Annotated in this window: 85 protein-coding genes and 1 tRNA gene (2 of these 86 cut by a window edge); 37 read left to right on the top strand and 49 right to left on the bottom strand. The window is 56.6% G+C overall.

What is annotated here, in order from left to right; all coding sequences use genetic code 11:
- Together H8527_RS03570 and H8527_RS03565 are read left to right on the top strand one after the other, a co-directional pair.
- Positions 1 to 488 carry the 3' end of an ABC transporter permease gene (locus H8527_RS03570; protein WP_187545659.1) on the top strand. It extends 604 nt beyond the left edge of the window, so 488 of the gene's 1,092 nt are visible here — the last part of the coding sequence; its start codon lies off the left edge, out of view; its stop codon occupies positions 486 to 488.
- Positions 489 to 523: 35 nt separating this feature from the next.
- Positions 524 to 1,669, top strand: coding sequence for an ABC transporter permease (locus H8527_RS03565; RefSeq protein WP_187545658.1), 1,146 nt, complete (start codon positions 524 to 526; stop codon positions 1,667 to 1,669).
- A 130-nt stretch (positions 1,670 to 1,799) separates the two neighbouring features.
- On the opposite strand, the gene H8527_RS03560 is transcribed toward H8527_RS03565, so the two are convergent.
- The 6 genes from H8527_RS03560 to H8527_RS03535 form a co-directional block, all read right to left on the bottom strand.
- A complete protein-coding gene (locus H8527_RS03560; protein ID WP_187545656.1) occupies positions 1,800 to 3,554 on the bottom strand; it encodes a M6 family metalloprotease domain-containing protein in 1,755 nt (584 codons plus the stop codon).
- A gap of 295 nt (positions 3,555 to 3,849) precedes the next feature.
- Positions 3,850 to 6,453: a carboxypeptidase-like regulatory domain-containing protein gene (locus tag H8527_RS03555; protein WP_187545654.1), complete on the bottom strand. Its 2,604-nt coding sequence runs from the start codon at positions 6,451 to 6,453 to the stop codon at positions 3,850 to 3,852.
- A 38-nt stretch (positions 6,454 to 6,491) separates the two neighbouring features.
- Entirely contained in the window at positions 6,492 to 7,331 is an 840-nt protein-coding gene (locus tag H8527_RS03550; protein ID WP_187545653.1) for a GLPGLI family protein, read from the bottom strand.
- A gap of 117 nt (positions 7,332 to 7,448) precedes the next feature.
- A complete protein-coding gene (locus H8527_RS03545) occupies positions 7,449 to 7,703 on the bottom strand; it encodes a hypothetical protein (RefSeq protein WP_187545651.1) in 255 nt (84 codons plus the stop codon).
- Positions 7,704 to 8,162: 459 nt separating this feature from the next.
- Positions 8,163 to 9,800 (bottom strand): NAD(P)/FAD-dependent oxidoreductase, encoded by a 1,638-nt coding sequence (locus tag H8527_RS03540; RefSeq protein WP_187545649.1) that lies wholly within the window; start codon positions 9,798 to 9,800, stop codon positions 8,163 to 8,165.
- A 99-nt stretch (positions 9,801 to 9,899) separates the two neighbouring features.
- Positions 9,900 to 10,187, bottom strand: coding sequence for a virulence factor (locus H8527_RS03535; protein ID WP_187545648.1), 288 nt, complete (start codon positions 10,185 to 10,187; stop codon positions 9,900 to 9,902).
- Between the two features lie 158 nt (positions 10,188 to 10,345).
- On the opposite strand from H8527_RS03535, the gene H8527_RS03530 reads away from it, so the two are divergent.
- Positions 10,346 to 11,614, top strand: a complete 1,269-nt coding sequence (locus H8527_RS03530) for an adenylosuccinate synthase (protein ID WP_187545646.1) — start codon at positions 10,346 to 10,348, stop codon at positions 11,612 to 11,614.
- A gap of 123 nt (positions 11,615 to 11,737) precedes the next feature.
- On the opposite strand, the gene H8527_RS03525 is transcribed toward H8527_RS03530, so the two are convergent.
- The 10 genes from H8527_RS03525 to rsmA all read right to left on the bottom strand — a co-directional run bounded on the left by H8527_RS03525 (position 11,738) and on the right by rsmA (position 23,011).
- Positions 11,738 to 12,451 (bottom strand): hypothetical protein, encoded by a 714-nt coding sequence (locus H8527_RS03525; protein WP_187545644.1) that lies wholly within the window; start codon positions 12,449 to 12,451, stop codon positions 11,738 to 11,740.
- Complete coding sequence (gene prmA, locus H8527_RS03520; RefSeq protein ID WP_187545643.1) at positions 12,448 to 13,383, bottom strand: 50S ribosomal protein L11 methyltransferase; 936 nt, start codon at positions 13,381 to 13,383, stop codon at positions 12,448 to 12,450. The genes H8527_RS03525 and prmA overlap by 4 nt, the downstream gene beginning before the upstream one ends.
- Positions 13,384 to 13,634: 251 nt before the next feature.
- The gene (locus H8527_RS03515; protein WP_187545641.1) at positions 13,635 to 14,999 is read right to left on the bottom strand and encodes an rRNA cytosine-C5-methyltransferase; all 1,365 of its coding nucleotides are present in this window, start codon (positions 14,997 to 14,999) and stop codon (positions 13,635 to 13,637) included.
- A gap of 14 nt (positions 15,000 to 15,013) precedes the next feature.
- Positions 15,014 to 17,170 (bottom strand): S46 family peptidase, encoded by a 2,157-nt coding sequence (locus tag H8527_RS03510; RefSeq protein ID WP_187545640.1) that lies wholly within the window; start codon positions 17,168 to 17,170, stop codon positions 15,014 to 15,016.
- Between the two features lie 20 nt (positions 17,171 to 17,190).
- Positions 17,191 to 17,895 (bottom strand): DUF4276 family protein, encoded by a 705-nt coding sequence (locus H8527_RS03505; RefSeq protein ID WP_187545638.1) that lies wholly within the window; start codon positions 17,893 to 17,895, stop codon positions 17,191 to 17,193.
- Positions 17,892 to 19,004 carry an AAA family ATPase gene (locus H8527_RS03500; RefSeq protein WP_187545636.1) on the bottom strand — a complete coding sequence of 371 codons (1,113 nt, stop codon included), beginning with the start codon at positions 19,002 to 19,004 and terminating at the stop codon, positions 17,892 to 17,894. The genes H8527_RS03505 and H8527_RS03500 overlap by 4 nt, the downstream gene beginning before the upstream one ends.
- A 7-nt stretch (positions 19,005 to 19,011) precedes the next feature.
- Entirely contained in the window at positions 19,012 to 20,160 is a 1,149-nt protein-coding gene (locus H8527_RS03495; RefSeq protein ID WP_187545635.1) for a DUF2027 domain-containing protein, read from the bottom strand.
- A 176-nt stretch (positions 20,161 to 20,336) separates the two neighbouring features.
- A complete protein-coding gene (gene radA / locus H8527_RS03490) occupies positions 20,337 to 21,740 on the bottom strand; it encodes a DNA repair protein RadA (protein ID WP_187545633.1) in 1,404 nt (467 codons plus the stop codon).
- A gap of 2 nt (positions 21,741 to 21,742) precedes the next feature.
- A complete protein-coding gene (locus H8527_RS03485; protein WP_187545631.1) occupies positions 21,743 to 22,087 on the bottom strand; it encodes a MerR family transcriptional regulator in 345 nt (114 codons plus the stop codon).
- A gap of 108 nt (positions 22,088 to 22,195) precedes the next feature.
- Complete coding sequence (rsmA, locus tag H8527_RS03480) at positions 22,196 to 23,011, bottom strand: 16S rRNA (adenine(1518)-N(6)/adenine(1519)-N(6))-dimethyltransferase RsmA (protein ID WP_187545629.1); 816 nt, start codon at positions 23,009 to 23,011, stop codon at positions 22,196 to 22,198.
- Positions 23,012 to 23,130: 119 nt separating this feature from the next.
- Here rsmA and H8527_RS03475 point away from each other — a divergent pair, with 119 nt between their 5' ends.
- The 3 genes from H8527_RS03475 to H8527_RS03465 all read left to right on the top strand — a co-directional run bounded on the left by H8527_RS03475 (position 23,131) and on the right by H8527_RS03465 (position 28,234).
- Positions 23,131 to 24,126, top strand: coding sequence for a lysylphosphatidylglycerol synthase transmembrane domain-containing protein (locus tag H8527_RS03475; RefSeq protein WP_187545627.1), 996 nt, complete (start codon positions 23,131 to 23,133; stop codon positions 24,124 to 24,126).
- Positions 24,123 to 25,583 (top strand): aminoacyl-histidine dipeptidase, encoded by a 1,461-nt coding sequence (locus tag H8527_RS03470; RefSeq protein ID WP_187545625.1) that lies wholly within the window; start codon positions 24,123 to 24,125, stop codon positions 25,581 to 25,583. Before H8527_RS03475 ends, H8527_RS03470 begins: the two co-directional genes overlap by 4 nt.
- Before the next feature lie 194 nt (positions 25,584 to 25,777).
- Positions 25,778 to 28,234 carry an FAD-dependent oxidoreductase gene (locus H8527_RS03465; protein WP_187545623.1) on the top strand — a complete coding sequence of 819 codons (2,457 nt, stop codon included), beginning with the start codon at positions 25,778 to 25,780 and terminating at the stop codon, positions 28,232 to 28,234.
- Between the two features lie 304 nt (positions 28,235 to 28,538).
- Here the strand turns inward: H8527_RS03465 and H8527_RS03460 are convergent, their stop codons facing one another.
- The 20 genes from H8527_RS03460 to H8527_RS03370 all read right to left on the bottom strand — a co-directional run bounded on the left by H8527_RS03460 (position 28,539) and on the right by H8527_RS03370 (position 55,983).
- Entirely contained in the window at positions 28,539 to 30,317 is a 1,779-nt protein-coding gene (locus tag H8527_RS03460) for a SulP family inorganic anion transporter (protein ID WP_187545622.1), read from the bottom strand.
- A 111-nt stretch (positions 30,318 to 30,428) separates the two neighbouring features.
- A tRNA-Met gene (locus tag H8527_RS03455) sits at positions 30,429 to 30,502 on the bottom strand.
- Between the two features lie 399 nt (positions 30,503 to 30,901).
- Positions 30,902 to 34,828, bottom strand: coding sequence for a glycoside hydrolase family 2 TIM barrel-domain containing protein (locus H8527_RS03450; RefSeq protein ID WP_187545620.1), 3,927 nt, complete (start codon positions 34,826 to 34,828; stop codon positions 30,902 to 30,904).
- A gap of 278 nt (positions 34,829 to 35,106) precedes the next feature.
- Positions 35,107 to 35,790, bottom strand: a complete 684-nt coding sequence (gene mtgA, locus H8527_RS03445; RefSeq protein WP_187545618.1) for a monofunctional biosynthetic peptidoglycan transglycosylase — start codon at positions 35,788 to 35,790, stop codon at positions 35,107 to 35,109.
- Between the two features lie 88 nt (positions 35,791 to 35,878).
- Entirely contained in the window at positions 35,879 to 36,049 is a 171-nt protein-coding gene (locus H8527_RS03440; RefSeq protein ID WP_187545616.1) for a hypothetical protein, read from the bottom strand.
- A 201-nt stretch (positions 36,050 to 36,250) separates the two neighbouring features.
- On the bottom strand, positions 36,251 to 37,198 hold the full coding sequence (locus tag H8527_RS03435) for a diacylglycerol kinase family protein (RefSeq protein WP_187545614.1): 948 nt from the start codon (positions 37,196 to 37,198) through the stop codon (positions 36,251 to 36,253).
- A complete protein-coding gene (miaA, locus tag H8527_RS03430) occupies positions 37,195 to 38,136 on the bottom strand; it encodes a tRNA (adenosine(37)-N6)-dimethylallyltransferase MiaA (protein WP_187545612.1) in 942 nt (313 codons plus the stop codon). The genes H8527_RS03435 and miaA overlap by 4 nt, the downstream gene beginning before the upstream one ends.
- Positions 38,137 to 38,192: 56 nt before the next feature.
- On the bottom strand, positions 38,193 to 39,482 hold the full coding sequence (locus H8527_RS03425; RefSeq protein WP_187545610.1) for an O-acetylhomoserine aminocarboxypropyltransferase/cysteine synthase family protein: 1,290 nt from the start codon (positions 39,480 to 39,482) through the stop codon (positions 38,193 to 38,195).
- Positions 39,483 to 39,607: 125 nt separating this feature from the next.
- Positions 39,608 to 39,742 (bottom strand): hypothetical protein, encoded by a 135-nt coding sequence (locus H8527_RS09855; RefSeq protein WP_255498503.1) that lies wholly within the window; start codon positions 39,740 to 39,742, stop codon positions 39,608 to 39,610.
- A 160-nt stretch (positions 39,743 to 39,902) separates the two neighbouring features.
- On the bottom strand, positions 39,903 to 40,322 hold the full coding sequence (locus H8527_RS03420; RefSeq protein WP_187545608.1) for a DUF3127 domain-containing protein: 420 nt from the start codon (positions 40,320 to 40,322) through the stop codon (positions 39,903 to 39,905).
- A 215-nt stretch (positions 40,323 to 40,537) separates the two neighbouring features.
- Positions 40,538 to 41,173, bottom strand: coding sequence for a hypothetical protein (locus H8527_RS03415; protein WP_187545607.1), 636 nt, complete (start codon positions 41,171 to 41,173; stop codon positions 40,538 to 40,540).
- Positions 41,174 to 41,275: 102 nt separating this feature from the next.
- Positions 41,276 to 44,452 carry a T9SS type A sorting domain-containing protein gene (locus tag H8527_RS03410; protein WP_222935101.1) on the bottom strand — a complete coding sequence of 1,059 codons (3,177 nt, stop codon included), beginning with the start codon at positions 44,450 to 44,452 and terminating at the stop codon, positions 41,276 to 41,278.
- A 28-nt stretch (positions 44,453 to 44,480) separates the two neighbouring features.
- Positions 44,481 to 45,509, bottom strand: coding sequence for a hypothetical protein (locus H8527_RS03405; RefSeq protein ID WP_187545603.1), 1,029 nt, complete (start codon positions 45,507 to 45,509; stop codon positions 44,481 to 44,483).
- 152 nt (positions 45,510 to 45,661) lie between these two features.
- Complete coding sequence (locus H8527_RS03400; protein ID WP_187545601.1) at positions 45,662 to 46,798, bottom strand: hypothetical protein; 1,137 nt, start codon at positions 46,796 to 46,798, stop codon at positions 45,662 to 45,664.
- Positions 46,799 to 46,804: 6 nt separating this feature from the next.
- On the bottom strand, positions 46,805 to 48,436 hold the full coding sequence (locus H8527_RS03395) for a hypothetical protein (RefSeq protein WP_187545599.1): 1,632 nt from the start codon (positions 48,434 to 48,436) through the stop codon (positions 46,805 to 46,807).
- A gap of 47 nt (positions 48,437 to 48,483) precedes the next feature.
- Entirely contained in the window at positions 48,484 to 49,497 is a 1,014-nt protein-coding gene (locus H8527_RS03390) for a FimB/Mfa2 family fimbrial subunit (RefSeq protein ID WP_187545597.1), read from the bottom strand.
- A gap of 98 nt (positions 49,498 to 49,595) precedes the next feature.
- Complete coding sequence (locus H8527_RS03385) at positions 49,596 to 51,545, bottom strand: Mfa1 family fimbria major subunit (protein WP_187545595.1); 1,950 nt, start codon at positions 51,543 to 51,545, stop codon at positions 49,596 to 49,598.
- Positions 51,546 to 52,696: 1,151 nt separating this feature from the next.
- Positions 52,697 to 53,152: an IS200/IS605 family transposase gene (gene tnpA, locus H8527_RS03380; RefSeq protein WP_187545593.1), complete on the bottom strand. Its 456-nt coding sequence runs from the start codon at positions 53,150 to 53,152 to the stop codon at positions 52,697 to 52,699.
- A gap of 730 nt (positions 53,153 to 53,882) precedes the next feature.
- On the bottom strand, positions 53,883 to 55,322 hold the full coding sequence (locus H8527_RS03375) for a DUF3868 domain-containing protein (protein WP_187545591.1): 1,440 nt from the start codon (positions 55,320 to 55,322) through the stop codon (positions 53,883 to 53,885).
- Between the two features lie 91 nt (positions 55,323 to 55,413).
- Entirely contained in the window at positions 55,414 to 55,983 is a 570-nt protein-coding gene (locus H8527_RS03370; RefSeq protein WP_187545677.1) for a DUF3575 domain-containing protein, read from the bottom strand.
- Between the two features lie 962 nt (positions 55,984 to 56,945).
- Between H8527_RS03370 and H8527_RS10015 the strand changes: the two genes are divergently transcribed.
- From H8527_RS10015 to H8527_RS03340, 6 genes are all read left to right on the top strand, one after another.
- Positions 56,946 to 58,673, top strand: coding sequence for an N-acetylmuramoyl-L-alanine amidase (locus H8527_RS10015; protein WP_370539223.1), 1,728 nt, complete (start codon positions 56,946 to 56,948; stop codon positions 58,671 to 58,673).
- 546 nt (positions 58,674 to 59,219) lie between these two features.
- The gene (locus tag H8527_RS03360) at positions 59,220 to 60,143 is read left to right on the top strand and encodes an MlaD family protein (RefSeq protein WP_187545590.1); all 924 of its coding nucleotides are present in this window, start codon (positions 59,220 to 59,222) and stop codon (positions 60,141 to 60,143) included.
- Between the two features lie 275 nt (positions 60,144 to 60,418).
- Positions 60,419 to 61,369 (top strand): methylenetetrahydrofolate reductase [NAD(P)H], encoded by a 951-nt coding sequence (metF, locus tag H8527_RS03355; protein ID WP_187545588.1) that lies wholly within the window; start codon positions 60,419 to 60,421, stop codon positions 61,367 to 61,369.
- A 101-nt stretch (positions 61,370 to 61,470) separates the two neighbouring features.
- Positions 61,471 to 62,604 (top strand): DNA polymerase III subunit delta, encoded by a 1,134-nt coding sequence (locus tag H8527_RS03350; protein ID WP_187545586.1) that lies wholly within the window; start codon positions 61,471 to 61,473, stop codon positions 62,602 to 62,604.
- A gap of 27 nt (positions 62,605 to 62,631) precedes the next feature.
- Positions 62,632 to 63,183, top strand: a complete 552-nt coding sequence (locus H8527_RS03345; RefSeq protein ID WP_187545585.1) for a CvpA family protein — start codon at positions 62,632 to 62,634, stop codon at positions 63,181 to 63,183.
- A 36-nt stretch (positions 63,184 to 63,219) separates the two neighbouring features.
- Positions 63,220 to 64,770: a bifunctional response regulator/alkaline phosphatase family protein gene (locus tag H8527_RS03340; protein ID WP_187545583.1), complete on the top strand. Its 1,551-nt coding sequence runs from the start codon at positions 63,220 to 63,222 to the stop codon at positions 64,768 to 64,770.
- 352 nt (positions 64,771 to 65,122) lie between these two features.
- Here the strand turns inward: H8527_RS03340 and H8527_RS03335 are convergent, their stop codons facing one another.
- The 5 genes from H8527_RS03335 to H8527_RS03315 form a co-directional block, all read right to left on the bottom strand.
- Entirely contained in the window at positions 65,123 to 66,049 is a 927-nt protein-coding gene (locus tag H8527_RS03335) for a LysR substrate-binding domain-containing protein (protein ID WP_187545581.1), read from the bottom strand.
- 396 nt (positions 66,050 to 66,445) lie between these two features.
- Positions 66,446 to 68,665, bottom strand: a complete 2,220-nt coding sequence (locus H8527_RS03330) for a S8 family peptidase (RefSeq protein WP_187545579.1) — start codon at positions 68,663 to 68,665, stop codon at positions 66,446 to 66,448.
- An 86-nt stretch (positions 68,666 to 68,751) separates the two neighbouring features.
- Positions 68,752 to 69,483 carry a BACON domain-containing protein gene (locus H8527_RS03325; protein WP_187545578.1) on the bottom strand — a complete coding sequence of 244 codons (732 nt, stop codon included), beginning with the start codon at positions 69,481 to 69,483 and terminating at the stop codon, positions 68,752 to 68,754.
- A gap of 238 nt (positions 69,484 to 69,721) precedes the next feature.
- Positions 69,722 to 72,508, bottom strand: a complete 2,787-nt coding sequence (locus tag H8527_RS03320; RefSeq protein WP_222935102.1) for a putative LPS assembly protein LptD — start codon at positions 72,506 to 72,508, stop codon at positions 69,722 to 69,724.
- Between the two features lie 293 nt (positions 72,509 to 72,801).
- Complete coding sequence (locus tag H8527_RS03315; RefSeq protein ID WP_187545574.1) at positions 72,802 to 73,338, bottom strand: HD domain-containing protein; 537 nt, start codon at positions 73,336 to 73,338, stop codon at positions 72,802 to 72,804.
- A 1,404-nt stretch (positions 73,339 to 74,742) separates the two neighbouring features.
- Here H8527_RS03315 and H8527_RS03310 point away from each other — a divergent pair.
- The 7 genes from H8527_RS03310 (at position 74,743) to rpmA (ending at position 81,228) form a co-directional block, all read left to right on the top strand.
- Entirely contained in the window at positions 74,743 to 75,318 is a 576-nt protein-coding gene (locus tag H8527_RS03310) for an OmpH family outer membrane protein (RefSeq protein ID WP_255498502.1), read from the top strand.
- 12 nt (positions 75,319 to 75,330) lie between these two features.
- Positions 75,331 to 76,143 (top strand): glutamate racemase, encoded by an 813-nt coding sequence (murI, locus tag H8527_RS03305; RefSeq protein ID WP_187545572.1) that lies wholly within the window; start codon positions 75,331 to 75,333, stop codon positions 76,141 to 76,143.
- A 12-nt stretch (positions 76,144 to 76,155) separates the two neighbouring features.
- The gene (gene rnr / locus H8527_RS03300) at positions 76,156 to 78,531 is read left to right on the top strand and encodes a ribonuclease R (RefSeq protein WP_187545571.1); all 2,376 of its coding nucleotides are present in this window, start codon (positions 76,156 to 76,158) and stop codon (positions 78,529 to 78,531) included.
- Positions 78,532 to 78,605: 74 nt separating this feature from the next.
- A complete protein-coding gene (msrB, locus tag H8527_RS03295) occupies positions 78,606 to 79,712 on the top strand; it encodes a peptide-methionine (R)-S-oxide reductase MsrB (RefSeq protein ID WP_370539222.1) in 1,107 nt (368 codons plus the stop codon).
- 102 nt (positions 79,713 to 79,814) lie between these two features.
- Positions 79,815 to 80,447 (top strand): hypothetical protein, encoded by a 633-nt coding sequence (locus H8527_RS03290; protein WP_187545569.1) that lies wholly within the window; start codon positions 79,815 to 79,817, stop codon positions 80,445 to 80,447.
- 186 nt (positions 80,448 to 80,633) lie between these two features.
- Positions 80,634 to 80,951 (top strand): 50S ribosomal protein L21, encoded by a 318-nt coding sequence (gene rplU, locus H8527_RS03285; RefSeq protein WP_187545567.1) that lies wholly within the window; start codon positions 80,634 to 80,636, stop codon positions 80,949 to 80,951.
- 19 nt (positions 80,952 to 80,970) lie between these two features.
- A complete protein-coding gene (gene rpmA, locus H8527_RS03280) occupies positions 80,971 to 81,228 on the top strand; it encodes a 50S ribosomal protein L27 (protein ID WP_187545565.1) in 258 nt (85 codons plus the stop codon).
- A gap of 115 nt (positions 81,229 to 81,343) precedes the next feature.
- Here the strand turns inward: rpmA and rmuC are convergent, their stop codons facing one another.
- Positions 81,344 to 82,708 (bottom strand): DNA recombination protein RmuC, encoded by a 1,365-nt coding sequence (gene rmuC / locus H8527_RS03275; RefSeq protein WP_187545564.1) that lies wholly within the window; start codon positions 82,706 to 82,708, stop codon positions 81,344 to 81,346.
- 598 nt (positions 82,709 to 83,306) lie between these two features.
- Between rmuC and H8527_RS03270 the strand changes: the two genes are divergently transcribed.
- From H8527_RS03270 to H8527_RS03255, 4 genes are all read left to right on the top strand, one after another.
- Positions 83,307 to 84,404, top strand: a complete 1,098-nt coding sequence (locus H8527_RS03270) for a DUF6291 domain-containing protein (RefSeq protein ID WP_187545562.1) — start codon at positions 83,307 to 83,309, stop codon at positions 84,402 to 84,404.
- Between the two features lie 471 nt (positions 84,405 to 84,875).
- Entirely contained in the window at positions 84,876 to 85,460 is a 585-nt protein-coding gene (locus H8527_RS03265) for an RNA polymerase sigma factor (protein ID WP_187545560.1), read from the top strand.
- A 190-nt stretch (positions 85,461 to 85,650) separates the two neighbouring features.
- Positions 85,651 to 86,103, top strand: coding sequence for an HU family DNA-binding protein (locus tag H8527_RS03260; protein WP_187545558.1), 453 nt, complete (start codon positions 85,651 to 85,653; stop codon positions 86,101 to 86,103).
- 113 nt (positions 86,104 to 86,216) lie between these two features.
- Positions 86,217 to 86,420, top strand: a complete 204-nt coding sequence (locus H8527_RS03255; protein ID WP_187545679.1) for a hypothetical protein — start codon at positions 86,217 to 86,219, stop codon at positions 86,418 to 86,420.
- Positions 86,421 to 86,547: 127 nt separating this feature from the next.
- Here the strand turns inward: H8527_RS03255 and H8527_RS03250 are convergent, their stop codons facing one another.
- The 3 genes from H8527_RS03250 to rsfS form a co-directional block, all read right to left on the bottom strand.
- Positions 86,548 to 87,387 (bottom strand): phosphatidate cytidylyltransferase, encoded by an 840-nt coding sequence (locus tag H8527_RS03250; protein ID WP_187545556.1) that lies wholly within the window; start codon positions 87,385 to 87,387, stop codon positions 86,548 to 86,550.
- Positions 87,388 to 87,529: 142 nt separating this feature from the next.
- Positions 87,530 to 89,533 carry an ATP-dependent zinc metalloprotease FtsH gene (gene ftsH / locus H8527_RS03245; RefSeq protein WP_187545555.1) on the bottom strand — a complete coding sequence of 668 codons (2,004 nt, stop codon included), beginning with the start codon at positions 89,531 to 89,533 and terminating at the stop codon, positions 87,530 to 87,532.
- Positions 89,534 to 89,586: 53 nt separating this feature from the next.
- The gene (gene rsfS / locus H8527_RS03240; RefSeq protein ID WP_222935100.1) at positions 89,587 to 89,940 is read right to left on the bottom strand and encodes a ribosome silencing factor; all 354 of its coding nucleotides are present in this window, start codon (positions 89,938 to 89,940) and stop codon (positions 89,587 to 89,589) included.
- A gap of 283 nt (positions 89,941 to 90,223) precedes the next feature.
- Between rsfS and H8527_RS03235 the strand changes: the two genes are divergently transcribed.
- The 11 genes from H8527_RS03235 to H8527_RS03185 all read left to right on the top strand — a co-directional run bounded on the left by H8527_RS03235 (position 90,224) and on the right by H8527_RS03185 (position 107,535).
- On the top strand, positions 90,224 to 90,871 hold the full coding sequence (locus tag H8527_RS03235) for a DUF4294 domain-containing protein (RefSeq protein WP_187545553.1): 648 nt from the start codon (positions 90,224 to 90,226) through the stop codon (positions 90,869 to 90,871).
- A gap of 238 nt (positions 90,872 to 91,109) precedes the next feature.
- A complete protein-coding gene (gene rpsO / locus H8527_RS03230; protein WP_187545551.1) occupies positions 91,110 to 91,379 on the top strand; it encodes a 30S ribosomal protein S15 in 270 nt (89 codons plus the stop codon).
- A gap of 219 nt (positions 91,380 to 91,598) precedes the next feature.
- Positions 91,599 to 93,743 carry an HD family phosphohydrolase gene (locus tag H8527_RS03225; protein ID WP_187545550.1) on the top strand — a complete coding sequence of 715 codons (2,145 nt, stop codon included), beginning with the start codon at positions 91,599 to 91,601 and terminating at the stop codon, positions 93,741 to 93,743.
- A 621-nt stretch (positions 93,744 to 94,364) separates the two neighbouring features.
- Positions 94,365 to 96,521, top strand: a complete 2,157-nt coding sequence (locus H8527_RS03220; RefSeq protein WP_370539221.1) for a GDSL-type esterase/lipase family protein — start codon at positions 94,365 to 94,367, stop codon at positions 96,519 to 96,521.
- A gap of 171 nt (positions 96,522 to 96,692) precedes the next feature.
- On the top strand, positions 96,693 to 97,367 hold the full coding sequence (locus tag H8527_RS03215) for a peptidase E (protein ID WP_255498501.1): 675 nt from the start codon (positions 96,693 to 96,695) through the stop codon (positions 97,365 to 97,367).
- 178 nt (positions 97,368 to 97,545) lie between these two features.
- Positions 97,546 to 99,588: a methionine--tRNA ligase gene (gene metG / locus H8527_RS03210; protein ID WP_187545546.1), complete on the top strand. Its 2,043-nt coding sequence runs from the start codon at positions 97,546 to 97,548 to the stop codon at positions 99,586 to 99,588.
- Between the two features lie 122 nt (positions 99,589 to 99,710).
- Positions 99,711 to 101,765 carry a family 20 glycosylhydrolase gene (locus H8527_RS03205; protein ID WP_187545544.1) on the top strand — a complete coding sequence of 685 codons (2,055 nt, stop codon included), beginning with the start codon at positions 99,711 to 99,713 and terminating at the stop codon, positions 101,763 to 101,765.
- A 46-nt stretch (positions 101,766 to 101,811) separates the two neighbouring features.
- Positions 101,812 to 102,471, top strand: coding sequence for a hypothetical protein (locus H8527_RS03200; RefSeq protein ID WP_187545542.1), 660 nt, complete (start codon positions 101,812 to 101,814; stop codon positions 102,469 to 102,471).
- Between the two features lie 74 nt (positions 102,472 to 102,545).
- On the top strand, positions 102,546 to 103,106 hold the full coding sequence (gene pth / locus H8527_RS03195; RefSeq protein WP_187545541.1) for an aminoacyl-tRNA hydrolase: 561 nt from the start codon (positions 102,546 to 102,548) through the stop codon (positions 103,104 to 103,106).
- A 262-nt stretch (positions 103,107 to 103,368) separates the two neighbouring features.
- Complete coding sequence (locus H8527_RS03190; protein WP_187545539.1) at positions 103,369 to 106,092, top strand: TonB-dependent receptor; 2,724 nt, start codon at positions 103,369 to 103,371, stop codon at positions 106,090 to 106,092.
- Between the two features lie 12 nt (positions 106,093 to 106,104).
- Positions 106,105 to 107,535 (top strand): choice-of-anchor J domain-containing protein, encoded by a 1,431-nt coding sequence (locus H8527_RS03185; protein WP_187545537.1) that lies wholly within the window; start codon positions 106,105 to 106,107, stop codon positions 107,533 to 107,535.
- Positions 107,536 to 107,642: 107 nt separating this feature from the next.
- On the opposite strand, the gene H8527_RS03180 is transcribed toward H8527_RS03185, so the two are convergent.
- The 4 genes from H8527_RS03180 to H8527_RS03165 all read right to left on the bottom strand — a co-directional run bounded on the left by H8527_RS03180 (position 107,643) and on the right by H8527_RS03165 (position 113,201).
- On the bottom strand, positions 107,643 to 108,368 hold the full coding sequence (locus tag H8527_RS03180; RefSeq protein ID WP_187545536.1) for a nitroreductase family protein: 726 nt from the start codon (positions 108,366 to 108,368) through the stop codon (positions 107,643 to 107,645).
- A 78-nt stretch (positions 108,369 to 108,446) separates the two neighbouring features.
- Positions 108,447 to 111,089, bottom strand: a complete 2,643-nt coding sequence (gene mutS / locus H8527_RS03175) for a DNA mismatch repair protein MutS (RefSeq protein ID WP_187545534.1) — start codon at positions 111,087 to 111,089, stop codon at positions 108,447 to 108,449.
- A 219-nt stretch (positions 111,090 to 111,308) separates the two neighbouring features.
- Positions 111,309 to 112,667 carry a GTPase HflX gene (gene hflX / locus H8527_RS03170; RefSeq protein WP_187545533.1) on the bottom strand — a complete coding sequence of 453 codons (1,359 nt, stop codon included), beginning with the start codon at positions 112,665 to 112,667 and terminating at the stop codon, positions 111,309 to 111,311.
- A gap of 162 nt (positions 112,668 to 112,829) precedes the next feature.
- Complete coding sequence (locus tag H8527_RS03165; RefSeq protein ID WP_187545531.1) at positions 112,830 to 113,201, bottom strand: DUF3276 family protein; 372 nt, start codon at positions 113,199 to 113,201, stop codon at positions 112,830 to 112,832.
- 249 nt (positions 113,202 to 113,450) lie between these two features.
- Here H8527_RS03165 and H8527_RS03160 point away from each other — a divergent pair, with 249 nt between their 5' ends.
- The 3 genes from H8527_RS03160 to H8527_RS03150 all read left to right on the top strand — a co-directional run.
- Positions 113,451 to 114,368: a transcription antitermination protein NusB gene (locus tag H8527_RS03160; RefSeq protein ID WP_187545529.1), complete on the top strand. Its 918-nt coding sequence runs from the start codon at positions 113,451 to 113,453 to the stop codon at positions 114,366 to 114,368.
- A gap of 53 nt (positions 114,369 to 114,421) precedes the next feature.
- On the top strand, positions 114,422 to 114,727 hold the full coding sequence (gene yajC / locus H8527_RS03155) for a preprotein translocase subunit YajC (RefSeq protein ID WP_187545527.1): 306 nt from the start codon (positions 114,422 to 114,424) through the stop codon (positions 114,725 to 114,727).
- A 197-nt stretch (positions 114,728 to 114,924) separates the two neighbouring features.
- Positions 114,925 to 115,343, top strand: partial view of a CdaR family protein gene (locus H8527_RS03150; RefSeq protein ID WP_187545526.1) — the start only. 514 nt of this gene lie beyond the right edge of the window; the window shows 419 of its 933 coding nt (coding positions 1-419); the start codon lies at positions 114,925 to 114,927; the stop codon falls past the right edge of the window.

Genomic DNA, 115,343 nt, shown 5'->3' with positions numbered 1-115,343 from the left:
TGCTGCTCGTCTCGCCCCTCTCGCCGTGGGTGGTGATGGTGGCCAAACTCGTGCCGTTCTTCGTGCTCTCGTGCTTCGATTTGGCCACACTGCTCCTGCTCTCCACCCTGCTCATCGGGGTGCCCATCGCGGGGAGCGTGGGGGTGTTTCTGAGCGTGAGTCTGCTCTACATCCTCACCTCCCTGGCCCTCGGTCTGCTCATCTCCACCCTGGCGCGCACGCAACTCGTGGCCATGATGGTGAGTCTGCTGCTCATTCTGCCCACGCTCTACCTTTCGGGGATGGTATTTCCCATCGACAGTATGCCCGACGTTCTGCAAGGGATGTCGCTCTTCGTGCCGGCGCGGTGGTACATAGAAGCGGCGCGCAAACTCATGATTCAGGGTGTCACGCCCGACCACGTGGTGCACGAGGCAGGGATACTCCTCGTGATGCTCGGGGGCATCCTCGCCATTGCCCTGCGCAACTATAAGCTCCGCTTGGAATAAGGTTTATTCTCCGCTTTCTCAACACCGACCTTTTTATGCTTCGCTATCTTTTGGCAAAGGAGTTCAAGCAACTCTTTCGCAACACGTTTCTCCCCAAGCTGTTCCTCTTCATGCCCCTCATGATGGTGCTCGTATTTCCCCATGCGGCCAATCAGGAGGTGCGCCACCTTTCGGTTGTGGTGGTCGACCATGCCGGCGGTGTGCTCTCCCGCCGACTGGTGGAGAAGGTGCGCGCCACGCCTCAGTTTGACCTGCGTGCCGCCGTGCCGTCCTTTGCCCATGCCCTGCGACTGGTGGAAGAGGGCGATGCCGACCTCATCCTCGAAATCCCGCGTGGCTTTGAGCGTGAGGTGCGGGAAGGCCGCGCGGTGGTGGCGGTGGCGGCCAATGCGGTGAACGGCACGAAGGCCGGGCTTGGTGTGGGCTACTGCTCTCAGGTGGTGGCCGACTTCGGGCAAAGGCTCGTCGCCGAGGGGAAAGTCCGAGCGGCAGACACACCGAGCGGTGCTTCGACCGATGCGGTGACAGCCGTACGGCAACGGCCACTGACGCTCGCCCCGCGCTATCTATTCAACCCCACGCTCGACTACAAGCACTACATGATTCCGGCCATCATCGCTATGCTCCTTGTGCTCGTGGTGGGATTTCTCCCCACCTTCAACATTGTGGGCGAAAAGGAGCGCGGCACGATGGAGCAAATCAACGTGAGTCCCATTCGTCCTTCCACTTTCGTGCTCTCCAAGCTCATCCCCTATTGGTGCGTGGGCCTCTTCCTCCTCGTCTATGCCCTGCTGCTGGCCGGTGTGTGCTATGGGCTTTGGCCGCAGGGAAGCGTGGCGGCGCTTTTCCTCTTCGCGATGCTCTTCATCCTCATCGTGTCGAGCCTGGCGCTGGTGGTGTCGTGCCACAGCGACACGATGCAGTCGGCCGCGATGCTCATGTACTTCTTTCTCATCCTCTTCATCCTGATGAGTGGTCTGCTCACACCGGTGGCTTCGATGCCCGACTGGGCACAGTGGGTGGCTGCCGTCAATCCCTTCCGCTACTTCATGGAAGCCATGCGCAGCCTCTATCTCAAAGGGGCCTCTCCGGCCGACCTCCGTCTGCCGCTCGCTGCCCTCGCCACGATGGCCGCTGCTTCCGGAACATGGGCGGCGCTGTCCTATCGCAAGCAGGGATGAGCCGGTTTTCCGGCAGCTGTGCTGCTTCGGTGTTTCTTCGAAGGCACAGAAAAAACGTGGTGCAACGCCCGGTCGAAACCGAGGGTTGCACCACGTTGGTGTGTAAGGGTGGGCGTTCGGACGCAGCGTCTTACTTCAAGACCTTGCGGCCGTCCACGATGTAGAAGCCCTTGTCGGCACGCTGCACACGGCGACCCGAGAGGTCGTAGACTACGGCAGGATGGGGCGAAGGCGTCGTGAGGGAATGGATGGCAGTCTGAGAGCCGCCCATGAAATCGAAGGAGATGAGGCCGTCTTCCTGGGTGATGTTGGTGAGGGATTTGCCCATCCTCTTTTTGCCATCGGTATTGGGCGTGTTGAGGGTTGCGGCCGGTTTGGAAGTGTCGGTGAGAGCGCTGTTGCCGGAAGCGTTGGGGTAGAGATCGCCCGCAAGACTGTTGTGCGTACGGAGATTATCGGCCGGCACCACGGTGCAGCGCAGACGTTTGGCATCATTGTTCACCACGTTGTCTGCCCAAGCCTGCTCAGAATAGTCCACATGGGTGATGAGCAGTCCCGAAGCCGCGGCATCGCTGTCCCATTCCTTCTCTTGGTGGTTGTCCAAGATGTAGCATTCGCTGCGGTTGGCACCGTTATAGATGACATAGGCTTCGGGCGCATCGCTGATGCACTTCATGCCCTTGACAGCGTGCGGCGACTTGAGTTCGGTGAGGGTCATCCATCCCGCAAAAGCGCGCTCGTAAGCGGTGTAGGCACAGGGCGTGCGGCCACCATTGTTGTAGCAACCGTAGTCCATCAAACTCCACCCGCTCATACCCACATTGGATTGGTCACCAGAGGTATCGTAGAAGTCGGGCAGACCCAGACAGTGGGAGAACTCGTGACACATCGTACCGATGCCATCGGGCACGTTGCCGCTCTTTCCGTCCAATTCCGAAGAGCAGGCGTAGGAGTCGATAATCATTCCGTCGAGCGTCATGCGCAGCGAGGGCTGTGCACCACTGAGGTACCATTGGTGCGGCCAAATGGTGTTTGCGTCGGCATCGGCGGCTTCGGCATAACCGGCGTAGATGACATAGACATGATCGACGGCGCCGTCATTGTTCCAGTCATAATTTCTATAGTCTACGTCCTTATCGGCGAGTTTACAGGCTTCGGCAATGAGTTCTTGAGGATGCAGGTCGTTGCCGTCTGCGTCGTTGCCGCCATAATAGGCCATGTTCTTAGACACGGTGTAAGCTCCCACCACATCGAACGACACGTCAAACTTGCCATAACTCTGCGCGTAGAAATAGTCGTGCACGCTGCCGTAGTTGCCATATCCTTTGTAATCCACTTGATTGGCCATATCGTTGAAGACGCTCTGCGAGGTAAGCATCTCTTTGTCGGGAAAATCCACCAGGATAATCAATCCGCGCTTCTTCCCTTCGACCGTCACTTCACTGCCGCCGATGGTCGATTTTCCGGCAGCCCGCTGTTGCACCGAACGCTGTGCACGCACTCGATTGCGCTGCGCCGTGCGCGAAGCGGCCAGTGTGCCGATGTGCTTTTTGAGCGTGGGAGCGTCGAGGCTTTGCAGAAATTCCTTTTCGGCTACGCTGCGCTGCCCCTCATCGTGCGCCAACATACGGCCGGCGTGGAAGGGCGCTGCACTCACCATAGTGTTGTTCACGGCGGTAGCATAGACGTAAGCCCCTTGATCGTTTTTCACCACGGGAATGCCATCGGCCGTAGTATAAAAGTGAAACCACTCGTCGCCACGAAGGAACACGGTGAGTTCCGTTCCATCAGGTTGCTGCACCTTGATGGGTGTCCGTTTGGCAGGAATGGCCAGCGCTGAGGCTATGCAGAACACGCCCAGAAGGGTGGTAAAGATTTTCTTCATAAAATGATAGAGTAGAATAAATTTAGAGAGTTTTGAGTTGAAGACACACAAACACCCTTCGTATTCAAAGGTAGATTCGTGCTTCGGGCGACAAAAGTACAACTTTATTTTTATTCTGCGCACAGCTTCTTCCCACAATCTGTACTCTCGGTGTGTACGCCCGTCGCTTCGGAATAGATTTACAGAGAATAAAAAGGCCACGGTTTCCTATCCGCAAAAAACTCAGAACGCCCCACCCTGCACATCGGCAAGGTGGGGCGTAGCGTGTTTATCAAGTCTCAAAGAGAGGAAAGACTCACAAATTCCACCGCAGCGAAAGGAGAGCTTCGGCGGGACGGAGGCGGTAGGTATAGGTGTAGACATCTGCCTGCACGTAGGAGCGGAGGGTGTAGGAGCGTGCCCCGGCGAGGTTGCGCACCCGCAGTTCGACTTCCCAACGCTTTTGCTTGTAGCGCGCCCGTCCATCGAGGAAGAAGATGTTGAGATGACGTCCCGGCTGCACCTCCGTGCGGCGCAGGTCGCCGCCGAGGGTGGCCTCCCAGTGGTTGTCGGGGTCGAAGGAGAGGTCGAGCGTGGCCCCGCTCTGATCGAGGGTGGTGCGGGTGCCATCCATTCTGCGGAGGGCACGCTGGGCGTGGAGATTGAGGTCGATTTGGAAAAGGCTGTGCCAAAGGCGGGTGTTGGTGAGCAGTTCCACGCGGAAGTTGTGCTGTAGAAGAGTGTAGAAAGCCGACTGCCTCAGGAGAGGCGCGGCACTTCCGGTGTAGCGCAGTCCGAGGGCAAAGTTGGTGTGGATGGGAAAACTATGGATGGTGGTGCGCGCCGTGGCCAACCAGTTGTGATAGGGGCGGTGGGTGGCCACTTGTGCCGACTGCTCGCGGCCTTGGGCATCAATGTCGGAACTCTGCATGCTCCCCTCTTCGGAACGGGCATATTGTGCTGTGGCGGTGAAGGTGCGAGCGGCGTAGACATCGCGCCACATCATTTCGAAGCGGGAGAAGGTATCATGAGAAATCGTGGTGCTCCCCAAGCCCGGTGCCGACCGATAGCGGTAGGTCTGGAAGATGGGTGCCGTGGCCCAGTCTCGCACCTTCCCCATCGTGGTGGAGCGCCCCGAAGTCCAGGTGAGGAGCGACGCCCCGATGCGGCAGTAGAGGGTGAGCGTGGGAGCGGCATAGGGGCGGTTGAGCAGGTGGTGGGTGTGGGCGCTGCGGTCGCGGTAGTTGCGGAGATAGTGGGTGAGAGGGAGGTCGAGCCGCCAGTGCAGACCGAGCCACTCCACCTCGTAGCGAGGCGCGAGGGTGAGGTCGAGGGCGGCGAGGTCCACATCGTTGTCGCGCGAGGAGGGGACGACGCTTTCGTCCGAGGTAAAGCGGTCGTAGCGCCCTGTGGCAACGGCGCCCACACTGATGCTGCCGTAGCGGGCGGCCTCACCGAGCTGCAACAAGAAGCGGGTCGATACGCTCGTGGAGGCCGACAGTCCGGTGAGCCTTTGGTGGAGCATGAGGGTGTCGGGAGCGGTACGTCGGGCGGTGAGCTGCGCTTCGGGTGTGGTGCTGAGGGCAGAGCGCACGTCGAGAAAAGCGAGCCGCCGCCCACTGCGGTGCGTCCACCCGAAGGTGTTGGTCAGGTTGAGGTCGGTCTGCCGCAGGCGCTGGTCGATGCCGCCCGGCGAGAGGGTGTGGGTGTTGCGACGCAGGAAGGTCTGCACGGCCAGACGCTCGGTGAGAAATTGGGTGGGCTCGTTGCGCTCGTAGTCGACGGCGAGGTCGATGCGGTGGCTGTGGAGGGTGTTGGCGATGTCCTCTTGGATGGTGAGGGGAGTGGCCAGCCCGAAATAGTCCGACCGCCGGCTTTGCGCAAAGTCGCTCCCGTTGTAGACGTAGCGGCCGCTCAGGGTAAGGGTGCGCTCGGGCGTGAAGGCACGGAGCGTGCGGAAGTTGCCCATGAGCGAGAGGTTGTCGCGGTGGCGCAGCGGCTCCACACTGCTACTGCCGAAGGGCGTGTCGGAGAGAAGCTGTGCAGCAGGCGATGCGGCAGCATTCTGCAAGAAGTCGCGGTTTTCGGCGGCGTAGTCGTCGGCAAAGTTGTTGCCTTTGAGGGTGTAGATGCTTTGGTGCTTTTGGGCAAAGCGCATCACATAGGCTTCGCCCAGTCCGCGCAGCGTGCCCCCGTCGGCCGCTCCTGCTCCGCCCACCACGTAGCCCACCGGTCGGCGCAGCGCACTCTGTTTGAGAGTGAGATTGAGGGCAGCGTGCTTGGAGAGCTCGATGTCGCGGAGCACCTTGCGCGGCTGGTGGTTTTCGAGCACGCTCACGGAGAGCACATCGTCGGGGCGGATGTTGCGCGTGGCCAGTCCGTAGTTGCCTTTGAGGAGGTTGAGCCCTTCGATGTAGAAGCGGTTGATGCTCTCGCCTTGATATTTGATTTGCCCTGACTTGTCCACCTCAATGCCGGGGATGCGGCGGATGACGTCCTCGATGTTGCGGTCGGCCTTGCCTTTGAGCGCCGCCACGGAATAGGTGATGGTGTCGCCACGCTGCCGAATGTGTGGCGCGCGGGCAGTGGCGGCTTTGAGGGAAACGACGCGCTCGGTGAGCTGCACGTCGTGGTGGGCAGCGGCGTTGGGCAGCTGGGCCTCCACGGTCTTGTAGCTGAGGTGAGCATAACGCACAGTAAGCGAGGCGGCCTCGGTGGGTTTCACTTCAAGCCGATAGTGCCCCGTCTTGTTGGTCTGTCCGAAAGCCAGCACCTGCGATCCGCCTTGCGCATAGACGCGCACCATCACGCCCGGCAGGGGCTGCCCGGCTTCGTTGCTCACCACGCCGCTAATCACCGACTGCCCGCGGACGGCAAGGGCGAAAACAAGCAAGAAGAAAAGAAAGGTCAGTCTGTACATATATCAATGGTGTGCTGGTGTACTTCTCTCGGAAGGAATTATTCTTCCTCTTCGTAGGGAGAATAGAAGTGGCGTTTCGGTCCTGCCGATTTCACTTCAAACATCCCCAGCGCTTTCGCCCGTTCGGCATAATTGAGCGCTACGGCCTTCTCTTCTTTCCTCAGAAAAGCGGGCGTCACCTTGCGAAATCCTTGTTTGCGGCAGTTGATGAGCGGCAGGAGCGGTTGGCGCATAGCAGTAGCCTCAATGAGGTGCAGCCCCTTGGCGTCCTGCGCTTTGAGGATAAGTCCCGGCAAACCATGAAATTTCCAAGGACCGGCATCGATGGGCACTTCCTCCGTCCACCATACCGTCCAATCGTGACCGCGGAAGTGGGTCGTGGCTTTGTGGCACAGCAACCCGCAGACGCGCAGCGTGTCGGGGTGCATCTGCCAGTTCATCACCACCGTGCTGTCGTCCGCGCGATAGCGGTTCATCATCAGGGTGTGATTTTCGCGAAACGTGGGCGTTCCGTACTCGTGCACGAAACCATAGGAGGGTCTCCTAAAGTATTTCGTCATCACCTCTTGAAACTCTCCCAGTGTTGGATGCCCTTTGGTGGCATAGATGAGCGAATCGATACGATACTCCCCATAAGAACAATATTGACTGTATTTCTCCCCAAGTTGCAGCATAAGGTTGTAGGTCACAGTGCTTTTCAGTATGGTGTCCACATCCACTTGGTCAAAGAAGACTTCCAGTTGCACCGCTTGATCAATCGTGTCGCGATGCCCTATATTTGCGGGTTGCTGAAGGTCTACCCCGGACATGATGATACGCTGAGCAAAAGAGGTGAGCGAAATTCCACAAAGGAATAAAATAAGGAATAACTGTTTCATTGTGAAGTTAAATAAAAGGAACGTGCACAAACTCAGCCCCAATAATAGGAAATATAGGAATGGAGTTGAATTTGACACGTTCCTATAATTAAATAAAATTAGTGCAAGAAGATTGACTTATTTAGGTCGGTCTCCTGTCCCTTCTGCAGGACCTGCATCCCTAACAGATTTCCAGCAACCATTGGGACAATAGAATTCCCCTTGCGTTGCCGCGTACTCTACAAGAGCATATATATCATGTGTATTGATATAGAACGTGGCTAGGCCAATACCAACGATACAAGTTTGTGTCCCATCACAGCAGGTGATTTCGATTTCTCCTGCTGATGCTCCTAATGAGCCAAAGGCTACAAAGGAGAGAATGGCCAACATTTTTTATAACAAAATACATTTTCGATTAAACATTTTGTTTAGCTTTGTTCTAGAACACCACAAAACTAAAAGAAAGGACGGAAATAGCAAAGCGTTTTTCAATTTTTCTTTTCAAAAATTGAAAATTAGATAGATTTCTCCTACATCATCTATCATTGCCCATAAGGGGGATGCACAGCAATACGTTTTCTCCACAGAGGGAAAAGGAGTGGCAGCAACTATTTCCGTCCCCGAAGGGGGCGCCTCTCAATAGCCGCAGCATGAGACGGTGCGCGGCGACGGCGAACCTACGGTACGCGTCGTGCACAGCGGAACGCCTCCGAAGGGGACGCCCATCGGTGGAAAAAACATGAAAAAGGTCGAAAACAAAAAAGCTCAGAGATAGAAAATTCTACCTCTGAGCTAAATTTTTCTACGTCTGAGGTAGAAAAAACTACCTCTGAGTTTTTTCTGCCCCCCTCAAAGCGAGAGGCCGGAAGCCGCCACCAAGGCTTCGGCACAACGCTCACCATCGACGGCAGCGGAGACGATGCCGCCGGCATAACCCGCCCCTTCACCACAAGGGAAAAGACCGGACAAACGGACGTGTTGCAGGGTGTCGCTCTGCCGCACGATGCGCACAGGAGCCGAGGTGCGCGTTTCGGTGGCTATCATCACCGCCTCATCGGTGAGAAAACCGCGACTGCGGCGACCAAAGGCTTTGAAGCCTTCCTGCAAGCGCGTGGTGAGGAAGCGGGGCATCCAAAAGTGGAGGGGCGAAGCGAGCAATCCGGGCGAATAGGTGGAACGCGGCAGGGAGGAAGAAAGGCGGTTATTGACAAAGTCGGCCATCCGCTGCGCAGGGGCGGTTTGTCGCCGTCCGCCTTGTATCCACGTGGCGCGTTCGAGCGCTTCTTGGGCATACATCATACGAAGCGGATTGTCAGGCGCGTCAAAGTCAGGATGGGCTGCGGCAAAAACCTCATCGGCCATCGCTTCACGGAGGAAAGGCAGGAGTTCTCCGTCTAAATCTTCCGGACGCGTCTCGACCACCATTCCCGAATTCGACCATCGGCCGCCGCGCGTTGAAGGGCTCATACCGTTCACCACCACTTGTTCCTGTTCGGTGGCTGCCGGCACGACATAACCGCCGGGACACATACAGAAAGAATAGACACCGCGGCCGCCGGCTTGGTGTACAAAACTATATTCTGCGGCTGGTAGATATTTGCCGCGTCCTTCGCGGTTGTGGTATTGGATTTGGTCGATGAGCAACGCCGGATGTTCGAGGCGGACGCCCATCGCCACGCCCTTTTGCTCCAGTTCCACACCGGCAGCATGCAGGTAGCGGTAGGTGTCGCGTGCGGAATGTCCGGTGGCGAGAATGACAGAGCCGTGAAACTCCGCTCCCGTGTGGCAGCGCACGCCTTCCACGCGCTGTCCATCGCTCGAAAACAGCAGCGCATCGACCCGCGTTTGGAAATGCACCTCACCGCCCGAAGCAACAATTTGCTCACGCATGGCTTCAATGATGCCGGGCAGGCGGTCGGTGCCGATGTGGGGGTGGGCATCGGCCAGAATGTCGAGCGATGCCCCATGCTGACAAAAGATGCGGAGAATGCGGTCAACATTGCCGCGCTTTTTAGAGCGGGTGTAGAGTTTGCCGTCGGAATAAGCCCCCGCCCCACCTTCGCCAAAGGAGTAGTTGCTCTCGCTGTCCACGACATGATGGGTGGAGATGCGCGCACAATCGGCCTTTCGGGCGCGCACATTCTTACCGCGCTCAATCAGCACCGGCCGCACCCCGAGTTCGATGAGGCGCAGGGCGGCAAAAAGCCCCGCCGGTCCGGCACCCACCACGATGGCCGAACGCGCCCCGCTCACATCGGGATAGGAGATGCGCTCGTAGGCCAACGCCGGCGGCGTTTCGTTGACCCACACTTCGACGGTGAGATTGACGTAGATGGTGCGTTGGCGCGCATCGATGCTGCGGCGGACAATGCGTGTGGAACGGATTTCGTGCGGTTGCACTCCGAGTTGAGCGGCGATATGCGTGCGCAGTTGTGCAGCGACATAAGCGATATTGGGAGTCAGGCGGAGTTGGAGAGTGGTGGACATAAGGAGAGAGGGCTTTATCCTATCTCGCCCTCCCTCCGCTGATTAGAAAAGCAGAGAGAGGGCGAGCAAAAAGGGGCGTTTCAGAAAGAAAAATGCAGATTAGTCCTTGATGGCGGGCAACAAATCATTGTTGTCTTCAATGCGCAACATACGAACGTCTTTGACGCAGGTTTTGAACCAAGGGCATTGTCTCGCAAACTTTTGGATCGTCAGCACGCAATGGACGGCATCTACCTTTTCATCGCCGAAATAGACACTTCCCTGCGTCCACTTGAAACCATTTTCAAGCATAAAATTACGCACTTCTTGATAAGCGCCATGATAGGTCTTGCCTTCGTAGCATTCATTGAGGCAATTGGTGTCGAGGTCGAATAATATGGCGTACATAATCACGAGTTATTTTTACTCGGCAAAGATAAGCATAAACTTTGGCAAAAGTTGGTTTCTTGTGCTTTTTTTGTAAAAACGAGGGCTTTTTTTTGCCCATATCCTCTTTAAGACTTATCTTTGTGGCAAAATATCATATAACGCTCAATCGTTCAATCATGACAAAAGGAAAAGTAGATGCCCTCCTCGGCATCGTCTTCGGCGACGAGGGCAAGGGAAAGGTGGTCGATTTCTTCACGCCCAAGTACGACCTCGTGGCGCGTTTTGCCGGCGGCCCCAATGCCGGACACACCATCATCTTCGACGGAAAGAAGTTTGTGTTGCGCTCCATCCCCTCCGGCATCTTTGACGAAAATAAAGTCAACATCATCGGCAACGGCTGCGTCATTGCGCCCGACCTCTTCATGGCCGAAGCGCAAGAACTGGAGGCGGCCGGCTACACCATCACCGACCGCCTGCACATCAGTCGCCGCGCCCACCTCATCCTGCCCACCCACCGTGTGCTCGACCGCGCCTACGAAGCCGCCAAAGGCAAAGACAAAGTGGGCACGACGGGCAAAGGAATCGGCCCGACTTATAGCGACAAAGCCGCTCGCGTAGGGCTGCGCGTGGGCGATATCGAGCATGATTTTCAAACCAAATACGAAGCCCTAAAAGCCCGACATCTGCAAATCCTGAGCGACCTCCATTTCACCGACTTCGACATCAGCGAAGAAGAGCAACAATGGATGGCCGGCATCGAATATATGCGCCGTTTCCCCATTGCCGACACCGAACTGATCATCAACCAAGCGCTCGAAGCCGGCAAAAGCGTGTTGGCCGAAGGTGCACAAGGTTCGTTGCTCGACATCGACCACGGTACCTACCCCTTCGTTTCGTCGTCGTCCACGACCATCGGCGGAGTATGCACCGGATTGGGCGTGGCACCGAGCAGCATCGGCCGTGTGTGGGGCATCTTCAAAGCTTACAGCACTCGCGTGGGAGCAGGCCCCTTCCCCGTAGAATTGTTTGACGAGACGGGCGACGAGATCCGCCGCATCGGCAAAGAGTTTGGCGCGGTGACGGGACGCAACCGCCGCTGCGGCTGGGTCGATCTCGTGGCGTTGAAATATGCCATCATGATTAACGGAGTGACCGATTTGGTCATGATGAAGGCCGATGTCCTCGACGAGTTCGACACCATCAAAGCTTGCGTGGCTTACGAGAAAGACGGACAGCGCACCACGACCATGCCTTACGATACGGAGGGTTGGACTGCCGTCTACGAAGAACTCCCCGGTTGGAACACACCGCTTACCGAAGTGCGCAGCGAAAGCGACTTCCCCAAAGCCTATGCCGACTACATTGCCTACTTGGAACGCGAACTCGGCACGCCCATTTCCATTTTGAGCGTAGGGCCGGAGCGCGATGCCACCATCATCCGATAAACTGCGGCTGCCACTCTTGCCGCACTGCGGTTCACTTCAAAAAACCACCCGCTTTCCGATGCGTTCGGAAAGCGGGTGGATTTTCGTTTGTCGCTGCAGCTGCGGCAGAAGTCGCGCCTTTCATCAGAGGCTTTCAGCGGTGTCGTTGAAGAAAATCTCTTCGTTGTCGCGCCATTCGCGATCGAGGACGAGATAACCGCGCTCAAACTTGGGGTCGAGGATGCGGCGGCCGTTGAGATAGTAGTCGGGTGTACCACCGGGCGGCAGGCGCAGGCGCAGCACAAGACGCGTTCCGCTGCGGGGCAGATTGCGGATGCGGTACTTCATGGTCAGTCGCTCGGAAATGACATCGACTTTGCAGCGGACGTGGTCGGTCGAGACGCTCACCAAGCAGTCGTCGAAAGTGTTGATGTAGAGCCCACGCTCATCGGTGGCGGCCATCCAACTCAAAGTGTTGAGGAGCAGTTGTGCGGTGGCGGCAGTTCCTTCTTCTCGTGCCATCGTGTTGTGCACCGCCCCTTTAAGAACCTCGAGGCGGTGGATAAGGCGGGCATCGCCGCTCACAAGATAGAGGCGGGCGAGGGTATCGACATTTTCCGTGGTGTACCCCTGGCGGTAGAGCTTTTGAAAGCGCTTGGCCTCGCTCCGGCTGAGCGTCACCGTTTCGGGATGCAGGAAAGGGTTGAGTCGGGCGCAATAGTCGTAGGCGTTGCTCGGCGACATGAGCAGAACCTGTTCGCCCGACACGAAAGCGAGGGGTTGCTTCAACGGCTTTTGCGCCACTGCGGCACAGCCGGCAACGAGAGCGAGAATGAGGAGGAAAAAGGCACGCTTCATGGTTTCACGAATTTAATGCACGCCCAGTTGTCACGGCTGCGCTCATCGACAAACTGCAGTCCCAAGGCTTCGGCAGCGGTGCGCAGGCGGGCAACGTCCTCGGTGTAAAAGCCGCTCATATAGATGTGGCCGCCGCGACGGAGCGTGGGAACGTAGCGCGGCAGGTCGGCCAAGAGGATGTTGCGGTTGATGTTGGCGATAATCAAGTCGAAGCGGTCGGCAAAGGGCGCCAACACACCGGCATCGCCATGAAGTACTTCGATGTTGTCGAGCTTGTTGAGGGCAATGTTGTCGAGCGAATTGCGCACGCACCATTCGTCGAAATCGACCGCTACACAATGCTTTGCCCCCCGCTGGGCAGCGAGGATGGCGAGAATGCTCGTGCCGCAGCCCATGTCGAGCACTTCAAAACCCTCCACCTCGTCGTCGAGCAAGCGCTCAAGCATCTGTGCCGTGGTCTGATGATGCCCTGTGCCGAACGACATTTGCGGATTGATGGCAATGTGATAGTCGGCCGTGGGAACGTCTTTATGGAAAGTCGAAGCCACTACGCAGCGGGCGTGATCGGGCGTACCGATGACGAGAGGTTGAAAGTAATTTTTCTCCCACTCTTCATTCCAATTCTTGTCCTCGGCCGCCACTTGTTCGTAGTGGATTTCGACATCGGGCAGGGGAAAAGCGGCCAACGCTGCGTGGAGGGCGGCCTCATCGTAAAGCCCCGTTTGAATGTAGGCTTTGTACTGGTCGCTCTCGGCTTTGTCGGCAAAGATGGGGGCTTCGGGAAATCCATCTTCGAGGGCGATGCGGGGGCGGTCAAGCTCATCGGTGTGGACGAAACTCTCAAAACCGACTTCGGCCAAGACGGCACTCAGCACATCGCTGATGGCTTCGCCGGAAGGGGTGGTGGTAAAGGTAAATTCAAGGTATTGCATAGTTGAAAAGAGGTTAGATTTTGGAAAATCCGATGAGGAAGGACGTATCCATACGCCCAACGGTCTGCTGCCTTCGTGGGAATTTCAGAAAATTTCAAGCCGTGGGAATGTTCTTCCCAAACCCTGGGAAGAACATTCCCAAGCCATGAAAATAAAAGGGAAAAGGCGCGAGACTCTCGTCCGTCCTGAAAAAGGAGGAGCAGCAAAGGAAAAGCGCGGCCGGAGAGGAGGGAAAAAACCGTATGTCTGCTTCACACGTTGCGAATTCTCCACTCCGCCGGATAGAGGTTATTGGCGCGCGTTCCGAGATTGTTGACCCAACCCAGCGGCAGGCCTTCAAAGCCCACCAAGACATGACCGCGAGGCAGTTCGGGAGGGAGGACAACGGCTTCGCGCCGCAGATAGCGCAGCGCGGTGTCGCGATCCAATTCTGCACGGGGGAAAGCCGTATCTGCCAAGACCGTGGAAAGGGCAAGGGCGTGGGCAGGCACGAATTTTCGGCCTTTGGTTTCGCCCATCAACACCCCTGCCGTGAGAGTGCGCACGCAAGCCGCCACACGCTGCACGTCGTCGAAAAGCGAGGTGCGCACGGCGGCTATCGTCTCAGGGGTAGGACGAAAAAGACGGAAGTCGGTGGGCGTTTTCAGCCAAGCCAAGAGTTTTGCGGCATCGGGCACAGGCGTTTCCTTGCTGCGGGTGCGCTTCTTCTCGCGAGCAGCAGGCGCCGAACCGGTCTTGCGAAGGAGCGCGAGGAAAAGCCCTTCGCCCTGCGTGCGATGGGGGAAGAAATGATAGACCGCTTGTCCGCCGGCCGTGGTGTCGGGAGCGATGCCCCAAGCCTCATCGATGGGAACGGCCACGACCTCTGCCCCTAATTCTTGGCAGACGAAGCGCACATTGTCCTCGTTCTCCGCGCGATTGAAGGTGCAGGTGGAGTAAACCAAATAGCCGCCCTCGCGCAAGCAGTCCCAAATATCGGTGAGGATGGCGCGTTGGCGTGCTGCACAGGTTTCGACCGCCGCAGGCGACCATTCAGCCCGCGCTCCTTCATCTTTGCGAAACATCCCCTCGCCCGAACAAGGCACATCGGCGGCGATGACATCAAAAAATCCGCACAAAGGGGCAAACTCCACAGGGTAGGCGCTGGTCGTCACCACATCGGGATGCCCCCACTTGGTGAGGTTCTCGGCCAAAATCTGTGCCCGTTGGCGAATGGGTTCGTTGGCCACCAGCAATGCGCCATCAGGCAGAAGACTGCGCCAAAGGGTGCTTTTTCCTCCCGGCGCCGCACAGAGATCGAGCAAGCGGGTGGGAGTGAAGTCGCGCTCAATCTGCCGATAAGCCTGCTCGATGAACATCGAAGCGGCTTCCTGCACATAATAAGCTCCCGCATGGAAGCGTGGATCGAGAGTGAAGGAAGGGCGTTCGGCGAGGTAACAGCCGTCGCTGCACCACGGAACGGGCGTACTTTGGGCAAACGACACGTCTCCTTTGGTGGGATTGCGACGAACGCTCACCGCAGGCGGAGTGTCGGTCAAAGCGGAGCAGAGCGCGCCCGCCTCGGCTTCACCGAGGAGGGCGCACATCTGTTGGACAAATTCTTGAGGGAGTTGCATGAGGCTGTGGGTGGCTATTCACGGATTTCCATTTCGTCGACGGCATATTTTGCTCCGCCGTAGGTGTCGATGATGAAAAGCACGTAGCGGATGTCGGCGTTGATGCAGCGTTGGAGGGCAGGGTTGAAACGGAGGTCGGAGGAAAGGCTCTCGATGTTGCCGTCGAAGGCCAAGCCCACGAGTTCGCCCTGCGCATTGTAGACGCCGCTTCCCGAATTGCCGCCCGTGATGTCGTTGTTCGAGAGGAAGCACGTAGGCAGTTCGCCCTCGGCATCAGCATAGCGACCGTAGTTTTTGGTCAAGAAGTGCTCGCGCAGTTTGGCATCGACCACATAGTCGGGATCGTTCGGATTTTCCTTTTCCATCATCCCTTTGAGCGTGGTCTTCCAGTCGTAATACACAGCATCGCGAGGAGAATAGGGTTTCACCGATCCGTAGGTCATGCGCAGGGTGAAGTTGGCATCGGGACTTTTTGCCCAGTCGTACATCTCGCAGAGGCCGCGCACATAGATACGGTTGAGTTCGGCTGCTTTTTTGCGGTAGCGTTCCAGAGCAGGTTCGTATTGTTTCAGCGCGGCTTCGTAGGCCGCAAGATGGCGGTCGAGGACATCTTCCTGTCCGAAGCGTTCCCAGTCGTCGGAATTGAGTTCCATAATGTCGGCAAAAGCTGCTTTGGAACGGTAGGCCGAAGTGGTGTAAAGGCTGTCGAAATAGGCGGTCATGTCTTCGCGCACAAAGGCGGGCTGGATGGCCAAACGGTGGTGCTTCGCCCAGTAAGGCGCGAGGAGCTTCATTTTGCGCAGGTCATAGTCGCTATCGAGATTACCCAACATTTGTTCTACGGCAGCCACATAAGCGGCACGCTGTTGCTGATAGTCTTCGCCCTTCTTGGCCGTCTTTTGCAACTTACGGCCGAGGGCGCTGCTGAAGTCTTGCAGCGTTTTCGTGTTGTACTTAAAGTTCTGAGCGCCATAGGTGTATCGGAGCAGGTAGTAGTCGTGGAGAGTATCGGCCACGGCAGTGACGAGCGAGTCGATGCGATCGATGATGTTCCGGTACTCAGCCTTTCCACTGCGCTCGGCAAAAGCACGGAACGCCTTCTCTTCCTCGGCTTTGATGTCGAGCAGGTGGGTTTTCTTCACGCTTTCGTTCATTCCACCGTAGTTCTTCACCATGTTGCCCAAGTGCATGTAGTCGTCGGCATATTTGAGTGCCATCGCCCGATCGCTGTCCATCAGGCTCTTCATAAAGTTGAGTTCGGCTTCACCGGCGAGATTGATAGGCGCGTTTTGGCTCTGCGTGCGCAGACGCACCTGCGAGGCGGTGAGGTATCGGCTCGTGCTGCCCGGAAATCCCATCACCATGGTGTAGTCGCCCTGCTGCACGCCTTTCAGACTGACAGGCACCCACTTTTTGCAACGCAAAGGTTGGTTGTCGGCGCTGTAAGGCGCGGGCTGTCCGTCCTTGTCGGCATAGACACGGAACATCGCGAAATCGGCATTGTGGCGCGGCCACATCCAGTTGTCTTGGTTGAAACCGAATTGTCCGATTTGTTGCGGTGGATTGGCCACCAGACGCACATCGGTGTAGCGCTGTTCGTAGAAGGCAAAGAAGCGATTACCGCCAAAGTAGGGGACGATGCGCATCGTAATGCCGCGTTGCTTGGCCAAATCACTCTTTTTGAGCATCTGTTTGGCCAGTGGTTGGAGAAAACTGCCACTCATCATCGTGTAGGCATCGGCCTTGGCTTTGGCGGCCGCGCGTTCCACTTCGGCCGTCACCTCGACAATGCGCACCACAAAGGTGAAGGTGAGGTCGGGCACTTGCAATTCTTCATTGCGGTTCTTGGCAAAATAGCCGTCTTGCAGGTAGTTGTGGTTCATATCGCTCATCGCGTGAACGTAGGAAAAACCGCAGTGATTGTTGGTCAGCACCAAACCATCGCGACTCACGATTTCACCCGTACAACCGTTGCCGAATATCCCCACAACATCTCGAAACGAAGGGGTCTTTTCGTTGTAAAGTTCTTCGGGCGAAAGTCGCAGCCCGGCCTTGCGCAAGGAATCTTCAAGGTGCTGCTCTTTCATGAGTTTGAGCAGCCACATGCCTTCATCGGCTTGGACACCCGCCGCTACGAAGAGGGCGAGGAGAGAGAGGAGGAGTTTTTTCATAAAGGAGAATCGTTTTAACATTATTCTTGAGGTTGTGCACAGGTCAGGAGACATTCCACCCATTGATTAAAGTGTGGGCAACACTCTCGCAGACGTTCGATACCCACACGTGAGGTGACATATTCTGCCATTAGGGGTTTATCGTATTTCTGCTTGTATTCGTTTTCTATGATTTGAATTAGGCGTTTACTGGGCGAGGTGCGGCGGCCACCATTAATCAATTCCGGATTTTCAGCCGTGTGAAGTTCCTCCAACAGTCTTTCTTCCAACCCCCTACAATCTCCATAGAAAAAAGAAAGATGTTGGCAGCCGCAAAATATCAAAGTTTCAAACTCGTGCAGCTGAATGTAAGGAATGAAACGCGAAGAGGAGATCGCCTGAGCGAAAGCTTTTTCTAAGTGTTCCACCTGCCGGTAGGGAGAAGGAAGTTGTTGCGATTCGGGAAAAGCAGGAAATTCATTGGGAAGCCCGTAAAAGTCGATGAATGTTGTAATAATGTGCCGCTCATATCCTTTGTCCGGATAAAGTTTCAGCGCTCTATGAATGTCCCTTTCTATATGGGCAAAATTGACCACACCTCCCTTGCCATGTTTGCTATTGCTTGTTGTCACGAGCAGAGCTTTGGCCACAATCTGAAAGGCGGACAAATAAGGAGCCAATACTTTCTTGACAAAACGTTCTTCAGTTTGTCCTTCGCAGATGATGTGCAGAATCAGTTGCTTCATGGCCGTCCTCCCAGGATATTTTTGTCCCACAATTCACTCAACGTATACTCCTGCAACCATAAGTCTAACTCTTCTCGATCTAATTGTTGTACAGTGGTGGAATGCGTGGTCTCATCCATTTCAACGACAACGATATTTTCAGGTTCGAAACAGTCTATCAAATCCTTAGATTGCGTGGACACCAAGACCTGCGCTTTGAGAGCGGCTTCACTGATCAAGTGGGCCAAAGTGCTAATCGCCATAGGATGCAACCCCAATTCGGGTTCATCTAAGATAATCACACGCGCAATGGTTTCTTTCGGCTGAAGCAGCAAAGTGGCCAGTGCGATGAAACGTATCGAACCATCGGAAAACTGATCGGCGGTGAGTGCATAATCATTTCCGGAGGTGTCATACCATCTCAATGAGATGTACTTGTTGTTGTTCGGCTCTAGATAAAATTCGCGAAAATTGGGGACGACAAATCGCACATATTCTTCTATTTTTCGAAACTCCACCGCATGATTTTCTTTCAGATACAACAAGAAGGGAGCAAGGTTGTTGGCATAGGCTTGCAAATAGTTTGTTGTTTCTATTGGGGAGGCTTGGCGCAAAGGGCCACTCGTCGAGGAGTCGTGAAATTGATAGAATTTCGTTCGCAGCAAGTTCTTCTTCACCACTTGCGCCTTGCTGTCTTCGCTCTCAATCAGGGCACTCTCCCGATAGTTGGGGCGGAGGTTCACCTCGTAGGGCGTGGCGTAATTGGTAGTGTCGTGACAAAGCACTTGCTCTTCCGACACAATGAGACGGCCACCGGTAGAATGTGCCAGAGAGAAGCGATAAGTGTCCTTAAAATTGGGATTTTCGTATTCCAGTTCGCCGGCAAGCCGAGGCGTTTTTTTTACTCCATAGTGCAAGAGGGTATTGCTCGTTCCCTCTTGTTCTACATAGAGTTGTAAAGAACCAGTCATCATAAAGCCCAACATCTTGAAAAAACTCAAGATGTTGCTTTTGCCCGAACCATTTGCCCCCAACAGGAGGGTGACGTCCTGCAAGCGGAGTTCCACAGGGTGGTCATAAGCTATGGACTTATAGCCCCGAATCGTGATTTTGGAAAGTTTATCTCTCATAGTGCTGTCATCTTATCGTTACCATCGTTGCCCCGAAGCCATATTCGCGGAAGGAGGCGTCTTGGTGAGTGCATTGGCGGTAATAGCGTTTGAGTTCTTTGAGGATTTCCTGACGGAGCACGCCTTCGCCCTTGCCGTGGATGAAAACAATGTGGCGGCCGCGTTCATGGGCGTGTGCCTTCATCGTTTCGTGGAAAGCGCGGAGCTGCACGGTGAGAATGTCCTTCGGTTCGAGGCCGGCCGTGCTGTCGAGGAGTGCCGACGCATGGAGGTCAACTTCCACGAGAGCATTGCGGTCGGTGCCCTTGGTGGTAGGCACGCCTTTCGTTTCGGGACGCGCCGGTGCCGGACTGCGGTGGGCGGCAGCGGGAGTAGTCATCGCCTCTTGCAATGCTTCGGCATTGACCACCACGGTGTCGGCCGGGCGGTCATCGCGCACGAGTGGAAGCACCAACGCCGATTGGGTGAAAAACTCGCTCTCGCCGAAAGTATGCAGTTTGTAGAACTTGGTGGCATCCATCCGAAGGGTGATGTTGAGCGGTGCTTTGAGCGCAAAAGCCTTGTCGGTTTTGAAGGCGAGGAGTTGCACGGTGAGGCGTTCGAGTTCGGGAAGGGCATCGTGGCTGAACTCTTCGAGGAAAATCTTTTGATTCGGCTCAACCACCCCTTCATGACGCAGGCGATAGGCGGTGCCTTCCTGCGTGAGGAGAAGGAAACGGACGTAAAGATTGCTGTCGTTGACCAGATAGGCTTCAAACTTCGTGGTGGTGAGCTGCTTGGCATTGACGGGCAGAAAGCCGAGGAAGAGATTGAGCTGATCGCCGCCGCGACGTTCGAGCGGACGGGCGCGGAAAGTGATGTCCATATCGACCAAATCGCGCTCTTCCTCCTCTTCCTCATCGGCCGCGTGACGACTGAGGACGGCTTTGATGCTCGTGGCGCTCTCTGCCGTATGGGCATCGGAGGCCGGTTTGTTTTGAGCCGCAGGGCGCACAAAATTGTAGTTGTCCGTTTCGACCACGACCACTTCGGTGCGCAGCGTGGGCACTTCAAAACCATCGTCGTCGCACACCAGCACGATGTCTTTGCCTTGAAATCCTGTTATTTTTCCGCCTCCTGTGGTGTTGAGGAAGCGCACTTTATCGCCGATGTTCATAAGAATTGTTCTATGGGGAAAGAAAGGGTGAAATCCCGCTCGAAAGAGGGAGAGAAAAAAAGATAGGAAGTAGAAAAATCTATCTCTGAGATAATTTTTTCCGGCTCTGAGATAAAAAAAACTACCTCTGAGGTAAATTTTCGCCTTTTTGAGAGGGGAAAAATTTCGTGGGCAAATCAGCCGAAAAGTTCGCGCAGTGCCTGCTCCACTCGTGCCACGGGGATGAGCCGAATGCCCGAGAATCTTTCGGGGTCGAGACCTTTCAGATTTTGCTCGGGGAGGACGAAGCGCTGAAAACCAAGTTTTTGGGCTTCGGCAATGCGCTGGGTGATGCGGGTGACGGGGCGGATTTCGCCGCTCAAACCGCATTCGCCGGCCATGGCCACATCGCTCTCAATGGGCGTGTCGACGTTGGAAGAGAGCACGGCGGCAATGACGCTCAGGTCGATGGCCGGATCGGTAACACGGATGCCGCCGGCGATGTTGAGAAACACGTCCTTCGCACCGAGTTTGAAGCCTACGCGCTTTTCCAAAACCGCCAACAACATATTGAGGCGGCGCAGGTCGAAACCGGTGGCCGAGCGTTGGGGCGTGCCGTAGGCGGCGGTGGAAACCAGCGCCTGGGTTTCGATGAGAAAGGGACGCACCCCTTCGAGAGCGGCGCAGATGGCCACGCCCGAGAGCGCAGTGTCGCGCTGAGAGAGGAGGAGTTCCGAAGGGTTGTCGACGGGGCGCAGTCCGTTGGCATTCATTTCGTAGATGCCGAGTTCGGAGGTCGAACCGAAGCGGTTTTTGATGCTACGTAGGATGCGGTAGAAATAGTGGCGGTCGCCCTCAAACTGGAGCACGCAGTCCACGATGTGCTCCAACACCTTCGGGCCGGCAATACTGCCCTCCTTGGTGATATGTCCGATGAGGAGCACCGGCACGTTGTTGTCCTTGGCATATTTGAGGAGGGCGGTGGCACACTCGCGAATCTGCGTCACACTGCCCGGCGACGAGTCGATCATTTCAGTTTGCAGGGTCTGAATGGAGTCGACAATGAGAAGTTCGGGATTGACCTCGCGGATGTGGTCGAGGATATTTTCGAATTTCGTTTCACAGAGCAGATAAGGCTCGTGGGCAGCCGAAGGGGCGGGGGTGAGAGCCGGAGCAAGGCGGTCGGCACGGAGTTTGATTTGCCGTTCGCTCTCTTCTCCGCTCACGTAAAGGATGCGGCGGTCGGTCATCTGCAAGACCGTCTGCAAGAGGAGCGTACTTTTGCCGATACCCGGTTCACCGCCCAACAGCACCAGCGAACCCGGCACCAGTCCGCCGCCCAACACGCGGTTGAGTTCGGCATCGTGGGTGTCGTAGCGCGCTTCTTCCGAAGCATCAATTTCGGAAAGCCGCATAGGCCGCGCACCGGCACGATGAAGTCCGGCCACTGCTACGGCGGCAGCGCCTTTCGAGGGAAGGTCGTTGCCGAGTTTCATCTCTTTGAAGGTGTTCCACTCTCCACAGGAGGGGCAGCGTCCCACCCATTTAGGGGTGTCATAGCCACACTCGGAGCAGACGTAAGCTGTGCGTTGTTTGGCCATAATCACATTGCGCCCATTTCGGCTTTAAGTTCCACAAGTTCGGCTCTGAGGGCACGCAGGCGATCCACCACTTCGGTGGTTTTCACCGTACCTTCGTGATTTTTGCGCAACACTTCGCGGGCGGCATCAATGCGCAGGCCGCGCACCTTGACCAGATTGTAAATCACGCGGATGATTTCGATATCGTCCTTGGTGTATCGACGCACGCCACGCCCACCCTTCTTGGGATTGATTTGCGGAAATTCGCGTTCCCAAAAACGGAGGAGGGTGTCCTTCACATCGAACATCTCTGCAACTTCTCCAATGGTATAGAAGAGTTTGAGGTCTTTTTTTTCTGCGTAAGCCATAAGTTAAGTGTTCAAAATTAAACGCCACATTCGGCAGGTCTTTGCCCTTCGAATTTGTCCTGCCGCCGCTTTTTTATGCAGCAGATGCGCGGCGAAGCGGGTCGTGCATCAGCGTGCCATTTCGGCCGCCACGGCATTGGTGAGCGCCACAAATTCGCTCACGCTGAGCTGTTCGGGACGTCGGGTGAGGAGAGGTTGCGCCAAGAACTCACTGTGGTCGCGCCCCACCCCAAGTTCGTTGTTCAGTTGTGCAAAGAGAGGTTTAAGACTGCCGCGCATCATTTTGCGGCGCTGGTTGAAGGCGGTTTTCACCACGCGGCGCAGCAATCGCTCGTCGCAGCCGCAATCCTCCACCTTGTTGCGCGTCATGCGGATGACGGCACTTTTCACTTTGGGCGGCGGATTGAACACGCCCGGCTCCACGGTGAAAAGATATTCCACATCGTACCACAGCTGCACAAGCACCGAGAGAATGCCGTAGGTCTTGCTACCGGGTCCCGCGGCCAAGCGTTCGGCCACCTCCTTCTGAATCATGCCCGTACAGCAGGGAATGAGGTGGCGGTAGTCGAGCATTTTGAAAAAAATCTGGCTCGAAATATTGTAGGGATAGTTGCCTGTGAGTACGAAGGCGCCGCCGTCGAAAAGATGTTCGAGGTGCATTTTCAAGAAATCGTCCTCCACGATACCCGCTTCGAGTTGCGGAAAATGTTCGCGCAGATAAGCCACACTTTCAAAGTCGATTTCGGCCACTTTGAGCGGTCGCTCCTTAGTCAAGAGGTATTGTGTGAGCACGCCCATACCCGGCCCGACTTCGAGAATGGGCAGGTCGGGACAAGCGTCTACGGTGTCGGCAATGGCGCGTGCCACACTCAAATCTTTCAAAAAGTGCTGTCCAAGGAATTTTTTAGGGCGTACTGACTTCATTCTACGAGATTAAATTTGTAATTTTGCCACGCAGGGACTGCATTTGCGCACTCCCACGTGCAGAAAAGCACCGTTTGGGCACTTCTCTTGCCGCAAATTTACAAAAAAACTTTGTTTGTGTGAAGTCAATAGTCAGCATAATTAAAATTTTCATACCCTTTGCGCTCGGCATCGGCATCCTTTGGTGGATGTATCGGGGCAGCGACTGGGGACAAATCGGGCGCAGCCTCCTGCATCTGCACTGGGGTTGGATGCTCCTTTCGCTGGCTTTCGGCATCGTGCCGCTCACTTTCCGCGCCCTCCGCTGGCAACTGGCGCTTCGGCCGCTGGGTGAGCATCCCACCCGCCGCATTTGTTCGGATGCGATTTTCATTTCCTATGCCGCGAGTCTGGCCATTCCCCGAGTGGGCGAAGTGACCCGCTGCGGCACGTTGAAAAAGTATGCCGGTATCTCGTTTTCCAAATCGCTGGGCACCGTCGTGGCCGAACGCGTGGTCGATTCTGTACTGATGATGATCATTGCCGTGGCGGCCTTTGCCACGCAGCTCCCTCAGTTTCTCCGTTTTCTTCACACCACAGGCACCTCGCCCCACGCCATCCTGTCGCGCTTCACCTCCACGGGCTATCTCGTCACCGCCCTCTGCCTTCTGCTGGCCGTGGGCTTCTCGGGACTTCTCCTTTGGCGGGTCAAAGCCTTTCAGAAAGGGCGTGAAAAGGTGCAGGGCTTTTTCGACGGCATCGCCTCCTTGCGGCGGTTGGAGCATCCTTTGCTCTATCTGCTCTACAGCATCGGCATTTGGGCAGGCTATTATCTGCACTTCTATCTGGCCTTCTTCTGCTACGACTTCACCGCCGGCATCGACCCCGCAGCGGCATTGCTCATTTTCAGCGCCAGCACCTTTGCCGTGCTCGTTCCCACCCCCAACGGGGCAGGGCCTTGGCATTTTGCCGTCAAAACGATGCTCGTGCTCTACGGCGTGGCTGAAGCGCCGGCCATTCTCTTCGCCCTCGTGGTACATACCCTTCAGACCGCCCTCGTCATTGTGATGGGACTGGTGGGCTGGCTGGATCTCAATTTTGCTAAACATCAACCCTCAAACAATCATCTACTATGAGCCAAATCCTCTCTTTGCAACCAGAAGCCATCTGGCGCAATTTCCACTTGCTCAACCAAGTGCCCCGTCCTTCCGGTCATTTGGAGAAAATTCAGAAGTTTCTCCTCGATTGGGCTGCAGAGCACAATATCGAAGCCCGACAAGACAACGCGGGCAATATCCTCATGTACAAGCCGGCCACTCCCGGCATGGAAGACCGCAAAGTCGTGACGCTGCAAGGCCACACCGACATGGTGCCTCAAAAGACGCCCGACTCTCCCCACAACTTTGAAACCGACCCCATTGAAACCATCGTTGATGGCGAATGGGTGCACGCCAACAACACAACCCTCGGCGCCGACGATGGTATGGCCATCGCCACCATCATGGCCATCTTTGAAGACGACACCATTCCCCACGGCCCTCTTGAAGCCTTTATGACCAGCGACGAGGAGACCACGATGTACGGTGTCGAACACATGGAAGACGGTCTCCTCAAAGGCGACATTCTCCTCAATCTCGATAACGAGACCCACGGCGAACTGATGATTGGTTCGGCAGGGGGTATCAACTTCACCGCTGAACTCGAATATAAGGAAGTGGCTCCCGAAGCCGGCGACCAAGCCGTGCGCATCGTACTGGGCGGTCTGCGTGGCGGACACTCCGGCCTCGAAATCAACGAAGGCCGCGCCAATGCCAACAAACTGATGGCGCGCGTGGTGGTCGATGCCATTGCCAACTTTGAGGCACGCCTGGCCTCTTGGAAAGGCGGCAACATGCGCAACGCCATTCCCCGCGATGCCGAAGTTGCCCTCACGCTTCCTGCCGAAAATGTCGCTGCTCTGAAAGAAACCGTGGCCGAAGAGTGGCTCAAAGACTTCCGCGACGAGTATGGCTACATTGAGCCCAACCTCACGCTCGAAGTGGTCGATACCGACATGCCCGAAGCCCTTGTGCCCGAAGAGGTGCAGGACAATCTGGCCAACGCTATCCTCGGCTGCCACAACGGTGTGCTCCGCTTTATTCCCCATCTCCCCACGATTGTCGAAACGTCCAGCAACCTCTCCATCATCGAAATCGTCGACGGCAAGGCGTTTATCAAGATCCTTGTCCGTTCCAGCTCCGACTCTATGCGCCAATACTGCGTAGACACCCTCGAAGCCTGCTTCTCCATGGCGGGTATGAAAATCGAAACCGGCGGTGCCTATCCGGCTTGGCAACCTTCGCCCAAGAGCGAGATTGTGGAAATCATGCGCGAAGCCTACCGCGACCTCTTTAAGGAAGATCCCATCGTCCAAGTCATCCACGCCGGCCTTGAATGTTCGGTCATTTTGAGCCACTGCCCCAACATGGATGTTGTCTCCTTCGGTCCGACACTCCAATCGCCTCACACGCCCAATGAGCGTTGCCACATTCCTTCAGTCGAAGGCTACTGGCGTTTGGTGCTCGAAACGCTCCGCCGCATCCCTAAGAAATAACAACGTACTTTATCATTTATGCTGTGCGCCCCTCCTCTGCAAGCGTGTAGAGTGGGGGCGCTTTTTGCTTCGTCGTCAGCGCAAAATCTTTTTCCAATTCGGCCTTTTTCGTATTCTTCCCCACTAAAATTATTTCGCTTAGAAAATAATTCTTATCTTTGCTCGCTGAAAATAGAACTCAACGTAAGAAATTTATGAAACATGTGATTATTGGCGGGGTGGCCGGTGGAGCCACCGCTGCTGCACGCATCCGCCGTGCCGACGAAAACGCAGAAATCATTTTACTCGAAAAAGGCAAATACATCTCTTATGCCAACTGCGGACTTCCTTACTACATCGGGGGCAGCATTGCCGACCGCGAAAAACTCTTCGTACAAACCGCTCGGCAATTCGGCAAACGCTTTGCCATCGACGTACGCACAGAGAATGAAGCCGTAGACATCGACACTGAGAACAAGCGCATCACCATTCAGCGTGCAGATGGAAGTCAATACACAGAAACCTACGACAAACTCCTCCTCTCCCCTGGTGCAAGCCCCGTACGTCCCCCTCTGCCCGGCATAGACTTGGAGGGCATTTTCACCCTTCGGAATGTGGAAGACACCGACCGCATCAAGACTTACTTAGACAACCATACCGCACAAACGGCGGTGGTGGTGGGCGGCGGTTTCATCGGTCTTGAAATGGCCGAAAACCTCCACGAACGCGGTTTGCAAGTCAATCTCATCGAAATGGGCAACCAAGTGTTGGCGCCCATTGATTTCTCCATGGCTTCATTGGTGCACCAACACCTCAGCGACCGAGGGGTGCAGCTCTATTTGGAAAAGGCGGTCGAACGCTTTGAAGCAGCCGAACGCGGCGTGATGGTTTGCTTGAACGATGGGACGCGCATTGCAGCCGACATCGTGCTGCTCTCTATCGGTGTCCGTCCGGCTACGGAACTCGCACAGAAGGTCGGCATTGCCCTTGGCGAACGCGGCATCAAGGTGGACGATTACCTTATGACTTCGGCAGAAGATGTTTATGCCGTGGGCGATGCCATCGAATTTACCCACCCCATCACCGGCAAACCGTGGCTCAACTTCTTGGCAGGACCGGCCAACCGACAAGGGCGCATCGTGGCCGACAATATGGTGGGCGGCAACCACACCCCCTACGAGGGAGCAATCGGAACGGCTGTCGCCAAGGTGTTTCAGCTCACCGTGGCCTCGACCGGACTGCCGGCCAAACGCCTCAAGCAAGAGGGCATGGCCTACCTCAGCAGCACCACCCAGTCGAACTCCCACGCCGGCTACTATCCGGGAGCGACTCCCATCGTCATCAAACTCACCTTTTCTCCCACCACAGGGCAGATTTACGGGGCGCAAGCCGTAGGCAGCGAAGGGGTGGACAAGCGCATCGACCAAGTGGCTCAAATCATTAAGCACAAAGGCACGATAGCCGACCTGCTCACGCTCGAACACTGCTACGCTCCTCCCTACTCTTCCGCCAAAGACCCGATTGCCATTGCGGGCTATGCTGCGAGCAACGTGCTCAACGGGAAAATGCCGGTGGTCTACTGGCGCGAAGTGAAATCCCTCTCGGCACAGCCCGACGACACCTTCCTGCTCGATGTCCGCACTCCCGAAGAGTTTGCCCTCGGCAGCATTCCCCACGCGGTGAACATTCCCCTCGATGACCTCCGCGAGCGCATCGCCGAAGTGCCGCGTGAGCGCCCCATCGTGATTTTCTGCGCTGTGGGTCTGCGCGGTTATTTGGCGCAGCAAATCCTCGTGGCACGTGGTTTCGAGAATGTTCGCAACCTCTCGGGTGGTTTCAAACTCTACGAAGCCGCCACTACCCCTGTGACCGTCTGCACGGCTTCCCCCTCCCTCACCACGCCCTGCGCTCCCTGCGGAAAGACGTTGGAGGCTCCCGCAGCCCAACACGTGGTTTCGGTAGATGCCTGCGGATTGCAGTGCCCCGGCCCCATCCTCCGCCTGAAGCAAGCCATGGACTCCGCCGAAGTGGGACACCTGCTGTCGGTGCGAGCCACCGACCCCGGATTTGTACGCGATGCCAAGGCTTGGTGTAAAAGTACCGGACATCGCTATGTCGGACAACGCACCGAAGGAAATTGTTTTGTCGTCGACATTGAAAAGCAAGCCCCTACGGCCTGCCCCATCAACACGTCGGAATCGGGAAAGGGCAAAACCTTCATCATGTTTTCCGATGATTTAGACAAAGCCTTGGCCACCTTCGTTCTGGCCAACGGTGCTGCCGCCACGGGACAACACGTGTCGATTTTCTTCACTTTCTGGGGACTGAATGTCATTAAGAAGGAACAGAAACCGGCAGTGCAAAAAGACCTCTTCGGCAAGATGTTCTCTTGGATGCTCCCTGCCGACTCGCGCGCGCTCAAACTCTCAAAGATGAGTATGTTCGGCATAGGCGACCGCATGATGCGCCACATTATGCGTAAAAAAGGCATCAGCCAACTGGAAGAACTGCGGCAACAGGCGCTCAACAACGGGGTGGAGTTTATTGCCTGCCAAATGTCGATGGACATGATGGGCGTGGCTCACGAAGAACTGCTGGACGGCACTACCATCGGCGGCGTAGCCACTTATATGGCGCGCGCTGAACAAGCCGATCTCAACCTCTTCATCTAATCGGAGTACCATTTCCCTAAATGTTTAAGACGAACTCGTCCCCCTCAAAAGGTTGCTTTCTGCCTTTTGAGGGGGACGAGTTCGTTGATTTTGATTGCTGTCCGGTAAAAATGGAGATACTTAGCCACTTTTCCGGACAAAAGCCTGAGGAGAAAGGAGCGTACGCATTGGAGGTACTCTCCGCTTAAAGTATTTTCCCAAAAAAATTCCAAACCCTTGGAAAATCTTTTCCATACCGTTGGAAATAAAATGATTGACGTATTGAAGTTTACCAAACAGCAATAACTTTATGGTCTAAGTCTTACTACTCTGCACCGTGTGCCCTGGTCTGCGGCAACAGGGCGGTGAGTGCTTCGGCACGCGCGAGAGCCACGTGAATGTCGGGACAAATGTTTTCGCTGCCGATAAGGCGGTCGAAACCGGACTTTTCGAGCACCCGGCGCACCTTCTCCTGCACGCCCGAGAGAATGATTTGCGTACCGTCTTGATGACTCATCAGGCAGAGATTTTCGAGGTTGTGCACGCCTGTCGAGTCGATGAAGGGCACTTTACGCATACGAATGATGCGAATGGCGGGGTGGTCCTGCATCTCGGCTGTCATCTCTTCAAAGCAGTTGGCCACTCCGAAGAAGAAGGGGCCGTTGATTTCGTAGACCTCGACACCGGCAGGGATGACAAGCGCTTCTTCATGGAAATGGATGTCACTCTCGGCGTCGGCATTGGGGTCGATTTCCTTGGTCAGAATGGAGAGGTGGGTGGTTTCGGTCATGCGACGCATGAAGAGCAGACAGGCCAAGAGCAGTCCTACCTCAATGGCCACGGTGAGATCAAACAGCACGGTGAGCGCGAAGGTGAAGAGCAACACCGCCACATCGCTTTTGGGACGATGGATGAGTTGCGAGAAGGTGCGCCAACCGCTCATGTTGTAACTCACCACCACGAGCACACCTGCCAGACACGCCATAGGAATGTAGGACGCCAAGGGCATGGCCACGAGGAAAATGACGAGCAACACCAAGGCGTGGACGATGCCGGCCATGCAGGTGGCGGCGTTGTTGTTGATGTTGGTCATGGTGCGGGCAATGGCTCCTGTGGCGGGGATACCGCCGAAGAAGGGGGCCACGATGTTGGCAATGCCCTGCCCCACCAGTTCTTGGTTGGAGTCGTGGTGGTCGCCCGTGACGCCATCGGCCACGGTGGCAGAAAGCAGGCTCTCAATCGCTCCGAGCACGGCGATGACAAGGGCGGTGGGGATGAGGGTGTTGATGGTGTTCATGGTGAAGCGCCCCTGCGCATCAGTGAAAAGGCTCGCCCAGTCGATGTCGAGAGCGGTGATGGGCGGCAGGGAGGCGGTGATTTGCCCGAAGCGGTCGCCGATGGTGGCGATGTGGGTGAGGCCGGTGCGGTTGGTCAGATAGACCAGCGCGGTGGTCACGACAATGGCCACGAGCGAACCGGGAAGTTTACGCCACACTTTGGGCGAAAGCACAATCAACATGATTGAAAGCAATCCAACGAGGGTCGAAGCCGGATCGAAGGTCTGAAAATGGCGGAAATAGCACAGCCATTTGTCGATAAATTCCGCCGGAACACCGCCCTCAATCTGCAACCCGAAGAGGTCCTTGACCTGCGTGGTGAAGATGGTGAGCGCGATGCCCGAGGTGAAGCCCACCACGATGGGATAAGGGATGAACTTGATGATGGCGCCCAAACGAAACACGCCCAGCAGGACGAGGAAGAGGCCGGCCATGATGGTGGCGATGAGGAGGCCCGAAAGGCCAAACTGCGCCACGACGCCATAAATAATGACGATGAACGCACCCGTAGGCCCACCAATCTGGACACGGCTGCCCCCCAGCGCCGAGATGATCACGCCCGCCACGATGGCGGTGAGGATGCCGGCCACCGGCCCGATGGTGTGCTGCACATCACCTCCCGGCGAGGCGGCAATGGCAAAGGCGATGGCCAGCGGCAGCGCCACGATGCCGACCACGATGCCGGCGATGAGGTCGGCGGTAAACTTCCGGCGGTTGTAGCCCCGAAGGTCGCGCAGGATGCGCGGTGCAAATTGGAAAGGTTTCATTCGATGACGAAATTACGATGAAATAATGCGGAATGGATTTACGAGAAATGCCTTTATGAGGGATGGATTTCAACGAAAAACACCCAAGACACATGTCTTGAGTGTTCGGAGTAGCGAGGCCGAGGATTGAACTCGGGACCTCAGGATTATGAATCCTGCGCTCTAACCAGCTGAGCTACCTCGCCATCAACATATTGCTGATTTGCGAGTGCAAAAGTAACAACATTTTTTGAACCTACCAAACATTTGGTCGGAAAAGTCAGAAAAAAAGAGAGTTCTCGGCATTTTTCAGGGCGCGCGCTCTCAATATAGACATCAAAAACCGGCACATTTATGCCGGCCTTTTGGACATCTCTGAGATAACAAAAACTACCTCTGAGGTAATTTCATCTACCTCTGAGAAAAATAAAACTACCTCTGAGAAAAAAATATCCCCCTCAGCCCCCCCTCGCACACACGCACCATAGACGGCTCAAGATTTTTGCATTTGTCCTTGCCGACCACATCACCCACACAAAAAAGCAGCCCCCAAGGCGGAGGGCTGCTCTTTTTTTTGTGTGAGGTACAGCGGAAGACCGCGAGGCTCAAAGGCTGAACTTGAGGGTCGTGCTCGTGCCATCGGGGCGTTGCAGGCGGAGGAGGTAGGCTCCTTCTGCCCAATCGGCCACGGAGAATTGGGGCGAACGTCCCCCATCGAGAGGCAGGGTCTGCACCAAGACGCCTTTCAGGTTGAAGAGTTGCGCTTGATGATAGGCGCGCCAATCTCCTTTGAGGGCCATCGTGTGGCGGTCGATCCGTTCGAGATGCAGGGACGACCGGTCAGGAGCGTCCACCAGTGAGGCAACACCGGTGAGGAGTTTGCCGATCGGGGTGAAGCGGAGGGTGAACTGCAAGGGCATCTTTTGCTGAGCGGCCATATACTGAGGCAACGTCTCCGCGGGACCGCAACTGCCGCTGCCCAATCCCTGCTGGAAAGCATCGAAATGGGCGGTGTTGTAGACAGGTGCTTTGAGTTCCCACCAGTGTTCGACATCCACGAGGTCATGGTCGTCATAGGGGAGCAGCGAGAAATCGACTTGTCCTTTCGTTTCGACCCGAATGCCGTTGCCCTCGGCATCAGTGAGGTCGAGACGGCGAAGTCCCATGCGGTTGCCGCAACTTTGTGTGCGGGCATAATTCACCACATTGCTGTCCACCACAGTCTGATAGCGACCGAAGAACGAGCCTTCCTGGCGATCCACATAGTTTTCCCAAGGACCTTTGGCAGTGTAGTCCAGATGTTGGTAGCGGCGGTCGAAACCCATGGAGAGTCCGATGCGGCGCAGTTTTCCACTATTGTAGGTAAAGGAAGCGTCGAGCAACACGGTACCATCGGCATGGATGGTGTAGGTGAGGGTGTTGGTGACGTTGCCTTCCCGCGTGGCGGAAACCGTAACCACTCGGCCGCCATTGGTCGACTTGACCTCAGGAATTGCATCGAGGTTGTAGAAATCGGGCACTTGGTGCCGTGCAACCAGCTGGTTGTAAGGAATACTGGTGTAGGGAGCTTCGTTCTCAATCCAACGGAAATTGTCGTACTGCGGTCCTTTGCCGGAATAAATGAGCGGTTGGTCTTTGTAGCTCCACGCCACGAGTTGCGAGGACTTGTTGTCGAAGGTCATCGACAGGCGGTCGTTGCTCACCGTCACTTGGTCGTCGTGGCGCTCCACCTTGAGGGGCGTTCCGACTTCGGCAGCTGCCGGGCGTGCGGGGAGTGCCGCACGTTGGGCGAGCACAAATTGCTCTGCGGCTTGCACATAGCCCGCCTTTGCCCAGTCTTCATCGGCAGCAAGACGCAGCTCCACATTCAGATGGTAGTCTGCCTTGTTGTCGACGGCCGTTTTCAAGGCAAGAGGCAGATGCGCCACTTGTTGCGGTGCGAGGGCAGGGAGGTCGATTTTTCCACTTTCCACCGACACCCCGTCGTGCAAAACGCTGTAATGAAGCGTATAGCCTTCGAGCGTACGGAAGGCATAGCGGTTGGTCACACTGAGTTGCTGCTTCTTCTGATTGTAGCTGAAGTTGACATACTGGTAGACCTTCTTGAGTTCGGTGAGTTTAGGCGTCCATTCACGCTCGGAAGTGATGATTCCGTTGTTCACAAAGTTACCTTGGTGAGGTCCGGGATAGTCGTAGCCGGTGGTGAGCTGTCGCTTGCCCTGCTTGAGAAGTTGAGGGTTGTAGATGCCTTGATCCACCCAGTCCCAAACGCAACCACCGATACCGACCGATGAACTTTCAATCACCTTCCAGTATTCGCGGAGATAGCCCAGACTGTTGCCCATGGCGTGGTCGTATTCGCACATGAAGAAGGGTTGTCCGGCTTGATTGGGCCCTTTCTTGTTGGCAGCGTTGCGCACAAAGTCGACTGTCGGATACATTTTGGAATGTATGTCGGTGATCCCATCGGTGTGTCGGCCGGCGTTGGTCGCTCCTTCGTAGTGGATGGGGCGCGCATCAAGGGCGCGGACAGCTTTTTGAGTGTCGAGGAAGTTATCGCCGGCTCCGCTCTCGTTGCCCAACGACCAGAAGATGATGCTGGGGTGGTTACGGTCGCGCAAGACCATGCGTTCTGTGCGATCCAACATAGCGGGCTTCCAACTGGGTTGGCCGGAGATGATCTGCGTGTTGTAGCCGCCATTTGAGCCGTGGTCGTTCCAGTTCTTATGGCATTCCAAATCTGCTTCGTCCATGACATAAAGTCCGTAATAGTCGAACATGGCATACATCTTCGGCTGACGGGGGTAGTGGGAAGTGCGCACGGTGTTCACATTGGCCTGCTTCATGAGGAAGATGTCGCGCAGCATCGTGGGCACATCTATGCTGCGTCCCTTCTCGGGATGTGTGTCCTGCGTGTTGACACCCTTAAAGAAGACACGCTTTCCGTTGATGCGCACCAAACCATTTTTGATATCAATGTGTCGGAAACCGTATTTTGTGTTGAACGCCATCTCTTCTTTGCCTTCCGCGTCTTGTTGCGAAACGATGACGTTGTAGAGGTAAGGAGTTTCGGCTGTCCAAGGCTTGAGTTGCGTCAGTCCGTCAAGGGAAAGCTTCACCGCCGTTTGTGCATGAGCCGCATCGAAGGGGACTGTCTTTTCAGCCGTCTTGACCAGCATTCCAGCGGCATCGAGAAGGCTCACTTTAATTTTCTTCGTGCCGTTCAGTAGATGGCGGTTGTCGAGTTCCAGATTCACCTGCATCGACCCTGCGGTGTAGCTTTGCGCGGGGTCGAGTTGTGCCGTGACGACATGGTCGCGCACAAAGGTTTTGGGAGTGGCCACGAGATAAACATCACGATGGAGGCCGCTCATATGGAACACGTCCTGCCCCTCGAGATAGGAGCCGTCGGTCCAACGAATCACCTGCACGGCCACTTGGTTTTCGCCGGCAGTCACCGCCTTTGTGATGTCAAACTCGGCATCATTGTTCGCGCCCTGGGTGTAGCCAATGTAGCGGCCGTTGACCCAGACATAGGCGCCGCTGTAGATGCCATCGAAGTGGAGGAACACATTTTGGTTGTCCCATCCGGCGGGAAGGGTAAAGGTGCGGCGATAGCTGCCCACAGGATTGGGATCTACCAGTCCTTCATACTCCTTTTTGAGTTTGATGTAAGGCGGTTTGTCTTGGAAAATGTAGTCTACATTGACATACACCGGCTTGTCATAGCCTTTCATCTCCCAGCAGGAGGGCACCTCGATGTCGTCCCATTTCGAGACATCGAAGGACGACTTGACAAATGCCGTGTCGCGCAGAGCGGCATCGGGAGCGTATTGAAACTTCCACATGCCGTTGAGCGGAAGATACTGTGCTTGTTCCGGAGTGAGCCAGGCTTTTTGGTAGCGGGCATCGCTTTGCAGTTTGGCCGTTGTGGCATAAGGAATGAACGTGGCACGTCCTCGCTCTTTATTGATGGCAAAAATGGTCTCGTCCTGCCATTCGGGCTTTGCTCTCTTAGGGAGGTTCTTAAGGTCTACTTCCGTGATTTGGAAAAGCGTGTTGCGGCTTTTCTGGGTGTCGAGCATCACCGTTCCGCTCGTCGTGATGGCCAGATAGCGCGGAGTTTGGTAATCTTCGGCAGCACGCAGACGAATGTGTCCGCTTTCTTCCTCGATGAGGAGGCGCTGATTGGGATTGTTCACGTTGAGCGTCCACAATAGCGGCCCCTTATTGGATTGCAGCGCGAGGTCTACGGCCAGTTGCGCCTCTGCATTGTAGAGCGCATAGGCATCGGCATAGGATCTCTTGAACTGCCAAATCTGATCGGGGTTGTCTTTATTGAGCTTTTCTCCAGAGAGTGGGCTGTTGTTTTCTGAAAGCCCTCCCGTGGAGAGCGTTTTTCCATGATAGACATTGGTCAGGATGTAGTAGTGCCCATCTTCCACCTTAGCAGAAGCCGTGAGCACACCACAACACCACAACACGCCTAATCCCAGCAAAAGCAGAAAGGATGACAAAAAATGGTTTCTCATGTAAGTGTTTTTGTTGAAGATTGATTGAGAGTTGATTAAGATTTCATGTTATTAGAACCAAAGAACAAAGAGAAAGAAGGCAGTAAGGTCGAAAAGTAAGGTATAATCATCTAAGGCTGTCCGCCTCACCGAGGCCGGCGAAATCTGAAAGGGGAAAGTTTCTCCATGTCCAACGCCGCAAAGATAACGTTTTTTCAGCAATCTGCCAAGAATTCACGTTAGGCATTGGACATTAGTCGCCTAAAAATCGATAAAGATATCAAAATGTTTGGCAAACCTCACTTCTTTGGGAGAAACAGTGGGACGTGACGCATCTGTCGCTCTATCCAGGCTTGACGCTTGCGCATGAACGGACCGGGGCGCTCGCTGCTGTAGTGCAAGGGATTGGGCAGGGTGGCAGCAATGAGCGCACACTCTCTGCGCTTCAAGTCGCGAGCCGAGCAACCAAAGTGGAGTTGTGCCACACTCTCTGCGCCATACACTCCATCGCCCATCTCGATGACGTTGAGATAGACCTCCATGATGCGTTCTTTCGACCAAAGGGCTTCGATCAGGAAGGTGAAGTAGACTTCAAACCCCTTGCGCACCCACGACGAGGTGGGCCAGAGAAACACATTTTTGGCGGTCTGCTGGGAGATGGTGCTGCCACCCCTCATGCGTCCACCGCTCATCCGCTCGCGCATGGCCGCCCCGATGGCTTGGGTGTCGAAACCGTGATGCACGAGAAAGTTCTGATCTTCGCTGGCAATGACAGCCACCGGCAGATAGCACGACATCTCGGAGAGCGGCACCCACTTGTAGTGCAGCCGCACCTGTTCGCCCCGCCCGGCTTGCTGCATGCAACGAATGACCATGAGCGGCGTGAGGGGGACGTTCACCCAGCGATAGAGCAACGTCACGAGCACTGAGGAGAGGAAAAACAGGACTACTGCCCAGCGAACAATGCGATATATCCGTTTCATTGGCAAAAAAAGGAAAAAAGGGGCCGTCACCCGATGGGTGTATGTTTTTTACCGGTCTACAAATTTACTGGTCTACCGATTAACCAATCTACTGGTCTACCGGCTGTGCGATGGGCGTCCCCTTCGGGGGCGTTCCTTGCAACGTTGGGTGTTCCGTAGGTTCGTCGTCGCTGCGCGCCGCCTCGCCTACGGCTATTGAGAGAAGCCCCCTTCGGGGACTTCCTGCGGCGTTGGGCGTGCATCGGTGTGGGTTTTTCATTGTGTGCTGCTACGACCGTCCCCGAAGGGGGCTTCTCTCAATAGCCGTAGGCGAAGAGGGCGAAGTCCTATGAACCTACGGAAAGCCGTCGTGCACAGCGGTGCGTCCCCGAAGGGGGCGAATATCGGTGTTCCACATCACACCGGATAGAGGGTGTGATGGGAGCATGCGCAAGGCAAAACCTCATCCCCACCGCGAGGGCTAAGGAATCATGAAACGGATGGCTTCGCGGCGAATGGTGGCGGTGAGGCGGGTGATACGGTGGTGGATGGCGTGGCCGTCGACACTCACCGTGGCACGCCCGATTTGGGACATTTCGATGGTGGGGGTGCGCCACACGCTGATGCCCTTTTGTGAAAGGAAACGCCGCTTGAACAAGAGCGAAAGGGCCGTGAGGGCGTGAAGGAGCGTGGGGCGCTTCACGGCCGAAATGTCGAGCTGCCCGTTGTAGGGCACTGCCGAGGGTGTCTGCCCAAAACCGTGGCACGAACCGATGCAGAGGGTGGTGATGCGGCGGTCGTAGTGCTCGGCACCGATGGTGAAGTGCATCCGCGTCGATGGGCGATAGAGGAGGAGCATGAAGGCGCTGCTGAGTTCGCGCAGCAAGCGCAAGCCGTGCCAGAAGGTGTGGTTGCGGCGGCGCAGTTTGATCATCGAGGCCGCAAGCCCCACATTGACACAATTCAAAAAACGGCGATGAAGGACCTCGCCGCCGATGGTGGTGAGCCGCACCTCGCCCACATCGACCCGACGGGTGCGACCGCAGAGGAGGGCATCGATGGTGGCTTCGGGGTGTGCCGGATGGAAGTCCCAATAGCGGGCAAAGTCGTTGATGACACCGTTGGGGATGATGCCCAACGTGGGATAGTCGCTGCCTGCCGGCGTGGCGCCGACGATGCCGTTGAGGGCATCGCCCAGGGCCGCATCGCCACCTACGACAAGGAGGGTGCGATAGCCGTTTTGCGTGAGCATGGCGGCAAGGCGTTCCACACTCCCCTGCCCCTCACTCTGCACAAAGTCGTAGGGCACGCACCGCAGATCGAGGTGCACCAAGATGCGCCGCCAGCGCCGCTGTGTGCGCCAGCTGCCTTCGGTGGGGCAATAGATGATGCCCCAGCGGTCGGCGTTGTGGGGAGGGTTGCTGTTCATAAGGTCGAGGATTGTGTGGATCGGAACAGTTCGAGGGCGGCCGCCACTTTTTCTTCCATCGGGTGGAGGGCATCGATCCAGTGGATGGTGCAGCCGCGGCGTTCCATCCCTCTGAACCACGTCATTTGGCGTTTGGCAAACTGGTGGATGGCGGTTTCGAGTTGGGCCACCATCTCTTCGTAGGTCAAGCGACCGATGAGGTGGAGGGTGAGAAACTTGTATTCCAAACCGTAATAGATGAGGTCGTCGGGTGCGATGCCTTCGGCCAGCAGAGCACGCACCTCGTCGAGCATTCCGGCTTCGAGGCGACTGCGGAGGCGGGCCGAGATGCGGGCACGGCGCTCTTCGCGCGGCAGGGTCAGGCCGATGTTGAGCACGGGGAGGGCGGGAAATTCCCTTTCGCCCACGGGGCGTCGGAGGTTGTAGTCCTCAATTTCGATGGCGCGGATGGCTCGCTTGCACGAGTCGACATCGGTGTGGTTGTGGAGGGCGGTGCCGGCTTGTGCTTTCAGGGCTGCCAGTCGGGCGGTGAGTGCGTCGAGCGAAAGTCCTTCGAGGCTTTGGCGCAGGGTCGGATTTTGCGGCACGTGGCTGAGGTTGTAGCCGCGCACGATGCTCTCCAAGTAGAGTCCCGTGCCGCCGCACACCACCACCTGACGGCCGCGGGCGCGGATGTCGTCGTAGGCCGCGAGGAAGTCCTGCTGATAGCGATAGAGGTTGTACTTCGTGCCTGGTTCGGCAATGTCGATGAGGTGAAACGGCACCTGCGTCCCATCGGGCAGCACATAGTCGGCCAGGTCTTTGCCCGTGCCCAAATCCATGCGGCGGTACACCTGCCGCGAGTCGGCGCTGATGATTTCAGCCCCGAGACGCTGCGCCAGGGCGACGGCAAAACTCGTTTTTCCACAAGCCGTAGGGCCGAGAACGGAGATGAGCATAGGAGAGGGAATGAAAGAAGGTGACAGAAGACGAGAGACGAAGACATTCCGAACGCTTATCCAAACACCTGATCGAGGGCTTGGCGGAGATCGGCGAGGATGTCGTCGACGTCCTCGATGCCCACACTCAGGCGGATGAGGTCGGGGGCGATGCCGGCAGCGCGGAGTTGCTCCTCGGTGAGCTGGCGGTGGGTGTGACTCGCGGGGTGGAGGATGCAGCTCTTGGCATCGGCCACGTGGGTCATGATACTGATGAAGCGAAGCGCATCGATGAATCGGATGGCTTCCTCACGCGACCCTTTCAGACCGAGGGCAATGACGCCGCAGCCACCTTGAGGTAGATACTTCTGCGCCAGCGCGTAGTATTCGTTGCCGGGCAGTCCGGCATAGTTCACCCACGCCACGCGCTCGTCGGCTTCGAGCCATTCGGCCACGCGCTGGGCGTTGTCCACGTGTCGGCGCATGCGCAAATGAAGGGATTCGAGACCGGTGTTGAGCAAGAAGGCGTTTTGCGGACTTTGGCAGCAACCGAGGTCGCGCATGAGTTGTGCGGTGGCTTTGACGATGTAGGCCGCTTCGCCGAAGTCGGTGGCATAGGTCAGGCCGTGGTAACTCTCATCGGGGGTGCAGAGACCGGGATACTTGTCGGCATGGGCCATCCAGTCGAAGCGTCCGCTGTCGACGATGCAGCCACCGATGGTGGCGGCGTGGCCTTCCATATATTTAGTGGTGGAGTGCGTCACGATGTCGGCGCCCCACTCGAAGGGTCGGCAGTGGATGGGGGTGGCAAAGGTGTTGTCGATGATGAGAGGCACACCGTGCTCGTGGGCCAACCGCGCCCAGCGCTCGATGTCGCACACGTTGCCGCCGGGATTGGAGATAGTTTCGCCAAACACGAGTTTCGTGTTGGGGCGGAAGCAGGCGCGGATGTCGTCGTCACTCCAATCCGGATCGACGAAGGTGCATTCGATGCCCATCTTGCGGAGGGTCACCCCGAGGAGGTTGAACGTGCCGCCGTAGATGCCGTTGGTGGCGATGATGTGCGACCCCGCCTCGGCGATGTTGAACACTGCCATAAAGTTGGCCGCCTGTCCGCTGGAGGTGAGCATAGCTGCCACACCGCCTTCGAGGGCCGCGATTTTGGCCGCCGCCGCGTCGCAGGTGGGGTTTTGCAGACGAGAGTAGAAGTAGCCCGATTCGGCGAGGTCGAAGAGACGGGCCATCTGTTCGCTGCTGTCGTATTTGAAGGTCGTGGTTTGGTAGATGGGGAGTTGTCGTGGCTCACCATTTTTGGGTGTCCAGCCCGCTTGTACGCAGAGGGTGCCGGAGTTGTGTTGTTGTGGCATAAATGACAATGACGAGGCGTGTTGGGGAAGTTTGAAATGAGTCGATTTGTCGCTACCGGTGGGCGGGACTCCCTGCGGCGTTTGGCATGCCGCGGTATGGGTTTGCGATGTCCCCGGCAGGTTGTTTATTGCACCGCGATGTCCGTCCACGATGGGTTTGCGATGGGTATCGCTACGGCCGTCCCCGAAGGGGGCTTCTCTGAATAGTCGTAGGCGAAGAGGGCGAAGCCCGATGAACCTACGGTAAGCCGTTGTGTCAAGCGGTGCGTCCCCGAAGGGGGCGAATATCGGTATCCATACCCCCCAACGGCGTAGCAGACAAAAAGGCAAAACTGCTCCACAAGGCAGTGGAGCGGCGCACGAAAGCGCACCGGCCTACCGGCTTGTGGAGCAGAGAAGAGGCATAGATGGGGATGCCGATTAGAAAGGTAAATCGTCGGCCGATTCGCCGGCAGGAGCAGCGGGCATACCCGGAGCAGCAGGAGCGGCTGCGGGAGCAGGTGCGGTGTAGCCGGGTTGTGCAGGAGCAGATGCGGCTGCGGCCGGCTGTCCTTGCGGAGCACCGGGGGCTACGCGTTCCACCTTCCAAGCACGCACAGAGTTGAACCAACGGCCTTGATATTCGCGCGCATCGAGGTCGAAACTCACGGTGAGCTCTTCCCCCACCTGAATGTTGAATTCCTTCAAGCGGTCTTCGCCAAACACGTCGAAGACACAGCGGCGAGGATATTGGTCATGAGTCTCGATGACAAACGATTGCGACATCCAAGGATTGCCCGTCGTGCGTGCCGTACCGCTGCGCACTTCCAGAGCATGAGTGATTTTTCCAGTAATTTCCATTGAAAGTGGGTTTGAGGTGGCGAGTAAGTAGGTCTTCAAAATGAAACGTAGTTATCCTCATCGTAGATTGTTCTCTACTTTCGTATCCATTCATTCTGAACACCTACTTATCGCTCCACCGTTTTCTTGAGGGTAAAATTGTAATTTGTGCTTGCGAAGTTACAATTTTCTTTTGAGTTGAACGAACAACGCACACTTTTTTCAGGAAAAAGCCCCTACTCCTTCACCTGAAAGACGATGTTCATATACGTTCGCGGCGAAACCACAAATCCGGGTTTGAGCGTGTAGGTGAGCAGTCCGGTGGCACTGATACCTACATGGTCGAAGACGGCATCGTCATAGTACGTCACGAAATAGTCTAAATCGGCCGCGGCAGGCGTGGGCAGTGTGGCCGTAGCCGAACTCGCCACGCGGTTGGGGAAGGCGGCTCCACCGGAAAATTGCCCGGCGAAGAGGTTGTAGAGTTGTACGCTGTACGTTCCCGAGACTTCGGTCGTGTAGGGAGGATTGACCTTGCTCGGGTCAAGGGGAAGGGGCACCGAAGGCATGTAAAACCAGCGCGGTGCGGCCGACGAAGCGGCCCCGAGTACGCCGTTGGCATCGGCCACCACCAAGCGGTTGGGCATAAATGGTTGGTTGGCCGTGGCAGAAGCTGTGCCGGCCGTGGTGGTGAAAATAGTGCTGTTCCCTTTTTGAGGCAGTTGGCGCACACGCATCGTGCCGTTCACATCAAGCACCTCCGTTGGGGTGCGGGTGTCAACGCCCACCTTGTCCACCACCGTTTGTGCGGTAGTGTGGTGCGCCCCACAGAGCGCTGTCACAATAAGGAGGCTGCGAGTGGTTATTCTCATATCTATGTTTTTGTATATGACTTCTTCTGAAAAAAACAGAATGAGGGGGAGAGGCGTTTGACGACCTCTCCCCGACATTCCAAAGCTTATTTGTGTGAGAGATTACTTGATGATAAATTTCTGCGTAGTCTTGGCTTGTCCGTTGTAAGCACGTACCACAAACACACCTTCCAAGGAGAGCTTGATGCGGTCGGTGTCGTGGGGTTCTACCGTAAACTTATCGACAACCTTACCTGAAACATCGAAGATTTCCACTTCGGCCGTTTCGTCGGTGTAGTTGCGTGCTTCAATGGTGCGGCCGGACTTCGCACGGAGTTCGATGCCCTTACCTTCGAAGACGTCATCGGTAATCGACTTGGTCGAACGAGAGATGGCGAAGCGGTTCGCAGGATCATTAGCCCCGGCATTGAACGAGTAGATCATACCGTTGGTAATGGGCTTTTGTTCGTGGGTCAGGTGGTCGACGAGGTAGTAGCGGTCGTCGCTCATTTCATCGAGGTTGAACTTGAGCGTGTAGTGCTTGGCACCGTCGCCGGCCACAAAGCCGAGTTCGGTGTTGTCAAGATCTTCGGCCGTGGTCACCTGGTAGTTGCGATCTTGGATGGCATAGAGCTGTGCGGAGGCAGCGGTGAAAATCTTTTCACCATCGAAACCGTCATCATAGCCCTTCGTCTTGCCTTGAGCTTCGACGAGCCACATGCGGTCGGCGCTCTTGTCGCTCTTCACATCAATCATCAGAGATGAGAAGCGACGACGCGGTGCGCGGTTCTGAGCGGTATTCTTCAGAAGATCTTGATAGCGGTATTTCAGCGTACCTGTTCCCGTACTCTTAATCATAAAGGCAGAGAGCGAAGGTATTTCCTCTTCCATACCTGCAACATAACCGGCAAGATTCTTTGGAACGGCCTTGACATATTGTCCGGCATTGGTGCCATTGGTAGTTCCACCATTCTGCGCCAGCCATTCTTCACGTGAACCTGTATTGTAGAGGTAAACAGTCTGTTCTGCCAAAGTCGCAGCAGCCCAATCTATCTTGGCAATCTGCATAGCAGCCGTGTAGGGGTTGGCGAGGATATTCATATCCTTGTAGTTCACACCAGGGCCACCTGTTACACCATCTACAGCGAAGGTATGATCGGCCAAATCCAATTCACCGGTGAAGCGGTAAGTCATCGGACGAGGTTGCGTAATTTCGTAACCTTCACCTGGTGCAAAGGTAGGACTTGTCAATTCTTCCCACTTTTCATCGGTATCAGCAATGTCGAGAGCGCGGTTATACTTGCGCACCCAAGAAGTAGCGGGAACTACTGCAGCTACACTTGCATTCTTAACCGGCGAACCGAAATACTGCCAGCGGGCTGCTTGCTTATTGCGGTTACCATCATTGGCTTTCGAATAGAATTCTACAGTAGCCACATAGTTCGGATTAACCGCCGGCTTTTCAATGAGGAACGTACCATTAGGTTTGCTATCTACCGACTTGACGATAGTACGATAGCTCAAATCAGCAGCCGTATTGAAAGGAGCTGTTGTTGTTCCATCCAAATAAGCCTTCTCTTTCAAGGTCAAAGTGTGTCCTGCATCGGCCACAATGGCGCGGCCGTTTTCACTCTTATTGTAGAGATTGCGGACTACGCGATCTTGGTCGGTATAAAGGTCGCGGATGGCACTCGTAGGATATTTAAGGGTTTCAGAACCTATTGTATAGCCTGCAATCGAAGCAAAGAGTACATCGGAGTTCTCATCGTTCGTATAGTCGCCTACCAATGTCTTCGGCACTACGCGACCGGTCCAGTTTTCTACGTCATTCCAGTCATTGCTCTTAAAGCCATACCAGAAGTTGTTTTTACTACCTTTGACGGTCAGCGTATTTGTACGGAAGAACTGAGTAGTTTTATTTTTGGGCTGAAGACCATCACCAATTTGGTTGAGAGCGGCCGTTTTTACACTCGCGAAATAAGTATCCTTAAGCGCTGCAGCGGTCGTACCGGCAGGCTGGTTGAGCACTTCTTCAAAACCGTGCAACGTAATCGTTCCTGTGCCACGTTCGAAACTTTCCAAAGGATAAGTACCCGTAGTGCCATCAAAAGCATCGGTCGTCATCGCAGCGAAAATCTTCGTGTCATCGCCATAAGCGCGATAAAACTTGGTCTTACCCCCAGTTTCTTCATAGTCAGAACCGCGCACCATTTCGGTATATTGGTCAGTACCAGGAGTGATTTCTCGGAACCAACGGTAAGTGGTAGTTTGAGGAGTCGATTTTACGCCTGTTGCAGTAAGTTGCGAAGAGAGATCGATTTCCTCCAGCATCTTATACTCATTCTTGGGCAACGAATAGCGCTCTTGCAACGTGTAGTAGTACTTCGACACATTCAAGTTCGTAGGAAGTGTCGGAAGCTTGGCAATGTTCAATTTGTTCACCGTCAAGTTGAGCATTCCGTCGTTCGCCGTAGTGCGATTGGTGTGAATCTGGGTACTGGCAGTATTCGTAATGGGACTGGGAGTAGCTGCAAGCGCTGCATCATAGTCTGTTTGACTTCCGCCCTTGAAGACCGTCCAAGTAGGAACGAATGCAGTGGGGAGGGTAATCGAAGTCAAGAGGTTCTTCGACAAATCCAGATAAGAGAGTTTATTGTTTCCCGTCAAAGTAACAGTACTCAAGAGATTCTCGCTGGCAGAGTATTCTTTCAATTCAGGCAACACACCATTCAAGACCGCTGGAGTACCAAACTTAATGTCTTTCAAACCATTCTCACTAAGATTGAGTGTTTCAATCTTGTTGTTGTCATCATGAATGGTATAGTCCTTGTTGGTATTATTTGTACCAAGGACATTCTTCGAGAGATCAAGATAGCGGAGAGCCGTGGCCTTCTCAAGTTTAGTAGCTTTGATGTTCTGACTCTTGCAGATAAGTTTCCACGTGCCGTTCTCGCCATATACGGTAGCCACTCCTGCTCCTGCCGCAGTAACATTCACTGTGAACGTACGATCTGCTTTCAAGTTAAACATCTGCGTCACCTTATTTCCATCATTCTCCCAATCAATAAAGATGATGGGCCAATGAGCACGCGAAAACTGGTTAGGGTCTTCAGGAGCGATAGTAAATTCCACCGTACCAGTGTTCGTTGCCTTAATCAGCTCAAAATGCAAGTCGAGGTTGCTGGTGGTCGTCTGTGCGTGCATTCCTTGTGAGAAGAGGAAAACTGCCAAGAGACATAAGACCCCCATCCCTTCACACGCCACCTTGCGGAAGCGAGTCAAGGAAATGTACTTGCTCATTCTGTTCTGGAGAGTATTCATAGGAGGTTTAGTTTGCGAAGTAAATTACAGGATCTGTAGGAGTAAGCGGATTTGCTGTTCTCTTAGCGGCAGAACCTTGTACTGTCAAGTCATAGATGTTATTTCTAACAACCTTTCCATAATTGGGATTTCCCAATCTAGGGTCTGCAATACGATAGGCAGTAACATAAGTTTCTGTTCCTGTACCTATCTTGTGGTAAACGGCAACGTACATCATACCGCGGTCCAATTGTTCATGGAAAGTAGGCGCAGACACCGTAAGTTCGGGAACGTAGAAAGTAACCGATTGCAATCCGTGAGCATTCGTAGAGAGAGGACCACCCGGAGTATTATAGAGGACAATATCGGTCGTATTATACCCATAGGTAGTTTTGTCATAACTCTGGATGGGGGCAGCAAGTGCAAAATGGTTTGGCACATTGCGAAGTACTATTTTCTCCACAGGGAAGTTGCCGGAAGGATTTATCATCTCAAGACGTACCTTGGCAAAAGCACGCGTAAAATTCACTTGGTCGGCATTTACGAGTGTGCCGGAGGCATTGCGAGTTTTGAAAGTCCCCAAAGCGTCCACTTCGATATCACGCAAGGTGGCAGTCATCGGAATAGATGTCGTGGCCGGTTTGTTGCCGATGGGCGTACGGAGGTAGTCCATCGTATTCAAAACTACATTATTGAAATCCGATTCCGTATGTCCCACACCTACTAAATTCTTGTCGGTAGGATTTAGATTCGCAGCAAAGAAAAAATTCTTTTTTCCAGTGAAGCGCGGCACACCAAAAGTAGCAGTGGTACCGCCCGAATAGGCATTAGCAGCAGAACCGGCCAACACGATATTGTCCACCTTATCTTCGTTGTCGGTCGCATCAGTATTGATGCTAGGTGTTGAACCATGGGCGAGGATATGCACTCCCCAATTCAGCACACTTTTGGCGCTGTTGTGTTGCCCATCATCAATGGGCAGACCCTCGTTGTCGGTACATGCTGTGAGCAGTACACCGAAAGCAAGCAGACTGAGTGATTTGAAAGAGAGTTTCATGCGTTATCAATATAGACAATGAGTAATAATGGCTTACGATGGACGCCTTCTTCGAGGATGTTCCTTGCGGCATCGATTTTCCGTAACATAGCGATACACCGCCGAAAGGGGGGAATATCGGTCGATGGACAAAACTCTGGCGCGTAGAGACATCAAGCTCCCGGCACCGTGATAGTCGGCGACCAAGGCAACACCTGCAAACTAAACTGGATAACAGGTGCACCGTTCTCTGTGGGAGCACCAGGGCCTACGATGCGGGCATGTATCTTGTAGTAGCAGTTGCGGTCGATTTGCTCCGGCAACACCACCTTATAGTAGTTGAAGACCGGCGTCTTCGAGAAGTCGCCACCGGCAGGAGGGGGGAAGAGGCGCGTCAGGTCGTTGTTTTCGCCCAGGATGGCAGGCACTTTCAGCAGGATGTAAGGCGCAGGATTGGCCGCCAAAGGATAAGTCGTGCGGTTGCTGAAATTATATTCGTTGATGTACACCGCCTGCAAGGTCGCCATCTTCGGCGTGGCCGTCGCGGGCACCGGCACTTCCGTTTCGCTGCCGTCCACACGCGCGGAGATGGCATTGTCCACACCGATGAAAGTTTTGCTGTCAAAACTCTTGTACGTGTAAAACGACTTCTCGTTGGCCGCTGCCGTCGTCTTCGGGATGACGAGTTTGTCCCATTCGTAGTAGACGTTCACCTCCATCTTCGCCACCAAGCGCTTCACCTCCACATTGATGGTGTTGTCCGCTGTGGCGCTGAGCGTGGTCGGCACATCTGCCTCGCCGGCCATGATGAGCGGAGTGGTGATACTCGTCGGGGTCACCGCGGTGATGGTGTGCGCCACCTTGGTCTGAAGCTGGCTCAGCGTACTGATGGTACCGTTTTCGAGGTCGGTCTTGATGGCCGAGGGCAGGTTGATGAGCGCCACCGCCTTCAAGCCCTGCACGTCCGTACGCTGGAGGTCGAGGTAGACCGTCTGGCTCGACACCGAACCATTTACCCAGTCCGAAGCCTTGGGATTGGCCACATCGTAACTAAACACTTTCTTACCAGAGCCCGAACCGAGGGTCTGCAAAGCACCGCCGGAGTTGAAGAAGACCACGTCCAGACGCAACACTTCTTCCTCTTGGGTTGTGGCCAAACCGCGCACTTCACGCTGCACGAGATCGCCGAGCGCCAAACGCACCTTAACGCGATTGCGTTCGATGTCAGTACCGGCATCTTGCCCGCACGCTGCAAAGAAAATTGCAACGAAGGCTAAGAGAAGCGCCGAGAAGGATTGTCGAGTTTTCATTGGGTTTTATTCGCTAAGAACGGTGTAGAGCACCTTTCCGTTGTAAATGATGTCAAAGGCGGGAGTGCCGACCGCAGGAGCAGCGCCGAAAGAAGCGCGGAAACCGCCTTCTTCTTGGAAACTCTGTGCTCCCACTTCATAATTGCCTCCGGTGAGCGTGCCGAAGCCGGTTTGGGCTGAGAACGTAACGCCACTCTTCGGGGCTATCTTGATGTTGTGATCCGCAGGAAGCGCCGATTCGGTGGAAATCACCCGCACGGTGGATTGGCCACCCGTAAACTTGGGATCCTCCACCACCACTTGGAAACCGGGACCGCTGTAGATGCGCGCCTTGTAGGTATCGCACCAGTCAGTGAGTTTGTACTTGAGCATCAACTGTTGACCTTCGGAGGCCTCAAGCTGGTAGAGGTTGTTGCGAACGAGGGAGAACTTCGAGTAGTTCGCCGCATTGGGCAGCACGAAGTAGTCATTCGCCCCGGTGCCCACGGCCTTCTTGTTTTCATCGAAAGCCGTCTGCCAAATACTGAAGCGGTAGTAGTGGTCGCCCGAGTTGTTGTAGTCAAACACCACCGAAGTGCTGCCGGCCACATAGGCACCGCCGCCATTGGGCTCGGGCGTGACCGGAAGCTGGCGCAGATGTTCGGGAAGGTAGAGTGTAGTCTTGTAGTCGTAGAGAACTTCACTCGAACCGCTGCCCGAAACAGCGGTGTATGTTTCTGTACTGTTGGTCAAGGCCGTAGAAGGCGTGGATTCGAGTTCGTAGGTCTGTTCCAAATCCCCCGCAGCGGTGTACCATTGTGCCGAGTAGTTGCCGGAGGGTGCTGTGGGATAGTGGTGGCTGAACCCACGGAAATAGGGGTTACCGAAGAGAGAGAAATACTTGGGGATACCCGTCACCTTCACCTTTTCGATGTGTGCCATGCGCTTAAACTTCATCTCGGTGGGCACAAAGTTGCTCCCCACCTGGTCGACGTGCACACAGTTCTTGAGCGTCAGTTCCACTTTGGCCAGCGTGCGGATGAGTTCCACTTCCTCGTCGCCCTCAGCTTGGAAGTGCCAAGGGTCGGACTGCGAGCCTTTCGTGGCGGTGGCAATCACCGGCACGTCCTTGTAGCAACGCGTGTAGAGCACAGGCTTCGTCGCATCGGGCTTGTAGCCGGGGGAGTAGAGGATGTGCGTGAAGCGCGGGTCGGTGAAGAGTTGCGACACGTTGGTAATCGAGGTCAAGGCCGCCGTCAGTCCCCAAGGGGCTTCGTTGCCGATGAAGTAGAAGTCGTAGGTGCCGAGTTCCAACTCGATGGGGTCGCGCCAGATGGTGGTCGGGCCGGTGGGTTGCGTGGTCACGAGACTCACGTTGCGCAAGCCGTTGTGCACGACCGTGCCGTCGGGCTTCGCCACGATGACACGGAGAGAGAGCAGGCGGTCGTCGTCGCTGAGATTCACGGTTCCGGCACGCGAAGCGCGAGGAGGAGCAAGCTTTGGAAAGTTGACCGCTGTGGCCACAAAGACAGTCTTCCCCTCACCCCCACCCGGGTTAGGTTCAAAGGTTTCGTAGCAAGAGGTCAAAAGCGGCAGGAGCAAAAGGCTGCAGCAGAGCGCTACGATTGAAGAGGAGTAAAATCGGAAATTGTGAGACATAGGTCTTATCGTTTATCTAATACCACGCTTTCAGTGTAGAAAGCAGATTAGTTATGGAGTTTGAATTTATAGGCGTGTACCTGCCAATCGTTCACGAAGATGGAGGAAGCCATATAGTTACCTTTCTTGGTAGGCTCTTCGGCAATGATGAAGAGGATGTTCAGGTCGTGGTCGCAATCGAGGTTCACGTTAGGATTGCGCAAGTAGCCCGAAGGTCCGCCCATGAGAGCCGTAGCCACAAGGTCGCTGTTCCAAATGCTGTCTTGTGTAGCCGGCTTTTTGGTATCGAAGAGAGAGATCGTATTGTTTTTGCCCGTTTTGAGATCGAGCGTCGTGAAGTCGTAAGTAATGGAAGTCGGTGTTTGAGCAGCGACCGTCTTGGGATATTCAGCAACAGGGAGATTGTTGGGGGTCTCGCCGTTGATATTCAGGGTTCCGTTTCCGGAAGTAATGCGGAGGAGGAAATCTTCCACCTTCTTCTTGCCTTGTACCGTAGCATCGAGGCGGATGGTCACTTTGAGACGATAAGTTTTCTCAAGCAGATTGACCGATACATTTTTGAATACCGAGCCGTGGGTGGCGGGGTCTTCCATAAGGATGGGCTTTTCAGAAAGCCCTTGAAAAACTTGATGATTGGCCAAGTCGACATATTGGCCGTTATTTTGTTTTTTGAGTGCCAGCATCACGTCCTCTTTGGTCGTTACACCAGGAGTGAGGGGGGCATTGTCAAAGAAGCTGGGGGTTGCTCCCGTCCAGCCGATAAAGGAATAGGTGCCGTTGCCCACGGGCATCAACACTTTGTAGTCGCGCGTGATGAAGATATCCTTTTCTTCCTTCACCGCCACGAGTTTGTGGTTGTAGTCGAAAGCGAGAACGTGGAGGTTAGAGACCTTTCCGAGGTCGCGTTCTTTTGTTTCACAAGAAGTTTTGGTGTAGAAATTCACATATACTCCTTGTGGGCAGTTGGCCAAATCGTCGTGAAACATGGCATCACAGCCTGTGAGCGTCGCAAAGGTTGCCGCTAAGGACAGCACACCAAAAAACTTATTGAGAAATTTCATTGAAGTCGTCGATATTAAAAAAGAAACCGAGGGAGTGAGGGAATCTCGCTCCCTCGGTTTTTATAAATTAGACTAGTTCAGTCACACTGAACAACCGATTATTGGTTGTGGAGATTGAACTTGTAGCCGTGTACCTGCCAGGGGAGAACCGTGGTCTTCACAGCCATAAAGGTCTTGTTGGGCGTGAGGGGGTTCTGGGGTTGTACAGGTGTGGGCGTGGGAGTAGGAGTAACAGGAGTTACAGGAGTAGTAGGAGTCACAGGACCAGGAGTCGTAGGAACTTGAACTGTGGGAGGAACCGTCAGTTGGTCAGGGTTATTGGGAGTAGAGGTACTGGGATCCGTGGGAGAAGCAGGAACGAGAGGATTCCAAGAGGTACCGGTACCGGTTACACCATCCAACTGGATGTGATAGATGTTGTTACGGTAAACAGGAGAGTTATACCACTTTTGAGTCAGTACATTGTCGGGGTTCACCCAAGCAAAGTAAAGCATCTTGTAACCTACGATTTGGTTGGTAGCATCCTTCACAGCGGTGAAGATTTCAACAGACTGACCAGTTACACCATTGTAGATGGGATCTTGCGAAGCAAACACAGATGAATAGAACATACCGTTAGCACCACGAACTAAGATTTCAGGACGGTTAGCAGCGGTAATCGTACTCCAAGTTGTAGGCGTTACAGTAGCAGAGGGACGGCCGGGACGAGGAGTACCAGCAGGAGCATTGTCAGGTACTGTAGGATCGAGATCTACATTAATCTTTTCAGGAGTAAAGATAGAACGGATGAGGACATAAGCCGTATTACCTTTGTAGTAGCCATTATCCGTTCCATTCGGAGCAGCATTGTGGTAGAGGTGAGTGGTGGGGAGAAGGAAATCACCTTCCATCAATTCACCGATAGCCTTGGCATTAGCGTCACTAGCAGTAGCGATAGAAGTAGATACCGAAGCATTCGTAGGAACGGGGTGACCAAGAAGACCATTTGCAGGAGCACCCGTAGCCTTTTGCCAAAGAGAAGCATAGTCATAGTTAGTACGTGCAGCAGCAGCAATGGGGTCAGCAGCAGTTGCATAACCAGCTCCAGAAACAAAACTATAAGCAGGGCTGTTCCACTTATAAGATTGCGCACCATTGTTAGAAGTCAAGTCGGTAGCATTCTCTTGTTGCTTAAAGTTGAGTTTACGTTCACCTTGAGCAGCTACATAAGTAAAGCCGGTTACCTTACCCAAGGTTGCAGTCGTTTCTACGGTAGAAGTATAGGGATCATCACCCTGCAGAGTGAAGTCAGCGGCACTAGAAGTTACAGCAACACGAGCAACCACACGTTTCACCTTGAGGGCTACAAGATTGGAACCACCAGAAATCGCTGCAGATTCTGCTACATTATCAGCAATAACAGCACCAGAGGCACCGGCATTGTCTCCCGTCATCACAATTTCGTTCTTCCATTGCGAAGCAGCAGAACCACCAGACTTGTCAAGTTTGGCAAATTCACCGGCAGCACTATTGTCCGTAGTAACAGCAGCAGTAGCCACACCTGTATTCGTTACAGCAGAAGCAACTCCATTGTAAGCAGTCTCAAACTGAGAAAGTGTAGTAGTACCGACAACACTTACACCAGACAAGTGAGCTGTAGTAGCAGCATTAGAGTTTACAACTACATAAACCTGCTTCGTACCAGGAGTAATGGCAATACCCTTATTGGGACGGAACACAACTTCATTACCTACGACACCTGCAGAGTAGTCACCGGCATTAAAAGTTTGGTGAGCTTCCAATTTGTCAGTACCTGCAGTACCTTCAAAGACGTAAACTTCAACTTGGTTTACCTTTTCTTGACCGAGCCATTCACCGATGTAGTTGTAAGGTTCGTCAGTAGCGGCACGCTGACCAGAAGCCGCAGGCATCTTGAGGGCAATCGACATCATGGTCGTTGTCTTCTTCTGTTCGGTCTGATGACCATTGATGTCGTCAGACGAGCAAGCTGCGAAAGATCCTACGCCGAGGCTGAGGATAAGGGCAGCAGCAAAGAAATTCTTTTTCATAATTGAAATGGAATTAGTGAATAAATAAATTGATTAATGAGTTTCAGAATTGTAAATTCCGAGAGAATTGTTTACTAGTTGATGGGGGACTGTCCCCGAAAGGGGGCGAATATCGGTGTACATATCGTACCGGTGGGAGTTCTGCCGTGGCCGCTTTTTTCCGATGGGCGTCCCCTTCGGGGGCGTTTCTTGCGGTGTTGGGCTGTCCGTAGGTTCGTCGTCGCTGCGCGCCGCCTCGCCTACGGTTATTGAGAGCTGCCCCCTTTGGGGACTCCCTGCGGCGATGGAGTTGCCGCGCGGTAAGGTCTTCGATGTATATCGCGCTACTGCCGTCTCCCGGAGGGGCTTCTTGGCAGCGTACCGTGGCAGATACTATGTGCTACTGCCGTCCCCGAAGAGACTTCTTGGCAGTGTAACGTGTGCAGATACTATGTGCTATTGCCGTCTCCGAAGAAACTTCTTGGCAACATACCATGTGCAGATACTATGTGCTACAACTGTCCCCGAAGGGGGCTTCTTTGAATAGCCGTAGGTGAAGAGGGCGAAGCCCGATGAACCTACGGTAAGCAGTCGTATACTGTGTGCGTCCCCGAAGGGGGCGAATATCGGTGTACATATCGTACCGGTGGGAGTTCTGCAGTGGCCGCTTTTTCCGATGGGCGTCCCCTTCGGGGGCGTTCCCTGCGGTGTTGGGCTGTCCGTAGGTTCGTCGTCGCTGCGCGCCGCCTCGCCTACGGTTATTGAGAGCTGCCCCCTTCGGGGACTCCCTGCGGCGATGGGGTTGCCGCGGTAAGGTCTTCGATGTATATCGCGCTACTGCCGTCCCCGAAGGGGGCTTCTTTGAATAGCCGTAGGTGAAGAGGGCGAAGCCCGATGAGCCTACGGTAAGCGGTCGTATACTGTGTGCGTCCCCGAAGGGGGCGAATATCGGTGTACATATCGTACCGATGGGAGTTCTGCCGTAGCCGCTTTTTTTCCGATGGGCGTCCCCTTCGGGGGCGTTCCTTGCGGTGTTGGGCATCCGTAGGTGAAGAGGGCGAAACCCGATGAACCTACGGTAAGCGGTCGTATACTATGTGCGTCCCCGAAGGGGGCGAATATCGGGCGATGTAGAACCCTATCCGATGAGCGCCGAACGTGCTCCAAGATTTTTAGGGTGTAGAGTTCGGCAGGTAAGCATCTAGTTCGATACCGTTTTCAGCAAGGAATTGCTTAAACTCATCGGCAAAGGAAACCTTAGTATGGTGTTCCTTCTGGCGGATGATATACTGTCGTACGGTTTCGATGTCGTCATATCGACAAGTCACTGCTCCATAAGTTTCTCCCCAGAGGGTGAACTTTGGAAATTTGTCGGGATGACTTCGGAGGAAATTTCCGCAGGCGATTTTCAGATCACGCACCAAGTCGGCGAGGGCGACCGTGGGATGTAAGCTGATGAGCAGATGGATGTGGTCCGGCATACCATTGATACGATAGACATGGGACTTCCGTGCTTGGAGCACTCCCACCATATAGGCGAAGAGTTCGCGTTCATATTCTGGTGGGAACACCGGTTTAGAGTCCTTCGGGCGTATCACGATGTGGTAGACAATCTGCGTATAGGCCATACCGGATTTTTGTTTTGTTGTTTACCAATCTATGAGTTTAGCGATTTACGAGTGTCCGATGGGCGTCCCCTGCGGGGGCGTTCCTTGCGGTGTTGGGCGTCCGTAGGTTCGTCGTCGCTGCGCGCCGCCTCGCCTACGGTTATTGAGAGCTGCCCCCTTCGGGGACTCCCTGCGGCGATGGAGTTTGTGGGTAACGGTTTACCAGTCTACCGATTTGCGAGTGTCCGATGGGCGTCCTCTTCGGGGGCGTTCCCTGCGGTGTTCGGCATCCGTAGGTTCATCGTCGCTGCGCGCCGCCTCGCCTACGGTTATTGAGAGTAGCCCCCTTCGGGGACTTCCTGCGGCGATGGAGTTTGTGGGTAACTGTTTACCAGCCTACCGATTTACGAGTGTCCGATGGGCGTCCCCTTCGGGGGCGTTCCTTGCGGTGTTGGGCATCCGTAGGTTCGTCGTCGCTGCGCGGCGCCTCGCCTACGGTTATTGAGAGCAGCCCCCTTCGGGGACTCCCTGCGGCGATGGAGTTTATGGGTAACGGTTTACCAGTCTACCGATTTACGAGTATCCGATGGGCGTCCCCTTCGGGGGCGTTCCTTCGGTGTTGGGCTGTCCGTAGGTAAAGAGGGCGAAGCCTGATGAGCCTACGGTAAGCGGTCGTGTACTGTGTGCGTCCCCGAAGGGGGCGAATATCGGTGTACATATCGCAGCTGTGGGCGTCCCGATGATTTATCCGCTATGGCTCCATGGCCTTGCGTGTTTCTTCGGCATTGGTCTTGGCGACAGGGTTGTCGCCGGCCTTTTCGAAGAACTCGAGGGCACGAGCATAGTCTTTTTGTTGGCCGAAGAAGACACCGATGTTGTTGTTCCACTCCGGCGTTTCGAAGAGTTCGCCAAACTGAGCAGCAGTCACAGTCTCGGGACGGTTGATCTGCTGGTTGGCCAAGGCGTTGAACTTCACGACATCTTCATCGGGGAAGAACTTCTTGGCGAGGAGGAGCGTGGCCTGCCGCTCTTCACTGCCTTCGGGATAGGACATAGCCACACCGAGCATCTCGCTCTTGCTGAGGAGGTCGGGACGGCGATGGATGATTTCCTTCGCTTCTTCCAAGGAGTAGGAACGCACTTCGTAGACGAACTTATATTCGGTGCGGCGGAGGGGAGGATAGACGTTGTCGACGAGGAACTTGTAGGTGGCACCCAGCTTTTTGAGTTGGGCCTTGCGCTCGTTTTCCGTCACATAATTGACAAAGATGTCCATCACTTTCTCTTGGTCTTCGAAGACCGTCTTGGCAACGGCTTCTTCGAGTCCTTCCCAGTCTTCTCCGTGTCCGGTCACATTGAAGAGGTTGTTGCGAAGCTTGTAGTTGCGCACGAGATAGTTGACGAGCGACTGTCCGCGATTGCGCGAGAGGTTGACGTTGGCCTCATAGTTTCCTTCGGGCGAAGCATAACCATCGATGGCCACGTTGCGCACGGTGAAGTCAGGGTTTTCGAGCACAGCACGCGCCACGCTGTCCACACGAGCGAGTTCGCGTCGGTTGTTGCCGAGCTTCGGGATGAGGTCGTACTTATTGACACGGAAGTTGAAGCGGGCGATAAATTTATCGGAGCGCACCTTGACTTCCTTCGAGGGCGGCTGGGCATAAAGCACCTGATACTTAGGCACATACTCATTATTAAGGAGTCGCTCGCTGAGTTTATACTTATTGTTCCCCAAATCGCAATTGGCGCAGCCGGTGCTCTGCTCTTCAACAAAGAGTTGAGCCTTGCGCATCCACGGCTGATAAGGAATGGCGTAGTCCATCACAAGGATGCTGTCGCGGCGGTTGCGGTGACGCGTGATGGGCGTATCTTTATCCACGCCAAGAGCGGAGAACTGTCCGCGCTGCGCCATGATAATGCGGTTGCGACCACCCAGCACAGTGGGAGCAAGAGGAAGACGCTGTGAGCCATCGGGAGAAACGATGACGGGGGTCAAGGCAAGTGCCGAGCGCGAATGGAGCTTCATTTGCTCCAAGCGAGCTTTGAGGCTGACAAAGAGTGTGTCGTGCGCCTTAGAGATATTGAGAACATCGAAAGTAAGGCGGCCATCATAGGCTTTACCTTTCTGCGCTGCCAAGGGAAGCGCTGTAGCGAAAAGCAAGAGGGCGAGGAGCTTATGGGTGAGTTTCATGACAGCAGTGGTGTATTGCGGAGCTGAAAATGCTTTTAGAAATGCGCGTTTCGAAAAAAACTGAGCGAAAGACGCTTTATTTAAGGACGTATTATTTAAGGACGTAGATAAAAGAAATGGCTGCTTTGGTCACACCCCAATAGTTGCGATGGGTATCGGAAAGCCGTGTGCCACATTCTCCACATTGAAATTTGTCATAATCAAAGTAGACATAACCGGCTCCCAATTCGGCTTCCATACTCCAGCGGCGGGAGAGCGGCCATTGATAACCGACGCCTAGTCCTCCACCGACATACCAACCTTCGTAGCGATGATCTTGCAAACCCTTGATGAGTCCGAAGGGGAGCTTGACATTAGCGGCATTGAAGCGTCCGCCCAAGGCGTGAGCGGCGAAGAACCAGCCGTTAAAGCGTTCACACGTCCAATAGCGAAACTCGGGCTGCACGAGGATGTGCTTGAGTTTGGCATCGTTGCCAAACTTGAAAGGATTGAGGCCTATCTGAAAGTCGAAAGTCGTCTTTCGTCCCGTGCCGACTTCCAAACTAAGGTTGGGAGTCGTAGTCGCGTCGTAGAGGAGGTTGTTTTTCAGAACCACCTGTTGCGCTTGTGCGTTGATGACGCATCCGGCAAGGAAAACGAGGAGCAGCCCCCATTTTTTCATTATTCTTGTGAGTGCCATATTTGTGGACAGTATGTTTAAGACGTGTGTGTCGTACTTTTCGTTAGTGCTGCAAAGATAGAGTGTTTTTCGGAATAACGGACTAATTTTATTAAGAAAAAGCCGTACTAATCCAAGATTTAACACAAAACAACTCAAATTGCAATTTAGGAATGGCAGAATCTTGCAAAAGTGATGCATTTTCCGCTCGCCGGCGACCATTCAGCGAACTTCACGCCCCTTGGAGAAGGCCGGCGACGTTCGACACAAAGAGGATATATAATAATGTTCGTATGCGCGCGCGAGAATAACCGTTTCCTTTGAGGGAGAGAAAAAAAGCGGGAGAAAGGGCCGAAAAAACGGCCATACGGAGGGGGCAAATCTACCTCAGAGATAGTTTTTCGCGGCTCTGAGGTAGTTTTTTCCAGCTCTGAGGTAGTTTTTTTTGATTGGGCATGCAGTTTGGAGAGCGGGGAAACGGAAAAGGGGTATAAAGGGGAGGCAGGGGTCTGCGCCTCACGACGGGAAGTCTTTTATGGCAGGACATTGCCCCACGATAGTCGTGCTTCTGCAGGACGATCTCCCCATGGTTCGTTTGGCTTCGTCTCTCCTCACTATGAGCGGACATCTCTCGGGACGTTGCTCCTCGAAAAAAAAGCGAAAAGCAAGCACAGGAACAAAAAAGAGCGGACGCAAATCCCACCAACTCAGAAAAAAAACGTAAATTTGCGCACAAGTTCTATATTTAAGTAAGTCTTCAAAATTAAACGTGGCTATCTTAATTGTAGAATGTTCTCTACTTTGACACCATCTTTATTTTCCTTTTTCGCCATCTCGCCTTTGCTCATCCGCCGTGTAGTTCGCTACACTCCTTCTTCACAAAGACGACTTGACGAAAAATGGAAACAAATTATAGTATCCATTCATTTCGAACACCTACTTACCGAAAAAAATCATACACTGACATGCCCCTACGCCACACGACAATGGGGAGAAGCCTTGTGCTCCTCCTCGGCCTTCTCCTCTCGATGCTCCTCACTCCACTCACGACCGCTGCGGCCGCGCGGCAGTTTGTACTGGTCATCGATGCCGGACACGGCGGAAAGGATGCCGGTGCCGTGGGTGCGCTCACTCAGGAGAAAACCATCAACCTCAACGTGGCACTGGCTTTCGGCAAACTCGTGGAGCAAAACTGCCCCGACGTGAAGGTGGTCTACACCCGAAAGACAGATGTGTTCGTGACGCTGCAAGGACGCGCCGACATCGCCAACCGCAACAAGGCCGACCTCTTCGTGTCCATCCACACCAACGCCGTGGCGACAAACAAAGGCGGGGTGTCGGGGGCAGAAACCTACACCCTCGGTATGCACCGCGCGGCAGAAAATCTGGAAGTGGCGAAGCGCGAAAACAGCGTCATCACGCAGGAGGCCAACTACAAGCAGGTGTACCACAATTTCGACCCATCGCGGGCGGAAAGTTACATCATCTTTGAGTTTATGCAGGACCACAACATGCAGCAGAGTGTGAACTTTGCCCGCCACATCCAGCAGCAATATGGCGCGCAGGGACGGAAGAACAAGGGGGTGCATCAGGCGGGATTTCTCGTGCTGCGCGCCACATCCATGCCCTCGGTGCTGACGGAGGTGGGCTTCATCTCGCATCCCGAAGAGGAAAAATTCCTCCACTCGCCGGAAGGGGTGCAGGCCCTCGCGCAATCGCTCTACAAGGCTTTCCGCACCTATCAGAAGCAGCACACCTACCACGAGGCTGCACCGGAGGACACTGCCCCTACGCCCCCCACAGCCGCACTGACCGAGATTGCGGCCGAGACGCTGCCGAAAGTTGAAAAAGCGGACAACGCGTCCGAGATGGTGCACAGTGCTGCACTGCAAACGGCGGCGAATGCGGGTGGTCGTGCCGATGGGCTGTCGGCCTCCGGTCTCGACATGCCGGTTTTGCCCACAAATCCAAATGCCGCCCCCTTGGTGGCGGAGGTGGTGCCGGTGGCGACGCGCCCTTTCCGTCCGACGGCGGCGCCAGCAGCCCAGCAGCCCTCCCCCACCCCACCGCCGGCGGTGGAGAAGAAGACAACCCCGGAAAAACCTGCACCGGCCGCTGCAACAATGGCATCGGCCGCTGCCCCGAATAAAGGCCGAAAGAACAGTGCGCCACAGGCAGAAACGATGCCGCCCACGGCCACGAAGCGCGAAAAGACGGCCGCAACAGCACCGGAAAAACCCGCCGCAGTCGAAAAGCCGCTGCCGTCCGTCCCGAAGTCTGCCAAGGCCGAGAAGGCCGAGAAAACAGAGAAAGCAGCGCCAAGTGGAAAGGCAGAGAAGGCAGAAAAAGCCCGTCTGAAGGGCACGAAAGACACGGTCGCTGCCCCGGAGGCAACGACCGCCGGTAAGGGTGCGCCCGCGGCAGCTCCCATCTTCAAGGTGCAAATCCTGAGCAGCACCCAGCGTCTGAAAACCGGCGATGCGGCACTGAAAGGGCTGACGGAGGTGGAGCATTACCAAGAGGGCAACACGTACAAATACACCGTGGGCCATTCAACGGACATCGACGAAATCAAGCGTCTGCGCAAGACAGTGGCCGACCGCTTCCCCGAAGCCTTTATCGTGGCCTTTGCCGATGGTGTGCGCACCGACCTGCACCGCGCCATCCAAGCGGCGAAAGGAGGAAAAAAATAGACAAACCCACGGGACGAGAAAGGGCGAATATAGATATCGCACCTGTGGTCATGGACATCCCCATGCCTATGGCATATATCTACCGATTTAGCGGTCTACCCATTTAGCGATTTTTCCGATATTCGCCCCCTTCGGGGACGTTCTTTGCAGCGTTGAACGTTCCGTAGGTTCGTCGTCGCTGCGCGCCGCCTCGCCTACGGCTATTCAAATTCGCCCCCTTCGGGGACATCCTGCGACGTTGGGATTTGCACACCTGCATCGGTTTGCGATGTGTTTGTACATCGGTTTGTCGATGACGCCCTGCAGCGTTGGTTTCTCGCGCGTATTCCTGTATGCAGGATGCCTCTACACCCGTCCCCGAAGGGGGCCTCTCTCAATAGCCGTAGGCGAAGAGGGCGAAGCCCGATGAACCTACGGCAAGCCGTCGTGTCAAGCACTGCGTCCCCGAAGGGGGCGAATATCGGCCCAATCACCTTAGAGAGGAGCGCCCCTCTACCTCCTTTTTCCCGACCCCTATATTCAAAAAGCAACCAAACGATCAACACAATGAAACTAACGAATGAGGTAAAAATCGCCCTCACTGCCATCGCCGCCGTGGCGCTGCTGTTTGTGGGCATCAACTTTCTGAAAGGCATCAACGTCTTTGAGTCGAGCAACTCCTACTATGTGAAGTTTAAGGACATCAAAGGACTGGCCGTGTCGAACCTCGTCTACGCCAACGGCTACCCCGTGGGCACGGTGCGCGACATCGACTACAACTACGGCGACAACAACGGCGTGGTGGTGCGCGTGGAACTGGACGAAAACATGCGCATCCCCCGCAACACCCACGCCGAACTGGAAGTGGCGCTGATGGGCGGCGTGACGATGAACCTCGTGCTCGGCCCCAACCCCACGGACAACATTGCCCCCCACGACACCATCGACGGCGGCCTCTACTCCGGCGCGATGGACAAAGCCAGTGCGCTCATCCCCGATGTGGCGCGGATGCTGCCCAAACTCGACAGTATCCTGACCAACCTCAACCGTCTCTCGGGCGACCCCGCCCTGCAAAAGACCCTCGCCAATGCGGCCGAAATCTCGGAAAATCTCAAGACCACAAGCGCCCAACTCGACCGCATGATGGGCCGTGAGGTGCCGCAAATGATGGGCCACCTCAACCGCACAGCGGCTCACGCGGAGGCGTTCTCCGGACAACTCGCGCAAGTGAATGTGAAACAGACGATGGCGGAGGTGCAGGGTACGCTCCAAAGTGTGAACACGATGGCAGGACAAATGAACAGCCTGCTCACCGATGTGAACCAGAAGCTCAACAGTCCGACGAACAACCTCGGCGCTTTCCTCGCCGATCGCAAACTCTACGACCGCCTCAACAGCACCGTGAGCCACGCCGACAGCCTGATGATCGACCTCAAAGCGCATCCCAAACGCTACGTGCACTTCTCCCTCTTCGGGCGCAAGAGCAAGTGATTCCCCTTACCGAGCCTACGAAAAAGCGCTGCGCAGGAAACGCCATCGACCGATGGTGCTTCCTGCGCAGCGCTCTTTTTTTCGTGCGCTTCGTTGTGTAGGGCGGAAAGGGTGCTTTCAAGATAAAAGTGCAACCCTTTGCCACACCTCTCCGTCAGCAACTCCTTAAATAATCCCAACCCAGAAAGAGGGTGTGCCGTTTTTTTCGTACTTTTGTAGCCACAAACCCCGAAGAGCAGGCATTTCTTTACCCCAAAACGCCTCAGCTTTCCCCTATGACCATCCCTGAACTCATCGCCGGCAACGGTACCGCTTTCTCCTACGAAGTGCTCCCTCCGCTCAAAGGCAACGGCATCGACGGCCTGCGCAAGACCATCGACCGCCTGCGCGAATTTGAACCGAAATACATCAACATCACCAACCACCGCGCAGAATACGTCTACCGCAAGGTGGAGGGCGGCCTGATGGAACGCCTCCACACCCGCCGACGTCCCGGCACCGTGGCCGTGGCGGCTGTGTTGCAGCGCGAATGCGGCATTCCCCTCGTGCCCCACGTGCTCTGCTCGGGCTACACCCGCGAGGACATCGAATACCGACTGCTCGACATGCAAATCCTCGGCATCGAAAACCTCCTCCTGCTCCGAGGCGACAAGGCGCGGGAAGACGCCGTGTTCCACCCCACTGAAGGCGGACACGCCCACACCACCGACCTGCAAATGCAGGTGAACGAGTTCAACGCCGGGCGATTTGTCGACGGCACGCCCATCCGACAGCCGGGGCAGCCCTTCTCCTACGGTGTGGCGTGCTATCCCGAAAAGCACGAAGAAGCCCCCAATCTGGAGAGCGACTTCCAGATGTTCAAGCGCAAGGTGGAGCTGGGGGCCGACTACGGTGTGACGCAACTTTTCTACGACAACGCGGCCTACTACCGATTTGTCGACCGCTGCCGCAAGGCGGGCATCACGGTGCCCATCATCCCGGGCATCAAGCCCCTCAGCAAACTCTCGCAACTCACCCTCGTGCCCAAGACTTTCCGCTGCGACCTGCCGGAACCTTTGGCCCACGAACTCTTCCGTTGCACCACCGACGAGGCGGTGAAGCAGGTGGGCATCGAGTGGGCCGTCGAACAATGTCGCGACCTCATCGCCCACGGCGTCCCTTCCATCCACTTCTACACCGTGAGTGCCGTGGACAGCATCGCTCAGATTGCCCCACAGGTGTATTGAGAGCGGTGCGTGCTCTCGACCTTCCCTCGGCGGCGCCTCAAAAAAAGTGGCTGTATCCTCCGCATCGCCTCACGGCTACCTCCCAATCTTTCCCCCCTGATATGCTCCCCATTGCCCAAACTTCCGTTGTCGCTCATCTGCGCAAACTCTATGCGGACAACCGCATCCCCCACGCCCTACTGCTGGCAGGCCCTGAGGGATGCGGAAAGATGGCGATTGCCCTCGATTTTGCCCGACTCCTGCTCTGCGAAACCCCACAACACGACGGGACCGACGGACAGACGCAACCCTGCGGCCACTGCCACGGTTGCGCCATGAGCCGCACCTTGGCGCATCCCGACCTCCATTTTGTGTTTCCCACCATCAAAAGCACGAGCAGCACACGCTCCGTGAGCGACATGTGGCTCAAAGAGTGGCGCGAGATGCTCCTCGAAACGCCCTATTTCGACCTTGCCATGTGGGAAGAGCGCATGGGCATTGCCAATCAGCAACCGCAGATTTTCGCCGACGAAAGCGAAGCCATCCTCCGCAAGGTTAGTTTGGTTTCGGCACAAGGAGGCTATAAAATCGTCATCATTTGGCTGCCCGAACTGATGAACGAGGCGTGCGCCAACAAAATGCTCAAACTCCTCGAAGAGCCACCGCAGCAAACCCTCTTCCTCCTCTGCTCCAACCAGCCCGAACGCATCATCACCACCATCCGTTCGCGCACACAGCGCATCGACGTGAAGGTCATTCCCGAAGCCGACATCGCCGCCGCCCTTGAGCAGGAGCGCGGACTCTCTGCACCCGACGCGGCTCGCATCGCCCACATCGCTGCCGGCAGCTACACCCGTGCGTTGCGCCAAATCTCGGTGAGCAACGAGGAGCGCGAATTTCTCGACATGTTCATCCTGCTCATGCGCAAATGTTACCTGCGCGACATCAAGGAAATGCACGCTTGGAGCGAACAGCTCAGCAGTTGGGGTCGCGAACGCCAAAAGGCGTTTCTCGAGTACGCACAGCGGTTGGTGCGCGAAAACTTCGTCTACAATTTCCGCCTGCCGCAGCTCAACTACCTCACGCAGGAAGAAGAGGCATTCTCCACCAATTTTGCGCGCTTCATCAACGAGCGCAACGTCATCGGCATCAGTGAAGAACTGGCTTTGGCGCAGCGCGACATTATGCAGAATGTCAATCCGCGGATGGTGTTCTTCGATTTCGCCCTCAAAATGATTGTGCTCCTCATTCAGTGACATTTCCTCAAAAAAACTTACCTACTTATGCTCGACATCTTCCTTGCCCTCGTCATCGTCTGGGCGCTCATTTCGGGTTGGCGCAACGGCCTCATTCGCGAACTCCTCTCCACCGCCGGCTATCTCGTGGGACTGCTCGTGGCGTCCCTCGCCTACAAGTGGCTCGGCAGCTACCTGGCTGTCGAAGGCAGCCAGGCCAACATGACGACCTCCATCGTGGCCTTCCTCCTCCTTTGGGTGGCCACGCCCATTGTCCTCGGTCTGGTGGCCAACCTCCTCACGGGTGCCGTCAAAGCCCTCCAACTCGGGTGGATCAACAGTGCACTGGGCAGCGTGGTGAGCTTGATTAAATTCAGCATCCTCATCGGCTGCATCCTCAGTGTCCTCTCCGCGCTGGGTCTGCTCCATGCCGACCGCACCCGCGGGAGTGTGCTCTACGCCCCGCTGTCGAGCGGATTTTCGGCCGTGACGCACACCCTCCTCGGCAGCGAAGACACGCCCGCGGCCGACTCCTCCGACAGCATCCACGATGCCTCCACTGCGGCCGACACTACGTGGGTCGACGTCCGCAAACACTAAAATCCGCTATCGTTCCCTCCCTTAGTTTCCCTCCCGATGAGCGCACGTCTTCTCTGGGTCGACGACGAAATCGACCTCCTCAAAGCCCATTGCATCTTCCTCGAAAAGCGCGGCTACGAAGTCACCACCACTTCCAACGGCCGCGATGCCATCGACCTCTGCAAGGAAGGTGATTACGACCTCGTCTTGCTCGACGAAAACATGCCCGGACTCTCCGGACTGGAAACCCTCAGTCAAATCAAGGCCGTTTGTCCCACGCTTCCCGTGGTGATGGTCACGAAAAACGAGGCCGAAGACCTGATGGACCAAGCCATCGGGGCGCAAATTGCCGACTACCTCCTCAAGCCTGTCAATCCGATGCAGATTCTCCTCACGCTGAAGAAGAATATCCACCAGCGTGAGATTGTGCAGGAGCAAACCCAGACCGGTTATCGGCAGGACTTTGCGCAAATCTCCCTGCAAATGGACGATGCGCGCGATACCGAAGCGTGGAAAGACCTCTACCGCCGCTTGGTCGCTTGGGAGTTGCAGTTGGAAGAGAATGCCGACCCTGCGATGGGCGAAATGCTCCGCTTGCAAAAGGAAGAGGCGAACGCCGCCTTTGCTAAGTTTGTCAAGAAACACTATGAGTCGTGGCTCACCTCCTCTGCCGACCGCCCCACCCTATCGCCCGACGTGATGCGCCACGCCGTCTTCCCCCGACTCGCCGAAGGCCGCCGCGTGGTGTTCCTCGTGCTGGACAATTTCCGCTACGACCAATGGCGGATGCTCGCTGCCGAACTGGCCGACGAGTTCGACCTTGACGAAGACCTCTACTACTCCATCCTTCCCACCTCCACCCAATACGCGCGCAACGCCATCTTCTCTGGATTGATGCCGCTGCAAATCAAGGAAAAACACCCCGAACTTTGGGTGGAAGAAGATGAAGACGAGGGCAAAAACCTCAACGAGGAAGCCCTCATTGCCCACCAAATGGAGCGCCTGCACCGCAAGGAATCATTCTCCTACCACAAGCTCAACGATTCTGCTGCTGTCGACCATTTGCTGGCCGGCTTCAACACGCTGAAACAGCATTCGCTCAACGTGCTGGTCATCAACTTTATCGACATCCTCTCCCATGCCCGCACCGAAAGCCGCATGGTGCGCGAACTGGCCTCTAACGAAGCGGCCTACCGCTCCATCACGCTCTCTTGGTTTCGGCACACCGGCATGCGCGAACTGTTCCGCCGTCTTTCGGCCTTGGATGCCGACATCGTCCTCACCACCGACCACGGCTCTATCCGTGTCGATTCGCCCACGAAGGTCATCGGCGACCGCAATGTCAACACCAACCTGCGCTACAAGCTCGGCCGTAACCTCAACTACCCCGCCAAGGAGGTGTTTGAAATCAAAGAGCCGAAACGCTTCTTCCTGCCGACGCCGAACCTCTCCACAGCCTACATTTTTGCCTTAGGGTCGCGCTTTTTCGCCTATCCCAACAATTACAACTACTACGTGCAGTACTATCGCAACACCTTCCAGCACGGCGGCATCTCGATGGAGGAGATGATCATTCCCCTCATCACCTTACGCCCCAAAGCCCGATAGTCCACACACGCTCCCCCCAACGCACAACGCCACCCGATTGAGGTGGCATTGTGCGTTGGGGGGTATGGCCTGCGGCCTATGTATCGTTCTCTGCAAAGGAGGGAGAAAAGGCGGGGTTCGCATTAGGGCAAAAAAAATGGGATACCACTGTATCCCAACCTTGTTAACCTTAAATCTAATACTATGAAAAACACAGTGCAAAGGTAGCGCTTTTCTATCAATCTGCAAGTATTCCACCTAAAAAAGTGGCAGAAAGATTTCACTTTTAACATTTTTCTTTCAAAAAGACAATGCACAGATAGCAAAAGCCGACCATAAGAATCTTTCTCTTAGTCCTCAAAGGACAAAAGCGTTACACACTTTTCTGCGACACATTGAGGCGGAGCATCTCGTGTGGCAGACTGTTGCGAATGATGTCGATGATGCGCTCCAAAAGGGTGCGGCGCACGAAGTCGGGCGCGGTGAGCATCACCACCTCACGCGTGGGGACGGGAACGGCAAAGGGACGCACCAGACTACGGCGGGATTCGGGGAGCTGCATGACACAAAGTTCGGGAATGAACGTGGCACCCACCCCGCTCTCCACCATGCGCATAAAGGTCTCAATGCTGCCCAACTTGTAGCAGCGCTGACTTTCCTCCGCGCCTTTGAGTTGGCAGAACTTCACCAGTTGGTCGCGGAAGCAATGCCCCTCGTCGAGCAGCCAAAGGGGCGTTGTGCGCAGATCGGCCGTACGCACGGAGGAATGGCCGTGGAGCGGACTTTCGGGCGAAGCATAGACAAAATACTGTTCGTAGAAGAGCGTATGCGCCTCCATCTCCTCCAACCCGTCTATCTGCGCCAAAATGCCCGCATCGAGATCGCCGCGAAGCAGCGCGGCTTTGATGTCGGCCGTCTTCATCTCGGCAATATGGAGTTCGAGTTGTGGAAGTTGCGCCCCCAGTTGGGCGTAGCAGCGGGGAATGAGGTAAGGCGCGATGGTGGGCAACACGCCGATGCGCAACACGCCGCCGAGGCTGTGGGCAGCCTCATCGATACGTTCCCGCAAGGTGCGCGCCTGCGCCAACATTTGCCGCGCCTGCTCCACCACCAGTCCGCCCACCGGCGTGAGTGCCAGCGGTTTCTGACGGCGGTCGAAAATCTTCACGCCCAACTCTTCTTCCAGTTTTTGCACCATTGCGCTGAGCGTGGGTTGGGTCACACGGCAAGCCTCTGCGGCTTTGAGAAAGTGGCGATGTTCGGCCACCGCCACCACATATTCAAGTTGTTGAAGGGTCATGATTAGAAAAGGTAAGCATAAGAAAAGCCTCCGCGCCCACGTCGGTGGGCAGTCACGCCAAAGGGAGCAATTTTGCACCGGTCGGCGGTCGAAAAAAGCGGAGGGAAAGCCGGTCGAAAAAAGCTCAGAGATAGTTTTTTCTACCTCAGAGATAAAAAAATCTACCTCTGAGATCATTTTTTCTACCTCCTAAGGCGGTGAAAAATCGCTGTCTGCGTCGTTTTTTCGGTAGGCGTCGCTTGATGTAAAATAAAGAGGAGGTGGTGTCCTATCGGCTATCTCATCTTACGCCGCCGATGCCGGATGAAAAGACATACTTCGCCATTTATTCCAAAAAGCCCGCCCCAAAGGCAGGGATGGGCTTTTTGGCAGAGGAGATGGCTATCCTCGAAGCGCTTAGCGCACGAGGACGCGGTGGGTGGTGGCGGTGGCAGCGGTGCGGATGTTGAGCAAGTAGGTGCCGGGCGCATAGTGGCCGAGTGGAATCACCTCTTCCTGTCCCTGCTGAACACCGCTGAGATGGCGAGTTTCGACCAGGCGGCCGTCGAGGGCATGGACACTGATGTGGGCCGTGCGCTCGGCATTGTTGAAGAGGAGTCGCCACTCGCCGGGACGCATACTGAAGGTGACGGGCGTGGTGCTGTTGGACACGCGCTCCACTGCGGTGGCGGTGGTGAGGGCGAGCTTCAAGCCGGCGTAGGCATCGATGCGCCCGTAGCCCATCTCTTTTGTCCAGATTTCGTTGGGGTCGTCGGCCTTGAGCTTGGTGATGTTGAAAAACTCATCGCGGCGGGAGGACTTTTTGATGATGTCCACCACCTGTGCGTAGTCGAGATGAGGGTTGGCTTCGAGCCAAAGGCAGAGCACGCCCGCCACGAAGGGCGAAGCCATGGACGTGCCGCTGTCCACGCCGTAATAATATCGCGTTGTGCCCACATTTACCACATCGGTGATGCGATTGGAAGAGGTTTTATTGATTGAAGAATCGAAGGCATTGAAGGCGCTGCTCACCAACACACCGGGTGCTGTCACGACCGGCTTCGCATAGAGCGGGTTGGGGTTTAGCGAAGGGCCGTTGTTGGAGAAGGGGGCTTTGTAGCCCACTTCAGCCGATTTCCAGCCGTATGTCGTTTTTGCATTGTAGGAGTAGTAAGTGTTGGCGGCCGTGTAAGCCCCCACGGAGATGGCGGTAGGAATACTGGCTGCCCCTTCCGCCACGAGATAGTCATTGTCGCCTTTGAGCACAAGGGGGGTGTCTTTGCCCAAACGCACGTAGGAGACCACGCCATAGCCCACATTCGTCCAAAGGTGAACGGTTTGCGGTTGGGTTTCTCCAGAAATCAGTTCGAGTTTCAATCCAAACTTGGCAGCAGGCTTCCCCAAATCCGTACGGATGTTGTCGAGGCGCACAAAGTATTGGTGATGCTCTTTGCCGGAAATGTCGCTCAACTCGTATATTGGACTTTCAGAACCCACCTTGGCCAAATAGGCTTCGTCTTTTTCCTCTACCTTTCCGTTCGTGTAGACCAAAGGCGTGATTTTGAGGTGAGGCTTGCCATCGGTGTTTTGATTCCAAAGATCGATGGTAATCCAATCCTTTTTATCTTTGTCGTCAAAATCAAAAAAGACATAGCGGGTCGAATCGGTACTCACCACACCGGAGGCGTGGAGGTTCAGCATATTTTCGTTGCCCATGGCAGCCGCAATGAATCCTCCCTTGCCGGTGAGTTGGGAAACTGCTTGGTCATAGTCGGTCATACCGTCGTGCGGGCCGATGTCGGAACCGAAACTCATGTTCACCACCCAAGGTTTGCTTTCCTTTTCGGCGAAATCCTTGACGTACTTCACGGCTTTGGCCACGTCGGAATTATTGAACGTGGAAGGTATCATGATGATTTCGGCTTCGGGAGCCACCCCATGGAGATCGTTGGGCGTGTTCAAAACAGACCCTGCAGCGATGTTGGTCACGTGGGTGGCGTGCGTCATCTTGGTGTAGGTGTCGTGTGCAGCGGGCAGCACGCCGTTGGTGATTTCCGTGGGTTTTGTGCCCGATTTCGCCATGTCCCAAATGGCACGCAGGCGGGTTTTGCCGTCCTTGTCCTGAAAGGCAATGTGGTTGTACTGAAATCCCTGATCGATGACACCGAGCACAACCCCCTTTCCGGTAAAGGGTGTTTTCAGTCCTGTGCCGGCTTGGATGCGATCGACCCCCGTGTCCTCGCGTGCTGTTTTCATCAAGGGACGGAAGCTGCGTGCCAATGACACACGCTTCACCTCAGGCATATCGGAGAGGGTGGGCAGATAGGACAAGGGGAAGTGGGCAGCCACGTAAGTAGCGGTGACGGCTGTGGCCTCGTGGCCGTCGGCCTGAATGCGCGCCACGACAGCATCGGCATCGGTCACGACGAGCGTGGTGGGGAGAGGCTCATGGGCGGCATAGGCCTCGGGACCGTAGTGGAGGGTGTCGGCGATGGTGCCTCGGGTGGCGCGCTGCCGGCTGTATTTGGTCAGCAAGGCGCTGAGTCCGCCGTCAAGTTTGGTGTCGGTCGTGGGCGTTTGGGCCGCGAGCAGTATCGGGGCAAAGGCCAAGGCGAGGAGGAGGGAATTTCGAGACATGGGCATAGTTTAGTAGAGTGAAGAGTAGATGCACCCCCGCCGTAGGCACGTCAAGGCTTTCGGCGAGGGTGGATGCTGCGAGGGGATTACTTTTTCCCCTGCTGGGTGATGGTGATGACGTTGCTCACGCCGGCAGAGGTGAGGGTGAGGGTGGCCGTTCGGGGCGTGGTGGCGAGGTTGGCCTCGATGTTGAGTTTCGCCACGTTTTTGCCCGCTTTGAGGCCGCCATCGATGGTGCCGATGGTGAGCCAAGCCGCATCGGAAGTGAGGGTGTGGGCGGCGGTGTTTTCATCGTAGAGCACGAAGTCGATGTGGTTGTCGGTCGAGGCCGTGGCCGCCACCGTTTCGATGAAGACGGGCTGCGTGGAGGGTTTTCCATCAGTGCCCAGTGGGAAAGTGGCCACGGGGCGCAGGATGTTGAGATAGGCCAGTTGGCGCACCGGCATGCCCAGCGTGCCAAACTCGGCAAAGGTGGTGACGAGGCGCAATCCGCCGGTGCGGGTGGTCGCGGTGGTGTTGGGGGTGGTGCGGATGGAGATGCGGTGGTTGCCCACGTAGTTGGCCGGGATGTCGGCCTTGTCGGGCGTCACGCTGAACCATTCGGTCTTGGGTTGCTCGTAGACACCGGTGAGACGCCAGGAGTCGTAGGAAAAGACGCGGAGGGTGTCGAGCGTTTGGTCGGCATAGAGGATACGACCGCGGGGCGACTGTGGAAAGAAGAGCGTCTGATGGCGTTCGTTTTTGCTGTCAAGGTCGCACGAGGTGGTCAGGCCGGCGCAAAGCAGCAGTACGCTGACGAGGGTGAAAAGGGTTTTCATAGGAATTGTGGTATTTTGAAAGTTAAAAAAATGGGGCTTCGGTGTGTGTTGTGGAGGCGGTGAAGCAGCAGATGAGGTCAATGGGCTTGCCGGTCTACAAATCTACCGGTCTACCAATTAACCAATCTACCGATTAACCAATCTACCGGTCTACCGATTAACCAATCTACCAGTCTACCGATTAACCAATCTACCAGTCTACCGATTAACCAATCTACCGGTCCACTCGTCTACCGACTTAGTACCAGTCGATGTTGGAGGAGTAGGCACTGCGCTTTTCGTAGCGGAGGGCATCGGCCAACTGTGAGGAGCGGGCGCGGAAGGAGAAGTTGAAGGAAGAGTAAGGGCGCAGCACGATGTTGCACGACATCTCGAAGCAGTGGAGGTCGCGGGAGAGCCCTGCCGTGGTCATCGAGAGTTTGTGGAAATTGAAGTCGTAGCCCGAAGAGAAAGTGATGTTCCAGCCCTTGGCCAGCGTGATGTTGCCACTCATGTTGAGGGAGTGGGTGAAGGCAAAGGGATAGCGCATGTTGCTGCGGCGGATGGGTTTGCTCCGGTCTTCGCGCATCGTCACGCCGTAGGAGAACGTGAGGTTCCAGGGCATGGAGAACGCCAGATAGCCGTCGGGGTCGACATCGGCCTTCACCTTCTTGTCGGTCTTCTTGGCATTGTGGCGCAGGATGGGGTCGACGTTGGCCTCGTCCATGTCCTTGTCGTCGATGCGGTCTTCGTCGGGAGGGGGCGGGGCATCTTTTTTGTCATCTCCGCCACCAAAGATTTTGTCCCAACCGCGGCCGGCAAGGAGGCCGAAGAAAGTCATGAGTTTCTTGTTGTTGAGGGTATAGGAGAGGTTTTGGCTCATGCCCTGGAAGCGGCCGAAGCGGCCGTAGCTCCACTCGGTGCGGTCGCCCACGTAGACGTTGCCCGTGTTGGGGTCGATCTCGTAGGCATAGGTGGCAAAGGTGGCCGCCATGGAGAAGGTGTAGCTTTTGGTGAATTTGAGGCGCACGCGCATGGAGAGGTCGCTCCACGGACGGGTCTTGGCAGCGAGGTTGTAGGAGATGGATCCGGAGAGTTCGTCGATGAGGGAAATCTTCCGGTAGCCGCTGGTGTCGCGTTCCGACTTGACCTTCATCTCCAGATTGTTGGAGAGGGAGAGGGCCACGCTCCCCTGTCGCGGACTGTTGGGATAGCCGAAAGCGCCGTTGGCATAGGGCGAGTAGGGCACGAGCGATACGTTGCCCGAAGCATCGGTCTTGACGTAGTGGGTGGTGTAGCCGTAGCTTTCCTGCGTGAAGTCGGGCGCATAGGAGAAGCTCACCGTGGGCTTGATGACGTGGCGGATGGCCTGGACATGGTCGCCGAAGAGTTTGCGCCACGGCTTGTAGAATCCGTAGAGGGTGGTGTTCGCACCGACCGAAGCGTTCCAGTCGTAGAGGTTGTAGAAGCCCGTCTCGTCGCGTACCTCTTCGGACTGCGTGGCGGTGTTCCAACTCTTCTGTTGGCGCTTCATGTAGGTGCGTCCGCTCAGGCTGAGGGTGGGCGAGATGTTGATGTATTTGAACAGTTGGAAGTTGGCATCGATGGGGATGCGGTGGTTCATGCCGTTGCGCCAGTCACGCACGAGGCTGGACTTGAAGAGGCGGCTTTCGGTGGTGGAGATGGAGTTGGTGATTTGTCCGGAGTAGGACATGGAGATTTTCTCATACCACCGCTCTTTGCCCACGGCTTTGCGGCGACGCAGGGGATAGAAGCGGGCCACGGAGATGGAGAGGTCGGGCAGGGTCACGTCGAGCGTGTTGTTGCGCATGTTTTGCGTGATGTTGGTGGAGCCCGAGAGGCTGAGTCCGAGGGAGGGGACGGCGTGGGTGAAGCTCACCGACGAGGCGCGGGTGGACTGGGTGTAACTCAGCGGGTTGTACATCGAGTTGAGGTTGCTCCGCTCGTAGTTTTGCGTGGCAAAATTGACGCGCGCCGAGAAGGTGGTGTTGGGGTTGGCCTTGGCGTCGGACGAGTGGTTCCACTGCACTTTGAGGCTCGTCTCCTTGGAGTAGTCGGGCATGTTCTTGTCGCCCGTCACGGTGGTGAGGTACGACACGTAGACATTGCCGCGATAGCGATAGCGGTGGGTGTAGTTGCTCTCGGCCGACACACCCCAGGATCCTTTGGTGTAGAGTTCGCCGAGGAGTTTGAGGTCCATGCGGTCGGAGAGGGCGAAGTAGTAGCCGCCGTCGCGCAGGTAGAAACCGCGGGAAGTCTCTTCGCCGTAGGTGGGCATGATGAGTCCCGAGGAGTAGGAGCGGTTGAAGGGGAAAAATCCGTAGGGAACGGCCAGCGGGAGGGGCACGTCGGCCACAACGAGATAGGCCGGACCGAAAAAAGTTTCTTTCCCCGGACTCACTTTCGCGCGGGTGAGTCGGAGGCAGAAGTGGGGGTGATCGGCGTCGCAGGTGGTGTACTCCGCGTTTTGGAGGTAGAAGTAGCCGTCGTTGGAGCGCTTCGAGTCGGCCGAGCGCATGAAGCCTTCGCCCTGGGTGGTCTTGACGTTTTGGATGAAGCCCTTTTTCGTCTTGAAGTTGAACGACATGCGTTCGCTCTCGTACTCCTCGCTCCCTTGCTTGTAAATGGGCTTCCCTTTGAGTTCGTGGGTGAGCGAATCCTCCACCCCGCTGGCGTGCACGAGGTTGGAGTCGAGGTTCATCCGGATGTAGTCGGCCGTGAGGGCCATGTTCTGATAGTTCACCTTCGCGTCGCCGTAGAGATGGGCAAATCCCGTGGCGGCATCGTAGACGAGGGAGTCGGTGGCGGTGTAGTCCACTGGCGCTTCAAGTCCGGTCTTTCGACGGGTGGTGTCGGCCGCCACGGTGTCGGTGTAGTGAAACACGGCAATCGTGGTGTCGCGCTTCAGGCGGCCGCGCAGACTGTCGAGCAGGGCGGCCGTGGCACTGTCGCTCCGAGCGCGCAGCACGCTGTCGGGCAGGGCGGCCGCGGCCGGGGCTTCGGGATGCAGACTGTCTGTCGGCATCGCTGTCGGGGCTGTCGGGTTCGAAGCTACCGAGGGGTTCAACCCCAGGGGTGTCGCGGGGGTGAGGATGTCCGGCGCTTCGTGTCCGTCACGCCCGAGGCCACAGCCCGTGAGCAGAAGCAGGATGCCCCACAAGAGGAGGCGGAAACAGAAGCGGGGAAAACTGTGGTGTGGCAAAGGGAGAGAAGGATGAAAGTGGAAGACTCAAAGGAAAGAGGGTCGGCACGGCACGACTCATCTTGGGGCATTTCTACGTATGGTGTTGCGATGGTGTTGCGAAGCCCATCGAAAGGCTACTCGAAGCGTTCGGCCCACTGCCAAAAGGTACGCACGCCGGCTTCGCCAAAGGGCGCCAGACTGCGGGCGGTGGCTTCGAGGCTGCGCTCACGCTCGGGATGGCTCTTGGAGTAGAACTTGTCGGCGTAGCACACGATGGTCTCTTCCAGCGTTTCGGGCAGGAAGTCCTGCAGCGGGAGGGGCAGGCCGCGGTCGATGATGTTCTGCCGCGTGAGGCCCGTCCCCGTGTGGCGCTCGCAGATGCGGGCGATGTCCTCCCGCCCTTCCTCGCGCATGAGTTCGGCTCCGAGACGGCCGTGCAGCAGATAGGGGTGCGTGCCGTGGCAGTGGATGCCGGGGGCATGGGTGAGGAAGATGCCGATGTCGTGGAGCATGGCTCCCTCGACGAGCAGAGTGCGGTCGGCACCGAGTTCGGGATGGCGGTCGGCGATGAGCAGTGCGCGCTCCATCACCTGCCGGCTGTGGTGCAGGAGCAGTTGCCGCAACGGGCCGTCCTCGGGGTAATACTTATCAATAATCTGCGGATAAATCATAAGACTGAGCTGTGGGTGCAGCGGCGCTCTGCCGCCGACGCCGAGATAATCTACCGTGCAAAATTACACATTTCTCTGTAAAGTCCCCTCTTTTGATTCTAAAATAATGTGAGTGAGCGGAAAAGGGGCAACACCGAGGGTGGTGGAAATGGGGAATGGAAAATCCGGTCCGCCCCCTGAGCAACACACGAAAGCAGCCCACCTCGCAGGAGATGGGCTGCACAAGTCAAGAAGGCAGCTTGAAAATACATTCGCGCACATCGCCAACTCCTTGACACCGCAACAGTAGACAAGAATCCGACATCCGGCCAAAAATCATCAGCAAAATCTACCTCAGAGGTAGAAAATTTTTTCTCAGACGTAGAAAAAACTACCTTAGACGTAGAAAAAACTATCTCTGAGGTAGTTTTTTTGTTCAATTTGGTGAGATGGACCGACCTCGCAGATGATTGTCTCAGAAAGCAGCCCACCGCCATCATCTATATTACGGACAGGCAGGCATGGCAGGTCGCTGAAGGCAAGCCCGCCACCGTCATCTATGGAGCGGACAAGCAGGAGTAGCAGGTGCTGAAGGCAGCCCACCACCATCATCTATGGAGCGGACAAGCAGGAGTAGCAGGTCGCTGAAGGCGACACCTTTGCATAACCCCACGTCCTCGTGGGGTGGATGCGGCCGGAGAGGATGCTGACTGAAGGTCAGCCCGATGGGGAGGTCTGCACATATTTCACAGAGAATGACAACTATCTATGAGGCTATCGGGCTGGCTTTCAGCCAGCTTTCCTCCATGCTCTGCCCACCTCGGGAGAACCCGAGGTTATGCAAAGGTGTCGCTTTCAGCGACATCGCAAGCCAAAACCAAATGAAGTCGAGCGCTGTGCTCAGGCGTGGCAGGTCGCTGAAGGCAGCCCGCCACCGTCATCTATGGAGCGGACAAGCAGGAGTAGCAGGTCGCTGAAAGCGACATCGAAAGCCAAAGCCCAGACAGATCTCAATCGAACAAATACAAGGTCGAATGAAGTCGATCCCGACAATCAGGAGAAGGAAAAGGTCTGAACCGATTTATCCGGTTTCTCGTTCGAGAGAGCAACTACGATTGGTTTCAATATTTGACCACAAAAACGGGGGTTGAAAAAGCATCGGCACGACGCCCACAGCACGAATTCGACCCACCGCGAGAAAAAACACCGACATTTTTGCCGGCGCTTTGACAAAAAAAGGTAACTTTGCAGGAATGATAAGTAGGTGTTCAGAATTAATTGACACTATACTTTGTCTCCATTTCTCGTCAGATGGTCTTTGTGAAGAAGGAGTGTAGCCGGCTGCACGAAGGATGAACAAAGACGAGAGGGCGGAAAAGGGAGACAAAGATAGGGCCAAAGTAGAGATTCACCAACGACTATATTTTGAAGGCCCACTTACTCCACCATATCTCCATCAACGACCCCACAAAACATCAGATTATGAACCACAAAGCCCTCCTGTTCCTCCTCCTGCTCCTCGCGCCCGTCCTCCCCGCCGCCGCACAAAATGCAGCGCGCTACGGCTGCCTGAGCCGCCAAGCCCTCCTCCGACAGATGCCCGAAACCCACCGCGCACAGCAGGAACTCGACTCTCTGCGCGCACAGTTCGACCGCGAAACGCAATACAACGAGGCCGGATTTCAACGCCAATTTTCCGAATTTCTGCAAGTCCAGAAGAGCCTCTCCGAGCCTCTCCTACGCAAGCGGCAGGCCGACCTCCAAGTGGCCATGGAGCGCGCGCTGGCCTTCCGCCGGGAGGGTCAGGCGCTGCTCGACGACGCCCGCAAGCGCCTGTTCCGCCCCATCGAAGAGCGGCTCGATGCGGCCATCCGCGTGGTGGGAGCTGAGCGCGGCTACGACCTCGTGATCGACACCGACAGCAGTGCCGCCCCCTACGTCAGCCCCACTCTCTCGGAAGATGCCACGCCTTTCGTGCGCGAAAAACTGGTTCAACACTAATTCTCATCCTCCATGATCGGCGTGTTCGACTCAGGCTATGGCGGCCTGACCATTCTGCGGCAAATTCGCAAACTCCTCCCTCAGTACGACTACCTCTACCTTGGCGACAACGCACGAGCCCCCTATGGTTCGCGCTCTTTCGATGTGGTCTATCGCTACACCCTCGAAGCCGTCACCGCCCTCTTCGACCGCGGTTGCGAACTCGTCATCTTGGCCTGCAACACCGCCTCGGCCAAAGCCCTCCGTTCCATTCAGCAGAACGACCTCGCCCGCCTCGGCAGCGAGCGCCGCGTGTTGGGCGTCATCCGCCCCACGGTGGAGGTGGTGGGCAGCCTCACCCACTCCCGTCATGTCGGCATCTTGGCCACGCAGGGCACCATCCGCTCCCGAAGTTACGAACTCGAACTCCACAAGAGCAACCCCGACATCTCGGTCACGGGGGTGGCCTGCCCGATGTGGGTGCCGCTGGTGGAAAACTGCGAGTACGACTCGCCCGGTGCAGACTATTTTGTTCAAAAGCGGCTCGACGAGGTGTTCCGCCTCGATCCCGACATCGACACCCTCGTCTTGGCCTGCACCCACTACCCCCTGCTCATGAACAAAATCGTGAAGTATGCCCCCCCCTCCGTGCGCATCATCCCTCAGGGCGACTATGTGGCGGCTTCGCTGCAAGACTACCTCCGCCGCCATCCCGAAATGGACGTCCGCCTCTCTCGGCATGGCAACGTGCGCTTCCTCACCACCGAAGATCCGGAAAAGTTTCTCGAAAATGCCGCCATCTTCATGCCCTCCACCGATATTGAGGTGGAGAAAATAACCCTCTAAATCCCACCCACTATGGCAAAAACGAAAGGCACACGCCTCACCAAAAAAGAAATACGCAACCGCCTGCTGCAGATTTTTGAAGACAGCGAAGGCGCGATGCTCAATGTCAAAGACCTCTTCCGCCGCGTGGGGGCGATGAACCACCCCGCCAAGATGCTCACCCTCGAAACGCTGGGCGACTTGGTGCTGGACGACTACCTCACCACCGACCAAAAAGGCAACTACCGCCATGCCGTGCGCGACGTGCAGGTCATTGAGGGCGTGTTCCGCCGCAAAAAGAACGGACACAACGTCTTCGTGCCCGACGATGGCGGCAAAGACATCCTCGTCACCGAACGCAACTCCCACCATGCCCTCGATGGCGACCGCGTGCGGGTGACGATGCTCGCCCGCCGCCGTGGACACACCCGTGAAGCCGAAGTGACCGACATCATTCAGCGCGCCAAAGACACCTTCGTGGGGCGTTTGCAGGTGGAGCGCGGCTACGGATTCTTGCTCACCGAGCGTGCCTTGGCCAGCGACATCTTCATTCCGAAAGACCAACTCAAAGGGGCAAAAGACGGCGACAAAGCGGTGGTGAAAATCACCGAATGGCCGGACAACTCCAAAAGTCCCATCGGCAAGGTGGTCGATGTGCTCGGCGCACAGGGCGACAACGACACCGAGATGCACGCCATTCTCGCCGAATACGGACTGCCCTACCGCTATCCGCAGCACGTGGAGCGGGCGGCCGAAAAACTGGAGCCCGGCATCACCCCCGACGAACTGGCGCGACGCGAAGACTTCCGCGAAGTGCCCACCTTCACCATCGACCCCCACGATGCCAAGGACTTCGACGATGCCCTCTCCCTCCGTTCGCTCGGCAAAGGCCGTTGGGAAGTGGGCGTGCACATTGCGGACGTGAGCCACTATGTCACCGAAGGCGGCACCATCGACCGCGAAGCCGTGGAGCGCGCCACGAGCGTTTATCTCGTCGACCGCACCATACCCATGCTTCCCGAACGCCTGTGCAACTTCATCTGCTCCCTCCGTCAGGACGAGGAAAAACTGGCCTACTCCGCCATCTTCGAGATGAACGACAAGGCCGACATCCTCCACTTCCACGTGGCCAAAACCGTCATTTGCAGCAACCGCCGCTTCACCTATGAAGAGGCGCAAACGCTCATCGAACGCAACGGGCAGGCTTCGCCCGACGACCTCGCCACCCCCGGCCATCATCCCGCCATCGACGGCAGTCCTCAGCAGCCCAAAGGCGAATGGGCGCACGAAATCCTCACCCTCGACCGCCTCGCCAAACTCCTGCGGGCGAAGCGTTTCAAACGCGGCTCCATCGGTTTCGACCGACCCGAAGTGCGCTTTGAAATCGACGAAAAAGGCCGACCCATCTCCACCTACCTCAAAATTGCCAAAGACGCCAACAAGCTCGTCGAAGAGTTCATGCTCCTTGCCAACCGCTCCGTGGCCGAAAAGGTGGCGCTCGTGCCCAAAGGCAAGCAGCCGAAGGTGCTGCCCTACCGCATTCACGACGTGCCCGACCCCGAAAAGATGGAGAAACTCCGCGGTTTCGTGGCCAAATTCGGCTACAAAGTGCGCACCGAAGGCACGAAGACCGATGTGTCGAAATCGCTCAACAAACTCCTCGAGGAAGTGAAGGGCAAGAAGGAAGAAGGCGTGGTCGAACTCGTGGCGCTGCGGGCTATGATGAAGGCGCGCTATTCCGTGCACAACATCGGCCACTACGGCCTCATGTTCCAGCACTACACCCACTTCACCTCCCCCATCCGCCGCTATCCCGACCTGATGGTGCACCGCCTCCTCGCCCGCTATGCCGAGGGCGGACGCTCCGTGAGTGCTACGAAATATGAAGACCTCTGCGAGCATTGCTCCGAACGCGAACAGATTGCCGCCACTGCCGAGCGCGCCTCCATCAAATATAAGCAAACGGAGTTTATGGGCGAGCGTATCGGGCAGGAGTTCGACGGCGTTATTTCCGGCGTCACGGAGTTTGGCATCTACGTCGAGGACATTCTCACCAAGTGCGAAGGCATGGTACCCCTGCGCGACCTTTCGAGCGACTACTACGAGTTTGACGAAGACAACTACCGCCTTGTGGGGCGCCGCACCAAGCGCGTCTACAACCTCGGCGACAAAGTGCGCTTCCGCGTGGAGCGTGCCAATCTCGAACGTCGCCAACTCGACTTCTCCCTCATCGAAGACCCCGACGGCCTTCCCGTAGCGCCACCGCAGCCCGCCAAAGGCAGCCCGGGCAAAGGCCGTGGCAAAACCTCCTCGCCGGCCGACTACGGACGCAAAAAGGCCAATAAGAAAGCGAATAAAAAAGCCGACAAGAAAGCCGCGCGTTCCGCAGGAAAAAAGAAGCGTAAGTAGGTCGCTTCCCGATGAATCTCTTTTGAACTTTCGGTGGGAGGCTTGCCCCTCCCACCTTTTTCTTATCCCTCACCATGATGTCCCTTTCCCCCTCCCTTTTCCGATTTCTCAAAACCCTGTTGCTCCCCCTCGTCTTCAGTTTTGCAGCCTGCCGGAGCAACGGACAATCTTCTCACCCTCATCCCTCTTCCTCCATGTCCAACACCACTGCCACCCTCTACCTCGCCGGCGGTTGCTTCTGGGGCACCGAACACTACCTCAAGCAAATCCGCGGCGTCATCAACACCCAAACGGGATATGCCAACGGCAACATCGACCATCCCACCTACGAGCAGGTGTGCACCCGACAAACGGGCTTTGCCGAAGCCGTACGCATCGACTACGATCCCGAACAGCTCCCCCTCACCCTCCTCGTGCAACTCTATTTCCGCAGCATCGACCCCACCGCCCTCAACCGCCAAGGCAACGACGTCGGCACGCAATATCGCACCGGCATCTACTACACCGACCCCGCCATACGCCCCATTTTGCAGGCCGAACTCGCCAAACTCGAAGCCCAAATCGGGAAAAAGGTTGTGGTCGAACTCCTCCCGCTGAAAAACTTCTTTGATGCCGAAACCTACCATCAGGACTATCTCGACAAGAACCCCACTGGCTATTGCCACATCCCCCGCTCCCTCTTCGAGTTTGCCAAAACCGCCAACGCCGCCCCGCCCTCGAAAACCTTCGAGCGCCCCTCCGATACCGACCTCAAAACGCGTCTTTCCGACCTCCAATATGCCGTTACCCAGCAGGCCGCCACGGAGCGCCCCTACACCAACGAATATGCCGCGGAGTTTCGCGAGGGCATCTATGTAGACATCACCACCGGCCAACCTCTCTTCCTCTCCACCGACAAGTTTGAGTCGGGCTGCGGCTGGCCGGCCTTCTCCAAACCCATCGATCCCCACCTCTTGGCCGAACACCACGACAGCAGCCACGGCATGGAGCGCACCGAGGTGCGCAGTGCCCGCGGCAACGCCCATTTGGGTCACGTCTTCAACGACGGCCCGAAAACCTCCGGCGGACTGCGCTACTGCATCAACAGCGCCTCCCTCCGCTTCGTGCCGAAGGCCGACATGGCGCGCGAAGGCTATGCCGCTTGGCTCCCCTTGCTCGAAACGCCCGCGACGGGGCATTGAATAGCAACAGAGAACGGGGCAGACTTCTTGGATTTTTCTAACCTCTGGTAAAAAAGCGCAAAACATTTGCCGCTGTCCCTCGAAAAAGGTATTTTTGCCCCTATGAAACAGATTTGCCTTCTTTTCCTCCTCTTCGCCGCAAGTCTCGTCCCGATGCGGGCACAGACCGATGCGCCCCAAAGCGATGCACGACCCGAAGCCGCCGACAGCCTGGCAGCCCCGCCCGCGATGCGGCCGCTCACCTCCACCCTCTGGCCCTCGGCCTGGTGGGGCAGCACGCCCCTCCACACGGGGCTCAATGTCGGGGTGGGGCTCGGAGTGGGTGTCGCCTTCGGCAAAAACGCCCCCTCGGGAGCAGGCTTCATGCAAAACCTCTCGCTCCACTACGTCCGCCCCCTCTCCCGGCACTTCGACCTCTCCCTCGGGCTCTACGGGCAAAACCAAAGTTGGGGCAGCTACACCGACCGCACGGTGGGCGTTTCGGCCATGGTGCGCTATCAAGCCACTGAGCGCCTCAACCTCTATGCCTACGGCGCGCGCACCCTCGTGGCTGCCCGCTCTGCCGAACGGATGTTTCCGACCAACAGCCTGCTGCACAACCACTTCGCAGGCCCCTTCTCGCCCTTCTTCCGCACGCCCGACACTCTCCTCGGTGCCGCAGCCCAATTCAAGATCGGCGAAAAGGCCGCCATCACCCTCTCCTTCGACTGGCAGCAGTACGACCGCCCGTGGTAAATGCGCTTCAGTCTCCTCTTTCGGCTCAATTTCAGCCATTTGCGGCGAATTTTCATCCAAAAGTTTGGCGCAACCACAAGAAAGTCGTACCTTTGCAGCCGATTTTAGAGTCCGTCGGGGCTGAACAAGCGAGCGTAAGGCCTACGCTCCGCCTCCCGGAAAAACCCGTTTATACATCAACCTCAAATGTACGCAATCGTAGAGATTAACGGTCAGCAGTTTAAGGTGGAACAAGGACAGAAGCTCTTTGTCAACCACATCCAGAACGCCGAAAACGGCCAAACTGTTGAATTTGACAAGGTGTTGCTCGTCGACAAAGACGGTGCCATCACCGTGGGCGCCCCCACCATCCAGGGCGCAAAAGTAGTTTGTGAAGTCCTCGATCACCTCGTGAAGGGCGACAAAGTCCTCATCTTCCACAAGAAGCGTCGTAAGGGCTACCGCAAGCTCAATGGCTATCGCCACCAGTTCACTCAAGTTTCCGTCAAGGAAGTAATTGCTTAACCCCTAAAAACAGAAGACAATGGCACATAAAAAAGGTGTAGGTAGTTCTAAGAACGGCCGCGAATCGGCTTCACAACGTCTGGGTGTTAAGATCTGGGGTGGCCAAACCTGCGCTGCCGGCAACATCATCGTTCGCCAGCGCGGCACGGTTCACTATCCCGGCAAAAACGTAGGTATGGGCAGCGACCACACGCTCTTCGCCCTCACCGACGGTGTGGTGATGTTCAAGCGCGGTCAGCGCGACCGCAGCGTTGTTTCGGTTGAGCCCCAGGCCTAACCCTCCACACACGCCCCGACCCGTTCGGAACAACAAAGACAACTCGCTTTCCCACGTTGTGGGAGAGCGAGTTTTTTTGTGTGCCTGTGTCCCTGCCCATCCGCATCCCTCCCCCTCACTCCTCCGTCTTGGCGAGGCGCTTTTTGGGCGTGATGCCCAGTTCGCGAAGTTTCTCCACCTGGCTCATCACGTTGCCGCGGCCGTTGTAGAGCTGGCTGCGGGCTTTGGTGAAGGCTTCGCTCAGACCGTGGATTTTCTTTTCCACCTCGTCGAACGTGTCGGCAAAGGTCGCCACCTTGTCGTAGAGCAAGCCTGCCCGCTGCACAATCTGCTCCACGTTGCGCGTTTGGCGGTCGTACTGCCAAAGATTGTAGGCCAGTTTGAGCGCCATGAGCAGGTTGCTGGGCGAGATGATCACCACATGGCGCTGGTAGGCATATTGGCTGAGGGTGGCGTCGGCCTGCATGGCGGCCACATAGCTGCTCTCGTTCGGCACGAACATCAGGACAAACCCGATGGCACCGTCCACCAGTCGGCTGTAATCCTTCGCCGCCAGTTCGTCGACATGCCGCCGCACGCTCGCCACGTGTTCTTTCAGCAGACGCGTCCGTTCGGCTTCTTGGTTTTCGGGCGTGGCCATAGCGGCGGTGTAGGCCGTAATCGACACTTTCGAATCAATCACGATACTGCGTCCTTCGGGAAAGCGCACCACGACATCCGGCCGCAAATCCCGACCCGCTTCGTCCTTCACGTTCTCCTGCACGAAATACTCCTCCCCACGTCGCAAACCGCAGTTTTCGAGCATCGTGGCCAACACCATTTCGCCCCAGTCGCCCTGCACCTTACTGTCGCCTTTGAGGGCTTGGGTGAGTTGGGCGGCGTCGGTGCCGATGCGCTCCGTTTGTTCGCGGAGTTGCGCCACGGCCTGCTGCTGTTGTTGTTGGAAGAGTTGGAGCGTGCTTTCAAAGGTCGAAGCCATCTGCTGCCGACTCGCCGCACTGAGTTTGCCGCTCTCCTCGACCGTCCGGCGGAAGTCGGCAAACTGCTCCTTGATGGGGCGGAGGAGGGTGTCCATCTGGGTGCGGTTGGCCGTTTGCAGATCGGCCTGCTGGGCTTGGAGTTGCTGAAGCGCGGCTTTTTGCAAGGCCTCGCTCTGGGTGCGCCATTGTTCCTGCCAGCGTGCCTCGTCGGCTGCCCGCATTTCGCGCGCTCGCTCCTCCGATTGCGCCAAGAGTTGGCGGGTGCGTTCCTGCTCCTGTGCCAACTGCCGCTCGGCATTGTGTGCGGCGGCCGCGGCGGCGGTGCGCTGCTGTTCCACCTGTGCCGCGAGGTGGTCGCGTTCGGCGGTGAGGGTGGCGCGCTCCGCAGCGTGCCGTGCCTCCGTTTGCGCGTGCAGGCTCTGTTGCCGGCTTCGGCCGAGCCACCAACCGAGGGTTGCGCCCACGGCGAGGGCTGCAAAAAGATAAAGGACGATTTCCATAAAAAAGTGGGGTTGAAATCTAAGAAGATGAGGACGAAAACCGCGCCGTGTCGGTCGAGGACTTTTCCCTGCAGCACGGGCTTCGGCACTTGTTTGCACAAAGTTACGCATTTTTGCTTGAAAAAAGGTAGTTCTGCTGCATAAAAAATACTGACCTCTTTGCAAACTCCCCCAAAAAATGCCACCGCCCATCGAGCGAAAAACACAAAAAGGGGCGGACGAGCGCGGAGTATTTACCTAAGGGATAGGATTTTCTACCTCTTAGGTAGATTTATTTAGCTCTGAGGTAGATGAAAAAGGGGGCGGTGTACTGATTTTCTGTGGATTGAATGGAAAACTTGCGAGGCTTACTCCGTAATGGTGGTAAAAAGTTGAAAGATGCAGAAATAAAACTTGCGATTTGATTTGCAAAAACGAAGTCTATTGCGTAACTTTGAGCAAGAAATCACAACAAAAGCACCATCACACCCCGCCGACTGCCGTGAGGCAGAACGCCCCCGATGCCGACCCGTCCGCCGTGAGGCGCTGCCGTCATCGGACGATGTTTTTTCTCATTCAATTATCCTTTCTATTTTTTGTTTTTAACCCACCTTATTCTATGCCCTCCCCTTACCTTTCCCACAAGGCAGCGCGCCGCCCGCGCCGTCTCGACACACGCAAAGGCTTTGTGTTCTACTTCTCCTGGCTCGACAATCTGAGTTATCTGTCCTCCGAAGAGCGCAACGCGGTGGTGCTCGCCATCGTCGACTATGCCCGCACGCTGCAAGCCCCCACCCATCTCTCGGGGCAGGCGATGGTGGCCTTTGCCTTCTGTCGCGACATCATCCTCCACGAGGCCGAACGCTTCGCCGGACTGGACGACGAGGCCCCAACGGTCGCCCCGACGGCGACGACCGGTGCAAAATCTGCGAGAAACGCCCCCTCTACGCCTGAAAATCAGTCGCCGGCGAAAAATTCGCAACAAATCAACACACACGGTATCATTTCGCCTGAAAATCAGTCGTCCGCTGCTGTCCCTCGCACGCGCGACAGTAACAATAACAGTGACAGCAACAAAGACATCGACAAAAACACTTCCTCTTCTTCTTCCGGCCGAACGAAAGAAAAAGGGGAAGGGGGATTGAGGATTTCCGAAAGTCGGGATGCGGATGCTGTTATTGCTCCTGCCCCCGAAGCGGTTTCCTCTGCCTCTGCTGTTTCTTCTTCCGTTGTTTCTGCCCCTGCGGCATCTTCTGCCACGCCATCCGCTGCCCACCCCACGCCGGCCGAAGTCGAAGCCCTCTGGCAGGCACGCGGCTATCGGTCGAGCGCGCAGGAGTTCTACGACTACAACGAGCAACGGGACTGGTTCACCAAGGACGGGACGCGCATCTGCCGTTGGAAGACGGCGGCGCAAAACTGGGAGCGGCGCTACTGTGAGGTCATCGCTCCTATCCGCGAGCGGGCGGCGGCACAGCAGGCGCTGGAACACCAGCGGCGCATCAACTGCGAGGCGGCGGTGGCCTATCGACGCGAGCAGCAGGAGGAGCGGGAGCGGGAGGCGCGCCGTTCGCGCCTCCTGGCGGTGAGCCACGAGGAGGCGCAGGTGCGTTTTGCCGAAGCCCTTGCTGCCTGCGACGGTGATGCGGAGCGCGCCATCGCTTTGCTCAAAGCCCGTGACATGGCGCGCCTGGCCGAGTTGGAGGGGAGGAGCTGATTGCCGGCGATGTTCTAACGTCGACCGATATTCGCCCCCTTCGGGGACGCATCGCTGTGCCCGACCGCGTTCCGTAGGTTCGTCGTCGCTGCGCGCCGCCTCGCCTACGGCTATTCAAATTCGCCCCCTTCGGGGACCCCTGCGTCCCGATGCGCTTACACACCGCGATGTTATATGTGCTGCATCTGTCCCCGAAAGCATCCGAGATGTTGTGTGAAGTGTGTTGTGCAACGTCCGTCCCCGAAGGGGGCTTCTTTCAATAGCCGTAGGTGAAGAGGGCGAAGCCCGATGAACCTACGGTAAGTCGACAGCCCGGCGGTGCGTCCCCAACGGGGGCGAATATCGGGTGGAGTCCAACCCTACCCAATGGGCGTCCCGATGCGCTTACGCACCGGTATCAGTTTACGATGTATATGCTGCGACCGCCCTTTCTTTTTCAATCAACCTCTAAACCTTTTACCCTCCTTTCCCATGACCAACCAACAACTGTTTGACCAACACATTCTGCCCATCCTGCCGCGCATCAAAACCCTCGTGGCGCGCTACGGCCATGGGCACGGCCATCGCGACGATGACCTGCAAGCCGTGCTCATCGCCCTTTTTGTCAACCTCCACCACTGGCGGAGGGACGAACCCCTCCTCCCGTGGGTCGATGCCGTGGTGCGCCACCGCCTCGCGCGCCTCAGTGCCCGCCGCACCGCTCCCTGGGAGTCGGAACTCGACCTCGACGACTGCACACCGCCGACGGACGAGAGCACCGGCGACAACCTCGGCCACACCCCGGCCGACCCCGGCTCGGTGACGGCCCTCGACACCTATCGCGACCAGCGCCTCGTGCGTGCCGTGATGGGCCTCGCGCCCCACTATCGGGAGATGCTCCTCCGCCGCATTGATGGCGAGAGTTATGCCGAGATTGCTCCCACCGTGGGACTTTCGCCCGAAGCCGTGGCCCACGTGGTGCGCCGCGCCAAAGCCATGCTCCGCACCGCCCTGCGCGAAGCCGAAGGGAGGCGGTCTGAGCGAAATTGGAGTGCGCAGGCGGCAGACGCGCCCTGAAATGTTAAATCCGTGTTAAAGTCGGGGTCGTGTGGCTGTTTTGGAGGTCGAGATGTCTATATATAAATGTAAGGCTTTCGCCACAAGGCGATCATCGGACGGGCCCACCGATGTACCGAAGACGGAAGGCTTACGAAAAAAAATAGTAGTATCACATTCTAAACATTTTTACCTAAACACTTTTACCATTATGATGCAATACAAAGTTGTGACGCGCAAGAACCCCATCAACAAGACCAAGAAGTTCTATCCTGCCCTCGTGAGCCCACAGCCCGTGGACAAGACCAAAATCATCGAGCGCATCGAGAAGCGCTGCACCCTGGCTTCGGCCGACGTGAAGGCGGTGCTCGATGCCCTCGAAGTGGAACTCATCGACTGCCTGCAAGAGGGCTGGAGCGTGCGTCTGGGCGATTTCGGTTCGTTCCGCGTTTCGCTCCGCACGAAGGGCAAGGACAAGGCCGAGGACGTGCAGGCGGAACACATCCTCTCGACCCACGTGGTGTTTACGCCCTCGCCCCGCATCCGCCGTGCGCTCAGCGTGAAGAGCAAGGCGGTGAAGTTTGTGCGCCAAGGTGAGGAGACGGACAAGAAGGCGGCCAAGCCTGCCGGCGGTGTGACGCCCGCTCCTGTGCCCGGGGCATAAGGGACTTTCGGTCTTGGCGGGGCGGTGTCTTGTGGGCATCGCCTCGCTATTTTTTTCTTTTCTACGCTTTCTATTCTAACTATTCTAAACTCTTTAATCTACTTTTTTTGCTGATGAAACTTCAAGAATTGACGGCCGTGGCGATGCTGACCTTCGGGGTGCTGCTGGCGATGCTCGGCTTTTGGGTGGCGCCTACGGGGCAGGTGGACGAGAGTGTGCTGTGGCTCTTTGCGCAGTGCCTCATTTATGCCGGTTCGGTGATGGGCGTGACGGTCTACGTGCGCCGTTGGGGCGAGCGACTGGCAAAGGGCGATTAGCCTTTTTCTCGGTCTTCCACCCCAAAAATAATTGTCCCACCGATGTGCCGTGCATCGGTGGGACAATGAGGTGTGGAATGGTGAGGAAAGGGACGCAGATGTCGGAAACAAAATGCGCTCCCGCGGCTTATCCCACCAGTTGGAGGTAGAAGACGGCGGCTGGGATGGCGAGGAGGGCGGAGTCGAAGCGGTCGAGCATACCGCCGTGGCCGGGGAGGATGCGCCCCGAATCCTTGATGCCGAGTTGGCGTTTGAAAAGACTTTCCACGAGGTCGCCCCACGTGCCGAAGACGCACACCACCAGCCCTAAGCCGAGCCACTGCCAGAGCAGGAGGATGGGGAAGGCCCACCAGAGCACCACACCGGCGAGCAGGCAGAGCAGGCCGCCACCGATGGAGCCGACCCACGACTTTTTGGGCGAAATGCGCTCAAAGAGGCGGGCGGGGAAGCGGCGACCGAGCAGACTGCCGCAGAGGTAGGCACCGGTGTCGCTCGTCCAAAGGAAGATGAACACGCTCAGCGGCAACACCCACGAATAGGGGAGACTGTTGGAGAGCGCATCGTAGCGATAGGCCAGGAAGAAGATGAGCGAGAGCGGAAGGGTGATGTAGAGCTGGGCAGCAAAGGCAAAGGCCCAGTTTTTCAAAGGATTGGTGTCCCGTCGATAGAGTTCGCTGATGAGGAGGTAGAGCACCGTGCCCACGAAGGGGAGGAAAAACTGGTAGGACGGGGCGAGGGTACAGCACTGCCAGAGGGCAAACACAAAGGCGAGGGAGCAGGCGGTGGCGATGAGCTGATTGACCGATGCACCGACGTGGCGGTTGATCAGGCCGGTGAACTCCCACACGGAGAGGGCGGCAATGGCGGCAACGAGGAGGGCAAAGGTGATGGACCCGCCCAACATCCCGCCCACGAGGAGGGCGATGTAGAGCACCCCGGTGAGGGCGCGGATGAGCATATTGTTCATGAGGATTGGGGAAATGATGTGTCGGAAAAACGTGCAAAAAAACGCACGGTCATCTCAGAAAAAACTGATGTGAGACAGATACAACATTACCGCCACACGCCGGGAGGACGCGCAACGGTAATGATGGGCCGGGGCGGCAGGGCTATTCTGCCGTGTGGGGCAGATGGGCCGCGATGTCAGGATTGTCGTCGGTCGAGGGCACCGAGGTTTCACCCTCGGCAGCAGGAATTTCGGCCGGCAGGGGTTGCTCTTCGAGGATGATGTCGGCACGACTCTTCCAAGGACGTGCGCCAAAGATATTCTCCACATCGGCGGCAAAAATCACTTCGTGTTCGCAAAGCAAGTCGGCCAGCGCCTTGTGTTTGTCGGCATTTTCGGTGAGGATGCGCTTGGCGCGGGCATACTGCTCATCAATGAGCTTCTGCACCTCTTGGTCGATGATGCGCGCCGTCTCGTCGGAGTAGGGCTTCTGGAAGGTTTCCTGCGGGTTGTAGTAGGAGAGGTTAGGCATCCGTTCGCTCATGCCGAGGAAGGCCACCATGCCGTAGGCGCGCTGAGTGACGCGCTCGAGGTCGTTGAGGGCACCGCTGGAAATGCGGCCGAGTACCACCTCTTCGGCAGCACGACCTGCCAAAGTGGCACACATCTCATCGAGCATCTGTTCGCGGGTGATGATGGTGCGCTCTTCGGGCAGATACCAAGCCGCGCCAAGACTCTGTCCGCGAGGCACGATGGTCACCTTCACCAGCGGGTTGGCGTATTCCAAAAGCCACGATACCGAAGCGTGTCCGGCTTCGTGGACGGCAATGGAGCGTTTTTCCTCCTGTGTCATGACGCGCGTCTTCTTCTCCAAACCGCCGATGATGCGATCGACAGCGTCGAGGAAGTCTTGTTTCGTGACCGACTCGCGGTCGTGGCGGGCAGCGATGAGTGCCGCTTCGTTGCAGACGTTGGCGATGTCGGCACCGGAAAATCCGGGAGTCTGACGTGCCAGCAGTTCGATGTCGAGCCCGTCTTGAAGTTTGAGCGGTGCGAGGTGTACTTTGAAAATGGCCACACGTTCGGGCAGGTCGGGCAAATCAACGTGGATTTGTCGGTCGAAACGTCCGGCACGCAGCAGCGCTTGGTCGAGCACATCGACGCGGTTGGTGGCGGCCAGAATAATCACTCCGGTGTTGGTGCCGAAGCCGTCCATTTCGGTGAGCAACTGGTTGAGGGTGTTTTCGCGTTCGTCGTTGCCGCCGAAGCCCACGCCTTTGGAGCGTGCACGTCCCACGGCGTCGATTTCGTCGATGAAAACGATGGAGGGGGCTTTCTCTTTGGCCTTCTGGAAAAGGTCGCGCACACGACTCGCGCCGACACCGACAAACATTTCCACGAAGTCGGAACCCGACATCGAGAAGAAGGGCACACCCGCCTCACCGGCCACGGCTTTGGCGAGCAGGGTTTTTCCCGTTCCGGGAGGGCCTACGAGAAGCGCGCCCTTGGGAATTTTTCCGCCCAAGTCGGTGTATTTCTTGGGGTTCTTCAGAAATTCCACGATTTCTTGGATTTCCTGTTTCGCCCCTTCTTGGCCGGCCACATCTTTGAAGGTCACGTTGATGCCGCCGTTCTCTTTGTTGTACTCTTTGGCTTTGCTCTTGCCCACGCTGAAGATGCCGCCGCCGGTATTGCCCATGCGGCGCAGCATGAAGTACCAGAAGCCCACGAGCAGCAGGATGGGGAAGATGCTGGTGAGGATGTTGAGGAGGATGGAGCGACTTTCTTCGTAGGTCACTTTGCCTTTGTAGCCGATGCCCGTGAGGTAGTCCTCGACCTTGTCGGCACTGGGATAGCGGGCAGTGACGGTGGGGCGCTTGCCCACCTCGCTGACGCCTTGGTGGAACACTTCGCGCACCTTGGCAGGGAGCACCACGATGCTCACCTTGCCATCGGTCTTGTTGACCACCACCTCGTGAGTGTAGCCGCGGGCGATGTAGGATTTTATCTCCGAGTAGCTGATGTCTTTTTCGTAGCTGCCCGGATGTTCGTTGCCCTGCCAGAGCATCACCGCCAAGGCGCCAATCACGATGATGTAGAGCCAGTTGAGGTTGAACTTCGGCATTTTAGGGTCTTTAGGGGGCTGTTTTTGAGAGTTTGCAGACATGATATGGGGAGTGCATGAGGGAGCGCAGAGGGATTGCGCCCCTTGGGTTTAGCTTAGTCGAGGTCGGGGATTTGGGTGATGGCGGCATCTTCCCAGAGGTGCTCCAAGTCGTAGAAGGCGCGCTCGTCGGGCACGAAGATGTGCACCATGACGCTGCCAAAGTCCATCGCCACCCACGTGTTGTTGGCGCGTCCGGCGATGGCCGAAGGGCGCTCGCCCAGATGGGTGCGGGCAAAGTTTTCGATACTGTCGACGATGCTGTCCACCTGCGAGGGCGAACCGCCGGTGCAGATGACAAAAGCGTCGGTGGGGGCGGTGGTGATGCCGGTGAGGTCGGCCACCACGATTTCGCGGCCTTTTTTCTCTTGGATGCCGTCGATGATGATGTCTATTAAGTCTTTGGTCATAAAAATGGAGGATTGCATAGGAAATCGCGTGGGGGATTGCGCGAGAAGAATGCCGGCAGCACAGGCGTGCAGACAGCGTGGGCAAAGGTACGATTTTTATTTGGGATGCCGAAGGGGGGTGCAGGCTTTTTTGGTTCCCCCTCGGCCTTCCTCTTCCGTCATTGCAACAATTGTGCCAAGAAACGCGATTGGAATTATTTGCAACATTTTAAGTGAAGCAAGCGAGCGTTTCGGCAGAAGTTTTTGTACCTTTGCCGCGTCAATCCACTCCCAGATTATGAATATGCTCATTCGTTCTCATTTCCGTTTTCTTTTCCTCCTGCTGCTCGCTCTGTTGCCTCAGAAGGGTGCGGCACAGTCGGAGACCGGCGACCTGCCACCGGTGAAGCCCGGCGAGGTGGGTCCCGCGCTGGCGGTCGACATCCAGGTGGGCAAAGCGCTCTACAAAGGCGACAGCATCCCCCACATCATCATGCCCACGCTCTACAAATATCCCCAAATGGAATTTCGCAACGAGGGCGACCGCACGCGCTACCTGCGCCTCGTGGCCAATGTCAAAAAACTCCTTCCGCTGGCTAAGATGGTGAGAATCACGGTGATCGAAACCTACGACTACCTCGCCACCCTCCCCGACAAAAAGGCGCGGCAGGCCCACATCAACGCCATGGAGGAAGGGCTGCGCCGCGAATACACCCCCGTGCTCAAGAAGATGTCGCGTTCCCAAGGGCGGTTGCTCATCAAGCTCATCGACCGCGAGTGCAACATGACGGGCTACAACATCGCCAAAGCCTTCATCGGCACCTTCAACGCCAACGTCTACCAAGGCCTCGCCTTCCTCTTCGGGCAGAGCCTCACCAAGCACTACGACCCCGAGGGCGACGACCGCTACACCGAGCGCGTGGTGCGCATGGTGGAAAGCGGACAAATTTGACCGCGCTGCGCAACGACCGACCTTAGGACATCGTCTCGCTCTCTCCAAACGTTCACGCCCAAATTCACATCGAAATTCGTACCTGCCGGCGGAAAATGCACATTTTCAGCACAAAAGCTTGGCCAGTCCAAGGAGAGTTCGTAATTTTGCACACGCTAAGCCTTGTGCGCGTGGGCTATCCTGTCCGCCGCACGAAGCGAGCATCATTTCTATTTTTCATTATTCACCCATCATCAACATGTACTTAGATTCAGCTAAGAAGACAGAGATCTTTGGACAGTACGGAAAGTCTAACACGGATACCGGTTCCGCTGAGAGCCAGGTGGCCTTGTTTTCATACCGTATTTCCCACTTGACGGAACACATGAGAGCAAACCGTAAAGATCATACGACCGAACGCTCTCTCGTGAAACTCGTAGGTAAGCGCCGCGCCCTCCTCAACTACTTGAAGGATCGCGACATCGAGCGCTATCGTGCCATCGTGAAAGCACTCGGCCTGCGTAAGTAAGCAAAATCTTTTTTTCATTACAACAAAAAGGAAATCAAGACTCCATACGTCGTGACGACGTGTGGAGTCTTTTTTTGCATTCATCCACAAGGACGCACGCCCCGTCGTCGGCACAAAATGCCGCCCCACCACCTTGTCGTTCTCGAAAGAAATCCGTAATTTTGCGCACAAGAGCCTCCTTTTCGACCGTGTGTCGCGCCCGGCACGCGCCCACGGCCGATGCAGCGCTCCCTCACCCCCAACTTCCTCCCTATGAAGCTCAACCGCAACCTCCACCTTTGGCTCACCGTGGGCATCTGCTTCGTGCTGAGCCTCGCCTGCATCGTCCTCGCCCTGCCTCGCGAAGCCAAATTCGGCTACTCCTACGAGATTGGGCAACCCTGGAGCTATCCGCCCCTCATCGCCACCTTCGAATTTCCCATCGACAAGACGCCCGACCAGCTCAAAGTCGAGCGCGACAGCGTGCTCCAAGAGTTCCACCCCTACTTCAACGCGCGCGAACAGGTGGGGCAGCAGCAAATCAAGAACTTCAAGAGCGACTATGCCCGCGGTGCCTTCAACGGCGTCCCCCTCACCTATGTGCAGCACGCCCTCAACATGCTCAGCAACATCTACGGCAGCGGCATGGTCGACTCCGAAGAGTTCAACCACCTCTCGGCACAAAATCTCAAAGGCATCCGCGTGGTGAGCGGCACTTCGGCCACCGCCCGCCCCCTCTCGGCCCTCTTCTCCCCCCGCACGGCCTATGAGTATGCCATGCACCAAGAGCAATTCTCGCGCGAAATCATGTCGCGCCTCAACCTCCACAAATACCTCGTCCCCAACCTCGTCTACGACAGCCTGCGCACCCACGAAGGGCGCGAAGAAGCCCTCGCGACCGTATCGACCAGCACCGGCATGGTACTGGCCGGCGAGCGCATCATCGACCGCGGCGAGCGCGTCAGTCCGCGGCAGTACTCCATCCTCGAGTCCCTCCGCCGCTACAGCGAGCACCGCAAGAACGACGGCCGCAGCCTCATCGGTGTGGTGGGCGGACAGGTCGGCCTCGTCGGCGGTTTTCTCACCCTCCTGCTCATCTTCCTCTACCTCTTCCGCCGCGACCTCTACACCTCTCCCCACAGCCTCTATCTCATCTTCAGTCTGGTCACCCTCTTCCCCGTGCTCACCTCGCTGCTGGTGACCTACAAGTTCTTCTCCGTCTACATCATCCCCTTTGCGATGGTGCCCTTCGTCATCCGCGTGTTTATGGACACGCGCACGGCCTTCCTCGTCCACATCCTCATGGTGTGCCTCGCCGCCATCCCTCTCCACAGCAACTACCTCTTCTTCCTCACCCAGCTCGTGAGCGGACTGGTCACCCTCTTCACCATCCGCGACCTCACCGAGCGTTCCCAACTGATGCGCACGGCCCTCATCGTCACCCTCTGCACGTGGGCGTTCGGTCTCTGCCAGGACCTCGCCCAAGGCACCACCCTCACCGACATCGACCGCTCGTGGTATTGGTACATCGGCATCAACGGCGTTGCCCTCCTCTTCACCTATCCCCTGCTCTATCTCATCGAGCGCCTCTTCGGGTTCACCTCGAGCGTCACCCTCATCGAGATGAACAACACCAACACCCCCCTCATCCGCCGCATGGCCCGCGAGGCCAACGGCACCTACGTCCACTCCCAGCAGGTGGGCAGTCTGGCGGCCGAAGTGGCAGCAAAAATCGGTGCCAACGTGCAGCTCGTCCGCACCGCCGCCCTCTACCACGACATCGGAAAAATGCTCAATCCGGCCTATTTCACCGAAAATCAGGGCGGCATCAACCCCCACGACCAGCTCACCGAGGAGCGGTCGGCCGAGATCATCATCTCCCACGTCACCGAGGGTGTCCGCCTGGCCGAAAAGCACGGCATCCCCAAGCTCCTCCGCGAGTTTATCGTCACCCACCACGGGTCGTCGATGGTGAAATACTTCTACATCCAGGCTTGCAACAAATATGGCGCCGACAAGGTCGACCCGAAAGCCTTCACCTATCCCGGCCGCAACCCCTACACCCGCGAGCAGGCCATCCTCATGATGGCCGATGCCATCGAAGCCTCCTCCCGCAGCCTCAAGGAATACTCCGACGAGGCCATCACCGAACTGGTGAACCGCATCGTCGACAGCCAGGTGGAGAGCGGCTATTTCCGCGAGTGCCCCATCACCTTCCGCGACATCTCCGATGCCAAACGCGTCTTTGCCGAAAGCCTCAAGACCATCTACCACACCCGCATCGCCTACCCCACCCTCAACCAGCCCGTCAAGGCCGACGACGACCGCACCGCGCCCCAGCGCCCCCACCTCTTCGGCAGCAACACCTGGCGGTGGAAAAAGTGAGCAGAAAAAGCACCTATCCTCTCCCCTCAGAGATAGAAAAATCTACCTCAGAGATAAAACAAACTACCTCAGACGCAGGAAAAACCACGTCTGAGGTAGTTTTTTTTGCTTAACTTGGATTTTGACACCTATTTCACGGAGAACAACAACGATCTATGAGGCTGTCGGGCCGGCTTTCAGTCAGCTTTCCTCTATGCTCTGCCCGCCTCGGGAGAACCCGAGGTTATGCGAAGGTGTCGCCTTCAGCAACATCGCGAGCCAAAGCCAAGTGAAACCGAGAGTTGTGTTCGGGTGCGGCAGGTCGCTGAAAGCGACATCTTTGCATAACCCCACGTCCTCGTGGGGTGGATGCCGCCGGAGAGGATGCTGACTGGAGGTCAGCCCGATTGAGCCGTCGGCGCATTGAGACAGCGATGCCCGATTTTGAAGAACCGATGCCCTTCAACTTCTTTTTTCTTCCCCCAACGCTTGTCGATTTGGGCAATGTTACTTACCTTTGTCCAAGAATTGCAAATCCTCGGAGAAGAGGGAGGTAGGACATTTCGCTACGTTCCGCCTTCGTCAGGACGCACTTCTCCTCCAAGATCTCATTGAGCCACCTCCATAAAAAAAACGCACACTATGGAAGAAAAACACCCTACCCTGTCTCGACACCGCGGCACACTGACGCTCGTGCTCCTCGCCTTGACTTTCGTCATGAGCGCTGCGGCAGGCCCTTTCAGCACACGACGCACCGCTCCGAAAAGCGAAACGCCCCTCCGCGTGGCCTGCGTGGGCAACAGCATCACCTACGGCTACGGCCTCACCCACCGCGACACCGAATGCTACCCTGCACGCTTGCAGGAACGCCTCGGCAAGGGCTATGACGTGCGCAACTTCGGCCACTCCGGCACGACCCTGCTGCGTCGCGGACACCGCCCTTACATCGCGCAGGAAGTCTACCGAAATGCGCTCGATTTCCGTCCCGACATCGTGATGATTCACCTCGGTATCAACGACACCGATCCACGCAACTGGCCTTTCTTCCGCGATGATTTCACGAAGGACTACATCGCGCTGGTCGACTCCTTCCGCGCCGCCAACCCCAAGGCGCGCTTCTTCCTCGCGCGGATGTCGCCCATCTCCCACCGTCACCACCGATTTTTGGCCGGAACGCGCGATTGGCACAAACTCATTCAGCGCGCCATCGAACGTGTGGCGGCGGCCACCGGCGCCCACCTCATCGACTTCTACGAACCCCTCCTGCCCCACCCCGAAATGCTGCCCGACGGCCTCCACCCCGACAAGGCGGGAGCGGCATTGCTGGCCGATGTGGTCTATGCCGCCCTCACCGGCGACCACGGCGGACTCCAACTGCCGGCGGGCTTTTCGGACAACATGGTGATCCGTCGCCACCAGCCCTTCACCGTCAACGGACGTGCCGATGCCGGTGCGGTGGTCATGGCCGAATTTGCCGGCCAAAAGCACAAGACCACGGCCGATGCCGACGGCCGTTGGCAGGTGACGTTTGCCCCCGTGGCGGCCGGTACGAACTACAACCTCAGCGTGAGCAGCGGCCGACAAACGCTCCGCCTGCGCAACATCGCGGCCGGCGAGGTGTGGCTCTGTTCGGGTCAGAGCAACATGGCCTTTCCCCTGCGCAATGCCGTGGGGGCAGAGCGCGCTTTGGCCGCGGCCGACGATGCCGACCTGCGCCTGCTCAACCTCCTCCCCCGATGGGACACCGACAACAGCGAATGGGACAGCACGGCACTCGACTCTGTGAACCGCCTGCTCTACCTGCGCAACGACGGTTGGCAGACGGCCACGCGCGAGAATGTGGGTAACGTGTCGGCCGTGGCCTACCACTTTGCCCGCATGCTGCGCGACAGTCTGAAAGTGCCGGTCGGCCTCATCGTCAATGCCGTGGGCGGCAGCACGACCGAGTCGTGGATCGACCGCCGCACGCTCGAGGACGAATTTCCCGAACTCCTCAACGACCGCTTCGGCCACAACGTGATGGTGATGCCATGGGTGGTGGAGCGGATGCGGAAAAACATAGCCCGCGCCACCGACAAACTCCAGCGCCATCCCTATCAGCCCACCTACCTCTTCGATGCCGGCATCCGTCCGCTCAAAGGCTGCGCGGTCGATGGAGTGCTGTGGTATCAAGGCGAGTCGAACGCGGAAAACATGGAAATCCACGAGCGCCTTTTCCCCCTCCTCCTCCGTTCGTGGCGCACCTACTTGGGCGAACCCGATCTGCCGTTCTACACGGTGCAGCTCTCCAGCATCAACCGCCCCTCGTGGCCATGGTTTCGCGAGAGTCAGCGCCGCATGGCCGAGGCGTTGAAAGGGGTGTATATGGCGGTGAGTAGCGATGTGGGCGATTCACTCGACGTTCACCCCCGCCACAAGCAGCCCATCGGCGAACGGCTCGCCCGACTGGTGCTGCACCACGAGCGCGGATTTGCCCACCTCACCCCCTGCGGCCCTTCCGCCCCACGTGCCACCCTGCACAAAGGCGCAGAAGTGGAGGTTAGTTTCCAATGGAGCCGCGGCCTCACCACGTCCGACGGTCAGGCGGTGCGCACGTTTGAAGTGGCCGGTGCCGACGAGGTGTTCCACCCCGTTGCCGCCACCCTCCATGCCGACCGTGTGCGGCTGCACTGTCCCGAAGTGGAGCGTCCGGTGTGGGTGCGCTACGGTTGGCAGCCGTTCACCCGCGCCAACCTCGTCAATGCCGAAGGATTGCCCACTTCCACTTTCCGCATCGCCGTGGAAGGGGCAAAGCCTTAGCCATCGGCAAAAAGCCGCAAAACGGCATTTTCATCCCACAAGACCGCATTTTCTCGCTGGAAATCCGTAATTTTGCAGTCTAATTCTATCAAACGAATAGAAATGAGATTATTTACATTTATAGTTTGCTTGTTGTTTGCTATCTGTGTAAATGCCAAAAACCTAAAAGAAATGGAAGAAAATAAGACAGCGATGGAAAAAGTGGCAAATAAGAATGATAAGCCGACAAGAAAATTGTTCTTGGCATCATCGTTTAATGACGTGGCAAAGCTTTTTATCGATTTTTCCGGTGAAGAATTGAATGGCAAGAGGGTGACATTTATTCCTACGGCGAGTATCCCAGAATCTGTAAAATTCTTCGTCAGCTCGGGCAGAAAAGCTCTCGAAAAAATGGGGCTAACGGTAGATGAATTGGAATTGACACAGGCGAGCAAGCAGGAAATTCGGGATAAATTGGAAAAGAACGATTATATCTACATAACTGGTGGAAATACGTTTTTTCTTCTTCAAGAGTTGAAAAAAACGGGAGCTGACGAAATCATTGTCGAACAGATAGAGCAAGGGAAACTGTATATCGGGGAGTCGGCAGGCTCGGTAATTATGTCTCCTAATATCGAATATGTTAAAGAGATGGATGATTGCAGCAAGGCTCCCGAGCTTCCAGACTTTTCTGCATTGCACGTTATTGATTTCTATCCTTTGCCTCATCATACGAATTTCCCTTTCAAGAAGGTTGTTGAGAAAATCATTGCGGCATATGGGGAAAGGATTACCCTCTGTCCAATAAGCAACACACAGGTTATCACAGTGAACGGCACAGAAATTAAGGTTGAAAGTCGAAGATAAGTCTCACTGCTTATCCGATTCGCACTTGTCCTACATTTTTTTTAATGCATCTTCCTGTCACATCAGTCGTTTTCGTTTCAGGTGCCAATACTTTTTTATAAGTATTTATAATCAAAGAGTTACAAAGAAGCAACTCTTTTGTTTATAAAAAGCCGTCTAAAAAAAACTCTCCTATTCTATGAGCGAAAAGAAATTCAATCGTACCCTCGTCACCGCCGCCCTGCCCTATGCCAACGGCGGTGTGCACATCGGGCATCTTGCCGGTGTCTATGTGCCTTCCGATATTTACGTGCGCTATCTGCGTCTGAAGCGCCGCGACGTCCTGTTCATCTGCGGTTCGGACGAACACGGCGTGCCTGTCACCATCCGTGCCCGCAAAGAGGGCTGCTCGGTGCAGGAAGTCGTGGACCGCTACCACCACCTCATCAAAGATTCGTTCGAGGGCTTCGGCATCTCGTTCGACATCTACTCCCGCACCACCAGTGCAACGCACCGACAGGTGGCGTCGGACTTCTTCCGCACGCTCTACGACAAGGGCGAATTCCTCGAACGCGAGAGCGAACAATACTATGACGAGGAGGCCAAAACCTTCCTCGCCGACCGCTACATCACCGGCGAATGCCCACACTGCCACAACCCACAAGCCTACGGCGACCAGTGCGAAAAATGCGGCAAAGACCTCTCGCCCACCGAACTCATCAACCCCGAATCGAAGGTGTCGGGCAGCAAACCCGTGTTGCGCAAAACGAAGCACTGGTATCTCCCCCTCGACAAGCACCAAGCGTGGTTGCAACCGTGGATTGAGAGCCATCCCGAATGGCGCCCCAACGTGAGCGGCCAGTGCAAGAGTTGGTTTGACATGGGGCTGCAACCGCGTGCCGTGAGCCGCGACCTCGATTGGGGCATTCCCGTGCCGGTAGAAGGCGCTGAGGGCAAGGTGCTCTACGTTTGGTTTGACGCGCCCATCGGCTACATTTCCAACACCAAAGAACTCCTCCCCGACTCGTGGGAGAAATGGTGGAAGTCCGACGATACGCGCCTCATTCACTTCATCGGCAAGGACAACATCGTGTTCCACTGCATCGTGTTCCCCGCCATGCTCAAGGCCGAAGGCTCCTTCATCCTGCCCGACAACGTGCCGAGCAACGAGTTTCTCAACTTGGAGGACGACAAAATCTCGACCTCGCGCAACTGGGCGGTGTGGCTCCACGAATATCTGCAAGAGTTCCCCGGCAAACAGGATGTGATGCGCTATGTCCTCACCGCCAACGCTCCCGAAACGAAGGACAACAACTTCACTTGGGCCGACTTCCAAGCGCGCAACAACAACGAACTCGTGGCCGTCTACGGCAACTTCGTGAACCGCGCCCTTCAACTCACGCAGAAATACTACGACGGCATCGTCCCCGCTGCCGGCACGCTCACCGAGAGCGACCTCGCCGCCATCGAGGAGTTCAAGGGCGTGAAGGCCGAAGTGGAACGCCTGCTCGAAGCCTTCCGCTTCCGCGATGCGCAGAAGGAGGCCATGAACCTCGCCCGCATCGGAAATAAATACCTGGCCGATGCCGAACCATGGAAGGTGATCAAGACCGATCCCGAACGCGTCAAGACCATCCTCAACCTCTCGCTCCAACTCGTGGCCAATCTCGCCATCGCGTTCGAGCCTTTCCTCCCCTTCTCCTCCGCCCGTTTGCGCGAAATGATTGCCATGCCGGCCGTCGAATGGGACCGCCTCGGCGCGCTCGACCTCCTCGCTGCCGGTACGCAGTTGGGGACACCCGAACTCCTCTTTGAGAAAATCGAAGACGACGCCATCGCCGCGCAACTCCAGAAGTTGGCCGACATCAAGAAGCAGAACGAAGCCGAAAACCACCGCGCCAACCCCGTGAAGGAAGACATCGACTTCGCCACGTTTGAAAAGCTCGACATCCGCGTCGGTACCATCCGCCATTGCGAACGGGTGCCGAAGATGAAGAAACTCCTCCGCTTCGACATTGCCGACGGCTTGGAAAACCGCACCATCGTTTCGGGCATCGCCCAGCACTACGAACCCGAACAGCTCATCGGTCGTCAGGTGTGCTTCATCGCCAACCTCCCGCCCCGCACCTTCAAGAACGGCTTGGTGTCGGAAGGTATGATTCTCTCCGCCCTCAACGCCGACGGTACCCTTTCGGTCATCACGCCCGATCGTGCCGTGCTCCCCGGTTCGGAAGTGGGATAGTCCCACCCCCTCTCAGGAGTGTCCCTCCGCACTTCCCCTGCGGATGGGACACTCCTTTGCTTTTCGCCACTGCGCTGTCGTGGGGCGTTCCTCTACCTCAGAGGTAGTTTTTTCCCTCCCTTATGCTCAAAGGCCTCCTTCTGGCTGCCGCCCTCTTCGCTTTGGGAGCGCAGGCCAAACTCAAGCACCTCCTGCCCCTGCCGCAACAGGTGGAGAGAGTGGAAGCCGCGCCCTTCGCACTGGGTCGTCCCGTCGCCCTGACCGACCCGACCCACACCGCCCTCCTCCGGCATTTCCTGCGCGCACAAGGCTGCTCCTTCGCTCCGAACGCCGCCGCCCAAGTGGTGGTCAGGATTGAGCCGCATTTCGACACCTTCGACTATCGGCTGGACGGTTTTCCCAACGAGGGCTATCGACTGCGCGTGCGTCCCGACACCCTCGAAATCACCGCCGCCACGGAGGTGGGCATCATTCGTGCCGCACAGACGTTGGCGCAAATGGCCATGGGCGGTGCTGAGCGGCCGGCGCTCGAAGCGGCAGACATCACCGACTTTCCCGCCTTCAAACTCCGCGGCTTCATGCACGATGTCGGGCGGTCGTTTCTCTCCATCGAAACCCTCAAACGCCACATCGACCTCCTCTCGCGCTTCAAGGTGAACACCTTCCATTGGCACTTGACGGAAAACCAAGCCTGGCGCATCGAGGTGAAAGCCTTTCCGCAACTCACGGCGGCCGAACACATGACCCGCTTCCCCGGCCGATTCTACACGCAGGCCGAAGCACAGGAACTCGAAACCTTTGCCGCCGAACGCGGGGTGATCATCATTCCCGAAATCGATATGCCCGGCCACAGCGAAGCCTTCCGCCGCGCGATGGGCTTTGACATGCAGACCGATGCCGGCGTGGCGGCGCTCACCACCATTCTCGAAGAAATGGCGGCCGTATTTCCGCACGCACCCTACCTCCACATCGGTGCCGACGAGCGCGCCATCACCTACCCCCGCTTCCTCGAAACGATGATCGACAAGGTGCACGCCCTCGGGCGCAAGGTGGTGGTGTGGAACCCCGTCCAAGGGGTGAACATCGGCGGCCTCGACATCGACATGACCCAAATGTGGAGCACCGCGGGCAAGGCCGTGGCCGGCAAGCCCAACATCGACTGCCGCTACCAATACACCAACCACTTCGACGTGTTTGCCGACCTCGTGGGCATTTACAAGAGCAACATCTACTATGCCGAGCGCGGCCATCCCGACCTTGCCGGCACGATTTCCGCCCCGTGGAACGACCGCAAAATGGCGACCGAGCGCGACATCGTGGCGCAAAACAACTTCTTCGCCAATGCCATTGCCCTTGCCGAACGCAGTTGGCGCGGCGGCGGACGGCAGTATGTCGAACAAGGCGGCACCACGCTGCCCGATGCCGGTGCGGAGTGGGAGGAGTTCCGCTCGTGGGAAGAGCGTTTTCTTTTCCACAAAAGCACCACCCTCGCCGAAGAACCGGTGCCGTATGTGCGGCAGACCGACGTGCGCTGGTGCATCACGGAGCCCTTCCCCAACGAGGGCGACCCCGACCGCCCGCTGCCGCCCGAGACAGAGGGTTTGAAAGACAGCTACGTCTACCACGGCAAAACCTATCGCACCGGCCATGCCACCGGCGCGGGCATCTATCTGCGCCACACCTGGGGCAGCATCATTCCCGCCCATTTCCCCCATCCGCAGGAGCACACCACGGCCTACGCCTGGACTTACATCTACTCCCCCCAAGCGCAGGAAGCCGGCGCCCTCATCGAGTTGTACAACTACGGGCGTTCCGAAAAAGATGCTGCTCCCGATGCCGGCACATGGGATCGCTACGGCTCCAAAATCTGGCTCAACGACCGCCCCATCGCGCCGCCGACTTTCGACAACAGCGGCCTGACCAACATCACCCACGAAACCCTCCTGCGCAACGAAAACTTCACCGCGCGACCGCCGCTGCCGCTGTGGTTGAAAAAAGGCTGGAACAAGGTGCTGCTGCGCCTGCCCTTCCTCCCCGACGGCCGACAGCGGTTGCGCAAATGGATGTTTACCTTCGTGCTCACCGACCGCGACGGGCGCAACGCCCTCGACGGCATTGTCTATGCGCCCCACCCCACGGCCGAACCGCCCACCGCGCTGCCCCTCGGCAGCCGATAGGAAGAGGTCGGTGCTGCTCCGTTTTTCTCTCATCTCCCCCGCTCCCATGCCCCTCAACTCCTGTTTTTCCTTTCTGCACCGCGTGGTGGTGTGGTGTCGTCGATGGCGGCACCGGCAGGGCTACGGCGTGCATTCGCCCTTTGCCTTCAACCTCATCAGCGACGTGATCTACAACACGTGGGACTACTATGCCTACGCTCCTCTGGCCGAACAGCGGGACGCCTTTGCCGGACGGCTTTGCGAGAAGGACGACCGCCTCATCTTCCGCCTGGCCAACCATTGGCAGAGTCGGTCGGTGGCTTTCCTCGGACGCGACTGGCAGCGCACGGCTGCCTATGTGCAGGCGGCCTGCCCCAAGGTGCAATGTGCCTTTTGGGGAGAGGGACATTCGGGAGAGGGCGATGAAATTTCGCCCACCTCGTCCCTGCCTTTGCCGACCGAACTTCTGCGGCGCTGCGACACCCTCTTGATTGCCCCAACGGCTGCCGGCGAATGGGCAACGGCCACCGCCTTTCCCCTCGACCCACCGCCCCACCCTGCCCTCCTCATCGTGACCGACATCCACAGCGATGCGGCCGCGCGACAACTGTGGCGGCAACTCCAAGCCGACAAGGCGGTGAGCGTCACGTTCGACCTCTACCGCCTCGGACTGGCCTACCTCGACCCGCAACTCAACAAACAAGACTACGTGGTCAATTTCTTCTGACCGCCGCCCCCGCTCGTTTCCCCGATGAAGCGGTGGGATTTTTCCTTTGCTCACCAAAACATTTTGTTCTCTCCATGGTTTATCTCATTGTCGGGCTCGGCAACATCGGTGCCGAATATGCCCACACGCGCCACAACATCGGTTTCGACGTGGTAGACCGCATTGCTGAAGATGCGGGTGCTACGTGGGAAGACCGCCGTTACGGTTTTATCACCACCGTACGCGTGAAAAATCAGACCCTCCTCCTGCTCAAACCCTCCACTTATATGAACCTCTCGGGCAACGCCGTGCGCTACTGGATGCGCGAACGCAACATCCCCCTCGAACAGGTGCTGGTGGTGGTCGACGACCTCGCCCTCCCCTTCGGCCGACTGCGGCTCAAGGCTTCGGGCAGCGAAGCGGGACACAACGGCCTGCGCCACATCACCCAAACCCTCGGCACACAGCAGTATGCCCGCCTGCGTTTCGGCATCGGCAACGAATTTCCACGCGGCGGACAGGTCGATTTCGTCCTCGGCACGTTTGAAGGCGACGACCTTGCTCAAAAACCCGAAGCCCTGGCACGCGCTGCCGAAGCGGTGAAGAGTTATGCCCTCCAAGGCATCGACCGCACGATGAACCTCTTCAACAAATGACCACGCCGCGGGGCGCTCACCGAATTTGGGTGGGCGCCTCGCTTTGTGTGTGTGAGCAGACGAGGCATCGCCTCCCTCGCCTCTGTCATCCCACTTTTTTGGAAAAAGCAACACGGAAATCTTAAAAAGGAGAGTCATTCTCCACTTTTTGCATCCGTATTTAGAGTTTATCGCAAAAAGTTTCGTAATTTTGCAGCAATATCTCGGAGCAAACGCCATGTTGCTCACTTTTTTATCAACCCAAAAACTTCATTCAAAGGTTATGAGAAAACAATTGTTGCTTTCCGTAATTTTGGTAGTGCTTTCCATCGCGTTGGGCACGAAGGCAGTGGCTCAAGCCACCGTCAGCGGCATCGTGGTGGATGTGGAGACCAACGCTCCCATCGTGGGCGCTACCGTTGCCATCCAAGGGGCGAACGCCAATGCCATCACCGACGACAAAGGCAAGTTCACCATCAAAACCACCAAGGCCAAGCAAAGCCTGCAATTCTCCTGCATCGGCTATGAGCGCCTCGTGCTGCCCGTGAGCAAGACGGGAGAGTACGACCTCGGCCTTGTTCCCCTTGCCGCGAGCAGCGTCTCGCTCAAAGACGCTGTCGTGACCACACGTGCCATCGCACGCAAAACTCCGGTTGCCCTCACCACCCTCGGTTCGGTGATGATTGAGGAGAAAATCGGTACGGCCGACTTTCCCAAAGTGCTCGAAGCCACTCCCGGTGTCTACGTGACGCGCGGCGGCGGTGGCTACGGCGACTCTAAAATCAACCTGCGCGGTTTTAAGAGCGAAAACATCGCTGTCCTGGTCAATGGCGTTTCGATGAACGACATGGAGTGGGGCGGCGTTTATTGGTCCAACTGGGCCGGTCTGGCCGATGTGGCCTCCAACATCCAGACACAGCGCGGTCTGGGAGCGGCCAAGGTGTCGACTCCCTCGGTGGGCGGCTCCATCAACATCGTGACCAAGACAACCGACGCCAAAAAGGGCGGTTTCTTCTCCTACGGCATGGGCAACGACGGCTACAACAAAGCCTTGTTCAGCGTTTCGACCGGTCGCACCGCCGGCGGATGGGCCCTCACCCTCTTGGGCGGCCGCACCTGGGGCGACGGCTACATCCAGGGCACAGAGTTTGAAGGTTGGAACTACTTCGCCTCGCTCTCCAAGCAACTCGGCGACCACATCCTCTCCTTCACCGTCTTTGGTGCTCCGCAGTGGCACAACAAGCGCTCGGAGTACGACGGGCTGACCCTCCAAGGCTGGCAGGAAGTGGGCAAATACATGCGCCCCGGCGAGCAGTACCGCTACAACCCCACCTATGGTTTCGACAAGAACGGCCAGCGCCGCACTTCCTCGAAGAACATGTACCACAAGCCTCAGTTGCAACTCCAGCACATCTGGCAGATCAACTCGACCTCTTCGCTCAACACCGTGCTCTACGCCTCCATCGGTAACGGTTGGGGAACGTCCGGACAAGGCACTGCCCCCTACTCCTCTTCATGGTACGGCGCCAACAACGGCGTGCTCAACATGCAGTTCCGCAAGCCCGACGGCACCTTTGCCTACGATGAAATCCAAGAACTGAACGAGAAGTCCGAAAGCGGTTCGCAGATGGTGATGACGATGTCGAAAAACCTCCACAAGTGGTACGGCCTCGTGTCGACCTACACCAAGGAAGTCAACAGCCACCTCAACCTCTACGGCGGCCTCGACCTGCGCTACTACATCGGTACGCACACCAACGAAATCACCGACCTCTACAACGGTGCTTACTACATCGACCGCTACCGCAAAAACGTGCGCCCGGCCAACTTTGCCGGTGCCGGCACGGACGCTTTCATCAACAAGAAGCTCACCGTGGGCGATGTGGTCTATCGTGACTACGACGGCCACGTGGCGCAAGGCGGCGTCTTCGGACAGGCAGAATACGACTGGAACAACCTCACCGCCTTCATCGCCGGTTCGGCCAACATGACCTCCCAGTGGCGTGTGGACCGCTTCTACTACGACAAGGACCACCAGAAGAGCGAAAAAGTCAACAAACTCGGCGGTACCATCAAGGGCGGTGTGAACTATAAGTTCCCCGGCATCGACCGCTTCGGCGGACAGCACAACGTGTTCGTCAACCTCGGCTACATCTCCCGTGCTCCCTTCTTCTCGGGCGGCGCTTTCCTCTCCTCGACCGTGTCCAACCAAGTGAACCCCGATGCGGTGAATGAGAAGATTTTCTCCACCGAAATGGGCTACACCTACCACACGGCAGCCTTCAACTTCAACCTCAACCTCTACCGCACCGCATGGAGCGACAAGACGATGGCCAAGAGCATCGACATCACCGATGAAAACGGCAATCCCGACCGCGCCATGATCAACATGCAGGGTGTCAACTCCGTGCACAGCGGCATCGAGGCCGAACTCGACTACAAGCCCTACAAGTGGGTGGCCATCCGCGGTATGCTCTCTCTGGGCGACTGGAAGTGGACGAACAATCCCACCGGCTATTTCTACAACTCCGGCGGCCAACCCATCACCAAGGACAAGAAGGTGGCTTCGGGCATCCAAGCCCCCGACCACGCCACGATGGTCATCCACCAGAAGAACGTCAAGGAAGGCGGTTCGGCCCAGTTCACCACCAGCCTCGGCATCACCCTCTATCCCATGGACGGTGTGCGCGTCGGTCTTGACTGGAAGCACTTCGGCAGCTACTATGCCGACTACGCCGTATCGGCCAACGACATCAGCCTCGGCGGCGAGAAAGTCTTCGCTACGCCTTGGAAACTCCCCTCCTACAACCTCTTCGACCTCAGCGCAGGCTACACCTTCAACATGGGCGGCCATCGCACCACCCTCTCCGGCAACATCGAGAATCTCTTCAACCAAGAGTACATTGCCGAAGCCATGGACGGCGGCACCCACGACTGGCGCTCGGCCTACCGCGTATTCTACGGTTTCGGCCGTCAGATGTCGGTTAAAATCAAGGTTAACTTCTAATTTTCCACGATCATGAAGAAAATCGTATATGCCCTGCTCTGCGCAGGCCTCCTCACCGCTTGCTCAGACTACAACGACAACTTCGAGGGCCTCAAAAAAGGTCCTCAGCCGGTCGATGTCAAAAAGTTAGACTATACCCTCACGGCGGCTGACTACAAAGCCATCGCCGACAACGCCACCAACAAAGCGCTCGCCAAAGCTGCGGGCGAAGAGAAGGAACTGGCAGCGTTGGCCAAGACGGGTAAGTTCACCGAACGCATCACCGCCAGCGAATATCTCCCCGCTTTCCTCGCGGCCAAGTGGTTCACGGCCGACAACTCTTCGGCCATCCACGTGACCTACGAACAGAAAGTGACCACCGGTGCCGATGCTTTCGTGGCTGATTTCGAGCAACTCGAAAACAAAACCGTCAATCCCGCTGTCATCCAAGGTTGGACGGTAACCACCACGACCGGAGCTTACAACTGGGAAAGCCGTTTCCGCAACAACAACCACTATTTGCAGATTTCGGCCTTCCAAAAGGATCCCACAAAGCAGGTGGGCGCAGCACAAGCCTACGCCATCACTCCTGCCATTGCGGTTGAAGAAGGTATGCACCTCACCTTTGAAGCCCTCTACGGCAACTACAAAGATGAAGGCGGCCGTCTGAGCCTCTTCCTTCTCGAAGGTGAAACCGACTTTGCCGGACAGAATGTGACCGCCCTCCCTTGGAAAGATCTCACCAGCAGCGTGAAGATTGAAAAGCCGGCAGAAACTTATGGCACTTTCAAGCGTGCGGCCGATGTCGACTTGAACAAATACAAGGGTAAAAAGGTACACATCGCCTTCCGCTATGATGGCAACGACCAGACCAACGCCACCACCACTTTGCAGTTAGACAATGTCGTGGTAGGCAACAAGGTGGTTACTGAAAGCACACCTACGGATCAGTTTGTACGTTTAAATGACAAATGGACGTATGACCCCTCTTCCACCATCTTGCTCTATCCCACGAAGAACGCCACCACCGTGGCTTACTTCCAAGCCGGTGTAGACTGGGTGAAGGAAAATATCGATGCCAAGTTGGGTGTTGAAGCCGGCAAGGGCTATGTGACGGGCTACGGCAATAATGAGTATTATTCCGGTCTTTCGGCACATTACGGCAACGTAGACATCCGCGCCGGAAAAGCCCGCGAGCAATATGCCAAGCCTTTTGAAGGTATGGACGACGCTGCCGTTTCCGCCCTCCTCGAAAAGCACCTGCAAGAAACCTTAGCCGGTGCCCTCGCCAAACTGCATCCTGAGGCAGTTCCCGTAGCGGGTATCGACGTCATCTACACCCTGCGCATCGGTGTGTACACCGGCACTTCGCTCGCCGCCGATCAGCTCACCCACGAAATCAAATTCAAAGTCGTGGCCAAGGGTAAGTTTGAGTATGTCGAAAACAGCTATCGCAAACTCTAAACCCTGCATAAAAAACTTCGCGCCGCTCACATCGTCAAGATGTGGGCGGCGCGTTGCGTTGTGGGGCAGGAGCCGATAGAGGTGGGGGACAGCGCGGTGGCCGGAGGCTACACTTTGCGGTAGCACTCCTCGAAAGGCAGGCGCTGGCGGGCGCCCCAAACGCCGGAGGGCAGGCGCTTACCGCAGGTGATAATCATGTTCACCTCAGCCCCGCGAGGCAGCCCCAATAGGCGTGCCACGCGATGGCTGTCGTAGCCTTCGAGCGGGCAGGTGTCGTAGCCGGCTTCGGCCATGGCCAGTAAGAACGTTTGTACCACCAAAGCGCAACTTTTGTGGACGGAAACGCGCACCGATCCCTCGGTGGTCTCTTGCATGATGGGGCGGAAGCAACCGATGAGGAGCGAAAGTCCTTTGCGCAGGAGTCCCAACAGCCCGAAGCAACGGGTGTAGAGGAAGGGGACGAGTTTCGTATAATAAATCGTTTGACGGCGGATGCGTCCTTCTTGGCGATCGGCCGGCGAAGAGCGGCGGATTTCGGCCACAGCCTGTTCGAGAACGCGGCGGGTGTGGTCGCGGTGCTTATCTCTGCGGGCTACGAACACCACCATTTGCTGCGCGGTGTTGGCCGTCTGTTGGTCGAAGCAGGCATGGGCAAGGCCTTGCAGCACCTCGGGGTCGGTCACATGCACCGCCTCCCAAAGTTGGAGGTTGGAAGAGGTGGGAGCGAGGGCGGCTTGCTCGATGCACCGGCGCACCACATTTTCATCAATTGGTTGGGCAGGGTCGAAATGGCGCACCGCACGGCGGTGATCCAGTAGGTCTTGTAAAGTCATAGGGTGGGGAAGTGAATGAGAGGTGGATGAGCGACGGAAAAAGGAGCAGTCGGCAAAAGAGGCCGGACAGCCAGTCCCTTATTTCCCCGTCAGAATTTTGCGGATGTCATTGAGCTTGTTGAGCGCTTCGACGGGCGTGAGGTTGTTGATGTCGAGGTGGAGAATTTCGTCACGGATGGCGGCCAACACCGGATCGTCCAGCTGGAAGAAAGAGAGTTGTGGTGCGCCCTCGTTGGGGGCAGACACCTGCTCCGTGCGCACCGAGGCTGCGGCGACAGTGCCCGAAGCCGTCGCCCCGTTGTCGGCGTTGTTGGCTTCGAGTTGAGTAAGGATGATTTCGGCGCGTTTCACGATGGACGTGGGCATACCGGCCAGCCGCGCCACGTGGATACCGAAGGAATGTTCCGACCCACCGCGGGCAAGTTTGCGTAGGAACACCACGCGGTGATCGACCTCACGCACCGACACGTTGTAGTTCTTGATGCGTGGAAATCGGCGTTCCATCTCGTTGAGTTCGTGGTAGTGGGTGGCAAAGAGGGTGCGGGCGTTGGCGCGCGGTGTTTGGTGGAGGTGTTCCACGATGCTCCAAGCAATGGAGATGCCGTCGTAGGTCGAGGTGCCGCGCCCCAGTTCGTCAAACAGCACCAGGCTGCGCTCGCTGAGGTTGTTCATGATGTTGGCGGCTTCGGCCATTTCGACCATAAAGGTACTTTCGCCGGCAGAGATGTTGTCCGATGCCCCCACGCGGGTGAAGATTTTATCGACCACCCCGATGCGCGCACTGTCGGCCGGAACGAAAGCACCGACCTGCGCCAATAGCGTGATGAGGGCGGTTTGGCGGAGCAAGGCACTCTTACCCGCCATGTTCGGGCCGGTCACGATGATGATTTGCTGACCGTCGGCTTCGAGCAGCACATCATTGGGCACATACTCCTCGCCGGCCGGCATGAGCGTTTCGATGACCGGATGGCGTCCGGCACGGATGTCGAGCGTGAGACTGTCGTCCACCACGGGACGCACATACCGCCGCTCTTCGGCCAGTGTGGCAAAGGAGTGGTAGCAGTCGAGGTCGGAGAGCGCCTGCGCGTTGCGTTGCAACTCGCTGATGCACTGTGCCGCCGCTTGCACGAGGGCGCCGTAGATGCGGGTTTCGAGCACGATGATGCGGTCTTCCGCGCCGAGGATTTTCTCTTCGTATTCTTTGAGTTCCTGCGTGATGTAGCGCTCTGCACTGACGAGCGTCTGCTTGCGAATCCACTCTTCCGGCACAAACTCCTTGTAGGTGTTGCGCACCTCCATGTAGTAGCCGAACACGTTGTTGAAACCGATTTTCAGACTTTGGATGCCGGTGCGTTGGATTTCGCGTTCCTGCATGCGGAGCAGGTAGTCCTTGCCGGTGCTTTGGATGTCCCGCAGTTCGTCGAGCTGCGCATCCACCCCATGCCCGATGACCCCGCCTTTGGCCACCAGCAGCGGAGGGTCGCTGCTGAGTTCGCGCTCAATGCGGGTGCGCAGTTCGGTGCAGGGGTTGAGTTGCTCACCGATGGCGCGGATGCTCTCCTGCGGGGCAGCCATACAGACGTTTTTGAGAATGACCACCGTTTCCAGTGCCAGCCGCAGCTGCTGCATTTCACGTGGGTTGATGCGTCCCGTAGCCACTTTCGAGACGATGCGCTCCAAGTCGCCCACCTTCGAGAGTTCAAGGTGACAGAGTTCGCGGAAGTCCGGTGCACGGAAAAAGTGCTCCACGCTGTCCTGTCGCTCCACGATGTCGGCCACGGAGCGGAGGGGGAAGAGAAGCCAGCGCCGCAGTTGGCGCGCGCCCATGGGTGTGAGGGTGCGGTCGACCACGGAGAGGAGCGACTGTCCGTCGGCGTGGTTGGTGCCGATGAGTTCGAGGTTGCGGATGGTGAACTTGTCGAGGCGCACAAACCGCTCCTCTTCGATGCGGCGCAGGGTGGTGATGTGCTCGACGTGGTGGTGTTGCGTGAGTTCGAGGTAGGTGAGCACGGCACCGGCGGCGGTGACAGCCGTGTGGAGGTGGTCGATGCCGAATCCTTTGAGGTTTTTCACGCCAAAGTGTTTCAACACGCGGGAGCGTGCCGAGGTGTCGGCAAATGCCCAGTCTTCGAGTTCAAACACGAAGTAGCGCGACCCGAAGAGGTTGGTGAATTTGCCTTTCAATCCCTGCTCCACCAGCACTTCCTTGGGCGAAAATCCCGCAAGGAGTTTGTCGATATACTCCACATCGCCCTCGGCCACGAGATATTCGCCCGTGGAAATGTCGAGCAGCGAAAGCCCCACCGTGGCGGCACCGAAATGGAGGGCGGCCAAGAAGTTGTTTTCCCGACTGTTGAGCACGTTGTCGGCCAGTGCCACACCCGGAGTGACCAGTTCGGTGATACCGCGCTTCACCAGTTTCTTGGTGAGTTTCGGGTCTTCCAACTGGTCGCAGATGGCCACGCGGTGACCGGCGCGAACGAGGCGGGGGAGGTAGGTGTCGAGGGCGTGGTAGGGAAATCCTGCCATCTCCGTTGCTCCCGATGCGCCCTTTTGGTTGCGCTTGGTGAGGGTGATGCCCAGCACCTGCGAGGCCAGAACGGCATCTTGGCAGTAGGTCTCGTAGAAGTCGCCGCAGCGGAAGAGGAGAATGGCATCGGGATTGGTCGCCTTCATGTCGTGAAACTGCCGCATCATCGGCGTGAGTTCGTCTTTGGCCATATAGAGAGGTTGGAAAGGAAGGGAAAGGAAAAGAAAGGGCTTGAAATCTACCTGATGAAGGGGAAAATACGGGCTAACAGGAAGCCTTGAAAAAAACATAGGAGCCGGAAAAATCTACCTCAGAGGTAAAATTTTTTATCTCAGAGGTAGAAAAAATTACCTCTGAGGTAGATTCGGCGCCCACCGAGTGCAGAAAATGGGGAGGGGAGTGGGGCGGATTTAGAGCACCTCGCCCTCCTCGTTATACTCTTGAAACAGGAAGTCGTTGTAGGGATACTTCTGCACATGAAGTTCGCGCACACGATGGTAGAGCAGGTCGCGGAGCGCCTCGATGTTCTGCCGTTCGCGGGCGGAGATGAAAATCACATCCAGCACGTTGTCGGCATTCGGGTTGGAAGCATCGGCACCTCCGGCAGTGCGTGCCATCCACGAATCCATGAGTTGGGAAAGCGGGGTGTTCTTGCGGGTGGCAGGGGTGAGGTCGTTGGGATCTTTGGGGGTGAAGGTGTAGGCATCCATCTTGTTGAAGATGAGGATGCGCGGCTTCTCGGCGCAACCGAGTTCCATCAAGGTGCGGTCGACCACGGCCAACTGTTCTTCAAAGTCGGGGTGGGACACGTCGATGACATGGAGCAGGAGGTCGGCCTCACGCGTTTCGTCAAGGGTCGACTTGAAAGAATCGACCAAGTCGGTGGGCAGTTTTCGGATGAAGCCCACGGTGTCGGCCAGCAGGAAGGGAAGGTTTTTCACGATGACCTTGCGCACCGTGGTGTCCAGTGTGGCAAAGAGTTTGTTTTCGGCAAACACCTCGCTCTTGGAGAGCAGGTTGATGAGGGTCGATTTGCCCACGTTGGTGTAGCCCACGAGCGCCACGCGGATGAGTTTGCCGCGATTTTGCCGTTGCGTGGTTTTTTGGCGGTCGATGTCGGCCAACCGCTCTTTGAGGAGCGACATGCGGTTGAGAATGATGCGGCGGTCCATCTCCAACTGCGTTTCGCCCGGCCCGCGGAGTCCCACGCTGCCGCCTTTGCCACCGCCGGCACCCCCCGAACCACCGCCTTGGCGCTCCAAGTGCGTCCAGAGCCGTTGCAGGCGGGGGAGCATGTAGCGATACTGTGCGAGTTCGACTTGTGTTTTGGCGTTGGCCGTTTGGGCGCGCATGGCAAAAATGTCGAGGATGAGGGAGGTGCGGTCGAGGATTTTGACTTTCAGTTCGGCCTCGATGTTGCGGAGTTGTTTGGCCGAGAGTTCATCGTCAAAGATGACCATGCCCACCGGTTGAGGCTTCTCCACATCGGCCGGCCAGAGTGGGTCGTCGTCGGCTTCATCGGCCGCTTGTTCGCATTCCTCGATGTATTGGCGGATTTCTTGAAGTTTGCCTTTACCCACGTAGGTGACACTGCTGGGGCCGTCCATGCGCTGGGTGAAGCGTCGGACGGTGGTGGCACCTGCGGTTTCGGCCAAAAACTCCAGTTCGTCGAGATATTCTTCGGTCTTGCGTTCGTTTTGCTGTTTGGTGATGAGCGCCACGAGCACAGCGGTTTCGGCGGTAGTGGTGGTTTTGATAAATTCTTTCATGCAGGAAAAAGATTGGAGGGCTGAGAGAAACAGCAACCCACTAGCAGCACTTGAGCGGAAGGCGGGTCCGACTCAAATTCTGCCAATGGGTAGCGGTGTCCGTTGGATGGAAAAAAGTGTGCGGTGCGAGGCGCGCAAAGGGCGAGGCGGAGCGCGGGGCGTTCAGAACTCGACGTTGAAGTCGGCGCTCAGCGCATCGCGCGTGGTAGTGCCGGTGGCTTCGTCGTATCGCTCGCCGAGGGAGGCGTCGATGAGGGGTCGGTGGTCGCCGACAAACTGTGCGGCATCGGTCAGGGCAGAGAGAAACTTGATGATGTCTTCGCGATAGAGGAAAATCTTATGTTTTTCGAAGACGGGACGCTCCCCCTCGTTGCCATCTTTGATGCGCTTGCTTTCGGTCATCGAGATGTAGTATTCGTTGTGGCGGTCGCTCTTCACGTCGAGGTAGTAGACGCGTTTTCCGGCTTTGACCACCCGCGAAAAGAGGATTTCGTTTTCGGAGCGTTCTCTCCAAGATTCGTAGTTTTCTTTCATCAGGAACAGCGTAATGTGGATTGAGTTCGTCCGGCCACACAACGCAGCGGTGGCCTTTTGACCCTGCAAATTTGCAGATTTTTGGGCAGATGACCAAACGGCACAGCGATTTTTCAATCTCAAGGACGACTTTTTCCCTCTGTTTTACTAAAAAAACACGAATTTCGAGGTTTTCTTTTTCGGCAGTCGGTAGAAAGTCGTATTTTTGTGGCAGAAAATGTCCCGATGGGGACGAACATTCCGACAACTATGATCAATCGTGCACTCATCCGTCTGAAAGTGGTACAGCTCGTCTATGCTTACTACCAGAACGAAGGCAAGACCACAGAGGTGGCGCTCCAAGAACTCGACTTCAGCCTCCAAAAGGCCCACGACCTCTACAAGTCGCTCCTCCTGCTGCTTGTGGAACTGCGTCGCATGGCCGAACGCAAGGCCAAGGCCCGCAACACCAAGCTCAAACGCCTCACTCCCGGCAGCGACAGCGTGCTGGCGGCCAACCAGTTTCTCCAACAACTCGATGCCAACATCGCCCTCCACGAGTGGGCCGACAAGCAGAAGAGCCTGTGGGAGCAGGAAGAGGCCTTCGTCAAGAAACTCTACGAGAGCTTCACCAACCACGACCACTTCCTCGGCTATCTCGACAAGGAAGACCGTTCCTACGAGGCCGACCGCGAAATCGTGCGCAAACTCTACAAGACGCTCATCGTCAACAACGAGGCCTTCGCCCCCATCTTGGAAGAACAGAGCCTCTACTGGAACGACGACAAGGAAATCGTAGACTCCTTCGTGCTCAAGACCATCAAGCGCTTCGACCCCGCCAACGGACCCGAACAGGAGTTGCTCCCCCTCTACGGCACCGACGAAGATTCCACCTTTGCCGCACGCCTATTCACCACCACCCTGGAGCGCGCCGACGACATCCGCGACTTCATCCGACAGAGCACGAAGAACTGGGAGTTTTCGCGCCTCGCCTTCATGGACATCATCATCATGCAGATTGCGCTGGCCGAAATCCTGGCGTTCGACAACATCCCGCTCAACGTCTCCTTCAACGAGTATCTCGACATCGCCAAGGTGTACAGTACGCCGCGCTCATCAAGCTACATCCACGGTATGCTCGACAACATCTGCAAAAAACTCAAGGCCGAGGGCATCTTGCTCAAATGACCGCCCCTCTGCCCTACCCTCCCTTTTCTCCCACTTTTTTTTAATTCCACCCTATGAACTTTACCCTCCTTGCCGCTGCACAACAAGGCAGCATGTGGACCACCATCTTGATGATGGTTGCTCTTTTTGCCATCATGTATTTCTTCATGATTCGTCCTCAGCAGAAGAAGCAGAAGGAAGTGAACCGCTTCCGCGACGCCCTCGCTGTGGGTCAGGACGTGGTGACCATCGGCGGCATCCACGGCACCATCAAAAACATCGACGGCAACATCATCACCCTCAAAGTGGCCACCGGTGTGGACATTCGGGTCGAAAAGGCGGCCATCAACCCCAACGGCACGCAGCCGGCACAGGCCTAACGGTCTCTCTGCCCTCCGCGATGTCGCATCGCGCGGCGAGTACGCCCTCGGCCATGCTCTCACGCCGCGTCCTTTTTCCAACGCGCAGTCTGCGCTGACCCTTTTCATGCCCTGACACTATGCGCTCTCTTCTTCCCTTTCTACAAAACGCGAAGCACTACCTGTCCTTTTTGGGGAACAGGCAGTTCTTCGCGTTTTTGTTTTTCTTGCTGCTCTCGGCCTCTTTTTGGCTTTTTCAAACGGTCAACGAGGTCTACGAAGAGGAGTTTGACATTCCGGTGCGCCTCGTAGATGTGCCCGAAAACGTCGTGATTACCACCGAACTGCCCGCACATGTGCGCATCACCCTCCGCGACCGCGGCGTGGTGCTCCTGCGCTATCGCTACGTCCACACCTTTGCTCCCATCGTGGTGCATTTCGACAGCGTTGCCACGACCAGCGGCCACGTCTCCCTCGCCACGGCCGAACTCCTCAAGCCCGTCGTGGCCGCCTTGGAGAGCAGCACGCAGGCTTTGAGCGTGCGTCCCGAAACGATGGATTTCTATTTCAACTACGGGCTGAGCAAACGCGTGCCGGTCGTGGTGCAGGGCAAGTTTTTCCCCGATTCGGCCTACTC

Origin of the sequence: Alloprevotella sp. Lung230 (assembly GCF_014385435.1) — a bacterium.
GTDB lineage: Bacteria > Bacteroidota > Bacteroidia > Bacteroidales > Bacteroidaceae > Alloprevotella.
This window is presented reverse-complemented; position numbering and strand designations above follow the sequence as displayed.

Excerpts from the sequence above, each read along its gene's own strand:
- H8527_RS03565 (WP_187545658.1), top strand. The coding sequence starts at position 524 with ATGCTTCGCTATCTTTTGGCAAAGGAGTTCAAGCAACTCTTTCGCAAC.
- H8527_RS03560 (WP_187545656.1), bottom strand. The coding sequence starts at position 3,554 with ATGAAGAAAATCTTTACCACCCTTCTGGGCGTGTTCTGCATAGCCTCA.
- H8527_RS03555 (WP_187545654.1), bottom strand. The coding sequence starts at position 6,453 with ATGTACAGACTGACCTTTCTTTTCTTCTTGCTTGTTTTCGCCCTTGCC.
- H8527_RS03550 (WP_187545653.1), bottom strand. The coding sequence starts at position 7,331 with ATGAAACAGTTATTCCTTATTTTATTCCTTTGTGGAATTTCGCTCACC.
- H8527_RS03545 (WP_187545651.1), bottom strand. The coding sequence starts at position 7,703 with ATGTTGGCCATTCTCTCCTTTGTAGCCTTTGGCTCATTAGGAGCATCA.
- H8527_RS03540 (WP_187545649.1), bottom strand. The coding sequence starts at position 9,800 with ATGTCCACCACTCTCCAACTCCGCCTGACTCCCAATATCGCTTATGTC.
- H8527_RS03535 (WP_187545648.1), bottom strand. The coding sequence starts at position 10,187 with ATGTACGCCATATTATTCGACCTCGACACCAATTGCCTCAATGAATGC.
- H8527_RS03530 (WP_187545646.1), top strand. The coding sequence starts at position 10,346 with ATGACAAAAGGAAAAGTAGATGCCCTCCTCGGCATCGTCTTCGGCGAC.
- H8527_RS03525 (WP_187545644.1), bottom strand. The coding sequence starts at position 12,451 with ATGAAGCGTGCCTTTTTCCTCCTCATTCTCGCTCTCGTTGCCGGCTGT.
- prmA (WP_187545643.1), bottom strand. The coding sequence starts at position 13,383 with ATGCAATACCTTGAATTTACCTTTACCACCACCCCTTCCGGCGAAGCC.
- H8527_RS03515 (WP_187545641.1), bottom strand. The coding sequence starts at position 14,999 with ATGCAACTCCCTCAAGAATTTGTCCAACAGATGTGCGCCCTCCTCGGT.
- H8527_RS03510 (WP_187545640.1), bottom strand. The coding sequence starts at position 17,170 with ATGAAAAAACTCCTCCTCTCTCTCCTCGCCCTCTTCGTAGCGGCGGGT.
- H8527_RS03505 (WP_187545638.1), bottom strand. The coding sequence starts at position 17,895 with ATGAAGCAACTGATTCTGCACATCATCTGCGAAGGACAAACTGAAGAA.
- H8527_RS03500 (WP_187545636.1), bottom strand. The coding sequence starts at position 19,004 with ATGAGAGATAAACTTTCCAAAATCACGATTCGGGGCTATAAGTCCATA.
- H8527_RS03495 (WP_187545635.1), bottom strand. The coding sequence starts at position 20,160 with ATGAACATCGGCGATAAAGTGCGCTTCCTCAACACCACAGGAGGCGGA.
- radA (WP_187545633.1), bottom strand. The coding sequence starts at position 21,740 with ATGGCCAAACAACGCACAGCTTACGTCTGCTCCGAGTGTGGCTATGAC.
- H8527_RS03485 (WP_187545631.1), bottom strand. The coding sequence starts at position 22,087 with ATGGCTTACGCAGAAAAAAAAGACCTCAAACTCTTCTATACCATTGGA.
- rsmA (WP_187545629.1), bottom strand. The coding sequence starts at position 23,011 with ATGAAGTCAGTACGCCCTAAAAAATTCCTTGGACAGCACTTTTTGAAA.
- H8527_RS03470 (WP_187545625.1), top strand. The coding sequence starts at position 24,123 with ATGAGCCAAATCCTCTCTTTGCAACCAGAAGCCATCTGGCGCAATTTC.
- H8527_RS03465 (WP_187545623.1), top strand. The coding sequence starts at position 25,778 with ATGAAACATGTGATTATTGGCGGGGTGGCCGGTGGAGCCACCGCTGCT.
- H8527_RS03460 (WP_187545622.1), bottom strand. The coding sequence starts at position 30,317 with ATGAAACCTTTCCAATTTGCACCGCGCATCCTGCGCGACCTTCGGGGC.
- H8527_RS03450 (WP_187545620.1), bottom strand. The coding sequence starts at position 34,828 with ATGAGAAACCATTTTTTGTCATCCTTTCTGCTTTTGCTGGGATTAGGC.
- mtgA (WP_187545618.1), bottom strand. The coding sequence starts at position 35,790 with ATGAAACGGATATATCGCATTGTTCGCTGGGCAGTAGTCCTGTTTTTC.
- H8527_RS03440 (WP_187545616.1), bottom strand. The coding sequence starts at position 36,049 with ATGAAAAACCCACACCGATGCACGCCCAACGCCGCAGGAAGTCCCCGA.
- H8527_RS03435 (WP_187545614.1), bottom strand. The coding sequence starts at position 37,198 with ATGAACAGCAACCCTCCCCACAACGCCGACCGCTGGGGCATCATCTAT.
- miaA (WP_187545612.1), bottom strand. The coding sequence starts at position 38,136 with ATGCTCATCTCCGTTCTCGGCCCTACGGCTTGTGGAAAAACGAGTTTT.
- H8527_RS03425 (WP_187545610.1), bottom strand. The coding sequence starts at position 39,482 with ATGCCACAACAACACAACTCCGGCACCCTCTGCGTACAAGCGGGCTGG.
- H8527_RS03420 (WP_187545608.1), bottom strand. The coding sequence starts at position 40,322 with ATGGAAATTACTGGAAAAATCACTCATGCTCTGGAAGTGCGCAGCGGT.
- H8527_RS03415 (WP_187545607.1), bottom strand. The coding sequence starts at position 41,173 with ATGAGAATAACCACTCGCAGCCTCCTTATTGTGACAGCGCTCTGTGGG.
- H8527_RS03410 (WP_222935101.1), bottom strand. The coding sequence starts at position 44,452 with ATGAGCAAGTACATTTCCTTGACTCGCTTCCGCAAGGTGGCGTGTGAA.
- H8527_RS03405 (WP_187545603.1), bottom strand. The coding sequence starts at position 45,509 with ATGAAACTCTCTTTCAAATCACTCAGTCTGCTTGCTTTCGGTGTACTG.
- H8527_RS03400 (WP_187545601.1), bottom strand. The coding sequence starts at position 46,798 with ATGAAAACTCGACAATCCTTCTCGGCGCTTCTCTTAGCCTTCGTTGCA.
- H8527_RS03395 (WP_187545599.1), bottom strand. The coding sequence starts at position 48,436 with ATGTCTCACAATTTCCGATTTTACTCCTCTTCAATCGTAGCGCTCTGC.
- H8527_RS03390 (WP_187545597.1), bottom strand. The coding sequence starts at position 49,497 with ATGAAATTTCTCAATAAGTTTTTTGGTGTGCTGTCCTTAGCGGCAACC.
- H8527_RS03385 (WP_187545595.1), bottom strand. The coding sequence starts at position 51,545 with ATGAAAAAGAATTTCTTTGCTGCTGCCCTTATCCTCAGCCTCGGCGTA.
- tnpA (WP_187545593.1), bottom strand. The coding sequence starts at position 53,152 with ATGGCCTATACGCAGATTGTCTACCACATCGTGATACGCCCGAAGGAC.
- H8527_RS03375 (WP_187545591.1), bottom strand. The coding sequence starts at position 55,322 with ATGAAACTCACCCATAAGCTCCTCGCCCTCTTGCTTTTCGCTACAGCG.
- H8527_RS03370 (WP_187545677.1), bottom strand. The coding sequence starts at position 55,983 with ATGAAAAAATGGGGGCTGCTCCTCGTTTTCCTTGCCGGATGCGTCATC.
- H8527_RS10015 (WP_370539223.1), top strand. The coding sequence starts at position 56,946 with ATGCCCCTACGCCACACGACAATGGGGAGAAGCCTTGTGCTCCTCCTC.
- H8527_RS03360 (WP_187545590.1), top strand. The coding sequence starts at position 59,220 with ATGAAACTAACGAATGAGGTAAAAATCGCCCTCACTGCCATCGCCGCC.
- metF (WP_187545588.1), top strand. The coding sequence starts at position 60,419 with ATGACCATCCCTGAACTCATCGCCGGCAACGGTACCGCTTTCTCCTAC.
- H8527_RS03350 (WP_187545586.1), top strand. The coding sequence starts at position 61,471 with ATGCTCCCCATTGCCCAAACTTCCGTTGTCGCTCATCTGCGCAAACTC.
- H8527_RS03345 (WP_187545585.1), top strand. The coding sequence starts at position 62,632 with ATGCTCGACATCTTCCTTGCCCTCGTCATCGTCTGGGCGCTCATTTCG.
- H8527_RS03340 (WP_187545583.1), top strand. The coding sequence starts at position 63,220 with ATGAGCGCACGTCTTCTCTGGGTCGACGACGAAATCGACCTCCTCAAA.
- H8527_RS03335 (WP_187545581.1), bottom strand. The coding sequence starts at position 66,049 with ATGACCCTTCAACAACTTGAATATGTGGTGGCGGTGGCCGAACATCGC.
- H8527_RS03330 (WP_187545579.1), bottom strand. The coding sequence starts at position 68,665 with ATGTCTCGAAATTCCCTCCTCCTCGCCTTGGCCTTTGCCCCGATACTG.
- H8527_RS03325 (WP_187545578.1), bottom strand. The coding sequence starts at position 69,483 with ATGAAAACCCTTTTCACCCTCGTCAGCGTACTGCTGCTTTGCGCCGGC.
- H8527_RS03320 (WP_222935102.1), bottom strand. The coding sequence starts at position 72,508 with ATGCCGACAGACAGTCTGCATCCCGAAGCCCCGGCCGCGGCCGCCCTG.
- H8527_RS03315 (WP_187545574.1), bottom strand. The coding sequence starts at position 73,338 with ATGATTTATCCGCAGATTATTGATAAGTATTACCCCGAGGACGGCCCG.
- murI (WP_187545572.1), top strand. The coding sequence starts at position 75,331 with ATGATCGGCGTGTTCGACTCAGGCTATGGCGGCCTGACCATTCTGCGG.
- rnr (WP_187545571.1), top strand. The coding sequence starts at position 76,156 with ATGGCAAAAACGAAAGGCACACGCCTCACCAAAAAAGAAATACGCAAC.
- msrB (WP_370539222.1), top strand. The coding sequence starts at position 78,606 with ATGATGTCCCTTTCCCCCTCCCTTTTCCGATTTCTCAAAACCCTGTTG.
- H8527_RS03290 (WP_187545569.1), top strand. The coding sequence starts at position 79,815 with ATGAAACAGATTTGCCTTCTTTTCCTCCTCTTCGCCGCAAGTCTCGTC.
- rplU (WP_187545567.1), top strand. The coding sequence starts at position 80,634 with ATGTACGCAATCGTAGAGATTAACGGTCAGCAGTTTAAGGTGGAACAA.
- rpmA (WP_187545565.1), top strand. The coding sequence starts at position 80,971 with ATGGCACATAAAAAAGGTGTAGGTAGTTCTAAGAACGGCCGCGAATCG.
- rmuC (WP_187545564.1), bottom strand. The coding sequence starts at position 82,708 with ATGGAAATCGTCCTTTATCTTTTTGCAGCCCTCGCCGTGGGCGCAACC.
- H8527_RS03270 (WP_187545562.1), top strand. The coding sequence starts at position 83,307 with ATGCCCTCCCCTTACCTTTCCCACAAGGCAGCGCGCCGCCCGCGCCGT.
- H8527_RS03265 (WP_187545560.1), top strand. The coding sequence starts at position 84,876 with ATGACCAACCAACAACTGTTTGACCAACACATTCTGCCCATCCTGCCG.
- H8527_RS03260 (WP_187545558.1), top strand. The coding sequence starts at position 85,651 with ATGATGCAATACAAAGTTGTGACGCGCAAGAACCCCATCAACAAGACC.
- H8527_RS03255 (WP_187545679.1), top strand. The coding sequence starts at position 86,217 with ATGAAACTTCAAGAATTGACGGCCGTGGCGATGCTGACCTTCGGGGTG.
- H8527_RS03250 (WP_187545556.1), bottom strand. The coding sequence starts at position 87,387 with ATGAACAATATGCTCATCCGCGCCCTCACCGGGGTGCTCTACATCGCC.
- ftsH (WP_187545555.1), bottom strand. The coding sequence starts at position 89,533 with ATGTCTGCAAACTCTCAAAAACAGCCCCCTAAAGACCCTAAAATGCCG.
- rsfS (WP_222935100.1), bottom strand. The coding sequence starts at position 89,940 with ATGACCAAAGACTTAATAGACATCATCATCGACGGCATCCAAGAGAAA.
- H8527_RS03235 (WP_187545553.1), top strand. The coding sequence starts at position 90,224 with ATGCTCATTCGTTCTCATTTCCGTTTTCTTTTCCTCCTGCTGCTCGCT.
- rpsO (WP_187545551.1), top strand. The coding sequence starts at position 91,110 with ATGTACTTAGATTCAGCTAAGAAGACAGAGATCTTTGGACAGTACGGA.
- H8527_RS03225 (WP_187545550.1), top strand. The coding sequence starts at position 91,599 with ATGCAGCGCTCCCTCACCCCCAACTTCCTCCCTATGAAGCTCAACCGC.
- H8527_RS03220 (WP_370539221.1), top strand. The coding sequence starts at position 94,365 with ATGGAAGAAAAACACCCTACCCTGTCTCGACACCGCGGCACACTGACG.
- H8527_RS03215 (WP_255498501.1), top strand. The coding sequence starts at position 96,693 with ATGGAAGAAAATAAGACAGCGATGGAAAAAGTGGCAAATAAGAATGAT.
- metG (WP_187545546.1), top strand. The coding sequence starts at position 97,546 with ATGAGCGAAAAGAAATTCAATCGTACCCTCGTCACCGCCGCCCTGCCC.
- H8527_RS03205 (WP_187545544.1), top strand. The coding sequence starts at position 99,711 with ATGCTCAAAGGCCTCCTTCTGGCTGCCGCCCTCTTCGCTTTGGGAGCG.
- H8527_RS03200 (WP_187545542.1), top strand. The coding sequence starts at position 101,812 with ATGCCCCTCAACTCCTGTTTTTCCTTTCTGCACCGCGTGGTGGTGTGG.
- pth (WP_187545541.1), top strand. The coding sequence starts at position 102,546 with ATGGTTTATCTCATTGTCGGGCTCGGCAACATCGGTGCCGAATATGCC.
- H8527_RS03190 (WP_187545539.1), top strand. The coding sequence starts at position 103,369 with ATGAGAAAACAATTGTTGCTTTCCGTAATTTTGGTAGTGCTTTCCATC.
- H8527_RS03185 (WP_187545537.1), top strand. The coding sequence starts at position 106,105 with ATGAAGAAAATCGTATATGCCCTGCTCTGCGCAGGCCTCCTCACCGCT.
- H8527_RS03180 (WP_187545536.1), bottom strand. The coding sequence starts at position 108,368 with ATGACTTTACAAGACCTACTGGATCACCGCCGTGCGGTGCGCCATTTC.
- mutS (WP_187545534.1), bottom strand. The coding sequence starts at position 111,089 with ATGGCCAAAGACGAACTCACGCCGATGATGCGGCAGTTTCACGACATG.
- hflX (WP_187545533.1), bottom strand. The coding sequence starts at position 112,667 with ATGAAAGAATTTATCAAAACCACCACTACCGCCGAAACCGCTGTGCTC.
- H8527_RS03165 (WP_187545531.1), bottom strand. The coding sequence starts at position 113,201 with ATGAAAGAAAACTACGAATCTTGGAGAGAACGCTCCGAAAACGAAATC.
- H8527_RS03160 (WP_187545529.1), top strand. The coding sequence starts at position 113,451 with ATGATCAATCGTGCACTCATCCGTCTGAAAGTGGTACAGCTCGTCTAT.
- yajC (WP_187545527.1), top strand. The coding sequence starts at position 114,422 with ATGAACTTTACCCTCCTTGCCGCTGCACAACAAGGCAGCATGTGGACC.